This window comes from Streptomyces sp. ITFR-21, assembly GCF_031844685.1.
Lineage (GTDB): Bacteria > Actinomycetota > Actinomycetes > Streptomycetales > Streptomycetaceae > Actinacidiphila.
On the sequence record NZ_CP134605.1, the window covers coordinates 3,169,968 to 3,284,656 of the forward strand.

95 protein-coding genes, 4 tRNA genes, 7 pseudogenes and 1 CRISPR repeat array (2 of these 107 cut by a window edge) are annotated in these 114,689 nt (G+C 74.0%); of the genes and pseudogenes, 56 read left to right on the plus strand and 50 right to left on the minus strand.

The annotated features are described in order from the left end of the window. Window positions 1–1,684, minus strand: partial view of an FAD-binding and (Fe-S)-binding domain-containing protein gene (locus RLT57_RS13735; RefSeq protein ID WP_311297677.1) — the 5' portion only. The gene continues 1,292 nt to the left of window position 1, outside the view; 1,684 of the gene's 2,976 nt are visible here — the first part of the coding sequence; it begins with the start codon at window positions 1,682–1,684; its stop codon lies off the left edge, out of view. A 138-nt stretch (window positions 1,685–1,822) separates the two neighbouring features. Continuing rightward, window positions 1,823–4,342 (minus strand): FUSC family protein, encoded by a 2,520-nt coding sequence (locus tag RLT57_RS13740; RefSeq protein ID WP_311297678.1) that lies wholly within the window; start codon window positions 4,340–4,342, stop codon window positions 1,823–1,825. Between the two features lie 156 nt (window positions 4,343–4,498). Here RLT57_RS13740 and RLT57_RS13745 point away from each other — a divergent pair, with 156 nt between their 5' ends. Continuing rightward, on the plus strand, window positions 4,499–5,050 hold the full coding sequence (locus RLT57_RS13745; protein WP_311297679.1) for a MarR family winged helix-turn-helix transcriptional regulator: 552 nt from the start codon (window positions 4,499–4,501) through the stop codon (window positions 5,048–5,050). 136 nt (window positions 5,051–5,186) lie between these two features. Here RLT57_RS13745 and RLT57_RS13750 read toward each other — a convergent pair whose 3' ends face one another. The 9 genes from RLT57_RS13750 to RLT57_RS13790 form a co-directional block, all read right to left on the minus strand. After that, window positions 5,187–5,441, minus strand: a complete 255-nt coding sequence (locus RLT57_RS13750) for an IPT/TIG domain-containing protein (RefSeq protein WP_311297680.1) — start codon at window positions 5,439–5,441, stop codon at window positions 5,187–5,189. A gap of 31 nt (window positions 5,442–5,472) precedes the next feature. Further along, the gene (locus tag RLT57_RS13755) at window positions 5,473–5,928 is read right to left on the minus strand and encodes a universal stress protein (RefSeq protein WP_311297681.1); all 456 of its coding nucleotides are present in this window, start codon (window positions 5,926–5,928) and stop codon (window positions 5,473–5,475) included. A gap of 18 nt (window positions 5,929–5,946) precedes the next feature. Continuing rightward, entirely contained in the window at window positions 5,947–7,683 is a 1,737-nt protein-coding gene (locus RLT57_RS13760) for an MDR family MFS transporter (protein WP_311297682.1), read from the minus strand. A gap of 243 nt (window positions 7,684–7,926) precedes the next feature. Beyond that, complete coding sequence (locus RLT57_RS13765) at window positions 7,927–8,604, minus strand: class I SAM-dependent methyltransferase (protein WP_311297683.1); 678 nt, start codon at window positions 8,602–8,604, stop codon at window positions 7,927–7,929. A gap of 108 nt (window positions 8,605–8,712) precedes the next feature. Further along, window positions 8,713–9,123 (minus strand): rodlin, encoded by a 411-nt coding sequence (locus RLT57_RS13770; protein ID WP_311297684.1) that lies wholly within the window; start codon window positions 9,121–9,123, stop codon window positions 8,713–8,715. Between the two features lie 144 nt (window positions 9,124–9,267). Next, on the minus strand, window positions 9,268–9,648 hold the full coding sequence (locus RLT57_RS13775) for a hypothetical protein (protein ID WP_311297685.1): 381 nt from the start codon (window positions 9,646–9,648) through the stop codon (window positions 9,268–9,270). A gap of 247 nt (window positions 9,649–9,895) precedes the next feature. Further along, complete coding sequence (locus tag RLT57_RS13780) at window positions 9,896–10,672, minus strand: chaplin (RefSeq protein WP_311297686.1); 777 nt, start codon at window positions 10,670–10,672, stop codon at window positions 9,896–9,898. Between the two features lie 203 nt (window positions 10,673–10,875). Then, the gene (locus RLT57_RS13785; protein WP_399128625.1) at window positions 10,876–11,115 is read right to left on the minus strand and encodes a chaplin; all 240 of its coding nucleotides are present in this window, start codon (window positions 11,113–11,115) and stop codon (window positions 10,876–10,878) included. A 545-nt stretch (window positions 11,116–11,660) separates the two neighbouring features. After that, a complete protein-coding gene (locus tag RLT57_RS13790; protein ID WP_311297687.1) occupies window positions 11,661–12,071 on the minus strand; it encodes a rodlin in 411 nt (136 codons plus the stop codon). Between the two features lie 398 nt (window positions 12,072–12,469). Here RLT57_RS13790 and RLT57_RS13795 point away from each other — a divergent pair, with 398 nt between their 5' ends. From RLT57_RS13795 to RLT57_RS13830, 8 genes and pseudogenes are all read left to right on the plus strand, one after another. Beyond that, complete coding sequence (locus RLT57_RS13795) at window positions 12,470–13,705, plus strand: glycosyltransferase family 4 protein (protein ID WP_311297688.1); 1,236 nt, start codon at window positions 12,470–12,472, stop codon at window positions 13,703–13,705. Between the two features lie 458 nt (window positions 13,706–14,163). Continuing rightward, window positions 14,164–15,537: a sugar transferase gene (locus RLT57_RS13800; protein ID WP_311297689.1), complete on the plus strand. Its 1,374-nt coding sequence runs from the start codon at window positions 14,164–14,166 to the stop codon at window positions 15,535–15,537. Beyond that, window positions 15,537–16,865, plus strand: coding sequence for an O-antigen ligase family protein (locus tag RLT57_RS13805; protein WP_311297690.1), 1,329 nt, complete (start codon window positions 15,537–15,539; stop codon window positions 16,863–16,865). The genes RLT57_RS13800 and RLT57_RS13805 overlap by 1 nt, the downstream gene beginning before the upstream one ends. A gap of 491 nt (window positions 16,866–17,356) precedes the next feature. Next, window positions 17,357–18,865 carry a murein biosynthesis integral membrane protein MurJ gene (murJ, locus tag RLT57_RS13810; protein WP_399128628.1) on the plus strand — a complete coding sequence of 503 codons (1,509 nt, stop codon included), beginning with the start codon at window positions 17,357–17,359 and terminating at the stop codon, window positions 18,863–18,865. Beyond that, window positions 18,862–19,617, plus strand: a pseudogene (locus RLT57_RS13815) (polysaccharide deacetylase family protein); the annotation flags it as partial. The gene murJ and the pseudogene RLT57_RS13815, both read left to right, overlap by 4 nt. A gap of 212 nt (window positions 19,618–19,829) precedes the next feature. Further along, the gene (locus RLT57_RS13820; protein ID WP_311297691.1) at window positions 19,830–20,999 is read left to right on the plus strand and encodes a glycosyltransferase; all 1,170 of its coding nucleotides are present in this window, start codon (window positions 19,830–19,832) and stop codon (window positions 20,997–20,999) included. 8 nt (window positions 21,000–21,007) lie between these two features. Next, window positions 21,008–21,649, plus strand: a complete 642-nt coding sequence (locus tag RLT57_RS13825; RefSeq protein WP_311297692.1) for a lipopolysaccharide biosynthesis protein — start codon at window positions 21,008–21,010, stop codon at window positions 21,647–21,649. Continuing rightward, the gene (locus RLT57_RS13830) at window positions 21,646–23,007 is read left to right on the plus strand and encodes a GNAT family N-acetyltransferase (protein ID WP_311297693.1); all 1,362 of its coding nucleotides are present in this window, start codon (window positions 21,646–21,648) and stop codon (window positions 23,005–23,007) included. Before RLT57_RS13825 ends, RLT57_RS13830 begins: the two co-directional genes overlap by 4 nt. Here RLT57_RS13830 and RLT57_RS13835 read toward each other — a convergent pair. After that, window positions 22,960–24,120 (minus strand): glycoside hydrolase family 26 protein, encoded by a 1,161-nt coding sequence (locus RLT57_RS13835; protein ID WP_311297694.1) that lies wholly within the window; start codon window positions 24,118–24,120, stop codon window positions 22,960–22,962. The two genes, RLT57_RS13830 and RLT57_RS13835, sit on opposite strands and share 48 nt — an antisense overlap. A 332-nt stretch (window positions 24,121–24,452) precedes the next feature. Here RLT57_RS13835 and RLT57_RS13840 point away from each other — a divergent pair, with 332 nt between their 5' ends. Together RLT57_RS13840 and RLT57_RS13845 are read left to right on the plus strand one after the other, a co-directional pair. Further along, on the plus strand, window positions 24,453–24,944 hold the full coding sequence (locus tag RLT57_RS13840) for a tyrosinase family oxidase copper chaperone (protein WP_311297695.1): 492 nt from the start codon (window positions 24,453–24,455) through the stop codon (window positions 24,942–24,944). Window positions 24,945–24,967: 23 nt separating this feature from the next. After that, window positions 24,968–25,837, plus strand: coding sequence for a tyrosinase family protein (locus tag RLT57_RS13845; protein WP_311297696.1), 870 nt, complete (start codon window positions 24,968–24,970; stop codon window positions 25,835–25,837). Window positions 25,838–25,922: 85 nt separating this feature from the next. Here the strand turns inward: RLT57_RS13845 and RLT57_RS13850 are convergent, their stop codons facing one another. Continuing rightward, window positions 25,923–26,192 (minus strand): chaplin, encoded by a 270-nt coding sequence (locus RLT57_RS13850; RefSeq protein WP_311300705.1) that lies wholly within the window; start codon window positions 26,190–26,192, stop codon window positions 25,923–25,925. Between the two features lie 328 nt (window positions 26,193–26,520). Between RLT57_RS13850 and RLT57_RS13855 the strand changes: the two genes are divergently transcribed. Continuing rightward, window positions 26,521–27,042, plus strand: a complete 522-nt coding sequence (locus RLT57_RS13855) for a DUF5949 family protein (RefSeq protein WP_311297697.1) — start codon at window positions 26,521–26,523, stop codon at window positions 27,040–27,042. A gap of 277 nt (window positions 27,043–27,319) precedes the next feature. On the opposite strand, the gene RLT57_RS13860 is transcribed toward RLT57_RS13855, so the two are convergent. Next, window positions 27,320–27,601 (minus strand): hypothetical protein, encoded by a 282-nt coding sequence (locus RLT57_RS13860; RefSeq protein WP_311297698.1) that lies wholly within the window; start codon window positions 27,599–27,601, stop codon window positions 27,320–27,322. A 269-nt stretch (window positions 27,602–27,870) separates the two neighbouring features. Then, a complete protein-coding gene (locus RLT57_RS13865; protein WP_311297699.1) occupies window positions 27,871–28,899 on the minus strand; it encodes an alpha/beta hydrolase in 1,029 nt (342 codons plus the stop codon). A 118-nt stretch (window positions 28,900–29,017) separates the two neighbouring features. Here RLT57_RS13865 and RLT57_RS13870 point away from each other — a divergent pair, with 118 nt between their 5' ends. Both RLT57_RS13870 and RLT57_RS13875 read left to right on the plus strand, forming a co-directional pair. Then, window positions 29,018–29,623: a TetR/AcrR family transcriptional regulator gene (locus tag RLT57_RS13870; RefSeq protein ID WP_311297700.1), complete on the plus strand. Its 606-nt coding sequence runs from the start codon at window positions 29,018–29,020 to the stop codon at window positions 29,621–29,623. 126 nt (window positions 29,624–29,749) lie between these two features. After that, window positions 29,750–30,091, plus strand: coding sequence for a hypothetical protein (locus RLT57_RS13875; RefSeq protein WP_311297701.1), 342 nt, complete (start codon window positions 29,750–29,752; stop codon window positions 30,089–30,091). A gap of 19 nt (window positions 30,092–30,110) precedes the next feature. On the opposite strand, the gene RLT57_RS13880 is transcribed toward RLT57_RS13875, so the two are convergent. Continuing rightward, the gene (locus tag RLT57_RS13880) at window positions 30,111–30,251 is read right to left on the minus strand and encodes a hypothetical protein (RefSeq protein ID WP_311297702.1); all 141 of its coding nucleotides are present in this window, start codon (window positions 30,249–30,251) and stop codon (window positions 30,111–30,113) included. Window positions 30,252–30,409: 158 nt separating this feature from the next. On the opposite strand from RLT57_RS13880, the pseudogene RLT57_RS33370 reads away from it, so the two are divergent. Both RLT57_RS33370 and RLT57_RS13895 read left to right on the plus strand, forming a co-directional pair. Beyond that, window positions 30,410–32,118 (plus strand): annotated as a pseudogene (locus RLT57_RS33370) (DUF4158 domain-containing protein); the annotation flags it as partial. Window positions 32,119–32,637: 519 nt separating this feature from the next. After that, on the plus strand, window positions 32,638–33,918 hold the full coding sequence (locus RLT57_RS13895; protein WP_311297703.1) for an MFS transporter: 1,281 nt from the start codon (window positions 32,638–32,640) through the stop codon (window positions 33,916–33,918). A 91-nt stretch (window positions 33,919–34,009) separates the two neighbouring features. On the opposite strand, the gene RLT57_RS13900 is transcribed toward RLT57_RS13895, so the two are convergent. The 4 genes and pseudogenes from RLT57_RS13900 to RLT57_RS33375 all read right to left on the minus strand — a co-directional run. Beyond that, on the minus strand, window positions 34,010–34,993 hold the full coding sequence (locus tag RLT57_RS13900) for a tyrosine-type recombinase/integrase (RefSeq protein ID WP_311297704.1): 984 nt from the start codon (window positions 34,991–34,993) through the stop codon (window positions 34,010–34,012). 156 nt (window positions 34,994–35,149) lie between these two features. Next, the gene (locus RLT57_RS13905) at window positions 35,150–35,314 is read right to left on the minus strand and encodes a DnaJ family domain-containing protein (RefSeq protein ID WP_311297705.1); all 165 of its coding nucleotides are present in this window, start codon (window positions 35,312–35,314) and stop codon (window positions 35,150–35,152) included. A 173-nt stretch (window positions 35,315–35,487) separates the two neighbouring features. Next, entirely contained in the window at window positions 35,488–35,820 is a 333-nt protein-coding gene (locus RLT57_RS13910; protein ID WP_311297706.1) for a hypothetical protein, read from the minus strand. Continuing rightward, window positions 35,747–36,028 (minus strand): annotated as a pseudogene (locus tag RLT57_RS33375) (SpoIIE family protein phosphatase); the annotation flags it as partial. The gene RLT57_RS13910 and the pseudogene RLT57_RS33375, both read right to left, overlap by 74 nt. 167 nt (window positions 36,029–36,195) lie before the next feature. Between RLT57_RS33375 and RLT57_RS13915 the strand changes: the two are divergent. Continuing rightward, window positions 36,196–36,492, plus strand: coding sequence for a type II toxin-antitoxin system VapB family antitoxin (locus tag RLT57_RS13915; RefSeq protein ID WP_093712089.1), 297 nt, complete (start codon window positions 36,196–36,198; stop codon window positions 36,490–36,492). Between the two features lie 21 nt (window positions 36,493–36,513). Then, complete coding sequence (locus RLT57_RS13920; RefSeq protein ID WP_311297707.1) at window positions 36,514–37,203, plus strand: LytR C-terminal domain-containing protein; 690 nt, start codon at window positions 36,514–36,516, stop codon at window positions 37,201–37,203. Between the two features lie 122 nt (window positions 37,204–37,325). On the opposite strand, the gene upp is transcribed toward RLT57_RS13920, so the two are convergent. Then, the gene (gene upp, locus RLT57_RS13925) at window positions 37,326–37,961 is read right to left on the minus strand and encodes a uracil phosphoribosyltransferase (protein ID WP_311297708.1); all 636 of its coding nucleotides are present in this window, start codon (window positions 37,959–37,961) and stop codon (window positions 37,326–37,328) included. Between the two features lie 169 nt (window positions 37,962–38,130). On the opposite strand from upp, the gene RLT57_RS13930 reads away from it, so the two are divergent. The 8 genes from RLT57_RS13930 (at window position 38,131) to RLT57_RS13965 (ending at window position 42,478) form a co-directional block, all read left to right on the plus strand. Beyond that, window positions 38,131–38,307, plus strand: a complete 177-nt coding sequence (locus RLT57_RS13930) for a hypothetical protein (RefSeq protein ID WP_311297709.1) — start codon at window positions 38,131–38,133, stop codon at window positions 38,305–38,307. Between the two features lie 214 nt (window positions 38,308–38,521). Next, window positions 38,522–39,076, plus strand: a complete 555-nt coding sequence (locus RLT57_RS13935) for a hypothetical protein (RefSeq protein ID WP_311297710.1) — start codon at window positions 38,522–38,524, stop codon at window positions 39,074–39,076. Window positions 39,077–39,144: 68 nt separating this feature from the next. Further along, window positions 39,145–39,579, plus strand: coding sequence for a nucleoside deaminase (locus RLT57_RS13940; RefSeq protein ID WP_311297711.1), 435 nt, complete (start codon window positions 39,145–39,147; stop codon window positions 39,577–39,579). Window positions 39,580–39,610: 31 nt separating this feature from the next. Continuing rightward, window positions 39,611–39,697: transfer RNA gene (locus tag RLT57_RS13945), tRNA-Ser, on the plus strand. A 284-nt stretch (window positions 39,698–39,981) separates the two neighbouring features. Beyond that, complete coding sequence (locus RLT57_RS13950) at window positions 39,982–40,146, plus strand: hypothetical protein (RefSeq protein ID WP_311297712.1); 165 nt, start codon at window positions 39,982–39,984, stop codon at window positions 40,144–40,146. Between the two features lie 28 nt (window positions 40,147–40,174). After that, window positions 40,175–40,468, plus strand: coding sequence for a Dabb family protein (locus RLT57_RS13955; protein WP_311297713.1), 294 nt, complete (start codon window positions 40,175–40,177; stop codon window positions 40,466–40,468). Window positions 40,469–40,634: 166 nt separating this feature from the next. Continuing rightward, window positions 40,635–41,462, plus strand: coding sequence for an RNA polymerase sigma factor SigF (locus RLT57_RS13960; RefSeq protein WP_311297714.1), 828 nt, complete (start codon window positions 40,635–40,637; stop codon window positions 41,460–41,462). Window positions 41,463–41,629: 167 nt separating this feature from the next. Beyond that, a complete protein-coding gene (locus RLT57_RS13965) occupies window positions 41,630–42,478 on the plus strand; it encodes an RNA polymerase sigma factor SigF (protein ID WP_311297715.1) in 849 nt (282 codons plus the stop codon). Between the two features lie 39 nt (window positions 42,479–42,517). Here RLT57_RS13965 and RLT57_RS13970 read toward each other — a convergent pair whose 3' ends face one another. After that, window positions 42,518–42,715: a hypothetical protein gene (locus RLT57_RS13970; protein ID WP_311297716.1), complete on the minus strand. Its 198-nt coding sequence runs from the start codon at window positions 42,713–42,715 to the stop codon at window positions 42,518–42,520. Window positions 42,716–42,775: 60 nt separating this feature from the next. Here RLT57_RS13970 and RLT57_RS13975 point away from each other — a divergent pair, with 60 nt between their 5' ends. Together RLT57_RS13975 and RLT57_RS13980 are read left to right on the plus strand one after the other, a co-directional pair. Next, the gene (locus RLT57_RS13975; protein WP_311297717.1) at window positions 42,776–43,693 is read left to right on the plus strand and encodes an aldo/keto reductase; all 918 of its coding nucleotides are present in this window, start codon (window positions 42,776–42,778) and stop codon (window positions 43,691–43,693) included. Window positions 43,694–44,117: 424 nt separating this feature from the next. Next, window positions 44,118–44,579, plus strand: a complete 462-nt coding sequence (locus tag RLT57_RS13980) for a PPOX class F420-dependent oxidoreductase (protein WP_311297718.1) — start codon at window positions 44,118–44,120, stop codon at window positions 44,577–44,579. Window positions 44,580–44,768: 189 nt separating this feature from the next. Here RLT57_RS13980 and RLT57_RS13985 read toward each other — a convergent pair whose 3' ends face one another. Genes RLT57_RS13985 through RLT57_RS14000 form a run of 4 tightly spaced genes read right to left on the minus strand, consistent with a single transcriptional unit; the run spans window position 44,769 to window position 50,944 of the window. Then, window positions 44,769–47,105, minus strand: a complete 2,337-nt coding sequence (locus RLT57_RS13985; RefSeq protein ID WP_311297719.1) for an ArnT family glycosyltransferase — start codon at window positions 47,103–47,105, stop codon at window positions 44,769–44,771. Beyond that, window positions 47,102–48,436: a glycosyltransferase gene (locus RLT57_RS13990; RefSeq protein WP_311297720.1), complete on the minus strand. Its 1,335-nt coding sequence runs from the start codon at window positions 48,434–48,436 to the stop codon at window positions 47,102–47,104. Before RLT57_RS13990 ends, RLT57_RS13985 begins: the two co-directional genes overlap by 4 nt. A gap of 25 nt (window positions 48,437–48,461) precedes the next feature. Next, window positions 48,462–50,090, minus strand: a complete 1,629-nt coding sequence (locus RLT57_RS13995) for a HAMP domain-containing sensor histidine kinase (protein WP_311297721.1) — start codon at window positions 50,088–50,090, stop codon at window positions 48,462–48,464. After that, window positions 50,087–50,944, minus strand: a complete 858-nt coding sequence (locus RLT57_RS14000; protein ID WP_311297722.1) for a response regulator transcription factor — start codon at window positions 50,942–50,944, stop codon at window positions 50,087–50,089. Before RLT57_RS14000 ends, RLT57_RS13995 begins: the two co-directional genes overlap by 4 nt. A 295-nt stretch (window positions 50,945–51,239) precedes the next feature. Here RLT57_RS14000 and RLT57_RS14005 point away from each other — a divergent pair, with 295 nt between their 5' ends. The 3 genes from RLT57_RS14005 to RLT57_RS14015 all read left to right on the plus strand — a co-directional run bounded on the left by RLT57_RS14005 (window position 51,240) and on the right by RLT57_RS14015 (window position 53,501). Beyond that, window positions 51,240–52,130 carry an MEDS domain-containing protein gene (locus RLT57_RS14005; protein WP_311297723.1) on the plus strand — a complete coding sequence of 297 codons (891 nt, stop codon included), beginning with the start codon at window positions 51,240–51,242 and terminating at the stop codon, window positions 52,128–52,130. A gap of 224 nt (window positions 52,131–52,354) precedes the next feature. Then, window positions 52,355–52,915 carry a DoxX family protein gene (locus tag RLT57_RS14010; RefSeq protein ID WP_311297724.1) on the plus strand — a complete coding sequence of 187 codons (561 nt, stop codon included), beginning with the start codon at window positions 52,355–52,357 and terminating at the stop codon, window positions 52,913–52,915. 283 nt (window positions 52,916–53,198) lie between these two features. After that, window positions 53,199–53,501 carry a hypothetical protein gene (locus tag RLT57_RS14015; RefSeq protein ID WP_311297725.1) on the plus strand — a complete coding sequence of 101 codons (303 nt, stop codon included), beginning with the start codon at window positions 53,199–53,201 and terminating at the stop codon, window positions 53,499–53,501. Between the two features lie 293 nt (window positions 53,502–53,794). Here RLT57_RS14015 and RLT57_RS14020 read toward each other — a convergent pair. Together RLT57_RS14020 and RLT57_RS14025 are read right to left on the minus strand one after the other, a co-directional pair. Then, window positions 53,795–53,867: transfer RNA gene (locus tag RLT57_RS14020), tRNA-Arg, on the minus strand. Between the two features lie 246 nt (window positions 53,868–54,113). After that, a tRNA-Ser gene (locus tag RLT57_RS14025) sits at window positions 54,114–54,207 on the minus strand. A gap of 367 nt (window positions 54,208–54,574) precedes the next feature. Here RLT57_RS14025 and RLT57_RS14030 point away from each other — a divergent pair. Both RLT57_RS14030 and RLT57_RS14035 read left to right on the plus strand, forming a co-directional pair. Then, window positions 54,575–55,132, plus strand: a complete 558-nt coding sequence (locus tag RLT57_RS14030; protein WP_311297726.1) for a hypothetical protein — start codon at window positions 54,575–54,577, stop codon at window positions 55,130–55,132. 628 nt (window positions 55,133–55,760) lie between these two features. Continuing rightward, window positions 55,761–60,092 carry a PAS domain-containing protein gene (locus tag RLT57_RS14035; RefSeq protein ID WP_311297727.1) on the plus strand — a complete coding sequence of 1,444 codons (4,332 nt, stop codon included), beginning with the start codon at window positions 55,761–55,763 and terminating at the stop codon, window positions 60,090–60,092. A gap of 280 nt (window positions 60,093–60,372) precedes the next feature. Here the strand turns inward: RLT57_RS14035 and RLT57_RS14040 are convergent, their stop codons facing one another. From RLT57_RS14040 to RLT57_RS14095, 12 genes and pseudogenes are all read right to left on the minus strand, one after another. Continuing rightward, window positions 60,373–62,022: a long-chain fatty acid--CoA ligase gene (locus tag RLT57_RS14040; protein WP_311297728.1), complete on the minus strand. Its 1,650-nt coding sequence runs from the start codon at window positions 62,020–62,022 to the stop codon at window positions 60,373–60,375. 413 nt (window positions 62,023–62,435) lie between these two features. Continuing rightward, window positions 62,436–62,951, minus strand: a pseudogene (locus RLT57_RS14045) (SigE family RNA polymerase sigma factor); the annotation flags it as partial. A 361-nt stretch (window positions 62,952–63,312) separates the two neighbouring features. Further along, a complete protein-coding gene (locus tag RLT57_RS14050; RefSeq protein ID WP_311297729.1) occupies window positions 63,313–64,263 on the minus strand; it encodes a DUF1906 domain-containing protein in 951 nt (316 codons plus the stop codon). A 296-nt stretch (window positions 64,264–64,559) separates the two neighbouring features. Then, a CRISPR array of direct repeats spans window positions 64,560–67,033; the repeat unit is 29 nt; unit sequence GGGAACAGCCCCGCGGGCGCGGGGAGGAC. Window positions 67,034–67,172: 139 nt separating this feature from the next. Further along, the gene (gene cas2e, locus RLT57_RS14055; RefSeq protein WP_311297730.1) at window positions 67,173–67,544 is read right to left on the minus strand and encodes a type I-E CRISPR-associated endoribonuclease Cas2e; all 372 of its coding nucleotides are present in this window, start codon (window positions 67,542–67,544) and stop codon (window positions 67,173–67,175) included. A 10-nt stretch (window positions 67,545–67,554) separates the two neighbouring features. After that, window positions 67,555–68,511 carry a type I-E CRISPR-associated endonuclease Cas1e gene (cas1e, locus tag RLT57_RS14060; protein ID WP_311297731.1) on the minus strand — a complete coding sequence of 319 codons (957 nt, stop codon included), beginning with the start codon at window positions 68,509–68,511 and terminating at the stop codon, window positions 67,555–67,557. After that, window positions 68,508–69,206, minus strand: coding sequence for a type I-E CRISPR-associated protein Cas6/Cse3/CasE (gene cas6e, locus RLT57_RS14065; RefSeq protein ID WP_311297732.1), 699 nt, complete (start codon window positions 69,204–69,206; stop codon window positions 68,508–68,510). Before cas6e ends, cas1e begins: the two co-directional genes overlap by 4 nt. After that, window positions 69,206–69,901 (minus strand): type I-E CRISPR-associated protein Cas5/CasD, encoded by a 696-nt coding sequence (gene cas5e, locus RLT57_RS14070; protein WP_311297733.1) that lies wholly within the window; start codon window positions 69,899–69,901, stop codon window positions 69,206–69,208. The genes cas6e and cas5e overlap by 1 nt, the downstream gene beginning before the upstream one ends. After that, window positions 69,898–71,112 carry a type I-E CRISPR-associated protein Cas7/Cse4/CasC gene (gene cas7e / locus RLT57_RS14075; RefSeq protein WP_311297734.1) on the minus strand — a complete coding sequence of 405 codons (1,215 nt, stop codon included), beginning with the start codon at window positions 71,110–71,112 and terminating at the stop codon, window positions 69,898–69,900. Before cas7e ends, cas5e begins: the two co-directional genes overlap by 4 nt. Before the next feature lie 168 nt (window positions 71,113–71,280). Then, window positions 71,281–71,961 carry a type I-E CRISPR-associated protein Cse2/CasB gene (casB, locus tag RLT57_RS14080; protein WP_311297735.1) on the minus strand — a complete coding sequence of 227 codons (681 nt, stop codon included), beginning with the start codon at window positions 71,959–71,961 and terminating at the stop codon, window positions 71,281–71,283. Beyond that, a complete protein-coding gene (casA, locus tag RLT57_RS14085) occupies window positions 71,958–76,586 on the minus strand; it encodes a type I-E CRISPR-associated protein Cse1/CasA (protein WP_311297736.1) in 4,629 nt (1,542 codons plus the stop codon). Before casA ends, casB begins: the two co-directional genes overlap by 4 nt. 687 nt (window positions 76,587–77,273) lie before the next feature. Then, window positions 77,274–77,360, minus strand: a tRNA-Ser gene (locus RLT57_RS14090). A gap of 67 nt (window positions 77,361–77,427) precedes the next feature. Then, entirely contained in the window at window positions 77,428–79,020 is a 1,593-nt protein-coding gene (locus RLT57_RS14095; protein WP_399129840.1) for a S1C family serine protease, read from the minus strand. 541 nt (window positions 79,021–79,561) lie between these two features. Here RLT57_RS14095 and RLT57_RS14100 point away from each other — a divergent pair. From RLT57_RS14100 to RLT57_RS14110, 3 genes are all read left to right on the plus strand, one after another. Then, window positions 79,562–80,464 carry a glycerophosphodiester phosphodiesterase family protein gene (locus RLT57_RS14100; RefSeq protein WP_311297738.1) on the plus strand — a complete coding sequence of 301 codons (903 nt, stop codon included), beginning with the start codon at window positions 79,562–79,564 and terminating at the stop codon, window positions 80,462–80,464. A gap of 254 nt (window positions 80,465–80,718) precedes the next feature. Then, window positions 80,719–81,264: an ATP-binding protein gene (locus RLT57_RS14105; RefSeq protein WP_311300708.1), complete on the plus strand. Its 546-nt coding sequence runs from the start codon at window positions 80,719–80,721 to the stop codon at window positions 81,262–81,264. A gap of 476 nt (window positions 81,265–81,740) precedes the next feature. Next, window positions 81,741–82,712 (plus strand): DUF5926 family protein, encoded by a 972-nt coding sequence (locus tag RLT57_RS14110; RefSeq protein WP_311297739.1) that lies wholly within the window; start codon window positions 81,741–81,743, stop codon window positions 82,710–82,712. A 458-nt stretch (window positions 82,713–83,170) separates the two neighbouring features. Here RLT57_RS14110 and RLT57_RS14115 read toward each other — a convergent pair whose 3' ends face one another. Then, window positions 83,171–83,572, minus strand: a complete 402-nt coding sequence (locus tag RLT57_RS14115; RefSeq protein ID WP_311297740.1) for a hypothetical protein — start codon at window positions 83,570–83,572, stop codon at window positions 83,171–83,173. A 77-nt stretch (window positions 83,573–83,649) separates the two neighbouring features. After that, window positions 83,650–84,354, minus strand: a complete 705-nt coding sequence (locus tag RLT57_RS14120) for a bifunctional DNA primase/polymerase (RefSeq protein WP_311300709.1) — start codon at window positions 84,352–84,354, stop codon at window positions 83,650–83,652. A gap of 599 nt (window positions 84,355–84,953) precedes the next feature. On the opposite strand from RLT57_RS14120, the gene RLT57_RS14125 reads away from it, so the two are divergent. Together RLT57_RS14125 and RLT57_RS14130 are read left to right on the plus strand one after the other, a co-directional pair. Further along, window positions 84,954–86,402 (plus strand): PP2C family protein-serine/threonine phosphatase, encoded by a 1,449-nt coding sequence (locus RLT57_RS14125; protein WP_311297741.1) that lies wholly within the window; start codon window positions 84,954–84,956, stop codon window positions 86,400–86,402. A 242-nt stretch (window positions 86,403–86,644) separates the two neighbouring features. Further along, the gene (locus tag RLT57_RS14130) at window positions 86,645–88,105 is read left to right on the plus strand and encodes an aminopeptidase P family protein (protein WP_399129843.1); all 1,461 of its coding nucleotides are present in this window, start codon (window positions 86,645–86,647) and stop codon (window positions 88,103–88,105) included. Between the two features lie 189 nt (window positions 88,106–88,294). On the opposite strand, the gene RLT57_RS14135 is transcribed toward RLT57_RS14130, so the two are convergent. Beyond that, window positions 88,295–88,735: an ATP-binding protein gene (locus RLT57_RS14135; protein ID WP_311297743.1), complete on the minus strand. Its 441-nt coding sequence runs from the start codon at window positions 88,733–88,735 to the stop codon at window positions 88,295–88,297. Between the two features lie 205 nt (window positions 88,736–88,940). Here RLT57_RS14135 and RLT57_RS14140 point away from each other — a divergent pair, with 205 nt between their 5' ends. From RLT57_RS14140 to RLT57_RS14180, 9 genes are all read left to right on the plus strand, one after another. Then, the gene (locus tag RLT57_RS14140; protein WP_311297744.1) at window positions 88,941–89,792 is read left to right on the plus strand and encodes a hypothetical protein; all 852 of its coding nucleotides are present in this window, start codon (window positions 88,941–88,943) and stop codon (window positions 89,790–89,792) included. Window positions 89,793–90,057: 265 nt separating this feature from the next. Next, window positions 90,058–90,840, plus strand: a complete 783-nt coding sequence (locus RLT57_RS14145) for a YcnI family copper-binding membrane protein (protein ID WP_311297745.1) — start codon at window positions 90,058–90,060, stop codon at window positions 90,838–90,840. Between the two features lie 204 nt (window positions 90,841–91,044). Beyond that, window positions 91,045–91,716: an SCO family protein gene (locus RLT57_RS14150; RefSeq protein WP_311297746.1), complete on the plus strand. Its 672-nt coding sequence runs from the start codon at window positions 91,045–91,047 to the stop codon at window positions 91,714–91,716. Next, window positions 91,713–92,216, plus strand: a complete 504-nt coding sequence (locus RLT57_RS14155) for a copper chaperone PCu(A)C (RefSeq protein ID WP_311297747.1) — start codon at window positions 91,713–91,715, stop codon at window positions 92,214–92,216. The genes RLT57_RS14150 and RLT57_RS14155 overlap by 4 nt, the downstream gene beginning before the upstream one ends. Before the next feature lie 7 nt (window positions 92,217–92,223). Next, window positions 92,224–94,239, plus strand: coding sequence for a copper resistance protein CopC (locus RLT57_RS14160; RefSeq protein ID WP_399128645.1), 2,016 nt, complete (start codon window positions 92,224–92,226; stop codon window positions 94,237–94,239). Between the two features lie 95 nt (window positions 94,240–94,334). Further along, window positions 94,335–95,699, plus strand: coding sequence for an iron uptake transporter deferrochelatase/peroxidase subunit (efeB, locus tag RLT57_RS14165; RefSeq protein WP_399129845.1), 1,365 nt, complete (start codon window positions 94,335–94,337; stop codon window positions 95,697–95,699). 153 nt (window positions 95,700–95,852) lie between these two features. Beyond that, complete coding sequence (gene pheA, locus RLT57_RS14170; RefSeq protein WP_311297750.1) at window positions 95,853–96,782, plus strand: prephenate dehydratase; 930 nt, start codon at window positions 95,853–95,855, stop codon at window positions 96,780–96,782. A gap of 554 nt (window positions 96,783–97,336) precedes the next feature. After that, the gene (gene serS, locus RLT57_RS14175) at window positions 97,337–98,641 is read left to right on the plus strand and encodes a serine--tRNA ligase (RefSeq protein ID WP_311297751.1); all 1,305 of its coding nucleotides are present in this window, start codon (window positions 97,337–97,339) and stop codon (window positions 98,639–98,641) included. Beyond that, window positions 98,638–99,504 (plus strand): HAD family hydrolase, encoded by an 867-nt coding sequence (locus RLT57_RS14180; protein ID WP_311297752.1) that lies wholly within the window; start codon window positions 98,638–98,640, stop codon window positions 99,502–99,504. Before serS ends, RLT57_RS14180 begins: the two co-directional genes overlap by 4 nt. Here the strand turns inward: RLT57_RS14180 and RLT57_RS14185 are convergent. The 5 genes from RLT57_RS14185 to RLT57_RS14205 form a co-directional block, all read right to left on the minus strand. After that, window positions 99,437–100,183, minus strand: coding sequence for a rhomboid-like protein (locus tag RLT57_RS14185; RefSeq protein ID WP_311297753.1), 747 nt, complete (start codon window positions 100,181–100,183; stop codon window positions 99,437–99,439). The two genes, RLT57_RS14180 and RLT57_RS14185, sit on opposite strands and share 68 nt — an antisense overlap. 15 nt (window positions 100,184–100,198) lie before the next feature. Continuing rightward, window positions 100,199–101,059 carry an ABC transporter permease subunit gene (locus RLT57_RS14190; RefSeq protein ID WP_311297754.1) on the minus strand — a complete coding sequence of 287 codons (861 nt, stop codon included), beginning with the start codon at window positions 101,057–101,059 and terminating at the stop codon, window positions 100,199–100,201. A 13-nt stretch (window positions 101,060–101,072) separates the two neighbouring features. Next, window positions 101,073–101,990 (minus strand): ABC transporter ATP-binding protein, encoded by a 918-nt coding sequence (locus RLT57_RS14195; RefSeq protein WP_311297755.1) that lies wholly within the window; start codon window positions 101,988–101,990, stop codon window positions 101,073–101,075. Beyond that, window positions 101,987–102,853, minus strand: coding sequence for an ABC transporter permease subunit (locus tag RLT57_RS14200; RefSeq protein ID WP_311300710.1), 867 nt, complete (start codon window positions 102,851–102,853; stop codon window positions 101,987–101,989). The genes RLT57_RS14195 and RLT57_RS14200 overlap by 4 nt, the downstream gene beginning before the upstream one ends. A 115-nt stretch (window positions 102,854–102,968) precedes the next feature. Beyond that, the gene (locus RLT57_RS14205) at window positions 102,969–104,021 is read right to left on the minus strand and encodes an ABC transporter ATP-binding protein (protein WP_311300711.1); all 1,053 of its coding nucleotides are present in this window, start codon (window positions 104,019–104,021) and stop codon (window positions 102,969–102,971) included. A 322-nt stretch (window positions 104,022–104,343) separates the two neighbouring features. Between RLT57_RS14205 and RLT57_RS14210 the strand changes: the two genes are divergently transcribed. From RLT57_RS14210 to RLT57_RS14220, 3 genes are read left to right on the plus strand one after another with little or no spacing between them, the layout of a single operon-like run. Beyond that, window positions 104,344–106,230, plus strand: coding sequence for an SDR family oxidoreductase (locus RLT57_RS14210; RefSeq protein WP_311297756.1), 1,887 nt, complete (start codon window positions 104,344–104,346; stop codon window positions 106,228–106,230). A 28-nt stretch (window positions 106,231–106,258) separates the two neighbouring features. Next, window positions 106,259–107,155, plus strand: a complete 897-nt coding sequence (locus tag RLT57_RS14215; protein ID WP_311297757.1) for a metal-dependent hydrolase — start codon at window positions 106,259–106,261, stop codon at window positions 107,153–107,155. A 36-nt stretch (window positions 107,156–107,191) separates the two neighbouring features. Next, window positions 107,192–108,184 (plus strand): MerR family transcriptional regulator, encoded by a 993-nt coding sequence (locus tag RLT57_RS14220; protein WP_311297758.1) that lies wholly within the window; start codon window positions 107,192–107,194, stop codon window positions 108,182–108,184. 136 nt (window positions 108,185–108,320) lie between these two features. Here the strand turns inward: RLT57_RS14220 and RLT57_RS14225 are convergent. Next, window positions 108,321–109,012, minus strand: a pseudogene (locus tag RLT57_RS14225) (LLM class flavin-dependent oxidoreductase); the annotation flags it as partial. Between the two features lie 28 nt (window positions 109,013–109,040). On the opposite strand from RLT57_RS14225, the pseudogene RLT57_RS33380 reads away from it, so the two are divergent. The 4 genes and pseudogenes from RLT57_RS33380 (at window position 109,041) to RLT57_RS14255 (ending at window position 112,086) form a co-directional block, all read left to right on the plus strand. After that, window positions 109,041–110,013, plus strand: a pseudogene (locus RLT57_RS33380) (recombinase family protein). A gap of 259 nt (window positions 110,014–110,272) precedes the next feature. Next, window positions 110,273–111,178 carry an LLM class flavin-dependent oxidoreductase gene (locus RLT57_RS14245; protein ID WP_311297760.1) on the plus strand — a complete coding sequence of 302 codons (906 nt, stop codon included), beginning with the start codon at window positions 110,273–110,275 and terminating at the stop codon, window positions 111,176–111,178. A gap of 220 nt (window positions 111,179–111,398) precedes the next feature. Continuing rightward, a complete protein-coding gene (locus RLT57_RS14250; protein WP_311300712.1) occupies window positions 111,399–111,704 on the plus strand; it encodes a hypothetical protein in 306 nt (101 codons plus the stop codon). 4 nt (window positions 111,705–111,708) lie between these two features. Beyond that, window positions 111,709–112,086 carry a hypothetical protein gene (locus RLT57_RS14255; RefSeq protein ID WP_311297761.1) on the plus strand — a complete coding sequence of 126 codons (378 nt, stop codon included), beginning with the start codon at window positions 111,709–111,711 and terminating at the stop codon, window positions 112,084–112,086. A 217-nt stretch (window positions 112,087–112,303) separates the two neighbouring features. Here the strand turns inward: RLT57_RS14255 and RLT57_RS14260 are convergent. Continuing rightward, window positions 112,304–112,543 (minus strand): annotated as a pseudogene (locus RLT57_RS14260) (LLM class flavin-dependent oxidoreductase); the annotation flags it as partial. A gap of 218 nt (window positions 112,544–112,761) precedes the next feature. Here RLT57_RS14260 and RLT57_RS14265 point away from each other — a divergent pair. Further along, entirely contained in the window at window positions 112,762–114,267 is a 1,506-nt protein-coding gene (locus RLT57_RS14265) for an MFS transporter (RefSeq protein WP_311297762.1), read from the plus strand. Next, window positions 114,264–114,689: the 5' portion of a TetR/AcrR family transcriptional regulator gene (locus RLT57_RS14270; RefSeq protein ID WP_311297763.1), read on the plus strand. It continues 192 nt past the right edge of the window; 426 of the gene's 618 nt are visible here — the first part of the coding sequence; its start codon is at window positions 114,264–114,266; the stop codon falls past the right edge of the window. Before RLT57_RS14265 ends, RLT57_RS14270 begins: the two co-directional genes overlap by 4 nt.

Genomic DNA, 114,689 nt, shown 5'->3' on the forward strand with positions numbered 1-114,689 from the left:
GCGGGCCGGGCGGCGCCTTCGCGGCGGCCAGCCGCAGGTCGGCGTCCACCGGGCGGGGGCGGACGATGACACCGGGGTTGAGCACGTCGCCGGGGTCGAAGAGGTGCTTGACGGCGGCCAGCGTGTCCAGCGCCTGCGGCGAGTACATGTGGTGGAGCAGCGCGCCGCGGGCCCGGCCGTCGCCGTGCTCGCCGGACACCGAGCCGCCGTACCGGCCGGCCAGCGCCGCCGCCGCGTCCATGAAGTCCCGGAAGCGGGCGGGCTCTTCGGCCAGCGGGAAGTCGATCCGCACATGCAGGCAGCCGTCGCCGAAGTGGCCGTACATCAGTCCGTCCAAGCCGAACCCGCCCATAAGCGAAGTGAGTTCGCGCATGTACGGGCCCAGCCGCCCAGGCGGTACCGCGGAGTCCTCCCAGCCGGGCCAGGCCGGTGCGCCGGCCGGGGTACGGCCGCCGAGGCCGGCGCCGTCCTCCCGGATCCGCCACAGCGCGCGGGCCGCGGCGCCGGTGACCACCGCGGCGTCCAGACAGCCCGCGTCGGCGGCCAGCCGGCGGGCCGCCGCCACCGCCTCGGCCGCGCTGTCCCCCGCGGTCTCGGCGAAGATCCAGCCGCCGCCGCGCGGCAGGACGTCCGGCACCGCCGCCTGCCCGCGCCGGGCCCGCAGCACGTCGACCAGCTGGTTGCTCATGCCCTCCAGGGCGACCGGCCGGTGCGGCAGCAGGGCCGGTACGGCGTCGGCGGCGGTGGCCATGTCCGGGTAGCCGAGCACGGCCATCGCGGTGTGCGGGGGCGCCTGGACCAGCCGGACGGTGGCCTGGAGCAGCAGCGCGAGGGTGCCTTCGGTGCCGACGAGGAACTTCGCCAGGTCGCCGCCGTTCTCCGGCAGCAGGTGTTCCACGGAGTAGCCGGAGACCTGGCGGGTGAAGCGGCCGAACTCGGTGCGGATCAGGGCGAGCCGGTTGCGGACCAGGGCGTCGAGCCCGGCCAGCAGCTCCGCCTCCGGCCGCCCTGGCCCGCCCCCGCGCGGCCCGGCGCCGCTGAGGCCGCCCATGCCCGGTGCGCCCCCGCCCGGCCCGCCCACGCCGCCGCTCGGGGCGGCCCCGTCCGAACCGGCGCCCCCCAGCCCGCCGCGTCCCAGCCGCCGGGCGGTGAACCGGACGCCGCCGCCGGTCACCACGTCCAGCTCCACCGTGTTGTCGGCGCTGCGGCCGTACGCCAGCGCCCGCGCCCCGCAGGCGTTGTTGCCCAGCGAGCCGCCGATCGTGGCGCGCGCGTGCGTCGACGGGTCCGGCCCGAACCGCAGTCCGTACGGGGCCGCCGCCGCGCTGATCGCGTCCAGTACCGCCCCGGGCTGCACCACGGCGGTCCGCGCCCGCGGGTCGACCTCCAGCACCCGGTTCATGTGCCGGGAGAAGTCGAGCACGACGCCTTCGCCCACCGCGTTCCCGGCGATCGACGTGCCGGCGCCCCGCGCGGTCAGCGGTACGCCGAGGCTCCGGCACACCTCCAGGACGGCCGGCACCTCGTCGGCCTCGCGCGGGAAGACCACGGCGCGCGGGACCACCCGGTAGTTGGAGGCGTCCGTCCCGTACTCGGCCCGCCGCCGGACACCGGCCTCCACCTCGCCGGCCCCGGCCCGCCGCAGTGCCGCGACCAGCCCCTCGTCCGCCCTGCCAGCCGCCACGGCCACCCTCCGGGTCTGATACCTGCGGATACAGCAATACAGCAGACACCATATCTCATGTACGAACGAAGAGGGCCGACGCAACACACCGGCCGGGCGGTGGGCACCGCCCGGCCGGACAACAGCGCACGGCAGACCTCAGCCGCGCCACCGCGCCGGGTCCGCGGCGGGCTCGGCGGGGGCCGGCGGGCCACCGCCGGAGGTGACCACACGGGACGGGGCGGACGGTGCGGGACGGTCCGTCGGGGTCTGGACGGCCAGCTCGCGGAGCAGTTGGCGCAGCCGGAGCAGTGGGCGGGTGACCGGCGGCAGGAGCGTGCCGGGGTCGGGCAGCCGGGTCAGCAGCGCCGCGTCGGCGGCGCGCAGGGCGCGGTCCACCTCGGGAGCGGGCCGGCTCTGCGGGGCGGGGCTCAGCGCGAGGGCGGTGGCCGCGTCGGCGAGCGATCGGCTGGCAGCGGCCAGGTGCGGGGCGCCCGCCAGCCCCGGCGCGCGACGCGGGCCGAGCGCCAGCGCCCGGATCTGCCGGGTGGCGGCAGCGTACAGGGTGAGCCGGTGCCGAACCAGCCGCGGATCGTTCCCCCAGACCAGCGGCCGAGTCAACGGCCTTGCGACCAGGGCGAGTTGCTGCAAACGGTGGTCCACCACCCGAATCAGCCCCGCCAGGTCGCTCCCGGCGCCGCCCGCGGCCGCGGCACTGCCCGGCGGGACACCACCGCCGAGGTCCGCGCCCCCCGCGGCCCGCCCGGCGACCGGGCCGCCGTCCGCGCGGCCGGCCTCCCCGCCGCCGCTCCCCGCGGCCCCTCCCCCCGCGCTTTCCTCCGCTCCCCGCTCCAGCCGGACCGCGCAGGCCCGCAGCAGTTCGGCCAGCGCGGCGTAGTAGCTGCTCCGGGCGCTGTTGACGGTGTCCCGGGTGCTGGTCGGCAGTACCACCAGCGCCACCACGATCCCTATGGCCGCTCCGATCGCGGTCTCCTCCAACCGCAGCATCAGCAACGACGCGGAGAACACGTGCAGTTCGCTGTACAGCTGCGACACCATGATCGTGACGAAGAAGATCATCGCCGCGTAGGAGACGGTGACCAGGTAGAACCCGCAGGTCATGCTGAGCACGACGACCGCGAGGATCCAGTACGTGTGCCCGGCGGTCAGGTGCGCCAGCCCGATCCCCGCGCCGAGCCCGACCAGGGTGCCGGCGACCCGGTTGGCCGCCTTGATGAAGGTCTCGGACCGGGTGGCCGTACCGGTGAAGGCGATGAACGCGGCCAGCACCGCCCAGTAGTAGCGCGCCTGCGACAGCTCCCGCCCGGCCAGGATCGCCAGCGCGCCGGCCACCGCGACCTGGACGGCCTGGCGGGTGGTGAACGACAGTCCGCCGGCCGGGTTCCAGCGGCTGCGGGCCGGCACACCGCCGGCCACGACCGCCGCGGAGCCGGGCAGCAGGCCCAGCGCGAGCCGCACCGCCGGCTCGAAGTCCTCCTCGTCACGCTCCCCGTCCCCGTCGGCGGTGCCGGGATCGGCGTAGGTGCCGGCCCGCCGGGCCAGTACCGCGAACTCCCAGGCAGCGGTGGCCAGATGGTGCGCCAGGCAGTCGATGTCCCGGATCCCGCCGCCGTCCGGGGCCGAGGAGCCCGCGGCCGCGGCGGTCGGCGACGACGGGCCGCCGTCGGCCCAGGAGGCGAACTCCGCGTCCAGGTCCTGGTGGTCGGCCTCCCCCGCCAGGAGCGCCCGCGCCTCCCGCTCGGCCGCCGGGTAGTCGCTGCCGGCCAGGTACCCGGCGATCCGGGCCGCTTCCGCCATGTGCCGGGCGTCCGTCCCGGCCATGCCCTCGACCGCGGTGGCCATCGCGTCGATCGCCAGGTGCACGTCCAGCGCCCGCCGCCGTACAGCCGCCGCCGGCATGCCGGGCGGCAGCGCGCCGGGCGCCGCGGACCAGCCCTCTATCACCAAGGCCGTCTCGGCGAGCCGCAGTTGCCGCGAGTGCAGGGTGCGCCGCAGCCGTGCCTGACGCCGTACGTCGCACGGATCGGCCGCCAGCAGGTCGGCGCAGGCCCGCGCCACCGAGCGGGCCCGGGCGTTGAAGGCCCGCCGGACCCGGGCCAGGGTGCGCTGCGGGTTGGTCCGCAGCAGCGTCGTGGCGAGCAGCAGCACCCAGACCACCGCGAGGCACACCGCGCCCAGCAGTGCGGGGAGTTGGTTGATCCGGGCGTTGAGGAAGGCGGCGAAGAAGTAGCCCATCCAGATCATGAACCCGTAGAAGAAGAACGCGGGCCCGAACCGGCGGATGAAGACGGCGACGAACATCACGGCCACGAACACCGCGAGCATCCAGTCGGTGTGCCCGGCCACCGCGACGCCGACCAGCATGCCGGCGCCGATGGCGACCGGGAAGAAGAGGGCGGTCCGGATCTTCGGCCAGGCCGCCGAGCCGTCGGTGAGGGCCATCGAACCCATCATGGCCATGACCGTGCCGAGCATCATCGCGACCATGGTGCCCTGCGGGCCGCGGTCGGTGAGCCTGCCGTACCCGTATTCCAGGCCCAGGGTGGTGGCCATCGCCAGCCCGGCGGACGACGCGGTGCGGAAGCGCTGCAGTCCGGGGTCGGAACCCACCACCCGGTCCCAGGTCTCGGATATCCAGCCGGTCGCCGCCATCGCCATCCAGTGCCCTCCTCGGACGTCCGGCCGGGCAATCACCGGTATGATGCCGACATTAACATGCGTCTGCATGGGACGTACACGGAGTACTGGCGTTCGAAGCCACTCGGGTACCGTGCGCGACAGGCGCCCCACGGGTGACGACGGCAGGGAGCGGGCGTGGACGGCGACCACACGGCGCTTGAGGTGATCGAGCACCAGCAGGCGGTGCTGGTCCGCAACTTCGAACTGCTCCACCGGCGCAGCGACGTCCACGCCGATCTGGACCGCGCCGAGTACCTGCTGCTGCGGATGCTCGCCGAGCACGGGTCCCAGGACATCAACTCGCTGGCCGCCCTGCTCGGCCTGGACCCCTCCACGGCCGGGCGCCAGGTCACCTCGCTGCGGCGCCAGGGGCTGGTCGCGGGCGCCCCCGCGCCCGCCGACCGCCGCCGCAGCGTCATCACCCCCACGCCGGCCGGCCTGCGCCGGATGGAGGGCGTCCGCGCCCGCCGGGCCGAGAACCTCGCCCACCTCCTCGCGGGCTGGTCCGAGTCGGACCTCCGCGCCCTCGGCGTGATGTTCGCCAAGTACAACGGCGCCGTGGCCGCCAGATACCTCACGGGCGCCACCGCCCCGGCCCGGCCCACGCCCGTCCCTGAACCCGGCACGGGGGCGGGCCGGGGCTCGGCCAGCGCCGACGCTGACGTCAGCGCCGACGTCAGCGGATGACGGTGCCGTTGTTGATGTCGCCGAGGTCGAGGGTGAACAGGCCGCCGCCGCGGACGAGGAGGCAGAAGCTGGTGGGCGGCGTGGGCGGCGTGGGGGCCGGCGGGTCCGCCGCCGCCCACCGGGCCGTGCGGGACGGTCAGGTGCCGGGGCAGGCCCCATAGGTGTAGCCGTCCGCGGCGGTCGCGCTGCCCGCGTCGTTGGTCACGACGACATCGACGGAACCGGCCGTCCCGGACGGGGTGACGGCCGTCACCGCGGTGTCCGAGATCACCGTGAACGGCGCCGGATTGCCGTCGAAGGTGACCGCGTTGGTGCTGGTGAAAGCGGTGCCGGTCACGGTCACGGCCGTACCGTCGGACGCCGGGCCGGACGCCGGAGCGGCTCCGGTCACCGTCGGGGCGGCCCCGAGTCGGCCGGGCGCCCTACGGCACGACGGTCACCGGCCACTTCCCGCACTTGACCAGCCGCACCCCCGCCGAGCCGAAGAGCCGGTGCCACAGCCCTCTGGACGAGCCGACCACCACCGCGTCGGCCCGGAACTCGTCGGCGGTCCGGGTGATGCCCGCGACCGCGTCGGCGTCCCGCAGCGCGTGGAACTCCCAGCGCAGCGACCGCAGGTCGACCGAGCAGGCGAGCCCCGCCCGCACCCGGCGGCGGAGCTCGTCGGCCACCGCCAGGTCGCCCTCGGCGAGCATCCAGGCGACGCCCGCCATGAGGGCGGCCGGGTGGTTGGGCAGCACATGGACGAGGACGAGCAGGGCGTCCTGCCGGCGGGCGAGGCCGACCGCGTACGCGGCGGCACGCCAGGAGGAGTCCGAGCCGTCCACCCCGGCCACGATTACCCGGCCGCCGTCGCCCGGGATCCGGTCGAAACCCACGACGATACGACGGTCGTACTACGAGGCCGGTCCGGCGGCGGATTCACCCGCGGCCGGCCCACCCGCGGCCGGCCCACCGGCAGCCGGCCCGCCCGCGGCGGGTCCCTCGGCTGCGGGCTCCGGCTCCTCCGCGAAGGCCGCGGCGGTGGTCCGCAGCGGCACCTCCTTGATCAGCGTGGAGAGCACCAGCGCGATCACCAGCACCGCCGCGCCGACCAGGAAGGCCACGTCGATGGCGTCGGTGAAGCCGACCTTGAAGGGATGGCCGAGGACCGGGTCGATGCGGTTCAGGAACGAGGTGTCGTTGAGGGTGCCGGAGCCGCCGGAGGACGCCGAGGTGAGCATCTTGAGCTGGTCCGGGTGGGACTTGGCGGCCTGCTGGAACGCCTGGCCGCCGCGGGCGTCGGCGAAGGCGGCGCCGATCTTGTCGCCGACCACCGAGTAGACGATCGACAGGAACACCGCGACGCCGAGCGTGCCGCCCATCTGGCGGAAGAACGTGGTCGAGGAGGTGGCCACGCCGATGTCCCGGGGCGGCACCGCGTTCTGCATGGCCAGCACGATGGTCTGCATGTTCAGACCGAGGCCGGCGCCGACCACGAACATGGCCAGGTCGACATAGAGCAGACCGCTGTCCGCCTCCAGCCGCCAGAGCATCAGCATCCCGGCCACCAGCAGGACGCAGCCGATGATCGGGAAGACCTTGTAGCGGCCGGTCCTGGAGGTGATCTGGCCGGAGACCATCGACAGGGCCATGATGCCGAGCACCAGCGGAAGCGTGAGCAGGCCCGCCCGGGTCGGGGAGTTGCCCTTGACCAGCTGGAGGTAGAGCGGCAGCAGCGTGATGCCGCCGAACATGCCGACGCCGATGATCGCGGACTGGGCCGAGCCGAGCGCGAACACGCCGTTGCGGAACAGCCGCATCGGCAGCAGCGCCTCGTCGCCCGCCCGGCGCTCGGCGAACAGGAAGCCGGCGACGCCGATCGCGCCGACCACGTAGCAGGCCAGCGCGGTGCCGCTGCCCCAGCCCCACTCGCGGCCCTGTTCGGCGACGATGAGCAGCGGCACCAGCGAGACGATCAGCGCCACCGCGCCGGCGTAGTCGATCCGGTGCGCCCGCCGGTCCTGCTTCACGTGCAGCACCCGGGCGACCACGACGAGCGCGAGGACGCCGATCGGCACGTTGATCAGGAAGATCCACCGCCAGCCGTCGATACCCAGCAGCTGGTCCTGCCCGGCGAGCGCGCCGCCGACGACCGGACCGAGCACGCTGGAGGTACCGAAGACGGCCATGAAGTAGCCCTGGTACTTGGCCCGTTCGCGCGGCGGGATGATGTCGCCGACGATCGCCAGGGCGAGCGAGAACAGCCCGCCGGCGCCGATGCCCTGGAAGGCGCGGAACGCGGCCAGCATGTACATCGACGTCGACAGCATGCACAGCGCCGAGCCGGCGATGAACACCGCGATGGCGAACAGGAAGAACGGCTTGCGGCCGTACTGGTCGGACAGCTTGCCGTACAGCGGCGTCGCGATGGTCGAGGTGATCAGGAACGACGTGGTCACCCACGCCTGCGCGGTGAGGCCGTTGAGGCTTTCGCCGATCTTGTAGATGGCCGTCGAGACGACCGTCTGGTCCAGCGCGGCCAGGAACATGCCCAGCAGCAGCCCCGACAGGATGATCATGATCTGACGGTGCGAGTACGCCGCCGGTGGTATCGCGGTGCCGGTCGAGGCGGCATCTGCCTGGGCGCTCATGAGGATCGTCCTCCCGGATCTTTGTTTGCCCTGGGCAACATACCTGCCGAGCAGCGGGAGGGGCAGCCGCAGGTCAGTACGCATCCCGCGGATAGCGCTTGTCCGCGGCGCGCGGCTTTACGTCTCCGGCCGCCGACTTCCCGCCCGCGCCACCGTGGGTGGCCGCGGTGTCACGCGGCGCCGGGGCGGCCGGACCGGCGCGGGCCGGTGAGCGGGCCGATGAGCGGACGGGCGGACCGGCGGCTACGGCAGGTTCGCCAGCAGCACCGGCGAGCCCTGGTGGACCGGCCGCCCCCGCAGGTGGCCGTACCGCTCCTCCCGGGCGCCGTCGGCCAGGTCCCGGCGCAGGTGCGCGTCGAACCGGGCCGGTACGGCGTCGTCGTCCACGAAGCTCCAGGCCGAACACGCCTGCCGGGCGCCGGGGTCGAGCAGCAGCTCGGGACGGGCGTAGTACGTTTCGTTGAAGCCGTCGGTGCGGTCGGCGGGGATCGGCACCGGACGCACGGTCGTACGGCCGCCGAGCGCCGCGGCCAGTGCGGCGGTCGGAGGGTAGCGGCGGGCCTCGGCGTCGAGCACCTCGGGCGCGTACGCGTACAGCCAGAAGTCCCGTACCCGGTCCGGGTCGCAGGTCAGGACGAGCACCGGGCCGCGCGCCACCCGCCGCATCTCGCGCAGCCCGGCCGCCGGGTCGCTCCGCTGGTGCACGGTGAAGGTGGTCATCGCCGCGTCCAACGCGCCGTCGGTGAACGGGAGCCGTTCGGCCACGGCGTCGATCGCCCGCGGGAGTTCCGGCGACCGCTGGGCCCGCATCGCGGCCGACGGCTCCACCGGGGTCACCTCCCGGCCGGCGAACTCGTAGGACCGGGCGCCCGCGCCGACGTTGACCACCGTCCTGGCGTCGCCGAGCGCGTCCCCGATCACCCGGCCGATCCGGCCGACCGGCGGCCGGCCGAGCCCGGGAACGCCGAACGGGCCGTCGGCGGGGAGGGAGGCCGGCGGCCCGCGTCAGGGCGGCTGTCAGGGCTGGGGTCAGCCGTTGGCGGCGCCGTTCCCGGACAGGACCGGGATGTTGTCCAGGATGTGCGACAGCGGCTCGTCGCCCTTGGCCTGGGTGGAGTTCTCCGCGCACTGCTGGTTCTGCGGCGAGGCGAGCACGTTGACGTCCTGCACGGTGATCGGGATCAGACCGATCAGCGAACCGACGTTGGCCTTGACCGGCAGACCGATGCAGGGCTTGTTCAGGGTGCCCTGGATCAGGCCGATCTGCGGGCTCTCGGTGCCGCTGGTGTAGGTGTTGCCGTACGCCTGCGCCGCGCCGTTGCCGTTCACGGTGGTGGTGCCCTGGTCGTTGCCGATGGCCATGGCCTGCGGGGCGGCGGTGGCGCCGACGGCCACGACCGAGGCGGCGAGAGCAGCACCGGCGAGCATCTTCTTGATCATTGTCGTCCCTTGTGTGTGTCTGGTGGCACGGTTGTGGAAGGTGAGAGCGATCTGATCAACCGCTCTCGAGGGGTTTGGTTCCGGCTTTTCACTCCGATGGCCCAGGCCCGAAGCGCCGGGCAGGGCCGGAAGCACGAGGGCGGCTCAGTGGCCGAGGGCGCCGAGGGGGAGGCCACCGAGCAGCGAGGCACCGGGCACGGCGCCGGCCACGGTCGACAGCGCGCCGCTCTTCGCCGCCGCGGCGGTCTGGCCGAGCAGCGAGTCGGCCGAGGTCTGCCGGCTGACGTTCTGGACCGTCCCGGTCAGCTTGTCCAGCACGCCGCCGACCGCGGTCTCGTCCACGGCCCGCTGCAGCGGCTGCGTGCTGAGCGCCTGGTCGACCCCGCCGTTGACGCTGGTGGGCATGGCCGACATGGTGTCGGCGAAAGTGCCGCCGGTGAGAGAGCCGTCGGCAAAGGCGGGGGCGGCCATGCCGACCGCCATCACGGAACCGGCCACGGCCGCTGCAACCTTCGAGTACTTCATTGGCCACCCTTTCAGTAGCTGACGCCGAAGTGCTCGGCAGTCTTTACGGAATGGACAACGACCACGGGGAACAACGGAAACGACGAGTAAATCAGCCGGCCGACAATCACCCGAACGTGAGGAATCGCGGCGGATCCTGCTATGAGTTCGCCGCGCTCCGCCGTGCCGTACCGCCGCCGGGCACGGCGAAGCAGCACCACGGCAGGGCGACGCCGTGGCACCACGGCGTCCGTCGGGCGGGGAGTGCCTAGCGGGTGCGTCCCGCGTGGGCCGGGCGCGTACCGCGCCGGTAGAGCATCGCGCCGCCGAGCAGCAGCGCCGCGCTGGTGGCGCCGGCCGCCCCGATCCGCCGGGCGTCGGCGCCCGTCTCGGCGAGCTGTGCGGCCGGCCGCGGAGCCGGAATCCAGGCCGCGGGCGGCACGTCGGGCGTCCCGGTGTGCGGCGCGCGGTGCGTGTCCGGCGGGGCCGCGTGACCCGGGGGCACCGGCGGCGGCGCGGCGATCGAGGACGCCTGCCCGGTGTCGGCGCAGGAGTTCCCCATCGCCGGGTTCAGCACTCCCACCGGGTCCACGGTGTTCCCGCACACGTTCACCGGCACGTGCACCGGGACGTCGACCGCGTTGCCGGAGAGCACGCCGGGCGAACCGGTGGCCGTGCCACCGACCGTGTGGCCCTGGTATTGGTCCGGGTCACCGGATCCGTGTCCGTACCCGGATTCCGCCCCGGTGTCCGAACCGGGCAGGGGTCCGGAATGGGCTCCGGAAAGGGAATGCGCGCCGAGCGACGCATGGGCGCAGTGGTTGCCGAAGGCGGGGTTGCCGACGCCGGCGACGTCCACGGTGTTGCCGCAGACGTTCACCGGTACGTCGACCGGGGCCTGGACACTGTTGCCGGACAGCACGCCCGGCGAACCGGACGCGGCGCCCTCCGCCGTGCTGTCGGCGCTCGCGTACCCCGCCGCAGCGGCGAGGATGCTGCTCGCGGCGGCGACGGTGAGCAGGCTCCGGTTCAGGATCTGTCGCATCGACTCTTCTTTCTCCCCATCTGTAGCGATCTGTCGTGGTCTGTCGTGGTCTGTCGCGGCCAGCAGTCGGTCAGCGGTCAATCAGCGGCCGGGCGGCCAGCCGTCAGCGCGGCTCCGCGGCCCGCTGAGACGCACCGCCCCGGGGCGCGGTGGGCGCTCCGGGGCGGTACCTGTTCAGGACCTCGCGGTCCGACAGGCCGACGTCACAGGCTGGCGTTGGTGCCGCTGTTGCCGAACGCCGGATTGAGCAGGCCGATGACGTTGATGGTGTTCCCCGTCACGTTCACCGGCACGTGTACCGGGACCTGGACGACGTTGCCGGACAGCACGCCCGGGGAGTGGGCGGCGACGGCGCCGGCGCCGGAGTCGGCGAACGCGGGGGCGGCGACGCCGGTCGCGATCAGCGTGCCGGCGGCGACGGCCGCGACCTTCGAGAACTTCACGGTTGGCTCCTTTTCGGTGGGCGGCGTCTGCATTACCGCCACGGACTTCGCGGCGGCCGGTCACGTATTCCGTGCCCTGGCCGCGCTTCGACCGGTTAACGACCGCTGCTCGCCGAAAGCAACTCCCGGGCCTGGCCCGTTCCGTACGATCCACCCGAATGGACCCGGATGGCCGAGCACGCGGGTGACCCGGCGGACCCGCCGCGCGGGCCGGAGAACCGCGGCCCGCGGCGTTCGCCACGGCCGGACCTGCCCCGCGCCCGCCCGCGGAAGCAACCGCGAAGACGGTCGCGAAGACGGCGGGGAAGGCGGTCGCGAAGACGGCGGGGAAAACAGTCGGGAAAGCAGCCGGCGGAACGGCCGGGAATTCCCGCCGGAGCGGCGTGTGCGGAAATCCCCGGAATACCTCCAGGGGGTCGGCCGGACACTCCCGGGGGCGGGACGGTCCGGCCCCGTCCCGCCCCGGGGAGTGCCTCGACCCCGGCCGCCCGCCGCGTGCGGGGGCGGGGCCGGGGCTGCGAAGGACCGCGGCGCGGCGGACCGGATCAGCTGTTGGCGGCGCCGTTCCCGGACAGGATCGGGATGTTGTCCAGCAGGTGGGACAGCGGCTCGTCGCCCTTGGCCTGGGTGGAGTTCTCCACGCACTGCTGGTTCTGCGGCGAGGACAGGACGTTGATGTCCTGGACGCTGATCGGCACCAGGCCGATGAGCGAGCCGAGGTTGGCCTTGGCCGGCAGGGCGATGCAGGGCTTGTTGAGCGAGCCCTGGATCAGCGCGAACGACGGGCTCATGTAGCCGCTGGTGTACGTGTTGCCGTACGCCTGCCCAGCGCCGTTGCCGTTGGCGGTGGTGGTACCGGTCGAGTCGCCGATGGCCATCGCCTGCGGGGCGACGGTCGCGGAGACGCCCGCGATGGAGGCGGCGACTGCGGCCGTTGCGAGGATCTTCTTGAGCACGGTTGGTCCTTCTGGAGAGAGTCACCCCACTGGGCGAGGGGCGTTCTGCCCAACAGCGCCGGCGCCGATTGGTAATGATCCTTCACTCGAATGGACAAAGGCGGCGCGGCACACTGGGCACAACCGGCGGATGAGTGATACACGCGTACTTATGTTGACGAACCGTCAACATCGATCGTGCGATCGTCATAAGAAATCCGACCTGGTCAACGGCCCGCGCGCCTTACGTGATTCGCACCGCCGCGTCTGCCAGCGTGCATTGCGGTTTCGTGGGGATTACCTGACAGGCATGGGATTCGTTGACCGCACGCAGCCGCTGATCGGCGTCCGATCACGCGGCGGCGGAACTTGACCGGACTTCGGCTGGTCCGGGTTGCCGAGAGAGAGAACGGCGCGCGATGCCGCAACACCAGTACGAACTCGCCGGGCTGACGGTGCTCCACATGACGCAGCCGGTCGAGGGCGGCGTCGCGCGCGTCGTCATGGACCTGGTGCGTGCCCAGGTCGGTGCCGGAGCGCGGGTCGTCGTCGCGTCCCCCTCGGAGCCGCCGGGGCGGCCGGACCGCCCCGGACCGGCGGGGACGCCCGGAGCACCCGGAGCACCCGGTCCGCTCGCCGCCGCCGTCACCGCGGCCGGCGCCGAGCCCGTACGGTGGCCCGCGCGCCGCTCCCCCGGCCCCGCGCTGGCCCGCGAGGTCGCCGCCGCCGGCCGCGTGCTGCGGGCCGCCCGCCCCGACCTGCTCCACCTGCACAGCGCCAAGGCCGGGCTGGCCGGCCGGCTCGCCGCCCGGGGCGCGCTGCCCACCGTCTTCCAACCGCACGCCTGGTCCTTCGAGGCCGTCACCGGCCCGGCCGCCGGGGCCGCGCTGCGCTGGGAGCGGTACGCCGCCGCGCGCTGGACCGACCTCGTGCTGTGCGTCAGCGAGGCGGAGCGCGCGACCGGCCGCCGGCAGGGCGTCCGGGCGGACTGGGCGGTGGTGCCCAACGGCGTGGACACCGCCCGCTTCGCGCCCGCCGCCGACCGGGCCGCGGTACGCGCCGCCCTGCCCGCCCTCTGCGGCCTCGCGCCCGGCGCCCCGCTGGTGGTGTGCGTCGGGCGGCTCTGCCCGCAGAAGGGCCAGGACGTGCTGCTGCGCGCCTGGCCCGATGTCGCCGCCCGGCTGCCGGGCGCCCGGCTCGCGCTGGTCGGCGACGGTCCCGACCGCGACCGCCTGTTCCGGGACGCGCCCCCCGGCGTCCTGCTCGCCGGGGCGAGCGCCGACCCGGGGCCCTGGTACCAGGCCGCCGACGTGGTGGTCCAGCCGTCGCGCTGGGAGGGCATGGCGCTCGCCCCGCTGGAGGCGATGGCCTGCGGGCGGCCGGTGGTGCTCACCGACGTGGCCGGCGCGCGGGAGAGCCTGCCGCCCGCCGACACGGCCGGCTGCGTCGTCCCGGTGGCGGACCCGCCCGCCCTGGCCGCCGCCCTGCTGCGGCTGCTGACCGATCCGCGGCTGCGTACCGCCGCCGGAGCCCGCGCGCTCGGCCGGGTCCGGGACCGCCACGACGTACGAAGGGCCGCGGCCGAGGTAGCCGCCCTGTACGGCGCGCTGCTCGCCCTCCCCCGCCCGTACGCCGTGGAGAGGGTCCCGCGATGACACCGTCCACGCCCCGCGTCCCCCGTCCGCCGTCCCCCGACTCCGGTACAGGCGGTACAGGCGGTACAGGCGGCACGGCCGCGGCGGGCGGCGGGAGCGGCGCGGGTGGCGCAAACGGAAAGGGCGGCGGAAGCGGTACCGGCGCCGGGAGCGGGCGCGCCCCGGCGCCCGGCCTGGGCACGACGGCACGCGGCCACGGCGCGGCCCCGCTGCCCGCGCCGCAGAAGCAGACCCACGACCGGGACGAGGGGCCCGCTTCCGGGCAGCACCCCGGTGAGCCGCACCCGCGGCCCGAGCCGCAGACCCCCGCCCCTGCCCCTGCCCAGCCGCAGGCTTTCGTCCACGCCCAGCAGCAGGCCCCCGCACGCGCCCGGCCCGGCGCCCGGACCCGGGCCGAGCCGCGGCGGACGTCGTCCCGGCCGCGTTCCCGCCCCCGGCGGCGGGCGTTCCTGGAGCGGGTGGGCGGGGTCCTGGCCGCCGGGGACTGCGTGGCCGTGCTGGCGGGCGCGGGGGCGGCGGCGGGGACGGGCGCGGGGCCGGCCGGGGCGTACCGCTGCGGGCTCCTCGCCCTCGGGGTGCTGCTGGCCGCCTGCCGGCAGGCCGGCCTCTACCGGCCGGGCTTCGCCCCCGAAGCCCTGCGGGAGCTGCCCGCCCTCGCGGTGCGGACCGCGCTCGCCTGGGGGTTCTCGGTGGCGCTGCTCGGCGCCGGGCAGCCTCGGCGGGCCCTGCTGACGGCCGGCGCGGTGACCGTGGCGACCGCCTGCTCACTGCGCGCCCTGGTCTACTGGAGCCGCCGCTCGGCCGGCCGGCGGCGTCCCGCCCCCGCGCTGGTCGTCGGCGCCGGCCCGGCCGTACGGCAGGTCGCCGCCGCCTTGCGGGCCCACCCGGAGTACGGGCTGCGGCCGGTCGCTGTCGTCGCGCCGGGCCCGGCCGGCGAGGCGGACGACCCGGCGGTACGCCGGCCGGCCGCCGGCCCGCCGCCCGAGGTGTCCCCGCAGCCGGGGGTGTCCCTGCCGGTCCTCGCCGGGCACGCCCGGATCACCGAGGCGGTGGTCCGGAACGCGGTACGGTACGCGGTCGTCGTCGGCCCGCCGGCGCCGGACCCGCCGACCGAGGCGACCCTGCGGCTGCTGGCGGCGCGGGGCTGCCTGGTGTGGCAGGTGGGCGCGGTGCGCGGCCCCGTACCGCCGGGCCACCTGTGGGGGTTCGCCTGCCGGCCGCTGGAGCTGCGCCCGTACCGGGCGCAGGGGCCGCTCGGGCGCTGGGCGAAGAGAGCCCTGGACACGGCGGTCTCCGGCACCGCGCTGCTCTGCGCCACGCCCGTGCTGGCCGTCTGCGCCCTCGCCGTCCGGCTCGCCGACGGACCCGGCGTGATCTTCCGGCAGGAGCGGATCGGGCTCGGCGGGCGGCCGTTCACCCTGCTGAAGTTCCGCACCCTGCGGCCCGCCGACGAGCAGGAGTCGGCGACCCGCTGGAACATCGCCGACGACCTGCGGGTCAGCCGGATCGGCCGGCTGCTGCGGCGCACCTCGATGGACGAGCTGCCCCAGCTGTGGAACGTACTGCGCGGCGATATGAGCCTGGTCGGGCCGCGGCCCGAACGGCCGCATTTCGTGGCGCAGTTCAGCAAGGTCCACGCCGGCTACCAGGACCGGCACCGGATGCCGGCCGGTATCACCGGGCTGGCCCAGGTGCACGGGCTGCGCGGCGACACCTCGATCGCCGACCGGGCCCGTTTCGACAACCACTACATCGACAGCTGGTCGTTGTGGCAGGACGTGACGATCCTGCTGCGTACCGCCGCCGCGCTCTTCCGGCTCGGCGGCAGCTGATGGCCCTGACCCTCACCCGGACGCCGGCCGGCGCCCGCCCCGGCCCGGAGCCGCGCCGACTGGCCTGGCTGGCGCCGCTGCTGCCGGCCGTGGCCACCGTGCTGCTGCTGGCGCTGCCGGTGCCGCCCGGCGACGTGAGCCGGTCGGGCAAGGTGACCCCGGCGGACGCGGCCTCCGCCGTGCTCGTCCTGACCTGCGCGGTCCGGCTGGCGCGGCAGCGGCGGCGGGTGCTGGGCCCGGCCGCCGCGATCGTGCTCGGGGCGCCGCTCGTCGGCTGCGCGCTGGCTGCGGCGACGTCGCCCGACCCGGGCGCCGGACTCGCCGGATTCCTGCGCTACGCCCAGGTCTTCGTGCTGGTGCCCGCCGCGATCGTGCTGCTGCTGCGGGACCGGCGGGACTTCGCGGTGGTCGCGGGCAGCGTCGTCGCGCTCGCGCTGGCCCAGGGCGCGGTCGGCTGCCGGCAGTACGCGACCGGGACCGGCGCCTCGTACACGGGCGAGGACATCAGGGCGGTCGGCACCTTCGGGCCGTCCGACGTGATGGGCATGGCGACGGTCGTGGCGTACGGGCTGGTGATCGCGGTCGGCTGGGCGCTGGCCCCCGGCCCGGCGCGGCTGCGGCTGGCCGCGCTGGGCTGCGCGGGGGCGCTGGCCGTGCCGCTCGTGGTGTCCTTCAGCCGCGGTGCGTGGATCGCGACGGCGGTGGCGTGCGCGGCGATGACGGTGCTGGCGGGGCGGCGGCTGGCGGTCCGGGTCCTCGGGGCGCTGGCCGCGTGCGCGGTGCTGCTGGTCGGCGGGGTGGGGGCGGGCTCGCAGCTGATCGGCGAGCGGGTCGCCAGCATCACCCGGGTCACCGACGCGCCCGACCCGTCGGTGACCGACCGCTACGCCCTGTGGGCCGCCGCCGTCTCGATGTGGCGGCAGCACCCCCTGACCGGGGTCGGGCTCAAGCGCTTCCCCGACGAGCGCGACGGGCACGCCTCCCTCGCGCTGTCCTCGGGCAGCGACACCGCGGGGGCGGGCCAGGTGTTCGAGCGGGAACCACTGCTCTCGCCGCACAACATGTACCTGCTGGCACTCGCCGAACAGGGCCTGGTGGGCTGCGCCCTGCTGACCGGTTCCTGGGCGGCCCTGCTCACCGCCGGCACCGCCCGCCACCTGCGCGCCGCCCCCACCGCGCCGGGCCTGGCCGCCCTCGGCCTGCTGGTGTGGACCTGCGTCGACTTCCTCTACGCCGACATCGGCGGCCCCTGCACCGTGCTGACCGCCGTCCTCCTCGGCCTCAGCGCCCGGTGGTCCCTCCTCCCGTCGAACGGCGCCGCCCGATGACCCCCGACGGCCTCCCCACGCCCCCGGCCGACCGGCCCGCCGAGCCGCCGGCGGCCCGCGGGAACGGGCCGGTGGCGCCGGGCGGCCGCCCGGCGCCCGGCCACGACACCCGGGCGCCTTCCGGCACCGGCACGGCCGTCGGCGTCCCGCACCCGACGCGGGTGGCGCCGGGCGCGGGCACGAACGCCCGGACGGACCCGGGCACGGACCCGGGCGGCGCGGACGCGGGAACGGACGCCGGGACGGACCGGGGCACGGGCGGCGCGGACGCCGGGACGGGCACGGGCGGCACAGGCGCCGGGACGGGCACGGGCGGCACAGGCGCCGGGACGGGCGCGGGCACGGACCTGGGCGGCGCGGACGCCGGGACGGACCGGGGCACGGGCGGCGCGGGAGCCCGGACGAGACCACACCCGGGCACGGGCGGCACAGGCGGCGACCGCTTCGCCCGAGCGGCGGGGATCACGGTCGGGCTGAGCGTCGCCGGGTCGGTGTTCGGACTGGTCAGGGACCAGGGGATCGCACATCTTTTCGGGGCCGGGGCGGAGTCGGACGCGTTCCTGGTGGCGTGGACGGTGCCGGAGGTCGCGGCGACCGTGCTGATCGAGGACGCGATGGCGCTGCTGATGGTGCCGGCGTTCAGCGGGGCCCTGGCCCGCGGCGGCGGGGTTTGCGCGCTGGTCAGGGGCACGCTGCCGCGGCTGCTCGCGCTGCTGGGAGTGCTGACCGCCCTGCTGGTGGCGGGGGCGCCCTGGGTGGTACGCGGCCTGGCGCCGGGGCTCGCCGACCCGTCGGCGGCGGTGGGCTGCACCCGGCTGACCGCGGTGAGCGTCCTCACCTTCGGCCTGGCCGGCTACCTGTCGGCCGCGCTGCGGGCGCACTGCCGCTTCCTGCCGCCCGCGGCGATCTACGTGGCTTACAACGCCGGCATCGTCGCCACCCTCTACGCCCTGCACGGCCGTTACGGCGTGCGGGCCGCCGCGGCCGGCGTCGCCGTCGGCGGTCTGCTGATGGTCGTCATCCAACTCCCCTCCGCGGCAAGGGAGTTGCGCGCCCACCGGCCCCGCCTCGCCACCCAAGCGGCCCACCGCCCCGTCCCGGCCGCCGCCCCCCGGACCGCCCCGCGCGCCCCCCACGCCCCCGGCCGCGCCGTCGGCCTCGCCCTGCTCGCCCCGATCGTGCTGTTCACCCTCAGCCGCCAGGCCCAGGTCCTGATCGAGCGGTTCTTCGCCGCCCCACTGCCCGCCGGAGCCATCTCCCACCTCAACTACGCCCAAAAAGTCGCCCAGTTGCCGATGTCCATCTCGGTCATGATCTGTACGGTCACCTTCCCCGCCCTCTCCCGCGCCCTCGCCGAAGGCGACCGAGACCAGGCCCGCCGCCGCGTCGAGCGCGACCTCGCGCTGGCCTGCGTGCTGGTGCTGGTCGGCACCGCCTACGTCATCGCCTGCGCCCCGCAGATCATCGAACTCCTCTTCCAGCGCGGCGAGTTCACCGCCGCCGACACCGCCGCCACGGCCGCCGTCATGCGGGTGTACGCGCTCGGACTGCTCGGCCAGAGCCTGGTCGGCACGCTGGTCAGACCGTACTTCTCAGCGGCGAGTCCCACCTGGTACCCGGCCGCCTCGATGGCGGCCGGCCTGCTGGTGACCGCCGTCGCGGACGCCGCCGCCGTCGGCCCCTGGGGCGCGTACGGGATCGCCGCGGGCAACGCCGCCGGGATCACGGTGACCGCAGGGCTGCTGCTGCGCGGTCTGGGCACCCGCACCGTCGCGATCCGCGCCCGCGCGCTCGCGCCCGGTTTGACGCGTACGTCCCTCTGCGCGGCCGTGGCGGCCCTGTCAGGCTGGCAGTCCGCCACCCGCATGCCGGGGGCGTTGTCCGCGGCCGTTGTCTGCGGCCTGGTCGTACCGGCCGCCTTCGCCGCCACGGCTGTCACCGTACGCGTACCGGAACTGCCGTATCTGCTCGCCACCGTGACCCGGAAGGCCCGCCGATGACCGCTGACACCGCCGCCTCGCCCACCCCCCGCCGCCGCGCCGCGCGCCGCGCGCCCTGGGCGCTGATGTACCACTCCGTCGGGGACACCCGCGACGACCCGTACCTGATCACCGTCGGCCCCGACCGGCTGGCCGCCCAACTGCGCTGGCTCAACCGGCACGGGCTGACCGGGGTCAGCATGCGCGAGCTGCTCGCCGCCCGCGCCACCGGGCGCGACCGCCGCCTGGTCGGCCTCACCTTCGACGACGGCTACGCCGACTTCCTGCGGCTGGCGGTGCCCGCTCTGCGCCAACACGGGCATACCGCAACGGTGTTCGTGCTCCCGGGCCGGCTCGGCGGCAGCAACGACTGGGATCCGGACGGCCCCCGCAAGGCGCTGCTGGACGCCGACGGCATCCGCGAGGCGGCCGGCGCCGGTATGGAGATCGGCTCGCACGGGCTGGTCCACCGGGACCTGACGGTCCTCGACGACGCCGTTCTCGCCGCCGAGGTCGCCGGGAGCCGCGCGCTGCTGGCCGAGGTGACCGGCGCCCCGCCGATCGGCTTCTGCTACCCGTACGGGGTGGTGGACTCCCGCGTGATGCGCGCGGTCCGCCGCGCGGGCTACACGTACGCCTGCGCGATCACCCCCGGCCCGCTCACCTCGGTCATGGCGCTGCCCCGCACCCACGTCGGGAACCGCGAGACCGCTGCCCGGCTGCATGCCAAGCGGCTGCTGCACGGCGTACGCAGCAGGCGGCTGTCCGACCTGCCCGGGGCGGGAGCCGCCGCCCCCGCCGGCGCCGGGCGGCACCCGGACCGGCCCGACCGGCCGGGCCCCGCGACGCACGCGCGCCGTCCGGGCCGTCCGGTCCACCCGGAGCACCCGGAACACCCCGGCCGCCTCGCCCGGCCGGACCGCCCGGACCGGCCCGAGCAGCCCGACCGCCCTGAGCCACTGACCGACTCCCCCGGAGGCCATTCATGAAGGTTCTGCACGTCATCACCGGCCTCGGCATCGGCGGCGCCGAGCAGCAGCTGCGGCTGCTGCTGAGCCGGTTGCCGGCGGAGGTGGAGTGCGAGGTGGCGACCCTCACCAACCCCGGACCGGTCGCCGAAGCACTGCGGGCCGACGGCGTCGACGTCACCCACCTCGCCATGTCGGGCAACCGCGACCTGACCGTGCTGCCCCGCCTGACCTCGGTGATCCGCGACGGCTGCTACGACGTGGTGCACACCCACCTCTACCGGGCGGGCGTCTACGGCCGGATCGCCGCCCGGCTGGCCGGGGTCAGGGCGGTGGTCGCCACCGAGCACTCGCTGGGCGCCACGCAGATCGAGGGCCGCCCGCTCACCTTCGGCACCCGGGCGCTGTACCGGGCCGCCGAACGCCTCGGCACCGGCACCGTGGCGGTGTCCGCGACCGTCGAACGGCGCCTCGGCGGCCTGGGGGTGCCGGCCGGCCGCATCCACCTCGTCCCCAACGGCATCGACCCGGCCGCCTTCCGCTTCTCCGCCACCGCCCGCGCCACCACCCGCGCCCGCCTCGGCATCCCCGAGGACGCGTACGTGGTCGGCGGTGTCGGCCGGCTGGTGCCGGCGAAGAACTTCGACGACCTGATCACCGCGGTCGCCGCCCTCCCCGGCACCCGCCTGCTGCTCGTCGGCGACGGCCCGGAGCAGATCCCCCTGCTGCGGCTGGCCCAGGACCTCGGCGTCCAGGACCGGGTCCGGCTGACGGGCGCGGCCACCGCCGACGGCGAACTCGCCGGACTGCTCGCCGCCATGGACCTGTTCGTGTCGCCGTCGGCCGAGGAGTCCTTCGGCCTCGCGCTCCTCGAGGCGCTCGCCGCCGGACTGCCCGCGCTCTACGCGTCCTGCCCGGCCGTCGCGGACCTGCCGCCCGCCGAGGCACCCGGGGCCCGCCGGATCGCGCTCCACGAACTCCCCGCCGCCCTCCGCGAGGAACGGCGGGCCGGCCCGCGCCGGCTGCCGGTGCCGGCGGCCGTCGAGCGCTACCACATCGCCCGTACCGCCGAGCGGGTCGTGTCCCTGTACGAGGCCGCCCTGTACGGCGCCGACCGCCGCATCCCGGGACAGGCCGCCGCCGCGCCCGCGGCCGAGGCGGCCGTACCCCACCCCGCCGAGAAATGAGAGCCGCCATGAACGAGATCCGTGCCCCGCGCCCCCGCGGGCGGTGGCAGGCGCTGCCGCACTGGGTGCCCCTTCCGCTGGGCCTGGGCATCGGGCTGGCCGCCGGGCTCGGCTACGGGCTGACGGCGACACCGCAGTACGCGGCCACCAGTTATGTGCTGGTCGTGCCGCAGCATGCCGCGGACGCGGCGACCGCACTCGGCTTCGCGCAGGCGTACGGCCGTATCGTCACCGGCCAGGCGGTGCTGGCCGGGGCGCAGACCGCCGCCCGCGCCACCGCCGCGGAGCTGAGGGGGCGCGTCCAGGCGGCGACCTCGCCGGACGCCCCGATGATCTCCGTCACCGGGACCTCCGCGCACGGCCCGGCCGCCGCCCGCATCGCCAACGCCGTCGCCGGCTCGCTCACCGCCACCGCCGACCGCGACGCCGCGGCCACCGGGGTACGCCTGCTCGTCTTCTCCCCCGCGGCGGTTCCCACCGCCCCCGCGTCCCCCTCCGCCCCGCTGTCCGCCGCCGTGGGCGCCAGCGCCGGCGGCCTGCTCGGCGCCCTCGTCCTCCTGGTCCGCCCCCGGCCCCCCCGCCCCGACCGACAGCCCCCCACCGTCCCCGCCCCCGCCCCGACCACCGAGCCCACCCGGACGCCGGTATGACCAGCGCCCCGGAAAGACCCCGCACACCGGAAGGCACCGCCACCGACACCGGCAGCGGCCGGGCGGAAGCCGCCTCCGCACCACCGCCTCCGGGCACCCCCGCCATCTGCCGCGCCCCGGACCAGCTCACCGCCCCCGGACCGACCACCCCGGGAAAGCCCCGCGGACCAGGAGACACCGACACCGACGGCACCCGGGCCGAAGCCGCCGCCCCACCCCCACCTCCCGGCACCCCCGCCATCCCGCTGCGAACCGCCGTCTGCCGCGCGCCCGACGAGTTCGCCGCCCTCGGGCCCGCCTGGAACCGGCTCCACCGGAGCTGCCCGCCCGCCACCGCCTTCCAGACGCACGCGTGGCTGCACTCCTGGTGGCTCTCCTACGGGGTCCCCGGCCGGTTGCGGCTGGTGCTGGTGTGGCGGGGCGGGGACCTGGTCGGCGCGGCGCCGCTGATGCGGGTCCGGCGGCCGTACCCGGTGCTGGTGCCGCTCGGCGGGGCGATCACCGACTACCTGGACGTGCTCGTCGACCCCGGGGCGGACGCGGCCGGCGAGGTGACCGCGGCGCTGGCCGACGGGGTGCGGCGGGCGGCCCGCGGGGCGGTCGTCGACCTGCGGGAGGTACGGGCCGGAGCCGCCGCCGAGGCCCTGTACGCGTGCTGGCGCGGGCCGAGGCGGCGGCTGCCCGACGCGGTGTGCCTGGAGCTGCCGGGGGTGCCGATGGACGAGCTGATCGCCCGGGTCGGCAGCTCGCGCGGGCAGCGCATCCGCTCGGCGCTGCGGAAGCTGGACGCCGCCGGGGTCGTGGAACGCGACGTGCCGGCCGCGCAGGCCCCGGCCGCGGTGGCGGCGATACTGCGGCTGCACCTGCTCCAGTGGCGGGGCCGCGGGGTGACCCCGGAGCACGAACGGCCGCGGTTCGCCGCGCACCTGGCGCGGGCCGCCCAGGCGATGGTGGCCTCCGGCGACGCGGTGCTCACCGAGTTCGCCCTGGGCGGCGAGGTCGTCGCGGTGAACCTGACGGTGCTCTCGCCGGGCCTGGCCGGCGGGTACCTGTACGGGGCCCGGCCGGAGCTGCGCGGCACCCGGGTGGACCTGAACACGCTGCTGACGCGGCACGGCGTACGCCAGGCGGCCGGCGGCGGGCGGGCCACGCTGAGCCTGCTGCGCGGCGCCGAACCGTACAAGTCCCACTGGCGCCCCGACCACCGCGCCAACCAGCGCCTGCTGCTCGCGGCCGGACCGGCCGCGCCGCTGCTGCTGGTCCGGTACGCGCTGGCCCGGTGCCGGGCGGCGGCGGGCGCCCGGCCGGGGCTACGGGCGTTGCGCGACCGCCTCAGGCCGCGCGGCGCCGCGCGGTGACCGCGGCCCCGGACGGCCCGCCGCTCGGGCGGCCACGCCGCGCACCACCGGGCCGCGGGGCTGCGAACCGCCGGGCTGCGGACGCCCGGCGGAGAGCAGCTCCCGGTAGACCGCCGACGATCTGGGGTTCTCCGCGCACGCCAGCACACCGTGCGGGCAGTAGTCCGTGATCGTCTGGTAGAGCGGTTTGTGGCCGATGATCCAGCCCAGCATCAGGCGCATGTAGTCAGGGTTGTCGCCGTTGCGGAACAGCCCCCACTCCGGGTACGAGATCGCCTTGCCGTGCCCGGCCGCGAAGTCCACCTGCGCCTGGAGCCCGTACGGCTCGGTCACCTGGTCGGAGAAGGACGCGCCGGGCGGCTGGTCGTAGGAGTCCATGCCGATGACGTCGACGGTGTCGTCGCCGGGGTAGCACCGCGTCCAGGCGATGGCGTCCTGCCCCCGGTCGGGCGCGAAGTCGAACCGGAAGCGCTGCCCGGGGACCGCCCGCATCGCGGAGACGATCCGCTTCCAGTAGGTCCGCCAGCCGTCCGGGTCGGGCGCGCAGCGGTGGGTGTACGTGGTCCCGTTCATCTCCCAGCCGAGCACGACCACCGTGTCCGGCACCCCGAGCGCCACCAGCCGCCGCGCCAGCCGGGTGAAGTGGGCGTCGTACGCGCCGCCCGCCCCGGCCCGGATCCGGGTACGCACCTCCCGGTCGGGGACGTGGTCCTCGTTGTGGTCCTGCATCGGCACGTTGAGCACGAACATCCGGTCCGGCCCGGCGCGCTTCCAGTCCGCCCACGGCTTGAGCAAGGCGTCGTCGCCCTCGATGCCGGCCCAGTCCCCGCCGGGCAGATACGTGTGGCCGACGCGCGTCCGGGTGCCGCCGAGCCAGGACTCCAGCGCGGCGATACCGCTGATCCCGTCGGGCCCCGAGTCGGTGAAGGCCCCCATCGGCGGCAAGGGGTCGGCGGCGGCCGGCGCCGCGGCGCCCGGGGACGCGACCGGGGCGGGCGGGGGTTCCTGGGGTGTGTCGTCGCCGAGCGCGGACGGGGTGAGGCCGGTCAGCAGCAACGCCGCCGTGACCGCTCCGACACCCGTTCCCGCCAACCACCGGCGCCGATCCGCCATGGTCACTCCTTCGCCGTGGGCGGTGACGCGCGATCACGCCCCCTGACGACCAGTCATAACGCGGGTGGGACCGGCCCGCGCGTTGACTGCGCCGTACGTGTCGGCCGATGCGCTGTACCGGGGTCCGCCCCCGCACCACGCCGAGCGGTGGTCGTTTCCCCGGCGGGTCGTCAACTGCCCGGCGGTGGCCGCGGACGCCTCACTCGGGCGGATGAATTCACGGCCGCCGCTCACCGGTTTTCCGCTGCCCTCACTCTTGCGGCGGCATGATTATGCGGCGTCGCGCGGTAAACCCAGAACGACGGACACGAGCGGGTGAGAGGAGCCGGGCCATGGTGACGCGCAGAAGAGTGCTCAGGACCGGCCTGACGACCGCGGCGGCGGTCGCGGGCACCACGGCGGCCCTGCGGCCGATGCTGGCGTCGGGCACCGGCCACCCGGCCGGACCGGCCGACGACGACGCCGGCGCCGGGCCGGCCGGGTCATGGCGGCACGGCGCCGACGCCGGCGGGCCGGCGCTGTTCGACGAGGTGTACCGGGACCGCCGTATCCAGGGCTTCGCCTCGGACGCGGAGACCGGTCTCGACATCCGGATCGACGGCCGGCCGTTGGAGCTGATGCGCCGGGTGGACGGCAGCTGGATCAGCGTCGCCAACCACTTCCAGCCCTTCCTGACACCGCTCGCCACCGCCCGCGGCGCCGTCGACGCCATCGGCCGGGCCGACCTGTCCATGGACACCGCGTCCATGGCGTCCATGGCGTCCATGGCGTCCATGGCCGCCGTGCCGTCCGTGGAGTCCACGGACTCCGGCCACCACCACTGACCACCGGCGAGGGGCCCGCACCCGTGTACACCCGCAGAAACCAGCGACACCTCACCAGCGCCCAGCGCGAGCGGTTCGTCCAGGCCGTCCTCCAGCTCAAGCGCCAGGGCCGCTACGACAAGTACGTCTCCCTGCACAGCAGGTACTTCACGGCGGACGGGCAGAGCGGGCTGCGGGTGGCGCACATGGCGCCGACCTTCTTCCCCTGGCACCGCAAGTTCCTGCTGGTCTTCGAGCGGGACCTGCGGCTGATCGACCCCACCGTCACCATCCCGTACTGGGACTGGACGGCCGACCGGGCCGAGTCGTCCGCGCTGTGGGACGACGACTTCATGGGCGGCAACGGGCGGTCCAGCGACGGCCAGGTGATGACCGGTCCGTTCGCGTACCGCAACGGCGACTGGCCGATCAACTACAGCGTCACCGAGGAGAAGTACCTGACCCGCGGCATCGGCCGCCCGGACCGGCCGATCGAGCTCCCCACCACGGCGGAGCTGGAAGGGGCGCTGTCGATGCCGGTGTACGACACGGCGCCGTGGAACTCCGCACCGGCCACCAAGGGCTTCCGCAACAGGATCGAGGGCTGGACCGCCAGCGAGAACCTCGGCGGCTACCTGCACAACCGGGTGCACCAGTGGGTGGGCGGCCACATGACCGGCGCGTCCTCGCCCAACGACCCGGTGTTCTGGCTGCACCACGCGTTCATCGACCTGATCTGGGTGCGCTGGCAGCGCCGGCACCCCTCGTCGGCGTATCTGCCGGCCAAGCCGCTGGGCGGCGGGGACGCCCAGCACGGGCGGGTGATCAGCGCCGGCGAGCCGATGCCGCCGTTCGGCGTGAAGCCGTCGGCGGTCTTCGACCACCGCGCGTACTACACGTACGAGGAGAACTGACCGGCGCCCGCCGGGACAGGCCGCACGTGCAAAAGCGGCCCCCCACGCCGGTGAAGGCGGGAGGGGCCGCTCGCCGGTCACCGACCTACCAGGCGGTGGCGCCGCTGGGCTGCGCCGACACGTTCGCGCAGGAGTTGCCGAACGCCGGGTTCAGCAGGCCGATGATGTCCACCGTGTTGCCACAGAGGTTCACCGGAATGTGCACGGGCACCTGGATGAGGTTGCCGGACAGCACGCCCGGAGAACCGACCGCGGCACCCTGGGCACCGGAATCCGCCACAGCCATTCCAGCACCGCCGGCCAGCACGGCACCCGCGGCAGCGGTGACAGCCGCAGCCTTCGCGATACGCGACATCAAGATCTCCCTGAGACGAAAACCAGCCGCAAAATCCTGCGGCTTTTGACGCTCGCACAACGGCCCCGGATCTCCATCGGTCACGCAAGTTGGGCTGAACCGGTGACATCGGATCAGAATGAGCCGACGAGGTGAAAGGAGGAGCGGTCGGATGCGGAAGCCCGTCCTGTGAGGGCCGCTGAGCCGGGACCCGCGGCTCCGCTCGGGACCCGCTTCGGGCCCCCGTACCGGCGGATCCGACCCGAACGGGGGAATCCGGCCGTCGCAGGTCGCCCGCGGAGGTGAACGGCGCGGCCCCCCGGGCCGTTCGGCCGTTAGGGTCCGGCGCATGAGCCAGACCAACAGCACCACCGTGGCGTCCGCGTCGTCCAAGTCCTCCCTGCAGAGCCGTCTCGGCACCCTTGTGGTGATCCCGTGGGCCGGCCGGTACAGCGAGGACGGCGGCGACATGCCGTTCCTGATGGCCTATTCGCTCGGCGACGGGTCGGACGGGCCGGCGGCCGGCGAGGCGGCGGTGCTGGCGGTCGCGAAGGAACTCGGGCTGCCGGTGGGCGGCCCGATCCTCGACGTGTCGCAGGTCCCGAAGGCCGGTGTGACCGTGCTGGTGGCGGGTGGCAAGGCGGTGCTGACCATGCCGTATCTGCACGCGGCCTGCCCGGTGCCGGACCAGTGGACGGCCGCGGCCGCCGGGCGCGGGGCGGTGTACGTGATCCTGGCCGCCCGCCCCTGGCCGGAGGCGGCGCCCGGCGCCGAGATCGGCGAGGAGGCCCTGCGGGACTTCGCCGGCGACCCGGAGGTACTGGGGGGCGCGGCGCACTTCCTGGTGCCGGTGAGCTCGCTGCGCGGCTGACCGGCGGCCCGCGCGAGGGTGCGGCTCCCCTGCCGCCCTGTCGCCCTGCTCTCGGCCCGCAATGACCGGCCCGCCCGCGCGAGGGTGCGACGGACCGGAAGGGGCGCCCCCAGCGCGGGGGCGCCCCTTCCGGTGTCCGGGACCGGCTACCGGCCGGGCCTCGGGGATCCGGGGGCCGGCCAATGTGAGGCCGGCCGCGAGGGCCGGCGTGAAAGACGGGAACCAGCCGGTGTACAGGCCGAGGCCAGCCGGAGGTCAGTGGTCGACCGGCCGTTGATCAGCCGTTGATGAGGTGGTCGCCCGCGCTCACCGCGGCCGCGCCGGCCTGTACGGCGTTGTCGACCGCGGTGACCTTCTGGCCCACGCCGGTCTGGTTCACCACGTTGTGCGCGGCGGCGCCGGCCTGGGCGCCGACGGACGAGGCGGTGATCGCCGTGCCGGTCAGCGTGGAGCCCAGGTCCGCGGCGTGGGTGGGGGTAGCGGCCTGGGCGAGGGGTGCGGCGGCGGCCAGCAGGAAGGACCCGACGGCGGCGGAGGTGAGGATTCGGCAGACATTCATGCCCGCTACAACGCCCCGTACCCCCTCCAGGGCACGCTCCCGGCCCCCGATGGTCACCCTTCCCCGCCGCCGTTCACCCGCTCGGGCCGCACCGCGGGTCCGCCGGGCCCGGCCCGCGGCGTGGCGCCGCCGGCCAGCCCGGCACCGACCCGCACCGCGCCGGCCCGCAGGGCGTGGGCGGCGGCCCGGACCGGTGCGCCGCCCGGTCGGGCCCGGCCGTCGCGGAGCGACCCCCCGCTGCCTCGCCGCGGCGGGGGGACCGCCTCCGGTCAGCCGGCGGTGGTGCGGTGCTCCAGCGCCCAGGCCAGGGCGTGGTCGGCGACGTCCTCCCAGCCCTCGTGGAAGGCGGTGCCGTGGTCGCGGCCCCGGTACGCCTTGTAGTCGGTGACCGCCTTGCTCCTGCCGAACCTGGTGAAGTTCTCGTGGACGACCGCGGCCGGGACGATGTGGTCCTCCGTGCCGGAGACCAGCAGCAGCGGCGCGCGGTCGCCGTTGTGGAAGTCGACGGTGGTGGCGGCGCGGCCCCTGGGCGTGAAGTTGGCCAGGCCGGCCTGGAACAGCGGGCGCCCCGGGCCGGGGATCGCGAACCGGGCCCGCTCCTCGGCCGCCTGGGCGGCGGAGACGGTGTTGGCGAAGGAGTAGTGGAACTGGGCGTCGTCCAGCGCGACGGCCTTCTTGATGTTCGCCGGGTTGCCCAGGACCGGGAACGAGGCCCGCAGGGTGGACAGCGGCAGCCGCAGCACACCGCGCGGCTGCGCCGGGTGCAGGGCCACGCCCGCGCTGCCCAGGCCCCGGTCGAGCAGGATCTGCGTGACCAGGCCGCCGAAGGAGTGACCGATGATGACCGGCGGCTCGGGCAGCGTGCGGATGAACGCGTCGTAGTGGTCGACGATCTCGGTGACGCCGATGTCGGACGGGGCCCGGTCGTGGTCCAGCGGCTGGTCCAGTTCGGAGACGCCGGGCCAGGCCGGGGCGTACACGGTGTGCCCTTCGGCGGTGAAGCGGTCGATCCACGGCTGCCAGCTGTGCGGGGTCATCCACAGGCCGTGGACGAGCACGATGGTCGCCCGCGGCTCGGCGGCCGGTCCGGTCGGCTCGGCGGCCTGCGCGGTCCCGGCGGCCTCGGCGGCCTTCGTGAGGTCCGCGGCCCCGCTGCCTTCCCCCGCCGCGGTCGGTTCCGCCGCCGCGGTCGGTTCCGCCGCCGCGGTCGGTTCCGCCGCCGCGGGGGGTTCTGTCGCCGCGGGGGGTTCTGTCGGCTCGGCGGGCCCGGTGGGCCGCCCGGTCGGCTGCTCTGACATGGCGTTCTCCTTCGTGGCGCGGCCCACCCTCGGAGAGACAGACCGTTCTGTCTCAAGAGTGGGCCCGGAGACCTCGACTGTCAAGCAGGGAGACAGAACGTTCTGTTACGTTGGGATGATGAGCGGAGAGGCGCCCGTCGGCCCGGCGGCACGACACCAGGAAAGCGGTAGGCCGCAGCCACGGGAGCGGCTGCTGGAAGCGGCCTCCGCGCTCTTCTACGCGGAGGGCATCCGGTCCATCGGGGTGGACCGGCTGATCGCCGAGGCCCAGGTCACCAAGGCCACCTTCTACCGCCACTTCCCCACCAAGGACGACCTGGTCGTGGCGTATCTGCGCGGTCGGGACGAGGGCATCCGCGCCCAGTTGGCCGGCGCCGCGCGGGCCGTCGGCGACGACCCGCGCGGGACCCTCGGCCTGCTGCTGGACGGCCTGGCCGCCGAGGTCTGCGGGCCGGGCTTCCGGGGCTGCCCGTTCATCAACGCCGCCGCCGAGTACCCCGACGCCGCCCACCCGGTGCGGCTGCTCATCGAGGAACACCGGGCGTGGTTCCGCGCCGCCCTGCTCACGCTGGCCACCGGCTGCGGCCATTCCGACCCGGAGGCCGCCGCGGCGGCGCTGTTCCTGCTGCGCGACGGCGCCATGGTCGGCGGCTACCTGGACGGCGACAGCGCCCGCCGCTCGCTCGCCCAGGCGGCCGGGGCCATCGTCGGCGGGGTGCTCTGAGGCGGCGCGGGGGTGATTGCGCGGGGCCGCGGAGGGCGCGGCGGGCGGGAACCGCCCGGCGCGCGGCTCCTGTCGCCGGTCCGTGACAGCGTCCGCACCGGCCGGGGACCCGGGCTTGGCACCCTCATGTCGTCACCGCCGGCGCGACCGCCGCCGTCACCGCTGTTCCAGGGGGAACCGCCATGTCCGTCCGCCGCCGCCATCGCCCTGACCGCGGGCCTGACCGCGGGCCTGACCGCGGGCCTGACCGCGGGCGCCTGCCTGTCGCTGTCCGCCTGCGACCCGGCCGACCCCGCGGTCGGCGGCGCCACCCCCTCGCCCGCCGGCAGCGGTACGCGGTCGGCCGTCCCGACCGGCAAGGGGGCCGGTCCCGGCCGCGACCCGGCCGGCGCCACCGCCACCGCCACCGCCCCGCGGCTGAACGGCACCGCGGGCAACGGCCTAACCATCAGTGACGGCAGCCGCTGAGCGGGGGAGCGGCGTCGGCTCAGCCGCGCGCCAACCCGGCCCGCAGCTCGTCCAGATGCACATCACCGGTGTCGTGCGGCAGGAACTCGACCACGTCCAGGAAGCGGAACAGCACCTGCGCGGCGGTGACCGCGAACTCGTAGTCCGCGTACCCGACCACCGCGCCCGGGGCGCCGCGCCCCGGACCACATGCGCCGTCAGGTCGTCGGGGGTCTTCGCGTCCGTGCCGCGCCGACCGCCCGGCCGGGCCAGGTACGGGCAGACCATGGCCGCGTAGAGCATGCACGCCCGGTGCCCCGGGCCCTCGAGCGTCGGCGCCAGCGGTTCTTCTTCCTGGACGACGCGGACCGCGCGCTGATCGATCCGTAGCGCCGGTCCCACAACCGGCTGGGCTTCGCGGCCCAGCTCACCACCGCGCGGTTCCTCGGGGTCTTCCTGGACGATCCGGCCGACGTGCCGACGGAGGTCGCCGACTACCTCGCCGAACAGCTCGGCGTCCCGGACGCCTCCGTGCTGAAGACGTACGGCGAGCGGGAGAACACCCGGCTGGATCACGTCCGGGGGCTGCGGGAGGTCTTCGGCTACCGGGAGTTCGCCGGGGCGGAGGCGGAGCTGCGGGAGTGGGTGGGCGCGCGGGCGTGGACGACCGGGGAGGGCACGAAGGCGCTGTTCGACGCGGCGGTGGGGTGGTTGCGGGAACGGCGGGTGCTGCTGCCGGGGGTGACGACGCTGGTGTGGCTGATGGCGTCGGTGCGGACGGAGGCGAACGAGCGGCTGCGGGAAACGCTGTACGGGCTGCTGAACACCGGTCAACGGGCGGTGCTGGACTTGCTGCTGGAGGTGCCGCCGGTGCGCGGGTCTCGGAGCTGGACCGGCTGCGCCGGGGGCCGGTGCGGGTGTCGGGTCCGGCGACGAAGGCCGCGCTGGAGCGGGCGGCGGAGATCGCCGCGTTCGGCATGGCGGACCTGGACGTCGCCGCGGTGCCGCCCCGGCGGTTGGCGGAGCTGTCGCGGTACGGGGTCGACGGGAAGGCGTCGCTGCTGCGGCGGCACGGCGACCACCGGCGGCTGGCCACGCTGATGGCGACCGCGGTGTACCTGACGACGCGGGTGGTCGATGACGCGCTGGACCTGTTGGAGGCGCTGGTCGGCACGAAGCTGCTGGCCCGCTCCGAGCGGGAGACCGCCCGGGAGAAGCTTAAAACCCTGCCGTGGGTGGAGCGGGCCGGGGCGAAGCTGGCGGCCGCGTTCATCGTGGTCTTCGAGGAGACCGCCGAGCAGGTCGACACCGCGACCGGGGAGATATCCCCGCCGGCGGTGGCCACGGTGGCGGGGATGTGGGAGCGGATCGAGTTGGTGGTGCCCCGGCGGGAGCTGGAGGCGGCGCTGGCGGCGATGTTCGAGCTGGCGCCGCCGCTGGACTCCGACGCCTGTGAGGCGTGGCGCCGGCAGCTGGTGGGCCGGTTCGGCATGGTGCGGCCATTCCTGAAGGTCCTGGTGGACGTCGTGGACTTCGGCGCCACCCCGCAGGGCGCCAACCTGCTGGCCGCGTTGAAGTCGCTGCCCGGCCTGCTGCGGAGGCGGAAGGTGGCGCCCGGTGAGATCGACGCCGGGCTGCTGGCCGGGTCGTGGAAGCGCCTGGTGCTGGCCTCTTCGAACGCCGAGCCGGGGTGCGTGGACGTGAAGGCGTACGCGCTGTGTGTGCTGGAGGGGCTGCACCGGATGCTGCGGCGCCGGGAGGTGTTCGCGGTGAACTCCTCGAAGTGGGGCGACCCGCGCGCGAAGCTGCTGTACGGCGAGGCGTGGGAGCGGGTGCGGCCGGTGGTGCTGAACGCCCTGGTACTGTTCACCACCCGCTGCATGAACGCCGCCCTCGACCAGCTGCGCGCCAACGGCCACGAGGTCCGCGAGGAGGACGTCGCGCGGGTGTCGCCGTTCGTACGGCACCACATCAACATGCTGGGCCGCTACTCCTTCGCGCTGCCCGAGATACCCGGAGGGCTGCGGCCCCTGCGCGACCCGGGATGACACCGGCGGCGCGTGATCGAGTGGTCGGGCAGCCGGGTCGACCTGTCGGGAGGCTGGGGGTGTGGACAGCAGGCGGGAGATGGGCCTCAGCCTCGGACAACGACGGCATCGGTGGCCCCGCTATGGCTCTGACCATGTGCCCTCGGACGAGCAGGACGTCGCGGTCGCTTCGCTAGGACTCAGCGGTCCGCTCCGTCCGGCATCGACCGCCTTTCCGTTCAGCTGGTCGGCCGTGACGGCGTCGGCCTGCCGCTTTCAGTCGGCGAACCCGGCCACGGCGCCTCCCGGTCGCGGGGTCGTCGACGCTACGAAGACCGACGGTTCTCTCACGCAGACTTCCAGCCAAAGCTGCTATCTCCCTGCCTGGGTGCGCTGCTCCTGCTCCTTGCTGGCTTGGAGCGAGGCGGGGCCGAGCCTCTCGGGGGGGGAGCAGGTGACACTCGCTGACGCGTGGCGCATTGTCCGCCGGGCGCGTTGCTGCCCCGTTACGATCGCTGCTTCCGTACGGGAGGGGGGCCGTTGCGTCGTCAGAACGGACTGGGTGAGGATTTCCGCAGACTGTGGGCCGGTTACGCGGTCAGTGCCGCGGGCAGCGCGGTCGGCTCGGGGGCGCTGCCGTTGATCGCGCTGCTGACCCTGCATGCCTCGACGTTCCGGGTGTCGCTCCTGGCGGGGCTGTCGGCGGTCGCCAGTGCGGCGATCGCGCTGCCGCTCGGCGTGCGGATCGAGTACCGCCTCAAGCGTCCGGTGATGATGACCGCGGACGTACTGTGCTTCCTGGTGCTGGCGAGCGTGCCGGCCGCCGCGGTCCTGGGGGTGCTGACCTACGCGCAATTGTGCGTCGTGGGCGTCGTGCAGACAGCGGCATTGGTGGCGTTCAACGCGGCGAGCGGCGCACATCTGAAGGCGCTCGTGGCACCGGAGGGGCGGATCCGGGCCAATAGCGCCTTCGAGACGACGAGCTGGGTCACCATGAGCGCGGGTCCGCCGATGGGCGGTCTGCTGATCGGTGTGCTGGGCACGACGGCGACGATGGCGGTGGACGCGGCCTCCTTCCTTGGCTCGGCCACCGGGATCCACCGCATCCGCCGACCGGAACCTGCCCCGCCCCCCCGCACCGACCCGCCGCACCTGTGGCATGACGTCACCTCCGGCTGGCGCCACCTGCTGGCCCGGCGCGGGTTGCGGGCGTTGTTCTTCAACGCATTGCTGTTCGGCGGTCCCGTCATGATGGCCTCGCCCCTGATGGCCGTGCTCATGCTGCGCAACCTGGGCCTGACACCGTGGCAGTACGGCCTAGCGCTCGGTCTGCCATGCCTGGGCGGGGTACTCGGTTCGCAGGTCACGCCCGCGCTGACCCGGCGCCTGGGACCGCGCCGGGTACTGCTGGTGTCCGGAGTGGCGCGCGCGCCCTGGCTGCTCCTGCTGCCGCTGGCACCTTCCGGTGCGTTCGGCGTGGGCGTGATCGTCGCCATCGACTTCGGGCTGCTGTTCGCCGCCGGGGTGTTCAACCCGTCGTTCTCGACGTACCGGATGGAAGCGACGGACGATGCGTTCATGTCCCGCGTCGTCACCAGTTGGTCGGTCAGCTCGCGGGCGGTGCAGGCGTTGTTCATGGTCGGCGGCGGTCTGGTCGCCGGCGTCGTCGGCGTTCGCCCGGCTCTCGTGATCTCCGGGGTGCTGTGCCTGGCCAGCGCGCTCCTTCTGCCATGGCGCGATCCTCAAACCGCCGCCGCTCCCGCCACGCAAGCGGAGCCAGCGGCTGTCACTCCCGAGCCCGAGTCCGCGGCACGGGACTGAAGTCGGCGCCGGGTTCCTCCCCGAGGAGGATCTCGACCGAACATCGCGGGCTCTCGGTGATGCCCCGCCGCAGCCTTCGGCAGCCAGACCGTCAGCGCCGGGCGTCCCCCGGCGCCAGCAGACCGGTCACCTCGGCGATCGCCTCCGGCGACGGCTTGAAGTACCGCTTAACGTTCTCCGGCTTGCGGTGTCGGGACTTGGCCATGAGCATCAGCAGGCTCGCGCTGGCCTCGCCGAGGTGGGTCAGGCCGGAGTGCCGCCACTCGTGCAGATCCCATCCGGTGCCCGGCCCGCGGACCGCGGTGTGCCGGTCCAGCAAGGCGCGAGCCTGACCGTACGACAGCCGGGCCAGCCCGGTGTCCGGGCACACGTCGCGCGGCCCGAGCACCTTGCCGGGGTTGGGGCGGCGATGAGTGACGAACACCGGGCCACGGGTGCGGCCGCGCAGCAGCCGGGGCAGCAGCCGCGCGGTACCGGTGTCCCGGTGGACCGTCTCCAGCACGAAGTCCCCGCGCGTCCGGCCGCCCCGGCGGCGGGCGGCGGATCCCTTGGCCTTTACCGGCGCCCGCCGGCCGGCCAGGTCGAGGTCCTCGATGTTCGTCCCGAGGATCTCCTCGGCCCGCGCACAGGTCTCGTAGAGCATCCGCCACAGCGTCTTCTCCCGCAGCGGGTCCTCCCGGCGGGCGATGAGCCGGTCGACCATCACCTTCGGCCGAACCTGGGTCTCGGAGTCCGGCGGGGTCATCCGCTTCACCCAGGCCGGGGCCGCCGGGCCGTCGTAGCCGTGGTCCGCGCACCAGCCGAGCCAGGACAGCACCGCCGCGCGGCGGGCATTCCAGGTGTTGACCGCGGCGGTGCCCCACAGCAGTTCCAGCGCCTCGCCGACCTCGTCGTCGACCACGGCCGCCAGGAGCCGGTCCTCGCCGAGCCGTTCGGCGGTCTTCCCGATGCCGATGCCGTAGCCGCGGGCGGTGTTCGGGTTGGCGAGTAAGCCGAGGAAGACATCGGCCGCCGACCAAACGCTCAGCGCCTTCCCGGACTGGAGCTGGACGACGGCGGGCACCGCTTCCCCCATACCGCAGATAACAGGGTCGCTTCGCGCAGCGGCTCGGCGACGTCGCCGCAGGTCGGATATGGCGATGCCGCAGATCATAAAACGTTATCCGTGGAACGACTTCCGGCTGCCCCGCCACCGGCACCCTGCCAGCCGCCCACCAGAGCCGCCGGGGGCTTAGCGCCGGTTTTCGTTCCGATGTTTCTCAACCGCCGGGTTCAGCGCGGGCAGCGGCTTGCCGACCCCCGGCAGGTCGGCGAACGCGCCGCGCGCCTCCGCCTCACGGATCTGCTTGTCGGTCCAGGACTCGAAGGAAACACCGGGCGGCTTGCGTTCGGTCATCTCTCGCTCCTCGGCTCGAGGGTCCGGCGTCGCACCTTCGAGATTACAAGGCGCGTCCCGCGACCGGACCGGGGCCGTACGCCCGGTGGCGCGCCCCCGCGCCCTCGCGCCCCTGCCCCCCGCACCCCCGCGGCCGTACGGCCTGCCGTCCGCCCGCGCTCCGGCCCCGCCCCTCAGACCCGCGCCCGCGCCGCCAGCACGGCTACGCCGTCCTCGGCCGCGGCCGGTGCCGGCCGGTGCACGATCCGGGCCGGCAGCGCGTCCAGCGGCCCGGTGGCGTGCGCCGGCTTCAGACCCGCCAGCCGGACCAGCGAGGTGTCGGTGTCCTTGGCCCTGCGCTCCGCCAGGCCGTCGGTGTACAGCAGCAGGGTGGCCGGCGCGCCACGGCACGTACACGCTCTCGTAGCCGCCGTGCAGGTCGGCCCCCAGCGGCGGCTCCGGCGGCACGGCCAGCGGTTCGACGGCGCCGGAGGGGCCGACGACGGCCGGCGGCAGGTGCCCGGCACTGGCGGACCGGACGCCGCCGCCGACCGGGTCGGCCAGCCCCAGCAGACAGGTCGCCGGGCGTTCGGCGCCCGCGGCGGACAGCACCGCGTCCATCCGGCGCGGCATCACGCCGGGCCGGTCGCCGTCACCCGCGACCACTCGCAGCATCGAGCGGTGGCGGCTTATCTCCACCGCCGCGCCCACCCCGTGCCCCATGACGTCGCCCATGGCCAGCAGGGTCAACCCGCCGGGGGGCCGGGAGCGGCCGGCGGGCCCGGAGACGCCGCGGGACGCCGTACGCGGTGGGAGGGGCGAACAGCCGGGCAACCCGGGCGCTTGCGGCACAAGGCGCCCTACTGCTGCGCCCGGACAAGCCGGGCCGGTAGGCTTTCCGTGTGATCTTCAAGCGCATCGGAAACGGGCGGCCGTACCCGGACCACGGCCGGGTCAGCACGCGCGAGTGGGCGGACGTCGCCCCGCGTCCCGTGCGGCTCGACCAACTGGTGACCACCAAGGGACAGCTCGACCTCGAGACGCTGCTCGCCGAGGATTCCACCTTCTACGGGGATCTCTTCGCCCACGTCGTGAAATGGCAGGGCGACCTCTACCTGGAGGACGGCCTGCACCGGGCGGTGCGCGCGGCGCTGCAGCAGCGGCAGGTGCTCCACGCCCGGGTCCTGGAGATGGACTGACAATCCGCCTACGCTGCGCTCATGAGCATGTTGACTCCCTCCGGGATGGGTGGGAAGTACCGGGTCACCGGTAACGCGTATCCGAGGATGCGCCGGCCCAGGCGCCGCGGCCGCATTCTGGCCGCCGTGGTCGCTTCGGTGGTCGTTCTGAGCCTGTTCGGCTGGGGGGCACTGCAGCTCGTCGACGTCTTCGGCGGCGGCGACGGCGACACCAAGGCGAACGCCGCACCGCTGGACAAGCCCAGTTGCCGACCGGTGCCCGCGCCGACCCGCGCCCGCCCGCTCGGTCCGCTGCCGCAGCCGACCGGGGTGACCCTCAACGTGCTCAACGCCACCTCGCGCGGCGGCCTGGCCAAGACCACCGCCGACGCGCTCGCCGGCCGGGGCTTCAAGGTCGCAAGGTTCGGCAACGCGCCGGACGGCTACGACCAGAAGGTCACCCAGTCGGCGCTGCTGGTCGCGGGTCCGGCGGGCGAGGCGGCGGCCCGTGAGGCCGGTACGCAGGTGGCGGGCTCGACGGTGCGGATCGATCCGCACCGCAAGGACAAGACGGTCGACCTGCTCATCGGCAACGCCTTCGCGACACTGGCCACACCGGCGCAGGCCGCCGCGGCGCGGGTGGTCGCGGCGAACCCGCCGCCGCCCAAGCCGGTGTGCGCGCCGGTCACGACCCCGGCGGCAAAGGGCGGCGCCCGCCGGCCGGGCGCCTGACCGACGGCCGGTCGGGTACGCGATCGGGTGGCCGGCCGGGCGCCTGGCCGACAGCCCGGCCGCGTACCCGACCAGGTGCCTGACCGGGTACGCGGCCGGCCGCCGGCGCGCGGTCCGGCTTCCTAGGCGACCGTGCCGTACAGCCGGTCGCCGGCGTCTCCGAGGCCCGGCACGATGAAGCCGTGCTCGTTGAGCCGCTCGTCGACCGCCGCGGTGACCACGGTGACCGATTCGCCCGCCAGTTCCCGTTCCATGACCTGCACGCCCTCGGGCGCGGCCAGCAGGCACAGCGCGGTCACGTCGTCGGCGCCGCGGTCGATCAGCAGCCGGATCGCCGTCACCAGGGTGCCGCCGGTGGCCAGCATCGGGTCGACCACGTACACCTGCCGGCCGGAGAGGTCCTCCGGCATCCGGGTGGCGTACGTCTGCGCCTCCAGGGTGTGCTCGTCGCGGACCATGCCGAGGAAGCCGACCTCGGCGGTCGGCAGCAGCCGCACCATGCCGTCGAGCATGCCGAGCCCGGCCCGCAGGATCGGCACCACCAAGGGGCGCGGGTGGGACAGCCGCACCCCGGTGGTGGGCGCGACCGGGGTGCGGATGTCGACCTGCTCGGTCCTGACGTCCCGGGTGGCCTCGTAGGCGAGCAGGGTGACCAGTTCATCGGCCAGCCGGCGGAAGGTCGGGGAGTCGGTGCGCTCGTCGCGCAGGGTGGTGAGCTTGTGCGCGACCAGCGGGTGGTCGACAACGTGGAGACGCATGGGCCTGACTGTATCCGGACCGCCTCCGGCGGCCGCGGCCCCGGGCCCGGCCGCGCGACCCGGCGCCTTTCTGCGCCCGACATGGGGTAAACCGCCCGTACGAGGGAAGCTGACCGACAATGCCCGGTGCGCCTCCCGGGTGACCCGAACGGCCAGGACGGTGACCTGTATGCCGGACATGCCCGAGAGCGGCCCCGACGACCGCGGCCTTGAGCGGCGCCGCAGGCGAGCGGTCTTCCTGCGGGAGCTGAACGAGGCCAGGGAGTTGCGGGACCGGGTCCAGCCGCGGCGCGCCCGGGCGGCGCGGATGCGTCAGCAGATGCGGATGCGGACGTTCCGCTGGTGACGGGGGATGATCATTCCGGTGCCGCAACGGCCGGACAAGATCCAGGATTTACCGGGTTCTGACGAAGACCTGGCACGTCGCGGTGTCGAAGACCCTTCGTGGCGCCCCGGTTTCTGTCACGATGCCGAATGGGTGGGACCATCATGGAGGCCATCATGAACGGCCGAGCGGCCCTATCCGGTCCGGACGGCCTGAGACCTGTGGGAGAGTCACGGTGTACTTCGCCGCACTGCTCGCGCGCACCGAGGACGGTTGGCAAGCGAGCGAACCCGATCTCGACGATGTGGAAACCCTCGCCGATCTGAGCGACCTGGCCCGAGCGGCCGGCGACGAGGAGGAAACGGTTCTGGTCTTCATCGAGCAGGAGGACGCCTGGTTCGGCGTCATCCGGATCGACGGTGAAGAGGATCCCAGAATCTATGTGTCCGACGCGGCGGCGGCCGCCCGCAGCTCGTACGGGGAGATCCTGCTCACCGACGAGGTGCTCGGCCGCGACCCGGAGGACCTCGACGACCTCGACGACCTCGACGACCTGGTCGACCTCGACGGTACCGAGGACGGCGACGATGACGACGCCGCCGTGGTGACCGGCTCCTCCGACGACCACGTACCGGTCGGTCCGCTCGGTGACACCGAACTGCTGACCGACCTGGGAATGAACGGCAAGGAGCTGCTGGCGCTCAGCGGCGACGGTGCCCTGACCGGTGAGGCGCTCGGTGAGATCGCCGACGCGCTGGGCTGCGGCGACGTACTGGAGGCGGTCCGCTGACCCCAGTCCCCGTTCCGGCCCCCGGCCCCGCCACGGGGGATCCGCTCCGCGACCGCTGGGTGCCCGCGATGCGGATCGCCCTGGCCGAGGCCGAGCACGCCCCGCTCACCGGTGACGTACCGGTGGGCGCGGTCGTGCTGGACCCGGACGGCTCGGTCATCGCCCGCGCCCGCAACGAGCGGGAGGCCACCGGCGACCCGACCGCGCACGCGGAGGTGCTGGCCATCCGCCGCGCCGCGGCCCGCCTCGGCCGGTGGCGGCTGACCGGCTGCACCCTGGCCGTCACCCTCGAGCCCTGCACGATGTGCGCGGGCGCGATCGTGCTGTCCCGGCTGGACCGCGTCGTCTACGCCGCCCCCGACCCCAAGGCCGGGGCGGCCGGCTCCCTGTGGGACCTCGTCCGCGACCGCCGCCTCAACCACCGCCCCGAGGTCATCCCGCACGTCCTCCCCGCCCCCGCCGCCGCCCTCCTCACCGGCTTCTTCCGCCCAAAGGATTTCTGACCACCCCTCCGGGTGGGCTAAGCTTTCTCTCGGTAGCGTGTCCGAGCGGCCTAAGGAGCACGCCTCGAAAGCGTGTGAGGGGGCAACCCCTCCGTGGGTTCAAATCCCACCGCTACCGCTGTGCGCGCCCAGGCGCCCGCCTTCTCCTCCCGAGAAGGCGGGCGCCTTGCGTATGTGCGGCCGTCGCCAGCCGCGCCACGCCCCACCGCCGACCCCGCCACGCCCCACCGCCTACAGCGCCGCGTACCCGCCGCCGCGCCGCCGACGGCCCCGCCGGAGAACGGCGGTCGTTTTGGATGATGATCGGGGTGGTGCCCGTCTGTGTGCGCCATTCGATGGATAGACTTGGCCGATTGCACACTTGTGACCGGTGCGTGGCCGCGGCTGGGGAGGGCAAGGAGCATGGCGCAGGCGAGGAAGATCACCATGTACATACTGGTGATCTTCGTGCTCTACACGATCATCGACCAGCCTGCCCGCGCTGCGGATCTTGTGCAGGTAGGGTTCGAAGGGATATCGAACGCCGCCAAGAGCGTCGGGAAGTTCATGCACGACCTGGCCAACTAGCCGCGGCACGGACGAGGCGAGGGATTCCATGATCCGGCACCTGGTGCTCTTCAAGCTGAACGAGGGCGTCGAGCAGGACGAGCCGCGGGTGGTCGCGGGCGCCAAGGCGTTCGCCGAACTCGGCGCGCTGGTGCCGGAGGTGGCGACCTGGGAGTGCGGCTGGAACATCAGCGAGCGGCCGATCGCGTATGACTTCGCCATCAACTCCTCGGTCGCGGACCCGGCGGCCCTCGGGCGGTACGCGGCGCACCCCGCGCACCAGGCGGTGGTGGCCCAGTGGGCCGAGTTCGCCACCTGGGTGGTCGCCGACTACCCGTTCTGACCCCCCGCCGGCCGAAGGCCGACCCCCGCCCCCGGCCGGTCCCGGACCCCCTCGGACCACCCTCAGGTCCTACAACACGGCAATATGCGGTGCTTGCGCACAGCACACATGAATTGTGATGCTATGACCGCTTTTGCCGGATGAGTGGACCGATAAGGGGAGTGGTATGCCGATGTCGGCTCACACGGCGCCAACGACGTATCCCCGCGCCAGGACGCGGACGCCCAGCGCCGGCGCGCAGGACGCCAGGGCGCTCACCCAGGTGCTGTTCGAGCAGTTCGGCACGCTGGAGGCGGGCACGCCCGAGCACACCCGGGTACGGGCCGCCCTGATCGAGGTGAACCTGCCGCTGGTGCGGTACGCCGCCGCCCGCTTCCGCAGCCGCAACGAACCGATGGAGGACGTGGTCCAGGTCGGTACCATCGGCCTGATCAACGCCATCGACCGGTTCGACCCGGAGCGCGGGGTGCAGTTCCCGACCTTCGCGATGCCGACCGTGATCGGGGAGATCAAACGTTACTTCAGGGACAACGTGCGGACCGTCCACGTACCGCGCCGGCTGCACGAGCTGTGGGTCCAGGTCAGCGGCGCCATCGAGGACCTGACGGTGCTGCACGGCCGGTCCCCCACGACCGCGGAGATCGCCGAGCGGCTGCGGCTGTCCGAGGACGAGGTGCTGGCCTGCCTGGAGGCGGGCCGGGCCTACCACGCCACCTCCCTGGAGGCGGCGCAGGAGGGCGACGGCGCCCCGGGGCTGCTGGACCGCCTCGGCTACGAGGACCCGGCTCTCAACGGGGTCGAGCACCGCGACCTGGTCCGGCACCTGCTCGTCCAACTCCCCGAGCGGGAGCGGCGGATCCTGCTGCTCCGCTACTTCGGCAACCTGACCCAGTCCCAGATCAGCGCTGAGCTGGGGGTTTCCCAGATGCACGTGTCCCGGCTGCTCTCCCGCAGCTTCGCGCGGCTGAGGTCCGCAAACCAGCTTGAAGCGTAACCGAAAGGGACTAAGCCCCCCGCAAAGATATGTCGACTTGGCGCTACAGCGTGTTGCCGACATGTGACATTCTGCGGATACCGCGTTTGTCGCGAGCGAGCCTCCGGTATTCCAGAGGAGGAACAACCGTCGCTCGCGACACCCGTCCGCGACCTCAAGGGGGTGGCATGTCCGTACAGGTGGGCAGTCCCAAGGTGCTCCGCCATGAATCCCATGGCCCCGACGCACCGCACGAGTCTCTTCACACGGAGGCCATCGACACCCGTACGCTGTCCCGTTCACTGTTCCTGCGACTGGCGGAACTGCCGGTGGACAGCCCGGAACGCACCTATGTACGCGACACGCTCATCGAGCTGAACCTGCCGCTGGTGCGGTACGCGGCGGCGCGCTTCCGCAGCCGCAACGAACCGATGGAGGACATCGTCCAGGTCGGCACCATCGGCCTGATCAAGGCGATCGACCGGTTCGACTGCGAGCGCGGGGTGGAGTTCCCGACCTTCGCGATGCCGACCATCGTCGGTGAGGTGAAGCGGTTCTTCCGGGACACCTCTTGGTCGGTCCGGGTCCCGCGGCGGCTGCAGGAGCTGCGGCTGGCGCTCACCAAGGCCAGCGACGAGCTGTCGCAGCGGCTGGACCGCTCCCCGACCGTGGCCGAACTCGCGATCTGCCTCGGGGTGTCGGAGGAGGACGTGGTCGACGGCCTGGCGGTCGGCAACGCGTACACCGCCAGCTCGCTGGACTCCCCGCCGCCGGAGGACGACGGCAGCGAGGGCACCCTCGCCGACCGCCTCGGCTACGAGGACTCCGCCCTCGAAGGCGTCGAGTACCGGGAGTCGCTGAAGCCGCTGCTGGCCCAGCTGCCGCCGCGCGAGCGTCAGATCATCATGCTGCGCTTCTTCGCGAACATGACGCAGTCGCAGATCGGCGAGGAGGTCGGCATCTCGCAGATGCACGTCTCCCGGCTGCTGACCCGGACCCTGGCCCAGTTGCGGGACGGGCTGACCGCGGAGGCGTGAGGAGAGGGGAGGAGTGGTCGCCGGCCCGGCCGGGCCGCGTCACCGCATCGCGAGCGCGACCACTCCGACGACCACGACCAGCGCGACGATCACACCGATCACCACTCCGGCCCGGCTGCGGGTCTCGGCGCGCTGCACCTGTGCGGGCGGCGGCTGCTCGTCGACGAAGGCGCGGAACATCTGGGTGTTGCCCGCCGGGTCGTAGTTGTTGTCCGGCTGCGGCGTGGGATTCGACATGGGGCCTGACCCTAGCGTGTCGGCGGAATACCGTGCACCCCCCACCGGTTGCGAGTGATCATGGCACGCATCGGAAACTCTGAACTCGACGTCCACCCCCTCTCCCTCGGCGGCAACGTCTTCGGCTGGACCGCCGACGAGGAGCACTCCTTCGCCGTTTTGGACGCCTACGCCGCGGCCGGCGGGAACTTCGTGGACTCCGCGGACCGCTACGCCGACGGGCAGTCCGAGACGATCATCGGCCGGTGGCTGGACAGCCGCGGCCGGCGGGACGACTTCGTCGTGGCCACCAAGGTCGGGGCCGGCACCAAGTTCCCGGGCCTGAAGCCGGACACCATCCGGGCGGCGGCCGAAGCCTCGCTGCGCCGGCTCGGCGCCGACCGCATCGACCTCTACTACACGCACGTCGACGACCCCGAGGTCCCGGTCGAGGAGATCATCACCGCGCTGGACGGCCTGGTGAAGGCGGGCAAGGTGCGGGCCATCGGCGCCTCCAACATATCCCCCGAGCGGCTCGCCGCCTCACTGGACTTCTCCGAGCGCGAGGGCCTGGCCCGGTACGAGATCCTCCAGCCGCACTACAGCCTGGTCGAACGGGCCGAGTACGAGGGCCCGCTGCTGGACCTGGTGGCCGCACGCGGCCTGTCGGCGGCGCCGTACTTCGCGCTGGCGGCCGGTTTCCTCACCGGCAAGTACCGGCCGGACGCCGAGGCGGTGGTGAGCGTCAGGGCGTCGCGGGCAGCGGCGTACCTGGAGCAGGAGCGCGGCCCGAAGGTGCTCGCCGCCCTGGACGAGGTGGCCGCCGCGCACGGCGTCGAGCCCGCCTCGGTGGCGCTGGCCTGGCTGGCGGCCCAGCCGACCGTGGTCGCGCCGATCGCCAGCGCCCGCACCGTCGAGCAGCTCCCGGCCCTGCTGGCGTTCGTGGACCTGAAGCTGACCGGCGAGGAGATCGCGGCGCTGACCGCCGCCTCCGCCTGAGCGGCAGGCCCCGCGGCGGCCGGCCCCGCGCCGCCGGCCGATCGGGTGCCGCCGGCCGATCGGGTGCCGCCGGCCGATCGGGTTGCTGCGCACCGTTCCCGCGGCACCGGCCCGTCCCGTACCGCCGTGTGCCGCCGACGACGACGCGAGCCCGCCCGCCTCCCCTGGCCGGAGGCGGGCGGGCTCCCGGCTGTGACCATACTCTCAGCGGACGCACAGCACGTGTCGCCTCCACCCACCCGGGCATACCGTTGCCCCGAGCAACCGACTGGCCGGCCTGCGGATGCCGCGGAACGGCGGGGGCTCCCGGCCGAGCGTCCGTTCCCGCAGCGGAGGGGTCCGGACGGGCGGTACGGATCGGGTCCCGGCGACGGCCGGCGCAGGGGACGGCGGAGGCCGCCGGCGGGACCCGTACAGTGCCGGTATGGCTCCCGACATCGCCACGAACACCGACGTCACGCTGGAAGAGCTGCTGGACTTCGTCCGTCCGCGGCACCACGCGATCCTGCTCACCACCCGCCGGGACGGCCGGCCGCAGGGCTCACCGCTCACCTGCGGGGTGGACGACTCCGGGCGGATCGTCGTCTCCACCTACCCCGAACGGGCCAAGACCCGCAACGCCGCGCGCGACCCGCGGGTCAGCGTCATCGTGCTCTCCGACGACTTCGGCGGCCCCTGGGTCCAGGTCGACGGCTCCGCCGAGGTCATCGACAGCCCCGCGTCGGTCGAACCGCTGGTCGAGTACTTCCGGAACATCTCCGGCGAGCACCCGGACTGGGCGGAGTACCGCGAGGCCATGGTCCGCCAGGGCAAGTCCGTCATCCGCGTCACCCCCGAGCGCTGGGGCCCGGTGGCCACGGGCGGCTTCCCGGCCAGGCTGGCGTAGGGCGGGGGCGGCCGGCCGCGGCCGTACGGTTGCGCCGGCCGCGGGCGTACGGTTCCGGCCACCGCCGGTTCCGGCCGTACGGGGGCGGTGCGGGGCGAGGCGGCACGCGGCGCGGCGGGCGGGAGGCGGGGTCCCGGGCCGGTGCCGGCCGGGACCCCGCCCGGTGCCGGCCGGGAGCGCCCGTACGGCTCAGCCGGTCGTGGACGTGGCCGCCTTGGGCGCCGTCAGGTCGTAGACCGTGGTGCCGCCGACGGTCTCGGCGGTGTAGTGCGCCTCGACCCAGGCGGTGATCTGGCTCGCGGTGCCGCTGTCGCCGCCCATGCCGCCCATGCCGCCCATGCCGCCCGCTCCCCCGGCGCCGCCCGCTCCCGTACCGCCGCCGAGGAAGTAGTGGATACGGCCCTCGGCGACGTACTTCTCGAACTGGCCGAGGGTCGGCGACGGGTCGCTGCCGTTGAAGCCGCCGACGGACATCACCGGCTTGCCGGTGGCGAGCTGGTAGCTCGCCTGGTTCTGCGAACCGACGGCCGCCGCGACCCAGGTGAACCGGTCGGCGTCGGCCGTGAGCAGGGTCTTCACGGCGGAGCCGACCTTCGTGCCGTTGAGCAGGCCGCTCATGCCGCCGCCGCCCGCGCCGCCGGGACCGCCGCCGAAACCGCCCCGGCCGAAACCGCCGGGTGCGGTGCCGGTGGTGCCCGGGGCGCCGGTGCCGCCCGTGCCGCCCGTGCCGCCCGTGCCGCCGGGGACACCGCCGCCGCCCGGGGCGCCGCCCGGCACCGTACCCGCGCCCGGACCGCCGCCGGGGAACGCCCCGGCGGGCGGCACACCGTTGCCGCCGCCGAACGCCCGGCCACCGCCCCCGCCCGGACGCCCGCCGGGGCCGCCGCCGAAGCCGCCCTGGACCGCGGGGCCGGCCGTCACGATCGAACCGGCGTGCGGAGTGGCCACCGTGTCGAGCGTGTACGCGACAGGACCGCCGAGCGCCGCCGCGAGGCCGGCGACCGCCGCCACGACGCCGAGCCGCGCGCCGGGCCGACCCGCCGACGCCGGGCCGGGCAGCGCGCCCGCCAGCAGCCCGGCCGCGGCGACCAGCCCGGCCACCACCAGCGCGACCCGCAGCCAGGGGTTCCAGTCCGGCGACCGGTCCAGCAGCACCGACGCCCAGACCGCCGTGCCCAGCGCCGCCACCGCCAGCACGGCCGCCGCCGCGACGCGGGTACGGCGGCGCCACAGCACCACCGTGCCCATGCCGACGAGCGCCGCGATGTAGGGCGCGAGGGCGATGTTGTAGTACTGGTGGAAGATCCCGGACATGAAGCTGAAGGTCGCGAAGGTGATCAGCAGCGCGCCGCCCCACAGCAGGAACGCCGACCGCTCGGTGTCGGCCCGCCGGGCCCGCCGGGTGGCCCACAGCCCCACCGCCAGCATGAGGAACGCCGCGGGCAGCAGCCAGGCGATCTGACCGCCCATGTCGGCTTCGAAGAGCCGCCCGATACCGGTCGTACCCCACTGGCCGCCGCCACCGCCGGGACCGCCGCCGCCGCCGACGCTGCCGGTCTCGTCGCCGGTGATCCGCCCGAAGCCGTTGTAGCCGAAGGTCAGCCCCAGGAAGCTGTTGTCCTGCGAGCCGCCGATGTACGGGCGGGACGACGCGGGCCACAGCTCCACGACCGCCACCCACCAGCCGCCGGCCAGCAGCGTCACACCACCGCCGGCCAGGAGTTGCAGCAGGCGGCGGCGCGGCGCGGCCGGCGCGCACACCGCGTAGACCACGGCCAGGGCGGGCAGGATCAGCCACGCCTGGAGGGTCTTGGTGAGGAAGGCGAGGCCGAGGACCGCGCCGGCCCACAGCAGCCACTTGGTGCGGGCGTCCTCCAGGGCGCGCAGCACGAAGAAGATGGCGGCGACCATGAGCAACGCCAGCAGCGCGTCGGGGTTGTTGAAGCGGAACATCAGCGCGGCCACCGGCGTCAGCGCGAGCACCGCACCGGCCAGCAGGCCCGCGCCCGCCCCGAACCGGCGCCGTACCGCCGCGTACAGCAGCCCGACCGTGGCGACGCCCATCAGCGCCTCGGGCACCAGGATCTGCCAGGAGCCCAGGCCGAACAGCCGCACCGACAGGGCCATCGGCCACAGCGCGGCCGGAGGTTTGTCGACGGTGATGGAGTTGGCCGCGTCGGAGGAGCCGAAGAAGAACGCCTTCCAGCTCTGGCTGCCGGCCTGGACGGCCGCCGAGTAGAAGGAGTTGGCGTATCCCGACGCGCTCAGGTCGTACAGGTAGAGCACGAGGGTGCCGAGCAGCAGGGCGAGCAGCGCCGGGCGGGCCCAGACCGGATCGGCCGGATGCCCGCGCCGCAGCCGCTCCAGGCGTGAGCCGCGGGGCGGGTCCGCGGGAGCCGCCGAGGCCGCCGGGGCCGCAGGCGGGGCGGGCGCCGCGGGCGGGGCGGGGTCGCTGGCGGCTCCGGGCGGGGCGTAGCCGGGCACGGGGCCCGGGGCGGGGGAGGGCGTGTTGCCGGGCGCGGTCATGCCGCACTCCTGACGTCGTCGGGGGCGGCCGGGTCGTGGGCCGGGGCGTGGGCGGCGGGCCGCTCGGGGAAGAGCCAGGCCCGGAAGAGCAGGAAGCGCAGTACGGTCGCGGCGAGGTTGGCGGCGACCAGCACGGCCAGTTCGGTGCCGTGCGCGGGGTCCGGGGTCGCCGCGTGCAGGGCGGCGAGCGAACCGCCGGTCAGCGCGAGGCCGATGGCGAACACCACAAGCCCCTGCGCCTGGTGCCGTACCGCCCGGTCCCGGCCGCGCACCCCGAAGGTGAGCCGGCGGTTGGCGGCGGTGTTGGCCAGCGCGGACAGCAACAGGGCCAGCGCGTTGGCCGGTTGGGCGCCCAGACCGAGCCGGAAGAGGAAGAACAGCCCGAGGTAGGCCAGCGTGCTGAGCCCGCCGACCACGCAGAAGCCGACCAGCTGGCGGGCCAACCCGGCTGGCACACCGGACAGTTCGCGGTCGCGCGGGTCGTCGCCGAACGGCCGCCGCAGCCGGTCCAGCGCCAACCGGCCGGTGGCCAGGGCCCGTCCGACCCGCCAGACGCCCCGCAGGTCGTCGGCGGCGGTCCGCACCAGATCGACGCTGCTGTCCGGGTCGTCCACCCAGTCCACCGGTATCTCGTGGATCCGCAGCCCCGCCCGCTCGGCCAGCACCAGCATCTCGGTGTCGAAGAACCAGCCGCCGTCCTCGACCATCGGCAGCAGCCGCTGTGCCACATCGCCCCTGATCGCCTTGAAGCCGCACTGCGCGTCGGAGAAGCGGGCGGCCAGCGAGCCGCGCAGGATCAGGTTGTAGGCGCGGGAGACGAACTCCCGCTTGGCGCCGCGCACCACCCGCGAGGAGCGGGCCAGCCGGGAGCCGATCGCCAGGTCGGAGTGGCCCGAGATCAGCGGCGCCACCAGCGGCAGCAGCGCGTTGAGGTCGGTGGACAGGTCCACGTCCATGTACGCCAGTACGGGCGCCTCCGACGCGGTCCACACCGTGCGCAGCGCCCGGCCGCGGCCCTTCTGCTCCAGCCGGAACGACTCGACTTCGGGCAGTTCGGCGGCAAGTGCCGTGGCCACCGCGGACGTCAGGTCGGTACTGGCGTTGTCCGCGACGGTGATCCGGAAGGGGTAGGGGAAGGTGCCGGACAGGTGCGCGTGAAGGCGGCGTACGCACCGCTCCAGGCCGCCCTGTTCGTTGTACACGGGGATGACGACGTCCAGCACGGGGCTCCGCGCCGCCGTCGGCCCGCGGTGCGCGGCCCCCGGACGCGGGGAGGCGGACGCCACCGGCAGGTGCTGCCGGGCGGGCAGTTCGCCGAGGTTCGTATCCATACGACGACCATCGGCGGCCCCGCTGTCACGACCGTGTGGCCGGGCTGAGCACAGGCTGTGAGGGCGCCCCCGGCAGCGTGACGGTGAACACCGTACGGCCCGGCGCACTGTCCACCGCGACCTCGCCGCCGTGCGCGGTCACCACCGAGTGCACGATGGCGAGCCCGAGTCCCGTACTCCCGGCGGCTCTTGACCGGGAGGCGTCACCGCGGGCGAACCGTTCGAAGACCTGCCGGCACAGCTCCGGCGGGATACCGGGCCCGTCGTCCTCGACCTGGAGCAGCACCGCGCCCCCCTCCCGTACGCCGTCCCGCCGGACACGGGCGGTGACGGTCGTACCGGGCGGGGTGTGGGTACGGGCGTTGGCCAGCAGGTTGGTGAGCACCTGGTGCAGCCGCTGCGGATCGGCGCTGACGGTGGCGGGTTCGTCCGGCAGGTCGAGCCGCCAGTGGTGGCCGTGGCCGGTCGCGCGGGCGTCGCTCACCGCGTCCACCACCAGCGGCGACACGTCGGTCTCGGCCAGGTCCAGCGGCCGGCCGGCGTCCAGTCGGGCGAGCAGCAGCAGGTCCTCGACGAGGGTGGTCATCCGGGCCGCCTCGGACTCGATCCGGCCGAGCGCGTGCCGGGTGTCGGGGCCGGCCGGCTCGCCGCCGCGGCGGGTGAGTTCGGCGTAGCCGCGGATCGAGGCGAGCGGGGTGCGCAGCTCGTGGCTGGCGTCGGCGACGAACCGCCGGACCCGGGTCTCGCTCTCCTGCCGGGCCCGCAGCGCCGAACCCACGTGCCCCAGCATCCGGTTGAGCGCCGCGCCGACCTGGCCGACCTCGGTGCGCGGGTCGGTGTCGGAGTCCGGGACGCGTTCGAGCGGCGCCACCTCGCCGCTGTGCAGCGGCAGTTCGGAGACCCGGGTGGCGGTGGCCGCGACCCGGCGCAGCGGTTGCAGGGCGATCCGCATCAGGGCGGCACCGGCCAGTCCCGCGGCGGCCAGCCCGGCCGCGGTGACCGAGACCTCCACCCACACCAGGGTGGTCAGCGTGTCGTGCGCGCCGGAGGTGGACAGCCCGACCAGCGTCGTGGTGCCGTCCGCGCCGGGCCGGGCGGACTCCACCCGGTAGGCGCCGAGGCCGGGGATGTGCAGGGTGTGCGGCCTGCCGTCCAGCGGCACACCGGCGAACGCGGCGGCCTGCACCGCGGTGAGGTTGTCGGCGACCAGGCCGGTACCGGCCGAGCCGGTGGCGCTGACCGCCGCGCGGCCGACCGAGCCGGAGGCGGTGAGGACGGCGCCGACGGTCTCGCCCGGCTGGCCGCCGCCGACCAGGAAGTCCAGCGGGGCGGGTGCGCCGGGGCGGCCCTGGCCGCCCGCCGGGGGGAAGTCCGGGGCGTTCCGCCGCAAAATGCCCGGCCCCGCGGCGCCCGGCCCCGCGGCGTTCTGCCCCGGCGCGTGCGGACCGCCGCCCGCCCGTACCGCCAGGTCCTGCACCTTGCTGTCGAGCTGGCCGTACAGGAAGTCGTGCAGCGCGAGGACGGTGACCGCGCCGATCACCGCGCAGACGGCGGCGACCAGGGCCACGCAGGACGCGACGAGCCGGCGGCGCAGCGACCACCGGCGGGGCCGTCGCGGCTTCGGCGGCCGGTCCCGGTGGTCCCGCCCCCTCACGCCGGGTCGCCCGGCTTGATCAGATAGCCGGCGCCGCGCCGGGTGTGGATCATCGGTGTGCGGCCGGCGTCGATCTTGCGCCGCAGGTAGGAGATGTAGAGCTCGACGACGTTGGCCTGGCCGCCGAAGTCGTAGCTCCAGACCCGGTCCAGGATCTGCGCCTTGCTGAGCACCCGGCGCGGGTTGCGCATCAGGTAGCGCAGCAGCTCGAACTCGGTCGCGGTCAGGTGGATGTTGTCGCCGCCGCGGCTGACCTCGTGGCTGTCCTCGTTCAGGACCAGGTCGCCGACGGCCAGCAGCGACTCGTTGCGTACGGCGGCGGCCCCGGAGCGGCGCAGCAGCCCGCGCAGCCGGGCCACCACCTCCTCCAGGCTGAACGGCTTGGTGACGTAGTCGTCGCCGCCCGCGGTGAGCCCGGCGATCCGGTCCTCCACCGCGTCCTTCGCGGTCAGGAACAGCACGGGGACGTCCGGGGTCTCGCGGCGCAGCCGGGCCAGCACCTCAAGGCCGTCCATGTCGGGCAGCATCACGTCGAGGACGACCGCGTCGGGGCGGGACTCGCGGGCCGCGCGCAGGGCGCTCGCGCCGTCCGCCTCGGTACGGACCTGCCAGCCCTCGTAGCGCAGGGCCATCGAGAGCAGGTCGGCGAGCGGGGTCTCGTCGTCGACGACCAGGACGCGGACCGGGGAGCCGTCGAGCCGGGCGAGGTCGGCGGCGGGCTGGATGCCCGGGTGCTGGGCGGGGTGCTGGGCGCCGGAGTGCTGGTTCGGGCGGGTCCGGAGGCCGGTGGTGCCTGCGGCCGGGAAACCCGCGGTGCCGGTGAGCGACGAAGGTGACGACGATGTGGAAGGCATGCTGTCCACCCTGTGCGCCCGCTATGAAAGGGATCTTGGCCGTTTCTGTGAAACGTCTGAGAATCCGGGCGGAACGCGGCGGCCGACCGGTCGGGGGGCGGTCGTTCCCGGTCCGGTCCCGTCCGGCCGTCGGCAGGAACGGTCGCATACCGGCGGGAACGGTCCGCCCCTGGCAGGAGCGGCCCGGTCCGGTCGATCGGGGACGGCCGCGGTCGGTTGTCGTCGGTTACGGTCAGGCCGAGGGGAGAAGCGGTCGGTGGCGACGGAGGGCGCGGCGCGGGCGTACGTTCTCGGCATGGCGGGAAAGACCTGTGACCGGGGGACGGCCGAGGACGAGGCGCGGGGGACGGCCCCGGAGACGGCGTGCGCGGCGGGGCGGACGCCGCCGGCGCGGGCCGCGGCGCGGCGGACGGTCGCCGTCGAGCGGCTTGGCCCCGGCGACCACGCGTGCCTGTGGTTCGGCGCCCAGGAGGAGCGGTGGGCGCTGCGGGCCGCCTTCGCCACCGGCGGGCTGGTCCGCGGCGAGCGGGTGATGCTGTTCACCGGCCCCGGAACGGCCGAGGCCGAGACGCTGGACCGGCTGGCGTCCCTCGGGGTGCCGGTCGGCGGCGGGCGCGTGGAGGTGGTCCGCGAGGAGCCCGGTTACGTGCCGGGGCGCGGATTCGACCCGGCCGCCCGGATGGCGTACTGGGAGCGGGCCGCCGAGGATGCCTCGGCCCGCGGCTTCACCGGGCTGCGACTGGCCGGCGACATGGGCTGGGCCTCGGAGCCCGACGTGGACCGCGGCGAACTCGCCGCGTACGAGGTCGCGTTGACCACCGCGCTGGCGGAGCTGGGCACCACCGCGCTGTGCGAGTACGACCGGGCCGGGCCGGACCGGGAACCGATCCTGGCGGCGCACCCGTTGGACGTACCGCCGGCACCGGGCACGCTGCACGAGCGCCGGTCCGGGGACGTACTGCTGCTGGCGGGGGACGCGGACCGGGCCGACCGGCCGGCCTTCGAGCGGGCGGTACGGCGTCCGGGCCTGGCCGCCGTCGACCTGACCGGCCTGGCGTTCGTCGACGCGTACTCCGTACGGGTGTTGCTGGGCACCGGTCTGCGGCTGCGGTGCACGGCCGGGCAGGCCCGCCTGCTGGCGCTGTGCGGAGCGGCCGACGGGATCGTTGAAGTACGAACGGGATAGCGCGGGCGTTCAGCTCCCGGGGTGCGGGATTCGTCATATTGAGCCGGCGACTTAGGAATGCCTAACCTAACCTCGGTCCTCGTCCAGTGCGGGGGGCCGCCGATCCCGCGGATCCGCCGGGCCGGGCCCGGCGGCCCGGCCCGTTGTCGGACGGGATCGCCGGCCGCCACTCCACGCCGAGGGGCCGACCCGATCCCGCCACCCCCGAACGGACCTGTGCTGCCATGACCGCCGAAACCGCAGACCTGCCGGGCGCCGCGCCGGCCCCGGCCACCGCCGCCCGTACCTTCTCCCGCGCCCACGGCGCCGCCGCCGTCCGCATCGGCTTCGGCCTGATCTGGGCCATCGACGCCTCCTTCAAGTGGCTGCCCGGCTTCATCCACGGCCAGACCCTCGGCGACGAACTGGGCAAGGGCGAGACCGTCCACACCCCCGTCCTGCACCAGTGGCTCCAGATGTGGCACTCCATCGGCACCTCCGCGCCCACCGCCTTCGCCGTCGGCACCGCCGTCATCGAGACCCTGATCGCCCTCGGCCTGGTCCTCGGCGTCTTCTCCCGGGCCGTCTTCATCGGCAGCGCGGTCTTCTCACTCGGCATCTGGTCCTCGGCCGAGGCGTTCCACCTGCCCTGGACCAAGGACGGCATCACCGACCTCGGCCCGTCCGTCGCCTACATCTTCGCCTCCCTCGCCCTGTACTTCGCCGCCTCGACCGCCGTCTGGAGCCTGGACCCGTGGGTCCGCCGCACCTGGCCGCGGCTGTCCTCCCTGACGTCCGAGGGCTGACCGGACCCCCACCCACCCACGCGGAACCCTCCGGGGGGCGACCCTCGGGGGGTTCTCCCGCACGAGGCGGGGCGCCCGGCACGCTGAGGCCGTGGCCGGCGCCCGGACCTGCGCGTCTGCGCGTACGGCGGCCTTACCGCGCTTGGCGGCCCCTGCGGCACCCAGGCCCCCGCCCCGCGCGCCGAACGGCCCCGTACCGCCCAGAACCGCCAAACCACCGCCACGGGCCCCCGTGTTCTGCTGTCATGGAACCAATACGCTTCGTAGTCGAGGGGAGCCCCGTATGGACTGGGAAGACGAACGCCGGCTCTCGGCGCTCGCTCCGGAGATGTCCCGGACGACCGTCGACCTGCTCCGCCGCGTCGTCGGCCTCGAACCCGCCGAACGCATCCCCGTGGAAGCCCTCGCCACCGCCGACCGCGTCCTCGCCCAACACGGCCCCGACGGCCTCCGCATCCTCGCCATGAGCCTGACCGGCTGGGCCGCGGTCCTGATCGAGCAGGAAGCGAAGCTCTCCGGCCGCACGAACGAGGCGGTACTGGACGACATCGACCTCACCTGCCTGGAAGCCAACGCCGACAACTGACCGGGCCACCGCCTCCCGCCGCACCCCGCCGCACCCGGCGGTGCCCCGTCTCAACGAGTAGCCGCCGCAGGAGGGGAAGAGGGGGCATCACGTTCCGCCCGCTCCCAGATCTCGGATGCGGTCCCCCCGCACGCCCTCGGCTTCGACCAGCCGCGGAAGGCCCACACGCCCACCGGACACCCGCGGCCTGCCGACTACACCCGCCCCCGAGCGGGAGGACCGACCTCCCCGCGCCGCCGTCCGGCACGGAAAAAGCCCCCGGGGAGTGATCCCTGGGGGCCTTCGACCTGCTGTGCACTCGGCAGGATTCGAACCTGCAACCTTCTGATCCGTAGTCAGATGCTCTATCCGTTGAGCTACGAGTGCGGGGTGCTTCGCGGCGGGTTTGGGCCGGTCGGCGTTGCGTGGACAACTTTACATGAGGCGGCGCGGGAGGTGAAATCGATTGGGGGGAGGTGGGGTGAGCTGCGGGGATGGGATGGGGAGGGGGTCCGGCGAGGGTGGCGGCGGGGAGGGGGGACCCGGGGGTGGCTCCGGTGGTCTGAGGCCGCGCGGGGCTGAAAAAGAAGGAGCCCGGCGCCGGGTGGGCGCGGGCTCCGGGGAGGGTGGGGCTGGCGGAGGCGGAGGGATTTGAACCCTCGATGGACGGTAAAGCCCAAACCGCATTAGCAGTGCGGCGCCATAGACCGGACTAGGCGACGCCTCCTGGGTACGCGCCCGGGTGGTGAGTGGGCGCGTGGGGGAATGATGGCACAGCCTGGAGGGCCGCGACCAATCGCAGACTACGGTACTAGGCCGGGGCTGGGCAGGGCAAAGGGGTACGCTCGCCGGCTTCGCGGATACACCCCGCCGCCCGGTACGCCCGGCCCGCCCGGACGGGTACGCGCTTGGCTCCGGGGTCCGCCGCCGTCCCAACCCCGGACCCCGGACCCCGGACCCCGGACCCCGGACCCCGGACCCCGGCGATCGGTCGCGCCGAGGCGCGTCCCCGGTTCCGAAGGCGCTCGATCAGGCCACGCCCACGGACGAGTGACTGCCCGGAGGGGAGGGCCGCGGGCCGGTAGGGAGGTGGTATGCCTTCCACCAGTACCGCCAGTACCGCCGGCCACGGGTTCAGCGCACCCGCCCGCCCCTTCGCCCCCGCCGCACCCGCACCCGCACCTGACCGCATGCCCCGCACGGCCGGTCCCGTGCTGCGCCGTGCCACCGTCGTCCTGGCGCTCGCCGCCGCGTTGGGGGCCGGGACCGCCGGGGTCGGGGACGCCGTGGGGCTGCCGAAGGCCGGGGTACGGGCGGGCGGGCACCTCAGCGTGGCGTACGACGACGGGTCCGGGCACCGCCTGACGTACAGCGTCAGGTGCACGGAGGGCTGGCCGGCGGAAGGGGAGAGCGAGGCGTGCCGGCGACTTCGGGAGATCGGCGGGCCGGTGGGTCCGGTGCCCGAGGGGCAGGCGTGCACGATGATCTACGGCGGGCCGCAGACCGCCGAGGTCATCGGTACCTGGGCCGGGCGCTGGGTCCGGGAGTCGTACCGCAGGACCAACGGGTGTGAGGTGGCCCGCTGGAGCCGGATGGTGCCGGTCCTGCCGGCGCCGACCCGGAGCGGGAGCCGGCGCCCGCTCGCGGGCTAGCGCGGACGTCCGGGCAAGGACCGCCCCGCCCACACCGCTCACCGCTCACCGCTCACCGCTCACCGCTCACCGCTCACCGCTCACCGCTCACCGCTCACCGCAAAGCCTCGGCACCGCAAAGCTCGGCAGGGCAAGCCCCTGCCCCGCGCCCGCACCGCACCGCACGCGCGGGAAGCCCGTCAGGCTGCGGCCGGTGTACGCGCCGGTTCCCCGCACCGCACCGCACGCGCGGGAAGCCCCCGCCCTGGCGCCGCACGGCAAGGCCCGCAGGGCCCCATCCCGCAAAGCCCCATCCCGCAAAGCCCCACAAAGCAAAGGGAGTCTAAAAGGAACCCAAGGGCTGAAACACGGCGAAGGCCGGACAGCGGCCCAGTGACGTATGCCACACTTCCCGCGGGCAACCCCCGGACGGCCGTCAACGCCCAAGCGGCCGACCGCACATGGCCATCCGAGGGCGCGGCGGGGGGCCTGACCCGTACACTCGGCTAGTGACATGTCCCGGGGGTGGCGGCAAGATGGGCCGCCCGTGACGACAGCCGACCGCGCCGCGTGAAAGGGACGCGCGCGGCGCCGCCCCGGGAACGCAGGGCAGCGCGGCAACACGTGCGGTAACAAGGAGGACGCGTCCGTGAGCAGCAGGCCATCCCGAGGCGCTGCTCGCCTCGCCTCGATACTGGACGCCCTCCCGGACGCGCTGCTCCTGGTCAACGCCAACGGCACGGTGGTCAACGCCAACGCGATAGCGCTGGAGACGTTCGAGACGCCGGGTACGGCGCTGGTGGGGCGGGGTCTGCTGGACCTGCTGCCGTCGTTCGACCCGAAGCGGATCCCGGGGTCGATGCGCAGCCCGCGCGAGGCCGAGGAGGACACCCGCACCAGGCCGACCCGGATGACCGCGCGCCGCACCGACGGGACCGAGTTCCCCGTGCAGGTGACCAGCGCGAACCTGGAGGACGGCCGGACGCCGTACGCGGACTTCGGCGACGGCCTGCCGCACTTCACCGGCGACGAGCTGCTGATGCTGGTGGTGCGGGACTTGTCGGGGACCGTGGACACCGAGGCGGAACTGGCCCGGCAGCAGCGGCAGACGGAGATGATCCTGCGGGCCGCCGCCGAGGGCGTGGTGGGCGTGGACACCGCGGGCAAGATCGTGCTGGTCAACCCCTCGGCCGCGCAGATCCTCGGGCACCGGGCGACCGACCTCGGCGGCAGGGAACTGCACCCGCTGGTGCACCACTCACGGCCGGACGGGTCGCCGCTGGCGTACGAGGAGACGCCGTTGGCCGACACCCTGCGCTCGGGGCGCAAGCACCGGGTGCGCGGCCAGGTGCTGTGGCGCAAGGACGGCAGGGCGGTGCCGGTGGACCTGACGACGGCGCCGGTACGGGACGGGGAGCAGCTGGTCGGCGCGGTGATGACGTTCACCGACCGGTCGCAGTACGACGCGCTGGCGGCCCGGACGATGCAGCTGCGGGCGCTGCTGGACACCTCGCTGCGCGGGCCGCTGGCGGAGCTGCGCGGTGAGCTGAGCGGGCTGGCGGCGGACCCGGCCGGGCAGTTGTGGCCCGAGGCCAACCAGATCCTGCACCACCTGTCGGCCGGGTACGCCCGGATCACGACGCTGATCGACAACGTCCTGGCGTTCCAGCGGCTCGACCGCGGCGAGGACAAGCTCAACCGGGCGCCGGCCGGGCTCGACGACGTGATCGGCGCGGCCGTGGACGGCGCGGTGGAGCTGATCGGGCCGGGCCGGGCGCAGTACGCGGTGCACGCGCCGCCGATCCAGGCGCTGGTGGACGGGCCGCGGATGGTGCAGGCGCTGGCGCACCTGATCGCGGACGTGGCCGGGGTGGACTCCTCGGGCAACGCCATCGCGTACAGCGGCGACTCGACGATCGTGGTCGCGGCGGCGCAGCGCGGCGACGTGGTGCGGATCGACGTACGCGGGCCCAGTGCGGGCGGCGACCCGGTGCATCTGCCGCTGGCGCGGGGGATCGTGGAACGGCACGGCGGGGTGCTGCAGACGCACGAGGTGCCGGGGCAGGGCAGCGCCTACGTGCTGGAGGTGCCGGTCGGGCCGGGCGGCGGCGCGGGGAAGCAGACGACGGCCGAGGCGCGGGAACGTTCCGGCCGCTCCGGTGGCTCCGACGGTGCCGGAAGCACCGCGGGCGCCGGGAGTGGCGGGCGTGCCGGGGATACGGGATCGGGCGCGTCCTCGGGCGCGGGTACGTCCTCCGGTACGCGGGTCCGGCAGGCGTCGGACGAGACCGGAACGGTGGTCGCGCCGTGGGCGATTCCGGCGGCGGCGGACCAGAGCGAGGCGCCGACCGGGCGGCGCAGGGCGCTGCGGCGGACGGAGGAGGAGGGTACGGGCACGCCCGCGGGGGGTGTGGTCGCGCCGGAGGGCGGCCAGCCGACCGGGCGGCGGGCCCGGCGGGCGCGGGCGGAGGAGCCTGCGGAGGGGGAGCCGCAGGGTCGGTTCGCGCTGCCCGCGGCGGACGCGGGCGGTGCGGTGGCCTCCGGCGGCCGAGCGGTGGACCCCGCGGGCCGGCTGAACCCGGGAGGGCAGCACGGCGACCCCGCGGGTCAGCGCAACGCGGCCGGTCAGCACGGCCTGCCCCCGGGCGGCCTCACCGCAGGCGGGCAACCCGGCGCCCCGGGCGGCGAGCTCAACCCCGGCGGCCAGCACGGCGCCCCGGGCGGCCGGTTCACGCCCGACGGGAGGCCCGGAGGCCCTGCGGGCCAGCTCAACCCGGGGGGACAGCACGGCACCACGGGGGGCCGGCTCGGGCAGGACGGCCGGCCCGGCAACCCCCCGGGCCAGCTCGACGCAGGCGGTCAGCACGGCAACCCGGGCGGCCGGTTCACGCCCGACGGCAGGCCCGGCAACCCCTCGGGTCAGCTCAACTCCGGCGGCCAGCACGGCAACCCGGGCGGCCAGCTCGGGCAGGGCGGTCCCGCCGGGCCGCACCCCGACCACCAGGGCACCCCGAGCGGGCCCGACCGGATGGGCGCCCCGAACGGCGACCGCGACGGCACCCCCGCCGGCCGGCCCGACCGCGACGACACCCCGGGGCCCCGGCCCGGCGCCCCGGGCGGCCAGCTCGGGCAGGGCGGTCCCGCCGGGCCGCACCCCGACCACCAGGGCACCCCGAGCGGGCCCGACCGGATGGGCGCCCCGAACGGCGACCGCGACGGCACCCCCGCCGGCCGGCCCGACCGCGACGACACCCCGGGGCCCCAGGGCGGCCTGCCCGAGCTGGCCGCGGCGCCGTCCACCCCGCTGAACGGGTCCGAGGGCACGGGCCGCCGAGCCCGCCGCGCCCTCGAACCCGCCGCACCCGAGCACGCCCCCGCCCCCAACCCCGTGGCGCAGCGGACCCCGTCCCCCGCGGAGGCCGCCCCCCCGCAGCCGTCCGAGACGCAGGGCGGCGCCCAGACGTGGCCGACCCCCGGTTCCGTCGGCCCGGACCGGTCCCCCGCCCTCCCCGTGCTGCCCGCCCAGCCCTCATGGCCCCAGCCCGCCTCCTCGGCCCCCGCCGCCCAGGAACCCCCCGGGCCCCCCGCACATCCGGCACCCCCCGGACCGCGTGCCCAGGACCCCTCCCACCAGACCCTCAACGGCCGTTCCATAAGCGTCCGCACCCTTGGCCAGGGCGTGCCCTTCGCCATGGAGCCGCAGACCCCGACCCAGGCCGTCCAGGCGCAGAACCCGCAGGGCCTGCCCGCCCAGGTCGCGGCCGGCGGTTCCGGCCGCCGTCGCCGGCTCGCCGCGCCGGCCGGCCAGGGCCAGCCGCAGGGCCCGCAGAGCCACATCCTTCCGCAGGTGCCGAGCCAGGCCCACGACCCCGGCGGCGAGGCCCAGGCCCGGCAGCACCCGCAGGCCGACCCGGACGGCGGCGGGCTGCCGTCCCGCCAGCCGGACCTTCCGCAGCAGCCGCAGCAGCAGCAGCCCGCGCACGTACCGCAGCCGCACGTACCGCAGCCGCAGGCCCCGCAACCCCGGGCGGACGAGCAGGAGACCGCGCTGCCGCCCCCCGTACCGCCGCCGTCCCCGGCGACCCCCGCGCCGGCGCCGGCGGCCGCCCCCTCCCACTCCCCGTCACCGTTCCCCGCGCACGGGCCCGGCCGTTCGTATGCGATCGGCGCCCCCGCAGAGGGCGCCGCCGAGGGTCCGGAGCCGCTGGACGGTCCCAACGGCGCCGTGGACGTCACCGATGTGACCGAGGGCGACGACCACCAGGAGGAGCCGCTCGACGAGCCGCGCCGCCTGCTGGTGTGGCCGGAGCCGGACGTCTCCACCCGGCAGGCCCTGACCGATCGCGGCTACCGTCCGGTGATCGTACGATCGCGCGAGGAGGTCGACGCCCAGATCGCCGAACCGCCCGCCGCGCTCTTCGTCGACCCGCTGACCGGCCCCATCACCCGTACCGCCCTGCAGTCCCTGCGGCAGGCCGCCGCCGCCGCGGACGTCCCCGTCCTGGTGACCGCCGGCCTCGGCCAGGCCACCCGGGAGGCCGCGTACGGCGCCGACCCGGCGGTCCTGCTCAAGGCGCTCGCCCCGCGCGACAGCGAGCAGCACCCGCCGCGCGTCCTGCTGGTGGAGAGCCACGAAGCCATAGCGCACGCGTTCGCGGCGACGCTGGAGCGGCGGGGCATGCAGGTCACGCACGCCGACTCCGAGTCCGACGCGATGACGAAGGCCGCACAGGTGCACCCGAACCTGGTGGTGATGGACCTGATGCTGATCCGGCGCCGGCGGCAGGGCATCGTGGACTGGCTGCGCGGCAACTCCCGGCTCAACAGCACGCCGCTGGTCGTCTACACCTCCGCCGACATCGACCCGGCCGAGCTGCCGCGGCTGGCCTCCGGCGAGACCGTGCTGTTCCTCGCCGAGCGGTCGACCAGTACGGACGTGCAGTCGCGGATCGTGGACCTGCTGGGGAAGATCGGCGCGTAGCCCCCGGCCCGGGGCCACCAGGACCCCGCGGGAGAGGGCTCGGCGCCACCCGCACGCGGGGCTTCGCCGGGCCGCCCGCCCGGGGGGGGTCACCCTGACGGTCTCCGGTCCCGGAAGCGCGCCGCCGCGTCCCCGAGGGCCGGCGGTCCGCAAAGGCGCCGGCACTCCGGCGGTCCCGAGCGGTCCCATGGGGGGCAGGGGTCCCGGAGGTGAAGGGCGCCCCGGGGTCCCGGTACGGCGGCGCGCCGGGACCCTCGCGGCCGTCGGACCGCGGGAGCGGCTACAGCCGGGTCACATCCAGCTCCCCGTCCGCGTACGACTTGCGGATCACCTTCTTGTCGAACTTGCCCACACTCGTCTTCGGCACCGCCGCCAGCACCGCCCACCGCTCCGGCACCTGCCAGCGCGCCACCCGCTCCGCCATGAACGCGCGCAGCTCCGCGTAACCGGTGTCGGCTCCCTCGCGCAGCACCACCGTCGCCAGCGGGCGCTCCCCCCAGCGCTCGTCGGGCACGGCGACCACCGCCGCCTCGGTCACGTCCGGGTGGGCCATCAGGTGGTTCTCCAGGTCGACCGACGAGATCCACTCACCGCCCGACTTGATGACGTCCTTGGCCCGGTCGGTGAGGGTGAGGAAGCCGTCGTCCGAGATGACCCCCACATCCCCGGTACGCAGCCAGCCGTCCGGGCTGAACCTGTCCTCCGGTCGCAGCGGCTCCGCGCCCGCGCCACCGTAGTACGCGCCCGCGATCCACGGCCCGCGCACCTCCAGCTCGCCGGCCGACCTCCCGTCCCACGGCATCTCCGTGCCGTCCGGGCCGATCAGCCGGGCCTCGACGGACGCCGGGAAGCGGCCCTGCGTGATCCGGTACGCCCACTCCTCCTCGCCGCTCACCCCGGCGGGCGGCAGGGCGACGGTGCCCAGCGGCGAGGTCTCGGTCATCCCCCACGCGTGGCACAGCCGTACGCCCAACTGCTCGTCGAACGCCTTCATCAGGGACGGCGGGCAGGCCGACCCGCCGATGGTGACGAGCCTGAGCGAGCTGACGTCCCGCGGTTTGGCGGTCAGCTCGGCCAGCAGGCCCTGCCAGATGGTGGGCACCGCGGCGGCGTGCGTGGGCCGCTCGCTCTCGATCATCTCGGCGAGCGGTCCGGGCTGGAGGAAGCGGTCCGGCAGCAGCAGGCTGATGCCCGACATGAAGGCCGCGTGCGGCACCCCCCAGGCGTTCACGTGGAACATCGGGACCACGGGCAGCGAGGTGTCGTGCGAGCTGAGCCCCATCGACTCGGCGGTGTTGACCTGGAGGGAGTGCAGATACACCGAGCGGTGGGAGAAGACGACGCCCTTGGGGTCGCCGGTGGTGCCCGAGGTGTAGCACATGGCCGCGGCCTCACGTTCGTCCAGCTCCGGCCAGTCGTACGTGGTCGGCCGGCCGTCCAGCAGCGCCTCGTACTCGTGCACGACCGCCCGGCAGCCCTCCAGCAGCGTGAGGTCGCCGGGGCCGACGACGACCACGTGCTCGACCGATTCCAGCCGGGGGAGCAGCGGGGCGAGCAGCGGCAGCAGGCTGCCGTTGACCAGGATCGCCCGGTCGGCGGCGTGGTCGACGATCCAGACGAACTGGTCGGCGGGCAGCCGCAGGTTGAGGGTGTGCAGCACCGCGCCCATCGCGGGGATCGCGAGGTACGCCTCCAGGTGCTCGGCGTTGTTCCACATCAGGGTGCTGACGCGGTCGCCGCGCTCGATACCCAGCTCGTCGCGCAGCGCGTTGGCGAGCCGGGCCGAGCGCTCGCCGACCTCCCGGAAGGTGCGGCGCCGCGGCTCGCCCTCCCCGGTCCAGGTGGTGACCGTGGACTTGCCGTGCACCCGCGCTCCGTGGAGCAGGATGCGGGTGACGGTCAGCGGGACATCCTGCATCGTGCTCAGCACACGGGCCTCCGGCGGCGTCGACGGGCGGTTTCCTGCGATTGTGCTGGCGTACCGGTTGGTATGTCACTACCCTGCGCGGCGCGTTCCACCGATCCGGAGCGGAAGGGGTGCGCGGGGCACGGGGCACGCGGCGCGCGGCGCGCGGGTCAGGCCGCCGTCAGGTGCCCGCCCGCGCCTCCGCCCGAACCCGCGGTCCCGGGTTCGGCCGCGACCGCCGCCGCGACCGCCGCCGCGACCGCCGCCGCGACCGCCGCCGCGACCGCCGCCCTGCCACCGGTGCCGCGGCCGGCTTCGCCACCGATCCCGCCACCGGTCCGGCCACCGGCCCCGTCACCGATGCTGCCGCCGATCCCACCACCGGCCTCGCCGCCGAGCCCGCCGTCGTCCGGCCCGGGCGGCCCGGGCGACCCGCCGCGCAGCAGCCTCAGTTCCGGGTCGTCCCGCAGCTTGCCGAGCGCACGCGACACCGCGCTCTTCACCGTGCCCACCGACACCCCGAGGCGCTCGGCGGTCTGCACCTCGCTCATGTCCTCGTAGTAGCGCAGCACCACCATGGCCCGCTGCCGCGGCGGCAGCCGGGCTATCGACCGCAGCAGCGCGTCGCGCTGGGCCTGCTGCTCGGTGAGGTCGGGGCCGGTGCCGGGTGGCTCGGGGAGTTCGTCGGTGCTGAACTCTTCGACCTTGCGCTTGCGCCACTGCGAGGTGCGGGTGTTGACCAGCGTGCGGCGGACGTAGCCGTCGACGGCACGGTGGTCGTCGATCCGGTCCCAGGCCAGATACGTCTTGGTCAGCGCCGTCTGCAGCAGGTCCTCGGCGTCGGCGGGGTTCGGGGTTAGGGCGCGCGCGGTGCGCAGCAGCGTCGGGCCCTTGGTACGGACGTAGGCCGTGAAATGGGTCGTGTTGGCGCTGGTGCACACGGGCGTGGTCATGCCTCAACGCTAGAAGCACCGGTTGCCGCGCGGATCGGCCGCAGGTGCCGCCGCCGGATCAACCTCAGGTCGTAGGCCGGGGGCTCCCGCCACCTTCCGGAGGTGGAGCCGGGGAGTGGTGTCCCGGAGGGGATGTGCCGGGGGCGGGGGCGCGGCGGGCAGGGGCGGACTTGAGGCGCCGGGGGCGCCGGGCGGCCGGGGTGGGGGCGGTGAGTCGGGGCGGGTCGGTCGCACAGGGGGGCGGGACGCGGGGGCGTCGCAGGTGGGCCCGGCGGTGCGGTTCAGGGGGCCGGGGGACGCGGCCGAGGCCGGGGTGAAGGTCAGGCGGCGCGGAGGGAGCGGCCCCGGGCCGCGGCGGGGGTCAGCCGACCACGGCCACCGGCGCGTCGATCAGGTCCCGGTCGATGGTCAGCTTCTTGCCGCCGTAGGACTCGGTGACGCTGCCGTGGTACTGGTGGATGCGCGCGTGCGGCGTCCACGCGTCCGCCGCCAGCGACGGCTCCTTCGTCACGCTCGCGGCGACGCCCCAGCGGGCGTACCAGATCGCGTCCGGCAGATCCGCGGCGCCGGCCCGTCGGGCGCTCTCCAGGTGGGCGACCCCGGAGTCCGCGCTGCTGTAGTAGCCGGACAGGTAGCCGCCGACCCGTACCCGCCGGTCCCACGCCTGGATGTACCGCAAGGTGGCGGTCGTGCACGCCGTGTCGTCGACGTCGTACGCCTCCATGTCGAGGTACAGCGCGCTGCCCGGAGCAAGCCCGAGCGCCCCCGCGGCCCGGATGGCGTCCTCGCCCTCGGAGATGCCCTGGGCGACGGGATTCCCGGTGTCGATCCGGTACGGGTTCTTGTTGGCGCCCGTCACACACGGACTCTGCGACCCTACGTAGATGGGCAGCAGACTCCACCCCGCCTCCGTGGTCCGCCGCACCCAGTCCGGTGTCAGATTCGCCTGCGTCGAACAGGCCCGTGCCCGGCCGCCGAAATAGATCCCCGCGGCCCCGTAAGGGGATCCGGCCCGCCACGCGTCCATGGTCGCCCGGTCCGGCGCCTGGCAGGTGTCGAACCCCTCACCTCTGAAAGTGCGGCCTGCGACACGCCCATCCGCTCCCCCGTGGACGACGCCGACAGCGGTGCGGCCCCGTGCCGCCCGATCCCACTGCCGCGGCTGCCCCGGCTGACCTGGCTGCCCCGACTGACCCGGCCGGCCCGGCGCGAGAGGTTCGGCCGCGGTCGCCGCCACGGCGGCGGGCGCCAGTCCGGCGAAAGCAAGAACCACGGAGAGGACGCAACGGATAAAAGTAATCTTTCTCCTCATCCTGCGAGTCAACGACGGCCCGACCGCCACGCATCGCAGACACGCCGCCACCACCCGTCTGCCATACACCTCCCCTCCGCCCGGCCATCACCCAAAAGGTTTTCCACAACATGTGGACAAAGCGACTCTCCGCGCGGGACCGACCGTACCGGGCCCGCCCACAGGGACTCGACATGCGCATACCATCACGAACCGGACCACGTACGCCCCGCACACCGGAAAGCGCCGTACCGCCAGGGCGCGACATCGTACCGATGACCCAAACGAAACAGCCCAGTGCGTCACTTATGGGCGCCGGGAACAGCCCCGCGGGCGCGGGGAGGACGACTACGCCCACGGCGACATCACCGACGCCCAGGGAACAGCCCCGCGGGCGCGGGGAGGACCCATCCGCCGCGCCGCATGAACCACCAGCCCGGGGAACAGCCCCGCGGGCGCGGGGAGGACGTCCAGGCCCGGCTCGACGCCGGTCCAGCCCGGGGAACAGCCCCGCGGGCGCGGGGAGGACCCGGTGGGATCGAGGAGGGTGGAGGTGCGCACGGGAACAGCCCCGCGGGCGCGGGGAGGACATCGCGGCGTGCGCCGCCGCTAACCGCTCATAGGGAACAGCCCCGCGGGCGCGGGGAGGACCAGGTGGCCTACGGCTCCGGCGCACGGGAGACGGGAACAGCCCCGCGGGCGCGGGGAGGACGACTGCATGGACGCCGCCTTTGATCCGTCGCGGGGAACAGCCCCGCGGGCGCGGGGAGGACACATCGACAGCCCGGCCTTCCTGTCCCGCCTCGGGAACAGCCCCGCGGGCGCGGGGAGGACGGCCGGGCAGGGCGTCCGCGTCCATCACGGTGTCGGGAACAGCCCCGCGGGCGCGGGGAGGACCCACGGGCGAGCGTCATCCCGTACAGCGCGCGGGGAACAGCCCCGCGGGCGCGGGGAGGACAACCGGGCCGACGTGATCACCTACCTCGGCCCGGGAACAGCCCCGCGGGCGCGGGGAGGACGATACGCCCGTGTCCAGCGCGTGCACCATCGGGGGAACAGCCCCGCGGGCGCGGGGAGGACGCGAAGGTCGCGTAGGTCCGCTGGACGCCGGTCGGAACAGCCCCGCGGGCGCGGGGAGGACTACCCCCGCCGTCACGGATGCGGGCGCGTGAGGCGGAACAGCCCCGCGGGCGCGGGGAGGACGCGGTCGGCGACGGCTTGGCCTACCGAGAGTGGGGAACAGCCCCGCGGGCGCGGGGAGGACACCCCCAGCGTGGAGCGTCCGCGCATCACGGTGGGAACAGCCCCGCGGGCGCGGGGAGGACAAGATGCGCCGCATGTCGGAGTCCCGGGTGGTGGGAACAGCCCCGCGGGCGCGGGGAGGACCGGTCGGCGTGCTCACCGCGAGGGAGACCACAGGGAACAGCCCCGCGGGCGCGGGGAGGACCTGTGCTCGGCGAACCCCTTGTCGATCAGGTCGGGAACAGCCCCGCGGGCGCGGGGAGGACCCTGTACGGCGCTGACGTGTAGTCGCACCCGCGGGAACAGCCCCGCGGGCGCGGGGAGGACGAACCCCATAAGTCTCCGCCCGCCGCTTGTGCGGGAACAGCCCCGCGGGCGCGGGGAGGACACCGAGAAGGCGCGGACGGCCGCGAGCGCCAAGGGAACAGCCCCGCGGGCGCGGGGAGGACTTGTCGGCGCCCTCGGCGACGACCGCCGCGGCGGGAACAGCCCCGCGGGCGCGGGGAGGACCCCTGGACCCCGGCCAACGGCGGCCCCAGCGAGGGAACAGCCCCGCGGGCGCGGGGAGGACTTGCCGTCTTCGAGCTGCGGGGCCTGGCGGACGGGAACAGCCCCGCGGGCGCGGGGAGGACCAGACATCACCGTCGAAGTCCCACGACGGCCAGGGAACAGCCCCGCGGGCGCGGGGAGGACCTTCCGCGGAGCGCGACTCCAGCCGGATGCCCGGGAACAGCCCCGCGGGCGCGGGGAGGACCCCGAGATCTCGTGCATGGACCGCTTGAGAAAGGGAACAGCCCCGCGGGCGCGGGGAGGACCGGGCCAGCGAGATCACCGGAGGGACGGGGATGGGAACAGCCCCGCGGGCGCGGGGAGGACCGGGTCAGGTAGTCGAGCAGGAAGGCGTCCGGGGGAACAGCCCCGCGGGCGCGGGGAGGACTGGGCCCTGGCCGCGCTCGGCCGGGTCGCGGCGGGAACAGCCCCGCGGGCGCGGGGAGGACCGGACGATGGCGGTCGAGGCCGCGATCGACGCGGGAACAGCCCCGCGGGCGCGGGGAGGACCTTGGCCGGGTCGGGCTCTTCACTAGCTGGACGGGAACAGCCCCGCGGGCGCGGGGAGGACAGATGTTCCGAATTCGCTGCACGGGGAGCGAAGGGAACAGCCCCGCGGGCGCGGGGAGGACCCCTCACCGCCGCTGCCGGGGAGGTGTCGGCATGGAACAGCCCCGCGGGCGCGGGGAGGACGTCGCGGTTCAGCACGACGCGTGGATCACCGCGGGAACAGCCCCGCGGGCGCGGGGAGGACACTTACCTCTGCCACACCCTTCGCCTGACGAAGTTGGAACAGCCCCGCGGGCGCGGGGAGGACCCGGCATGGAAGCGGGCGAGAAGAAGGCCCGAAGGAACAGCCCCGCGGGCGCGGGGAGGACAGTCGGCGGCTGAATGCCTGCCCCGCATTGTCGGGAACAGCCCCGCGGGCGCGGGGAGGACTGGGGTACGGGATGTTCTGCCCGTAGGAGTCAGGGAACAGCCCCGCGGGCGCGGGGAGGACACTGCGTGACCAGGCAGTTTATCGACGGGCGCGGCTGTTTTTACTCACTAGTCGAGATTCCGACATTTCACCCACCGCGACCGCCGACGCTTCGCTCAAGTCCGCGTACCCTATCTGGAAGCCACCGCGAGAACCCACCTCACCGCCCTCCGAACTTCCTCCGCTTTGCGGCCTTGCTCCAGCCCGAACGCGGAGGGGAGTCGGAGTTCGACGAAGACGGGGTGAGGCGCCGGCGGCCAGGGGCCGGACGGTGGATGAGGGTGAGGCCCTCGTGGTCTACGGGGGACCACGCGTGATCGTGGGTGCGGAAGGTGAAGCCCTGCTCGGTGTCGGTGGAATAGGCGAGGAGGGCACGGCCCTGGTTGGCGTAGGCGCGGACCTCGGTCCACAGGGTGTCGCGGATGCGGGCAGAGGGATTGCCGAGGAAGACGCCCGGAGAGATCTCGAGCAGCCACCGGGTGAGGAACCCCCGGAGGCCGGCGGGGCAGTTGGTGAGCACGATGACGGTCACGACGGGCCCCTCACCAGATCACCTCGGTGTCATGGTTGCGTCCGCCCTCGACCTCGACACCGTGGTCGGACTGGAGAGTAACCCGGTCGCCGTCAAGAGCGTCGGCTCCACCGTCCGAACCGCCTTCATAGCCGAGCAGGTCCTTGACGTCGCGCACGCAGCGGTCCAGCAGCCGGGCCTTGTTGATACGGTCCCGCAGCGCCCGCCGGGTGCGGGCGGCGATGTCCTCCGGGCCTTCTGCCGCAGCGTCGAACGCAGCGGGAATCCCGATCTCGGTCTTGTAGAGGTCGGCGATGTCGAGGACGAAAGACCGTTCGTGCCCGGAGTGCACGAAACCGAGGGCCGGTGAGCACCCGAGTGCGGCGACCACCGCGTGCGCGACCCCGTACATGCACTGGGCCGCGGCCGTGATGCCCTGGTTGGGCGGATCACCCGCTGTGAAGTCGTCGCGGTTGAACTCCCTTCGCCGCCAAGGGACTCCGGTGCGGAGGGACTCGGCTCGGTAGCAGTCCCTGACCCGTCGGCCCTCCATGCCCAGGAGCTCTTGACGCGTCCGGCCGGAGGGGTCCTCATCGGGAAAACGCAGCCGGTACATCGCCCGCGCGACGTCCAACCGTGCACGCCGGTTCGCCCATACCGTCGCCTGGGCCTCGGCGAGTGCCGATGAACGCGTCAACGCCCGCCCACCCGCGTAGAACCGGACCCCGTGCTCACCGACCCACACCACCGCCGCACCGCAGTCGCCGAGCACGGACATCGCCTGGTGGGTGATACGGGTACCGGGCCCGAGCAGCAGCGTGCCGATCGTCGCGGACGGGATGTGCGTGACCCCCTCCGCGTCCTCAGCCGTGATCGCGTTGTCGTCACGGTGGACGACGCAACGCTCCAGGTAGACGAACGACAGCCGGTCCCCCACGCGGGCGACCTCACGCGGCGTCGAGGCCCCGCGCCGAGCGACCGTGCTCATCGGACCGGCGCCAGTGTCATCAGCCCGCACCCGTACGCCTTCGCCTTGCCCAGCCCTTGGGTGAGAGTACGCCGCAGTACGTCGGGGTCGGTGACGGTCAACCGCCCGTCGTAGGTCACGGACACCAGCGACACGGTCCGCCGCTCCGCCGCCTTCGCGAAGCGCAGATCCCGCTTGTCCCGTACGAGGAGTTGGAGTTCGTCGCCGTACTCCAGCAACCGGCGGTCCGGGCTCTTCTCCACGACGGAGAAGCCCGACGCCCGCTGCCGGTCGAGCAGCCAGCGTTGCTGGTGACGAGGGGTGAGGTGCGCCGTGCGCTTGGTCGGCTCGTCGTCCGTGCGGCGGATCGAGTGGACCGGGTTGGCGGTGAGCCGGAAGGACCACACGCTGCCCGCCGTGAGCCCGTCGAGGAACGCTCCGTAGTCGTACGTCTGCCAGCCCGGCCCGTCGGCGGCGGGCCAACCGGCCTGCTCCACAAGGCCGGTGAGGTCCGGCCGCGTGGGGCTCACGATGTAGAGCAGCGTCTGCGCAGCTGAGTCGCGGTCGACCCGCCACAGGACCCGCGGGCCGTCGCCGTCGCGCGGAAGGGTGTCGGGGAACGACATCGTGACCGCGCCGTGCATACGGTGCGGTGAGCCGAGCAGCGCTCGGGCGTCGCGGCGGGCGGTGTTGATGCGGAAGCGGGTGAAGAACATCAGACGGCCTCCAGTCCGGACGTCGGGTCGTGATCGGTGGGACTCCGCTGAGGAGTAGGGATACCGGCCTGTGTGGAGGTCACGCCGCGCAGCGCGTACTGCCGGTGGGTCTGGCTGAAACTCACCGGCGTGTCCCGCAGGCTCACGTCGGGCGTGCGGTCCGGCGGGCTGTCGTGGAGGATGGTCAGCTGTCCTGGCTGCCGCCGGGACCGATACCAGGCGGACGCCTGCCAGGGCGCCTCTTCCAGAGCGGTGACGAGGTCGGTGTCCTCCCGTAGCCCCAGGTCCACGGGCAGCGCGGGGGGACAGGAGCGACGGCCCAGATAGGGCAGGTACACCGGCTCGCGCACGGCGGCGTACAGCTGACGCACCAGCTCTCGTTCGCCCTCGACCGCCGCCACGAACACCGCGTCGGCGAGATAGAAGCGTTCCGACAGCGGCATGGCCTTGTCCGTGTCGAAGTGGCGTGCGGTCTGGAAGTCCCGTAAGCGCGTGCCGGGTTGGTCGATCCGTACGCCGAAGCGCAGCGCCACCAGATCGCTGAGGTCGCCGTCGCGCCCCCGCCCCTGCGCGGCGGCGAGCATTCCCAGCACCCCGCTCTTCGTGGGCGCGTTCTCCGTGGTGCGGCGTACGAACCGCGCCGCGGAACCCCACGACTGCAGGGGACCGGCGAGCCGGAGCAGGAGCACACTCACGCCGGCGTCCCCGCCTGCTCCGCGGCCAGTCGCTCCGCGACCACCCCCCCGACCGTCTCCACCAGTTCGCCGACGGCCATCCCGCGGCCGAGGGCGGCCAGCGGCTCGGTGTCCTCGCCGACGCGTACGAGCCAGGTCAGGTCCGCGTCCTCGACTCCGTACGCCTCCTCCAGAGCGGGGACATGCCGGGCCAGGCGTTCGCACGCCGCCCGTACGAAGCCGCCCTCGCGGCCCGCGGTGACCGCCCGTTCGAAGGCGGTGACGAAGCTGATCGGCCGCTTGGTGCGCAGCTTGACGATGACGGCCGTCGGCAGGGTGTGGTTGCCGAAGGTGTTGACCTTACCGGTGGGCAGCGAGGTGATGAAGCCTTCGAGGAATGCCTCCACGGCGCGCCGGGTCGGGGCGGCGGAGTCCTCGCCGTCGCGCAGGCCCGCACCGAGGTTGGCTCGCAACCGGTCGATGTCGAGCGCCGCGTAGCGGTACAGGGTCGCCGAATTGAAGTCGACGACACCGATCATGCCGGCGCCGGGCTCAGCGTCGGTGTTCTTGTCGTCGACGGCCGTGTAGTAGTCGGACTCGTTGTCGACGGCGTGCACGCTGATGGCGTGGGCGACCTGACTCGCGGCCTCGACGTTCAGGTCGGTGGAGTCGGCGACCATCCGGCCGAACAGCGCGATGTCCACCGAGTGCCGGGTGTCGAGGAGCCGGCGGGCAAGGGCCTTGTTCTCCTTCGCCCTGAGAAACTCCTTGAGGGCCGCGACGTCGTCCTTCCCCCCGCTGCCCTTGATCGTCAGTTCAGCGAGCCCGTCGAGCTGGCGAGCGCTGAGGAACATCAAGTAGGCGGCCTCGGGCGCCGGTTCGGGTTCGCCCTCCTTGGCCTTGCGCTTGGGAGGGTCGATCTTGGAGCCGGTCGCGGTGCGCAGCATCTCGGCGGCGAGTTCGAGGGCTGCACGACGTTCCAGGGCCGGTTGGAGGGCGGTGAGCCGGGCGCCGAGCAGTTCGGCCACCTTCTTCGTGCGGACCCCCAGGTCCGACGGATCCAGCAGTTCCTTGAACTTCTCGCGGGTGGCCCGCTTCCACGCCTGGCTGGAGACACGGGACCGCCGGACTCCCCCGTACACGGCGGTCTTCGGGGAGCCCGTATCGTCCCTGTTGATATTGCTCGGCGGCACGGTCTGAAGGATGTGGACGTCGAGGATGGTACGGCTCACAGTGATCGTTTTCCTGTCGGTGACTGGATGGTTCGGAGGTCGTCCGGTGACCCGGAAGGTGCGTGACTCAAGCGCCCCGATGCCAGGCGGAGCGGGGTACGGGCGCAAGGGAAGCCTGTCGCCGCCAGGCGGCTTCGTGCTGGAGCGGGTTGGTGAGCCCCGAGGAGATCACTCTCCGCCGGGCTCGTCGCTCCGGTCGCGGACGACTCCCGCCAGGTGGAAGTCCCTGCCCCAGCTCCGGCGGACATCGGCTCGGGCGACGGGGAGTTGCCAGCGGTACAGCTGGTCGGCGAGCAGTCCGTAGTCGAGGGCGATGTCCTCGCGGCGCAGCAGCAGCACGATGTCGCGCAGCCTCACGGCCAGGACCTCGAGCGTCGTGGCGGTGCCGGCCCGGACGAACCGCCTGCGCACCGGCTCGTCCGGCTCGCTGTCACCCTTACCGGATTCCGCTGCCGCCCCGCGTGGGTTCATCAGCATGCGGACCGCCCTGCCGAGCCCGCGCCCCGCGACGTGCATGTCGGCGTCGCGATGGGACTGCTGGTGGAGGGCCCACAGCGTCAGGACCAGGTGCAGCGCTTCTTCGGCGCGTACATGGTCGATGTGATCTCGGCTGTCCTCCGGCAACTCGGCCATGGCCTCGGCCAGTTCGTCGGTGCCGGTGAGTCCCCACAAATCCGGTACGGCATGGGCCGGGCGCCCCGCGCCCCGCCGCAGCCGGGCGAGGGTGGACACGGCTGCCGGGCGGTCGCCGCGGTATCCCTTCTGCAGCCGCCGGATGCAGCGTTCGGCCGTGAGGCCGACCGGACCGCGTAGATGCCCGGCTCGGTCGGGAGAGGTGCTGGTGGTCATTGCGGGAGCTCCGTTGTGTCGTCCGTCGTGCCGTCGGTCGGGTCGTCCGGTTCGCCGCCCCGGGCGTTGTCCGCCCCGCCGTTCGCAGAAGAGTCCGCTGCGGCGCGGCGGGCGGCCGCACGGCTCAGCACGGTGTTGAGCCGGCGCCGGAACCACAGGTCGGCCTGCGCGTCGTTGACCCACCGCGCACCACCGTCGCGCAGATCCACGTACCGGCCTTCGGCCGCCGCCGGGCCTGCTCCGTCGAGGAGCCGGCGCCCGAGGTCGCGGACGATCCCGGAGACGGTGTCCTGCCAGTCGGCGCGGGCCTCCTCCGGATCGGTCCTGCGGGCGAGTTCGGCCAGCCAGTGACGGTACGGACCGTCGAGTGCCGCGAAGCCGAGGTCACGGGCGGTGTCGGTGGCAGGGTGGGGATCGGAGCCGACCGCTCGGGCCAGGTTCCCGGCCAGGTGGCCGTACGCGGTGACCGCTTCGTCCGCGTCAGCCACCGCGTCGACCGCCGCCCTGGCGTACTCCGGACGGTCGCGGTGCAGGGCGACCACCGGCATCACCACCGCGTCGTCCACGATCTCGTCGATCACGGACTGCTGAGTGCCGTACCTCGCGCCGACGATGCGTGTGCGCAGGAGACCGCGCGCCGGCAGGACACGCTCGTTGACGAGCAAGGCGAGCCATTCCACGATGCCGGGTGACTGGAGCGCCGCAGGCCCGCCTTTCCGCTGCTCCGTCGGTTCGTGTCCGCGGTCGCCGAGCAGCGCGGCCAGGCCGCGCCAGGCGGCACGCGCGGGGTCGTGCTGTCGCGGCAGGTAGACGGGCGTCCGGCCCAGCTTCTTCTCCTGCGCGGGGCTGCGGCGCCATCCGGTCATGGGTTCGCGCTGACGCCTGTTGTGCGCCTGGAGCGGATCGCCGTAGCCGAGGACGACTCCGGTCACGGCTTCCGGGGTGAAGTGGAGACGTACGCGACGGCTCTGCCAGGTGTAGAGGTCGCGCGGTCCGGAGGGTCGGGGTTCGGCGGGGTCGGCCGGGACGGGAGCCGCTCCGAGCGGGGGTCGCCGCCAGACGGGCAGATCCGTCTTCTCGACCAGGAGGAGATCCGTGTCGGCGGCCATGAGGTTGAGCAGCAGCGTCTCGCGCAGGGTGTCGCCCTCGGCGAAGACACCGCCCAGGTTCCCCGCCCAGCCGACACCCTGCGGATAGCCCTTGCCTCCCTTCACCCTCGGGTCGCCCACCGCGCCGGACTTGATCCCGGACACATCGAAGGCGTGCGCGTGCACCAACCAGCGCGCCGCCTCGGCGAAGCCCAGTTGGTCCGGACCCGGGTGGCGCATGCTGAAGAACGGTTCGCCGTTGGGCACATCGGCCACGATCCGGGTCAGCGGGCCCACCTCGGCCTTCTCCGTGTGCAGATCGGCGACCTGGAAGAAGGGGTGGCGCGGGTGGAGCAGGTCGAACCGGTCCCGGTGCCGTTCCAGATAGCCCGGGACGGCGGCGAACGGATCCGCCGCCTCCCACAGGTCCTCCCATGCCTCGAAGTCCGCGGGCCCCTCGACCGCGTCGTGCAGGACGGCGAGCAACAGCCTCAGCAGGGCGAACTCCTGTGTCGGCACGTCTCCGACCAGCCGCCGTACCGTGCCGGCCGTCGCGAAGACGTCGCGCAGCGACAGCTCTGCTGTCGTACCGTCCAGACGCTGGACGGGCAGCCACGGCCGGGAGACCAGATCGAACGATGGCACTGAATTCACCACTCTTGTGTCGCGCGCGCCGACAGGCGTCACCGTGAGCCCGCCGCTGCGGCTGTACGTGAGATCAAAGTCTGCCAGCCGGGTCCGACAGTGCTCGTCGAGAACGAGGACCAACTCGCCTGCCAGCCAATGGCATTCCTTGACTTGCCAGGCCTCGACGCAGAAGCGCTCGAGTTCCTCGACGGTCCGGTCGAGCACCCAGGGCCGGGAGAAGTGCCAGGGCAGCGTCAACGCGCTCGCCGCCGCCGCTTCCGCCGCCTGGCGCGGGGGCACGGTGTGCTCGGGAAGGTCGAGCCCGCCCCGCTTGTCGTCGAGCCAGGGAAGGGTCGCGAGGGTCCCGTCGTGGCGCCGTTGGACGACCAGCACCTCGATGCTCTCCTGGCTGTCCCTCACCTGGGCACGCCCCTCGCGGTTGTCGTCGGCGTCGCCGACCCCCGCGTCGACCCAGCCGATCACCGCACGGCCCGCGCGGCGGACCGGCCCGAGCCGGAACGCCTCGGCCCGCTCCTGTTTGTCGGCGAGCAGGGCCCTGTAGGCCCGGCCGTACGCGTCCAACACGTCGGTCCAGGCCGCGGGCCCGACCGGCTCTTGGCCGTACACCGCCTGGACGAGGGGGCTGATGTCCTCGGGCAGCCGCAATGCCGAACCGTTCAGGTGGGGTTGGAGTACGGCGAGTGTGCGCAGCAGGAGGTACTCGCCGCCGTAAACGCTACGGGAGCCCTCGGCCGCCTGCGGTGGCTCCTGCTGCCAGTCCGCACCTGTCACCAGGCAGCGGGCGGTACGCAGAGCCGCCGGCCTCCTGCGGGGGTGCCGGTGCAGGCGGCCCATCCGCTGCAACAGCAGGTCCACCGGGGCGAGATCGGTCACGAGAAGGTCGAAGTCGACGTCAAGCGACTGCTCGACCACCTGGCTCGCCACGACGATGTGCGGTCCTTTCGGGCGGTCCCCGTCCGGGCCGAACAACCGCAGGAGTTCCCGGTCCTTGGACGCGCGGTCGGCGGCCACGAAACGTGAGTGCGCGACGGTGACGTTCGCCGCCCCGAACCGCTCTTGGAGCCTCTCGGCGGCTTCGAGCACCCGGTCCACCGTGTTCCGCACGACCAAAGCGCAGCCGCCGTCCCGGAGTTCGGACTCAAGCCTGCCGACCAGAGAGGTGAGGTCGTCGTCCAAGCGCTCGACCCGGATGTCCGTACGGCGCCCCGAGGCGGCGGCCGGGCACGCGTACGACGTGGCGCCGTCCTGTCCCACGGCTGTCAGCAGCGGATAGGCGTCCGTGTGCGGAAGTACGGCGTCGGCGCCGGCATAGGCCCGTACGAGCGCTTGGCGGCGGGCGGCGGGCAGCGTCGCGGAGAGCAGGACGACGGGCACGCGGTACGCGGCAAGCCACTCCAGGGCACGCTCCACATAGACGTTCATGTAGGCGTCGTAGGCGTGTACTTCGTCGATCACGACGACCTTGCCCGCGAGCGCGAGATGCCGCAGAGCCAAGTGCCGGCTCTTGAGCGCGCCGAAGAGCACCTGGTCGACCGTCGCCACCGAGAACGACGCGAGCAGCCCCTTCTTCCGACCGCGCAGCCACTGGTGGGCCTGGAGATCCGCGGGCCGTGAGAGCTTCGCGGCCCCGGGCCTGGGCACGGGGACCGCACCGTCCGTGTCGACGGCCGCGATCGTACGGGTGCCCTCGCATATCAGGCCCGCCCACGCGTGGTTAAGGGCGGCTCTGGCGTGGGCGAGGAAGACGGATCGCGGCCCGTCGGCCGGGAGATGCTCCAACCAGGTCAGCAGCCGCTGGAACATGGCGTCAGCGGTCGCCCGCGTGGGCAGTGCCACGAGCACTCCGCCCGCACCGGTCCGCGCGGCAAGGATCTCCGCGGCGGCCAGCGCCGCCTCCGTCTTCCCCTCACCCATCGGGGCCTCGACGATCAGCAGTCCGGCGGGGTCCATCGTTCGGGCGACCCGTACCGTCTCCTCCTGAACAGGCCGGATACCCGAGGCAAGTTCGAACCGGGCGGAAAACAACTCCTGCGCACAGTAAGGGGGTTCGGCGGCCAGCCAGGCGGGCGGCAGCTCAAGTCCCTGCCACGCGGCGACGAGCCGTTCCTCCGCCGACCGGCGGGGCTTCCCGGCGCGGGCGGAGACGTAGGGGAACAGCGCAGCCGAGCTGGCGATCCAGTCGGAAAGGATCACCGTCGCGGTGAGCAGTACCTGCACGGTCTGCGGCAGCTTCACGTCCTGCCAGGCAGGCAGTCTGGCTTCGACACCGGCGAAGCGTGCGCAGGCTCGCAGCAGTTCGTACTGGACCTCTTTCCACCGTGCCTGCGCCATGCCCCGGGCACGGATCAGCTCCGGATGGACATCGAGGTCATGGATCCTCTGGTGTCCGGGGGGCACCCCGTGGTGTCCGCCTGCGACGATGGCGAACTGCGCACCGGCCCGGTGCGTCCACCCGTACCGCTCGGCCAGCCACTCCTGAATGATCAGCTGCCCGGCGAGCCCGTGCGGGGCGAGCTTCCGGTCCTCCCCGAACTGCTTCCGGTCCGGCATGTCCAGCCCGACATCCCGCATCCGCTGGGCCAGCCCCTCGACCTGACATGCGAAGGCGGGCGTGGCCTTCCCGACGTCGTGGCTGGCCGCCAGCCATACGGCAAGCCGCCGCCCGTCCTCCGTCCCCCCTGGCAGCACCTCGGCCACCAGTCCCTTGACGTTGGCCGGCACCCACTCGTCCCACAACCTCCCGGCGACGGCTCCGCTGTCCGCCATGTGCTGCCACAACGGCAACCAGTCCTCCGTGGGACGGTCGTGCTTCCCCCACGCCCGCCGGGCAGCCTGCGAGAGGTCGGCAAAGGGGTCCTGGGACGAGGAGCTGTTCGCGGCCACCGGCATATTCGACAACACAGGCTCAGCCTCAACGCGGGGATGTCAGAAAAAGAGCTGTCCCGACCAATACGCGCAGGCGATTGACCGATCTTGTCTCTTTCAGTCGCACGCTCAGTCGGACATGGCGAACCAGCGAACGCGCCGCCCGGCGACGAGGGAGCGCACCGGGCGGCGGCAGGATCACCTGGCCGGGGACTTTCAGCCGGATACGTGCCGAGGGGTCGGCTTTGCCCGTCGCGACATCCCCAGAACGAGAACGACGACTACGACGACAACGACGTGCGCCCATGGAACACCGGGCCCGACAGCCTCGGTTTGAACACCCATAACCGTCAGCAACACGCCTTCGGGAACCACTCCGGCTAACCGCGGCGCCTGCCCACGACGCACTTCTCTCTGTACCATCGGACCTCTCCTCATCGTTCATAGCCGTTCGACGCGGAGAGATGGCCGACCTTGGTGTTCCGCTGGCACGGAATGCGCCAAGGTCGGCCATCCCCCTTCCCAGCGCCGCACTCGCGGCTTCATCGCTGTCCGAATCCGGCTGGAGCTACGGATCAGAAAGTGGTCGTGCCCCTCCGTGCCCGATCCGTCGGGGAGGAGCGGGGAAGTGCGGTCTTCGGCGGGGTGCGCGCACGGGAACGGCCCCCGACCGTCGTACCGGGTCAGGGGCCGTTCTGCGTGCCGCCAGGGCGGAGGCTGTGGGATTTGAACCCACGGTGACATCGCTGCCACGACGGTTTTCAAGACCGTTCCCTTAGGCCGCTCGGGCAAGCCTCCCCGCGCCGGCTCCCCGGGGCCCCCGGGGAGGGGGAGGTGGGGAGTCGCGCGGGGGTAGTTTAACGGGTCAGTTGTCGGTGTCGCCGGTGCGGCTGCCGAGGGTGACGGTCGTGGTGTGGGTGGAGCCGTCGCGGGTGTAGGTGAGGGTGACCTTGTCGCCGGGCTGGTGCTGCCAGATCTCGCCGATCAGGGTCTGGCCGCTGTCGATGATGGTGCCGTCGAACTTGGTGATGACGTCGGCGGCCTTGAGGCCGGCCTGGGCGCCGGGGCCGCTGGGGGTGACGGCGGAGGACGCGTCGCCGGAGATCTTCGCGCCGTCGCCCTCGTAGCTGGTGTCGAGGCTGACGCCGATGACCGGGTAGACGGGCTTGCCGGTCCTGATCAGCTGGTCGGCCACGCGCCTGGCCTGGTTGATGGGGATGGCGAAGCCGAGGCCGACGCTGCCGCCCTGGGTACCGGGCTCGCTGGCGCCGCCGGGCTGGATGGCGGAGTTGATGCCGATGACGGCGCCGTTGGCGTTGAGCAGGGGGCCGCCGGAGTTGCCCGGGTTGATGGAGGCGTCGGTCTGGATGGCGCTCATGTAGGACGCGCTGGAGCCCTGGCCGTCGCTGGAGGCCACCGGGCGGTGCACGGCGCTGACGATGCCGGTGGTGACGGTGCCGGACAGGCCGAAGGGCGCGCCGATGGCGATGGTGGTGTCGCCGACCGCGGCCTGGTCGGAGTTGCCGAGGGGCAGCGGGGTGAGCTTGATGCCGCTGGGGTTCTTCAGCTTGACGACGGCCACGTCGTAGCCCTGGGCGCGGCCGATCACCTCGGCGTCGTAGGTGTTGCCGTCGGAGAAGGTGACGGTGAGCTTGCCGCCGTCGGCCGCCGGGGCGACCACGTGGTTGTTGGTGAGGATGTGGCCCTGGGTGTCGTAGACGAAGCCGGTGCCGGTGCCGCTCTCCTGGCTGCCGCTGGCCTTGATGGTGACGACGCTGGGCAGTGCCTTGCTGGCGATGCCGGCCACCGAGGTGGGGGCGCGGTTGAGGGCCGCCGCGTCCTTGGGCGCCGAGACGGTGGTGGAGCCGGAGTCGTCGTTGTCCTTCGCCGCGTTGTACCCGATGGCGCCGCCGACGCCGCCCGCGACCAGGGCGGCCACCACGACCGCGATGATCAGCACACCGGCACCGCGGCGCTTGGGGCCGCCGCTCGCCGGGGTCGGGACACCCGGGTACTGGACCCAGGCCGGTCCGCCGGGGCCGTCGCCGCCGCCCGGCTGGGTGGGCGGGGTGGCGTACGCGGGGGTGGCGGGCACCGCGTAGGGGTCCTGTCCGGGGGCGCCGCCGTGGCCCGGCTGCTCGTAGCCCCGGCCGACCGGTCCCTGCGCCACGGCCTCAGAACCGTACGCCGGGCGCGGCGTGTCGTACGGCGAGGGTTGCGGCGCCTCAGAAGGCGCCTCGTAGGGCGGCTCGTACGGCGCCGGCTTCGGCGCGTCGTAGGGCCGCTCGTAGCCGGTGGCGGGCCGCGGTGCCTCGTAGGCGCCGTAGGAAGACGGCGCCGGGACCCCGGCCCCGTACGTGCTCGGCGGCGCGCCGTAGGGAGACGGCGGTCCGACCGGCGGCGGTGCCTGGAGGGGAGCGGGAGAGGTGGTGACGTGCGCGCCGGCCGGAGCGGGCACGGCGGGCGGCGCGGGCGGGGCGGACACCTGCGCCGGGAGCACTTCGGTCCGCGCCGGCCCGGCCCCGGGTCCGGCGCCGTCCGCCGGACCCGGAACCGCGTCCGCGACCGGTCCGGCGCCCGGCCCCGTACCCGAGGAGGCCGCCGGGTCGCCGGCCGCGGGAACCTCCGGCGGTGCCACCGGCGGGGCCACCGGCGGGGCGGACGGGGTGAAGGGGTTCGCGGGGCGCGGGGCGGGCGCGGAAGGGGCGGAAGGCTCAGAGGCCGCCGAGGCACTGTCGCGCGCGGCGCCCTCATGCGCACCCGCCGCCGACTCCGCAGCCGGCAGCGACGAACCGGCTTCGTTCTCGGTGCTCACAGCGATTCTCCTCAGGGTCAGGACAGGCATTTGACTGCGCACAGCATTTCCCACGGCGTGTCGGACCGCCGTAAGCGGTAGCTGTGCGACGCCCATGTCATGAACCGGCCGACCTGACAGCGTCGGTCCGCCGTTCCCGCGACGGTTCACCGGCCGGGCGGGGCCGCGGTGGCACCATGGCCCGGTGACATTCGCGAGCGCCGTCCCCGGCGCGGACCCGGCGGCACGACCGGTGCAGGTCGTCGCCCACCGGGGCGCTTCCGAGGACGTACCAGAACATACGCTCGCCGCCTATCGGAAAGCCATCGAGTACGGCGCCGACGCGTTGGAGTGCGACGTGCGGCTCACCGCCGACGGCCATCTGGTGTGCGTGCACGACTGGCGGGTGAACCGGACCTCCAACGGCCGCGGCGCCGTCTCCTCGCTCGAACTCGCCGACCTCGCCGCGCTGGACTTCGGCTCCTGGAAGGGCCAGCACGCCGATCCCGAGGCGCCCGAGCGGTACCGGCAGGCCGGCGGCACCGGCGGGCCCGGCGGAGTGGTCGGGGCGGTCGGAGCCGATTGGGCGGTCGGAGCCGACGAGGAGAGCAGCCGCGTGCTCACCCTCCAGCGCCTGCTGGAGCTGCTCGCCGACACCGACCGCCGGGTCGAACTGGCCATCGAGACCAAGCACCCCACCCGCTGGGCCGGGCAGGTCGAGGAGCGGCTGCTGGAACTGCTGCGCCGTTTCGGGCTGGACCGCCCGCCGCCCGGCGAGCCCTCCCGGGTGCGGGTGATGAGCTTCTCGTCGCGCTCACTGCGGCGGGTCCGGCTGGGCGCGCCCGACCTGCCGACCGTCTACCTGATGCAGTACGTGTCCCCGCGCCATCGTGACGGGCGGCTGCCGGCGGGGGTGCGGATCGCCGGGCCCAGCATGCGGATCGTGCGGGCGAATCCCGGCTATGTGGCGCGATTGCATCGGGCCGGGCACCGCGTCCACGTGTGGACGGTGGACGAACCCGCGGACGTCGAGCTGTGCGTACGGCTCGGGGTCGACGCCGTCATCACCAACCGGCCCCGGCAGGTGCTCGCGCAGCTCGGCCGCTGAAGCCGCACAGGCCGCAGCAACCCCCCACGTCACAGGTGTTCCACCGCGGGCGGCGGCCGTCGCGAGGCGTGCCCCGGCGCGCACCCGACGGGTCCCGGCGGACATCGCGGACCGGACTGTGCCGATGGCATGCGCATTTCACCTACGCGCGTACGGAGTGCGTCAATAGACCGCGGTTGGCCTGTTTCCGGTCGAGTCACAGAGGGCATTGACCTTGTGGCGTGGGGTGAAGGAGGTCTCCGGGGGTGTCGTTGATGGTGGCGCAAGAGGTGCCGACGTCCACCACCATGGACCTGTCCCATGGTCCGGCGGGTGTCGCGGAGGCACGCAGAAGGCTGCGCACGGACCTGTGCGCACAGGACGTACCGGAATCGGTGCGGGACGACGCGGTGCTGATCCTTTCCGAGCTGGTCGGCAACTCCTGCCGGCACGCCCGCCCGCTGGGCGCCGACGCGGAGCAGGCGGACGCCGGTCGGCGCGGTATACGCGCGTCATGGTCGGTGGGTGCGGACGGCTTGCTGGTCCTGGAGGTCACCGACGGCGGCGGGCCCACCCGCCCGCGGCCGGCCAGCCCGTCGCTGACCGCGCACGGCGGCCGGGGACTCGGCATCGTCGGCAGTCTGGCGCTCCGCTGGGGAGTGCGGGACGCGCCCGGCGAGGTGACGGTGTGGGTGCTGCTGGCGGTCCGCGGCCGGCACGCCCGGCGGGACCCGTCGGCGCGCACGGGCGGCGGCCTGCCCAGGGGCGTACCGCTCGAACTCCCGCTGGACCTGGCGGAGTCGCTGGACGACCTCGGCTGAGCCGGGCGGGCCCCGTCGGCATCCGGCGGGCCCGGCGGGCCCGGCGCCGCGGGCAGGGACGGCAGGCGGTGGCCGGCGGCAGGTGGCAGCCGGAGTCGGCGGTACGGGACCGGGTCGGTACGGGAACCTAGGCCCGGTACGGACGCGGCCGGCAGGGGACCCGCTCAGTACGGGGCTCGGCCGGTACGGGAGTCCGGCCAGTACGGATGCGGCCGGTGCGGTACTCGCCCGGCGCAGGGCCCGGCCGGTGGGAACGCGACCGGTACGGGGCCCCGCCGGCCCGGACGCGGCCGGCGGCGGCTGGGGCCGGGCTCCGCGGGACCGCGTCCGACGCGCCTACGGGTGCGGCGCGCTCTGCCCGCCCGCCGCACCCGTACCGCCGACAAGTCGCGTCCCCGCCCGTCGTGGTCGGGTACCGCGCCCGCCTGCCGCTAGGCTCGCGGCCGGAACATCGCCGGAACGGGAGAGACCGAGCCATGGCCAAGAAGCGCGCGACCGTCACGAAGAACAAGGGCCCGGGGGCCGCGTCGGACGCGGCCGTTCCGGTGGTCGGCGCCCGCGAGCCGTGCCCGTGCGGCTCCGGTCGCCGGTACAAGGCGTGCCACGGCCGGGAGGCCGCGCACGCCGTCACCGAGCTGGTCCGCCGCCCGTTCGAGGGACTGCCCGGCGAGTGCGACTGGGTCGCGCTGCGCGAACTCGTCCCGGCCGCCACCGTACCGCTCACCCTCAAGGACGGCCTGCCCGACGGGGTGCCGTCGGTGACCCTGGGCACCGTGCTGCCGATGGCCTGGCCGGGGCTGCGCCGCGACACCGGCGCCGTACTGCTCGGTCTGCAGAACGACGCGTCCTCCGGCGACGTCAGCCGCGATCTGGCCGACACGCTCGGGCGGGCGCTGACCGCCGAGCCCGGCAACCCGGTCGAGGGCCGCCGCCCGGCTCCGGACGGCCCGCGCCTGCAGGACCTGCTGGACCTGACCGCGCCCTTCCGTCCCGAGGTGCACGCCGGCTTCGAGTTCTGGCTGGAGGACGCCCAGTCGGCGACCGGCGAGGTGGCCGCGTCGCTGGAGCAGGCGAACCAGGCGGCGATCCCGACCGTACGGCTGACCGGGGTCGACGCGGCCTACTGGTGCCAGACCCCGGAGAAGAACCATCTGCGGTGGGTCATGCCGCACCCGGAGGAGGAGTTGCTGGACGCGCTGGCCCGGCTGCACACGGCCGGGGTGTCCTCGCTCGGCGAGGGGACGCGGCTGGTCGGCTCCTTCCGCGCGCACGGTCTGCTGGTGCCGGTGTGGGACCTGCCGGTCGCGACGGGCGCGGACGACGTGGAGAAGCCGGCCGCGGCCTTCGGCGAGCGGCTGGCGGAGACGCTGGCCCGCGGCGGGCCGCTCACCGCCGAGGAGCGGAAGGCGCGCAGCGGCCTCACCAACCGGCAGATCACGCTGAGCTGAGGGCGGGCCGCGGTCTGCGGGCCGCGGACCACGCACCGCGGAGGACCGATACCGGAACGGCGGGTGCGCGAGCGGCGCCCCGGTCCGGGGTGGCGGCCGACCGGGGTCCGCGGACGCCGGCCGGGCGAGGCCGGCAAACCCCGGCCGGGCGGGCCGCCGGGCGCGGGCGCCGGCCGACCGGTCGGCCGGTGATCCCGGTCACAAGTCCCCAAAAACCCCAAGGGAACCAGCCGGCCCAGGGGTCAAGGAATTTGCGATCGGACGAAGTCTTGTTACCGTTTGAACGGTCCGGTCGCTGGTGCATCCCCCGTCGCCAGCGGCCGGGCCTTTTCTCGCCCGGAAGGCCCCCGAGCACCCCGGACCGGCCTGGATCCGCCGGGACCAGACCCGCCGGGACCGGCGTCGGTCCACCGGCTTCGATCCGCCGGGAGCGCCCCGCGCCGCCCGCCCGAATCCGCTCAGTCGTCCGACGGCGCGGAACCGAAGCCGGCCGCGCCCGGACCGGACGCCGAGGTCCCGGCGGCGCCGGCGGACCGCGCGGTCCCCGCGCCGGCGTCCGTACCCGCGGCCGTGTCCGTACCCGCGGCCGTGTCCGTACCCGCGCCGTCGGCAGCGGCCGGCCCCGTCCCGGTCCGCCCGCGCTCCACACTGTGCCCGGCGTTCCCCCGGTGCCCGCCGTCGTGTTCCGCCGTGGCGACCGCCAGCGGGAGGACGACCGCCAGCGCGGCCACACTCGCCACCGCGACCCGGCGCAGCCCTTCCGCGCAGACGCGCGCCTGGTCGTCGGGGGTCTGCTGCGACTTCACATGCCCCACCTCCGTTCGACGCTCACCGCGCAGGTCGCGGATGAAACCGAACATAGCGGTGTGGAAGGGGGCGTTCCGGTATCCTGACCGGTCCGCCCCCGAACGTATACGCCAGCGTAAAGTCGAAGTGGTCAAAATGTCAGCCGATCTCCGTCCGGGGCGGTCCGGCCGGCCCGGACCAGGGCTTCCACCAAGGTGCTGATCCGCGGCAGCCAGGGCGCCGGGTCGTCGGCGCCGGCCGCCGGCTCCCGTACCCAGCCCGGCTCGCCCGGGGCCGCCGTGTCCGCGCCGCCGCCGTCGGTCGCCGGCAGCGGCACATAGCCGCCGTCGCCGTGGTAGCGCAGCGACGTCGGCACCCAGTCCTGGCTGTTGAGGAGCTCGCCGAGCTCGGCGAGGGAGTAGGGGGCCACCAGGAAGAAGTAGCGGCTGGGGGTGGCGATCACCGGGCCGAGCCGGAAGCCGGTCTTCTCGATGGCGGCCAGCGCCAGTTCACCGGCCGCCGCGGGCAGGCTCGCCGCGGAGACCCGGTCGCCGGTGGCCAGGATGACCGGCGCCTGCGGGCGGCCGGTCCACCACCAGCGGACCATCCGGGCGTCGTGGGTGGCCGCGAGCAGTCCCGGGTCGAGGGGGTGGACGCCGGGCACCGGGCAGTCGACCCGCGGGCAGGCGCACGCGCGTTCGCCGCCGACCCGCCCTGTGCTGTGCCGGTCGTACCCCACACCGGGTACCACGCGCCATTTCCACTGCTCGGCGTAGGTGAGTACCGCGTGGAGCAACCCGCTCCGCCCCTTTCGCTGGAGTGAGAGCTTGCGTCGCCTTCCGAGGATCTCGCGCATCAGCGCTCGTTCCTTTCCGTTAACGCCCATGGATCTGCCCATTACACAACGTAACTGTCGAGCACTCCGCATACGAGGCGGCACGTCACGCCGCCAGCCGAGCGTGGAACATGGCGGAGGGTGGCGTGCGCTTGGCGCTTCTTTGCTGTCGGCGCCCTGAGCGGGCCACCGTTCGTGGCCCCTCGTCGGGCGCAGCAACCCCATTCGCCACTCGGGGTCGGGTCGGCCGTCAACTGTTCACGCACTACGACGCTTGAGCCGGACTTCGAGTTCCTACCCATCACCCGCGATATGACGCGCTGTTGGCTGGGATCAGTCGACAGCGCGCATGAGGCGGGGGTGGTCATTTCCGGCCAACGTAGGCCCCAACCTACGGCCGGAGCACCGGCCTCCGCAAGGCTCAGGGCCGACGCCGACACCTTTCTTGTACCAGGACAATCCTGGACATGCCTATAAGCGTGCGTGTAGAAGTGGGTTCGTTGGTAGCGGCGCGGCACGACATGGGGGTTTGCGATGCTATTCATGCAGATGCTCCGCGCATTGCGGATGAAAAACGCTGATTGCCCCGCCCATCGGCCGCAGCCCGCGAGTCCGCGGTCATGAGCCCCGCACACGTGAGAAAAGTGGCCGGAAGCGAGCGGACTTCTTCAGGGACGGCGCAGAATGCGGCCGTCCCGGTTTCGGCCGCGACCGCTCCGGCGCCGCCGGCCGCCCCTCCTCCGGGCGGTGCGCGCCCCGTCGTGCTGCCCGCCCGTGGCGCCCCCGACCACGCTCTCGCCGTTCAGGACCGGCTCGCCGCGTGGGTCTGCGACCTGTCCCTGGTCCATGAACTGACGGAGCGGCTGGCCGCTACGAGCACGCTGGCGGACACGCTCCGTGAGGTCCTCGCGGCCGGGGCCACCCTGGTCGGCGCCTCCCGCGGGCTGGTCGCCCTGGAGCCCGCCGACGGCGCCGGCCCCGACCTGACCGTGGGGCTCGGGCTCGCCCACGGGGACCTCGGCGCGCTGGAGACCGTCGGGCACCCGCCCGCGTCCGGCGGCCCCGGCACCGATCCCGGCGCCGATCCCGGCGAGACCCTGCTGCCCGACCTCCGGCACGATCCCGCCCTCGCCCCCCGGCACCGCGAGGTCGCCGCGCAACTCGGCCTCGGCGCCGGCTACGCCCTGGGGCTGACCACCACCGGCCGGCACCGGCTCGGCACGGCCGTCTGGTTCTACGACGAACCCGCGGAGCCCACCGAGCGCCAGCGCCGCCTCACCGGCCTGTACCTGCGGTTCGCCGCCGAGCACATCGCCCGCTGCCTGGACCTGCGCCGCGCCCAGGGCGCCGCCGCGTCCCTGACCGCGGAGCTGCTGCCCGCGCGGCTGCCGCGGGTGCCCGGCGTTCGGATGGCCGTACGCCACCGGACCGGGCCGCGCGGCGGCGGCGACTGGTACGACGCGCTGCCGCTGCCGGAGGGCGCGCTCGGCCTGGCCGTCGGCGGTGTCACCGGGTCGGGTCCCGGCGCGGTCGCCGCGATGGGGCGGCTGCGGGCGTCCCTGCGGGCGTACGCGGTGATGGAGGGCGAGGACCCGGTGGCCGTGCTGTCCGACCTGGAGCTGCTGATGCGGCTGACCGAGCCGGCCCGCTCGGCCACCGCGCTGTTCGGGTACGTCACCGCGGCGCCGGACCGCGGCCGGAAGGTGGTCCTGGCCGGGGCCGGGCACTGCCCGCCGCTACTGGTCGGGGACCACCGCTGCGCGTACGCCGAGACCACGCTGTCCGCGCCGCTGAACATGCTCGGCTGCTGGGAGGCGCCCAGCGTGGAGCTGTCCGCCCGACCCGGCGAGAGCCTGCTGCTCTACACCGACGGCCTGCTGCGCCGTACCGGCGAGCCCGTCGACCGGGCCTTCGCCCACCTGCACGCCGCCGCCCAGAGCGCGCCGCGCGCCGTACGCGAGGACCCGGAGCGGCTCGCCGACCACGTACTGCACGCCCTGCTGCCGGACGGCCTGGACCGGGCGGACGGGGTGGAGGACCTGGTCCTGCTGGTGACGCGGTTCGAGTGAACTCCCGGAGGCGGCGCCCGGAGGCCGGTCCGGAGCCGCGGGCCTCCGGCCGGCACCCGCCGCGGGCCGCCGGCGGCCGGTCCCGGCGGTCCCGGCGGCGCCGGCCGGCGACCAACGGCGACCGACGGGATCGCGCCGACTGCCGATGTGATCGCGCCGACAGACCAGACCCGCCGTCCCGCCGCGATACCCCGCATACCATGGGCGGAAGGTTTCGCTGGGACGTGACGAGGAGGCAGGACGTGGCGGAGGCCCAGGACAAGCCGGACGCGGCGCAGGAGGACAAGCCCGTCAAGAAGCGCAAGAACGGGCTCTACCCCGCCGTGTCCGAGGAGTTGGCCGCCGTCATGAAGTCCGGTTGGGCCGACACCGAGCGGCACGGTCTCGACCCGATCAAGCAGGCGCCGTACGCCGCCGCCCGCCGCGCCGCGCTGTCCGCCCGCTTCCCCGGCGAGCGGATCGTGGTGCCGGCCGGCAACCTGCGGACCCGCTCCAACGACACCGAGTACCCCTTCCGCGCCTCCAGCGAGTACGTCCACCTGACCGGCGACCAGACGCAGGACGCCGTGCTCGTCCTCGAACCGCTGGCCGAGGGCGGCCACCAGGCCACCACGTACCTGCTACCGCGCTCGGACCGGAACAGCGGCGAGTTCTGGCTGGACGGCCAGGGCGAGCTGTGGGTCGGCCGGCGCAACAGCCTCGCCGAGGGCGAGCAGCTGCTGGGGCTGCCCTGCAAGGACGTCCGCAAGGTGGCGGACGAACTGCGCGAGGCAGCCGGCCCGGTCCGGGTGGTCCGCGGCCACGACGCGGGCGTGGAGGCGGCGCTCACCGACAAGGTGACCGCGGAGCGGGACGCCGAGCTGAAGGTGTTCCTGTCCGAACTGCGGCTGGTCAAGGACGAGTACGAGGTCGGCGAGCTGCAGCGCGCCTGCGACTCCACCGCCCGCGGCTTCGAGGACGTCGTGAAGGTGCTGGACAAGGCCGAAGCCACCTCCGAGCGCTGGATCGAGGGCACCTTCTTCCTGCGCGCCCGGGTGGAGGGCAACGACGTCGGCTACGGCTCCATCTGCGCCGCCGGGCCGCACGCCACCACCCTGCACTGGGTGCGCAACGACGGCCCGGTCAGGTCCGGCGAACTGCTGCTGCTGGACGCCGGCGTGGAGACCACCACCCTCTACACCGCCGACGTCACCCGCACCCTCCCGGTCAACGGCCGCTTCTCGCCGCTCCAGCGCAAGGTCTACGACGCGGTGTACGACGCACAGCAGGCGGGCATCGAGGCGGTCAAGCCGGGTGCCGCGTACCGCGACTTCCACGAGGCGGCCCAGCGGGTGCTGGCCGAGCGGCTGGTGGCGTGGGGGCTGCTGGACGGCCCGGTCGAGCGGGTGCTCGAACTCGCCCTCCAGCGCCGCTGGACGCTGCACGGCACCGGCCACATGCTCGGCCTGGACGTGCACGACTGCGCGCAGGCGCGGACCGAGGCGTACGTGGACTGCACACTGGAGCCCGGCATGGTGCTCACCGTGGAGCCCGGCCTGTACTTCCAGCCGGACGACCTGACGGTGCCCGCCGAGTACCGCGGCGTCGGGGTGCGGATCGAGGACGACATCCTGGTGACCGACGGCGGCGCCCGCAACCTGTCGGCCGGCCTGCCGCGGCAGGCGGACGAGGTCGAGGCGTGGATGGCCGCGCTGCGCGGCTGACCCCGGCCCCCGCACCGCGGGGCCGCCGACGGTGAGGTCGCCGGCGGCCGCCGCGGGGCCCTCACGGGCGTCACCGCCGGGCCGTCGTGGCCGGGCGTCGGCGACGGCGTCCTGCGTCTGGCCGTCGGCGGCGGTGGCCCCCGGCGGTGCGGCGGTCAGCGGTGCGGCGGTCAGCGGTGCGGCGGTCGGCTAGGACGCTTTGAGCAGCGCGTCGTCACGCCATTTCAGGACCTTGTCGAACGCCACGACCGTGCCGTGCCCCGGCCGGTCATGGAACTGGACGTGGTCCACGAGTGCTTCGATCATGCAGAGTCCGCGCCCGTCCTCGGCGTACTGCCTCCGGAGAGCCGGACGGGCCGGACGGCGGACGCGGTCGCGGGAGAAACCCGGCCCGGAGTCGGCCACTTCGATACGGCAGCGGTCGCCGTCGATCCGGGCGGTGACGCTGTAGCCCGTGGCGGATCCGGCGTGTTCCACGGCGTTCGCGCAGGCTTCGGTGAGGGCCACCGAGAGATCGAAGGAGATGTCGGGGTCGACCCCGGCGGTCTCCATCGTCCCCAGCAGCAGTCGCCGGGCCAGCGGAACACTCGCAGCCTCGCGCCGCAAATGGAGAGACCACCAGATGCTCATGCTCCAGCCTCCTGGCTGCGGCTCGACATACGGTTACGTATTGCCGCGAAGAGGCATCGGTAAGCGTCGTGTTGACGTGCGACCGCTCATTCGGCGGATATCACGGCCCGGCGTACGGCTGTAAAGGGACGACAGCCGCACACCACCGCGAGCCGGGCACCCGGTGTTCTCCCGCCGTGGCCGCGGTGAGAGGATGTCGGCCGTCATGGTCACCCCCGCCACTTCCGTGCGCGCAGGCGCCGGCATGCGACTGCTGCGGGCCGCGGTGTTCACCGCGGTCTGCGTCGTGCTGGCCGCCGCCGGGCACAGCATGGCGGCCGGCCGTACGGTACCGGGCTGGTCGCTGGCGTTCGGCTGGCTGGCGGTGTTCGCGGTCGTGGCGCCGCTGGCCGGGCGGGAGCGCTCGCTGCCGGGCATTTCGGCGCTGCTCGCGGTCGGGCAGCTAACGCTGCACGCGGTCTTCAACGTCGGGCAGTTGTGCGCGGCGGCGTCCGGCACCGGCTCGGCCGCCGCCGACCGCGGACTGATGGCGGTGGCCGCCCGGCTGGTGTGCGACGGCCACGGGACGCGGCTCACCCCGGCGAGCGCCCGCCAGGTGGTGGTGCGGGCCGGGCTGGACCCTGCCGCGCTCGGACTGCGCATGCCCGGGATGGACATGACGGGGGCCCACCAGGCGCACATGACCGGCATCCCCGGTATGCCCGCCGGTTCGGGCGCCGGCGCCGTGACGGCGTCGATGACGTCCATGTGCTCGCTGCCGATGCTGCTGGGCCACCTGCTGGCGGCCCTGGTCGCCGGCTGGCTGCTGCGGCGCGGCGAGGTGGCGCTGTGGCGGCTGATCCGGCTGTCGGTACGCGGCGCCGCGAGCCTGTCCGCGCTGTCACCCGCCGCCCTGCGCCGGGCGTTCGCGCTGCTGTCGGCACTGGCCGGCCGGGTGCCGTACGCCCGGCCGCGTGCCCGGAGCGCGGCGCGGGGCGCGCCGGACCGGCACCGCACGGTCTGGCTGCGGCACTGTGTGGCCAGGCGCGGTCCGCCGGCGGTCGTGCTCGCGGCCTGAACGCGCCCGCTTCTCCTTCGGACCTCTTCCCCGGGGCCGCTCCTCGCAGCCGCTCCCGGGAACCGCGCCCTGGACCCGTCCCCCGGACCCGTCCCGGGACGTCCTCCGGACAGGTGGCGCGCGTGCGGCCGCGGGCCGCCGACCGTACCCCGGACCCGTGCCACGGGCCGCGGGCGGGCGGCGGCCCGACACCCGCCACCGCCGGACGCGGTGCGCGGGTCCCACGCCACCGTCAGCACCACTTCACCGTGGAGAAGCACCTGCCATGAGCAGCTCTCGTATGCGCGGCCGTGCCGCGACCGTCGCCGCACTCGCCGGCTCCGCCGTCCTGCTGGCCGCCGTACCCGCCTTCGCGCATGTCACCGTCTCACCGGACGCCGCCGGAAAGGGCGGCTACAGCACGGTGTCCTTCAAGGTCCCCAACGAGGAGGACAGCGCCTCCACCGTCAAGGTCGAGGTCATCCTGCCGACCGATCACCCGATCGCGTCGGTGTCCGTCCAGCCGGTTCCCGGCTGGACCGCGCAGATCACCACGGTCAAGCTCGCCACCCCGGTGACGACCGACGACGGCACCGTGGACCGGGCGGCCGCCAGGATCACCTGGACCGGCGGGAAGATCGCCCCGGGCCAGTTCCAGCAGTTCCCCGTGTCGCTCGGACCGCTGCCGACGGACACGGACTCGCTGTCCTTCAAGACACTCCAGACGTACAGCGACGGCGAGGTCGCGCGCTGGATCGAGATCCCGCGGCCCGGTCGGCCCGAGCCGCAGAACCCGGCGCCGACCCTGACGTTGACCGCGGCCGCGGACGGCGCGGCGGCCGGGACGGCAACGGCAGCGGGGACGCCGCCCGCGGCGCCCGCCGCCGACGCCGGGAAGCCGGTGGCGGCCTCGGACGCGGTCGGCGGCAGCGACGGCACGGCCAGGGCGCTGGGCATCATCGGGATCGTCGTCGGAGCGATCGGCGTCGGCTTCGGGGTGTTCGCCGGGCGGCGCCGCCGGCCGGCGAACGCCGGGGCCGCGGGCGGTCCGTCGGAACCGGCCGTCTGATCCGGCCGTCCGTTCGGCCCGTCCGAGCGGCCCCGTCCATTCGATCGGCCCGCTCGGCCCGTCCCGCTCGACCCGCCTGACACGTTGTCAGGGCCGGGCGGTCGCGCGCCTCGCGCGGCCGCCCGGCTCCGGGCCCCCGGCAAGCACTCCGGGGGTCCGGGTCCCAAAGCCCCGTCCCTGCGTCCGTGCAAAGGAACCGTCTTCATGCGCACCCCTCTCAGGCTCGGCAGCGCCGCCGCCGCGCTGACCGCCGCCTCCGCCCTCCTGCTGACCGGCTGCGGCGGCTCCGGCGGCTCGGCCTCGGCCTCCTCCGACGCGGGGAACGTCGCGGCCGTCGCCGGCACCCAACAGGCCGGCACTCTGCTCGACACGCCGTTCGCCAAGCCGCGGATCACCCTGACCGACAACCACGGCAAGCCGTTCGACCTGGTGAAGCAGACCGCCGGACACCCGATGCTGCTGTTCTTCGGCTACACACACTGCCCCGACGTCTGCCCGACGACCATGAGCGACATCGCGCTGGCCGAGTCCCGGCTGCCCGCCGCCGACCAGGCCGAGCTCAAGGTGGTGTTCATCAGCTCCGACCCACAGCGCGACACCCCGGCCCGGCTGGACGAGTGGCTGGGCGCGATGGACAAGAGCTTCATCGGCCTGACCGGGAAGTTCCCCGTAATCCAGGCCGCCGCCCGATCGGTCGGCGTCGGCATCGACCCGCCGGTCAAGGAGAAGGACGGCAGCATCACCGTCACCCACGGCGCCGAGGTGCTGGCCTTCTGGCCCAAGGACGACAAGGGGCACGTGCTCTACATGTCGGGCACCACCGCCGAGCAGTTCCAGCACGACCTGCCGAAGATCATCAGGAGTGAGGCCCCGTGAGCCGGCGGCGCGCGCTGGCCGGCGCGATCGGGGGTACGGCCGCGGTGGCGCTGGCCGCCGCGACCGGGGTGTTCCTGAGCAGCTGCTCGTCGTCCGGCGCGCACGCCGCCGCACGGGCCAAGGCCCCCGCCGAGCTCTCGGTGAGCGGCGGCTACATACCCCGGCCGCTGCTCACCGACCTGGCCGCCGCCTACGTCACGGTCACCAACACCGGCGGCACGCCCGCCGAGCTGACCTCGGTGAGCACGCCGCTGGCCGCGCACGTCACCCTGCACACCACCAAGGGGACCACCATGTACCAGGTCGCCTCGCTGACGGTACCGGCCGGCGGCCGGCTGAGCCTCGGCACCGGCGGTGACCACCTGATGCTGGAGAACCTGACCCGCAGACCGCCGGTCGGCGCCAAGGTGACGCTGACGCTGCACTTCGCGCATGCCACGCCCGCCACGCTGACCGTCACCGTGCCGGTGCGACCGACGACGTACCACCCGGAGGGCTGAGAAGCCGATGGACCCACGGTTGTCCGCGACATCCGCCCGCCCGCCCGCCCGGCGCCCGCCCGCCCGGCCCTGGCGGCGCCGACTCGCCGCGCTCGCGGTGGGCCTGGGCGCGCTGCTCGGGCTGCTGCTCGCCGCCGCCGCGCCGGCGTCCGCGCACGCGGCACTCATCGGAACCGATCCGGCCGGGAACTCGGTGGTCGCAACCGCACCGCAGCGGGTGGTGCTCACCTTCTCCGAGGGGGTGCTGCTCTCCCCCGACAGCCTGCGGGTGCTCGATCCGCGCGGCGCGAACGTCGCGGTGGGCGCCGTCGGACACGCGGCCGGCAAGGACTCCGGGTCCACCGCCGCGGTCGGGCTGAGGCCGGGGCTTCCCGGCGGCACCTACACCGTGGCGTGGCGGGCCGTCTCGCAGGACAGCCACCCGGTCGCGGGCGCCTTCACCTTCTCCGTCGGCGCGCCCTCCAGGACCACCGTCGACCTGTCCGGCGAGGCGGCGGCGGGCAACGGTCCGGCCGCCGCGCTCTACGGGATTGGCCGCTATCTCGCCTACACCGGGTTCGCGCTGCTGGTCGGCGGCTCGGTGTTCCTCTCGGTGTGCTGGCCCAAGGGCGCGCTGCTGCGGCCGGTGCAGCGGATCGCCACCACCGGCTGGCTGGCGATGGTGGTCGCCACGATCGCGCTGATCATGCTGCGCGGTCCGTACGTCAACGGCAAGGGTCTCGGCCAGGCGTTCGACCTCGGGGTGGTTCGGGATCAGCTGGAGACCAGGCCGGGCGCGGCGCTGATCTCCCGGCTGCTGCTGCTCGCCGCCGCCGCGGTGTTCCTCGCGGTGCTCTTCGGCGGCTACTCCCGGCGCGAGGACCCGGCCGAGCGGGCCGACCTGGCCTGGGGGCTCGGCATCGGCGGCGGTGTGGTGTCGGTCGGCATCGCGGCGACCTGGGCGATGGCCGAGCACGCCTCGGCCGGCATCCAGCCCAAGGTGGCGATGCCGGTGGACGTGGTGCACCTGCTGTCGATGGCGGTCTGGCTCGGCGGCCTGGTGACGCTGCTGACCGCGCTGTGGGCGCCCTCGACGGCGGGCGTGATCGAACGGTCCGCGGTACGCCGCTTCTCCGCGCTCGCGCTGGGCGCGGTCACCGCGCTGGTCGCCAGCGGCACGTATCAGGCATGGCGGCAGATCGGCACCTGGAAGGCGTTCACCGGCACCTCCTACGGGCGGCTGTTGCTGATCAAGATCGGGCTGGTGGCCGTGCTGGTGGGCGTGGCCTGGTTCTCGCGGCGCTGGACGCAGGCGATCGGGGAGCCGGGCGCCGCGGCGAGGGTGCCGGACCGGACGACGACCGCCGCCGGGGAGAGCGCGACCGTGGCCGCGGCGGCCCGGCAGCCGGTCGGCGCGGGCTCCGCCGGCGGACCGGGCGGGGCCGGCGGCGGCGAGCGGGCCGCGCAACTGCGCCGCCAGCAGGCCGCCCGCAGCGCCGCGCGGGCCCGCAAGGCCAGGGACGCCGACCCGGCCCGCGGCGCGCTGCGCCGCTCGGTACTGGCCGAGGCGGTGGTCGCCGCGGCGCTGCTGACGGTCACCACACTGCTGACCGGCTCGCAGCCCGGTCGGGCGGCGGAGGAGCAGAAGGGGCTGGCCGACGCGCCGTCGACGCCGGCCGCGTCCTCGGGGGTGCCGGCGCAGCTCGCGCTGGACATCCCCTACGACACCGGCGGCCCGCGGGGCAGCGGCACGGCCGGCTTCACGCTGTCGCCCGGCCGGGCCGGGACCCCGAACGAGATCCATCTGCTGCTCACCGATCCGGCCAACGCCCCCGTCGACGTGCCCGAGGTCCGGCTGGCCTTCACGCTGCCCGCCCGGCGCCTCGGCCCGATCCAGGTACCGCTGGAACACGTCGACACCGGCCACTGGACCGCGACCGGTGTCCAACTCCCGCTGCCCGGCAGCTGGCAGCTGTCGGTGACCGTCCGCACCTCCGATGTCGACGAGGTGACCCAGACAAGGAACGTGCAGGTCAGCCAGTGAGCAAGCGACCCAGGCAGAAGCAGGACACGGCGGGTGCGGCGGGCGCTGCCGCGCGCTCGGCGGACACGGAGGCAGCGGGGGACGCGGGGAAGGCGGTGGCCGCGTTCGCTTCGGGCGCGGGGGGCGCGGCCGGGCGGGCTGCCGGGCCGGGGAGGGCGGCCCCGCGCGCCGCGGACCCGGCCGGGACCGGCGGGCCGGCGGCGCCCGAAAAGGGCGGGCCCTCCCGGCGGCTGCTGCTCGGCTCGGCAGGGGCGGCCGGCGTCGCCGGGGTCGCCGGGCTGGTGGCCGGCGGCGCGGCGGGTGCCGCGGTGGCGTCCGCGGTCCGGAACACGCCGGCCGCGCTGGACAGCGTGGGGGCCGGGCACATCCCGTTCGAGGGCGCCCGGCAGGCGGGGATCGTGGACCCCGCGCAGGCCCGCGGGCATCTGGTCGCCTTCGACCTGGCACCGGGCGCGGACCGGCGCGCCGCGGCCGGACTGCTGCGGCGCTGGTCGGACGCGGCTCGGGAGATGACGCGGAAGGACCGGCCGACCACCCCGGCGGTCTATGACGACCAGGTGGCCGACGACGCCGGGCCGTCCTCGCTGACCGTCACCTTCGGCTTCGGCCGGACCTTCTTCGGCCGGACCGGGCTGACCTCCCGGCTCCCCCGGGCGCTGGCGCCGCTGCCGGACTTCCCCGCCGACGCCCTCGACCCGCGGCGCAGCGACGGCGACCTGTGGGTGCAGATCGGCGCCGACGACGCGCTGGTCGCCTTCCACGCGCTGCGGGTGCTGCAAAAGGCCGCCGCCGGCACCGCGTCGGTCCGCTGGCAGATGAACGGCTTCAACCGCACCCCCGGTGCCACCGCCCGACCGGTGATCGTACGTAATCTGATGGGGCAGATCGACGGCACCAACAACCCCAAGCCGTCCGACACCGGCTTCGACCGCACGGTCTTCGTCCCGGCGGGCGGCAGCCCCTCCTCCCCGGCCTGGATGGCCAACGGTTCGTACGCGGTGGTGCGGCGGATCCGGATGCTGCTGGACTCCTGGGACCACCTGTCGACGGCCCGGCAGGAGAAGGTGATCGGCCGCCGCAAGTCCGACGGGGCGCCGCTGTCCGGCGGCGGCGCGACGGCCGCGGTGGACCTGGCGAAGTTCGGCGCCGACGGCTCGCTCGCCATCGCGGGCGACGCCCACGTCCGGGTGGCCGCCGCGGCCTCCAACAGCGGCGCGGCCATGCTGCGGCGCGGGTTCTCGTACCACGACGGCATAGGCGGCGACGGCGCCCCGGACGCCGGGCTGCTCTTCATCGCCTGGCAGGCCGATCCGCTGCGCGGCTTCGTCCCGGTACAGCGCAAGCTCGACGGGGCGGACGGGCTGTCGCGCTTCCTGCGGCACGAGGCGAGCGGGCTGTTCGCGGTGCCGGGCGGGGCGGGGCCCGGCGAGTACGTGGGGCAGCCGCTGCTGGAGGGGTGAGCGGCGCGGGGGCGGTCGGGGGCTCGGCGTCCTGGATGCGGGAGGCGAAGGGGTCGGGCCCCGGAGCGGGCGCGCGGCGAGCCCGCCCGGGGGATCGTGTTCCACGTGGAACAGTGAGCAGCCGGGCCGCGTACAGGCCATTAGGCTGACGTCATGTCGTCGGCGAGCCGCTATACGTATCTGGGACCAGCAGGCACCTTCACCGAGGCGGCGCTGCGTACGCTGCCCGAGTCCGCCACCCGTGAGCTGACGCCGATGGTGTCGGTGCCCGCGGCACTGGACGCGGTGCGCAAGGGGGAGGCGGGCGGGGCGCTCGTACCCATCGAGAACTCGGTGGAGGGCGGTATCACCGCCACCCTGGACCAGCTGGCGTTCGGTGAGCCGCTGATGATCTACCGCGAGGTGCTGCTGCCGATCGCCTTCGCGCTGCTGGTCAGGCCGGGTACTCAGCTCTCGGACGTCAAGACCGTCACCGGCCACCAGGCCGCGCAGGCGCAGGTGCGCAACTGGCTGGCCGAGAACCTGCCGGACGCCCAGTGGGAGTCGGCGCTGTCCAACGCGGACGGCGCCCGGCTGGTACAGGAGGGCGCCTACGACGGGGCGTTCGCCGGCGAGTTCGCGGCACCGTTGTACGGGCTGGAGCCGCTGGCCACCGACATCCGGGACGCGCAGAACGCCACCACCCGCTTCGTCCTGGTCGGCCGGCCGGCCCGGCTGGCCTCGCCGACCGGCGCGGACAAGACCTCCGCGGTGTTCTGGCTGCGGGACGACCACCCGGGCGCGCTGCTCGAACTGCTGCAGGAGTTCGCGATCCGCGGGGTGAACCTCAGTCGGATCGAATCCCGGCCGACCGGTGAGGGACTCGGCCGCTACTGCTTCTCCGTGGACGCGGAGGGGCATCTGACCGACCGCCGAGTCGGCGAGGCGCTGATGGGTCTGCGGCGGCGGTGTCTGAACGTACGGTTCCTCGGCTCGTATCCCCGGGCCGACGAGGTGAGCGTCCGGGTCACCCGCGGGACCACGGACACCGAGTTCACCGAGGCCGCGGACTGGCTGAACCGCACGTTGGACGGCCGCGGCTGAGTTTTCCACCGAGTTATCCACAGGCTGGTCCGGCTGCCTGTGGGTAACTTACAGACTTGTCGACACGGCAGTCCGACCAAGTCGACAAACAGGGATACAACCACCATCGTGGAACACAGTGACGCAGCTCACTCCACGTCACCCCAATTCACCCGGCGAATCCTCCCGAGCGAACATTTCTCACTCCAAAGTACGTGTGGAGCGGGTTCCCCTGGGGAATCCATGGCCGAACACCGCCCCCGACAAATGAGCTCCCTCTTCTCCACAGATCTTCCCCACACCCTGTGGACAGGGACCGGGAATATCGGCGCCGCCTGTGGATAACTCGACCCGCGAGGCCCCCGCCGCAGCCCTGGACGCGTTGATCAACTCCAGTTCTCCACAAGTCCGCTGACCCGCAGGAGGGGTCGGCGGAACACAGTTGACGAACGGCCTTTCCCATCACCTCGAGCGCACTTTCCCGACCAATTGCCCTTTTGATAGCGAAACGGTCATAAGGTGCATTACGCCGCTAAAGCGTCGCGTCCCGGACCCGCCCCCGGTAACCTGTGACCGTGATCGACCTTCGCCTGCTCCGTGAGGACCCAGCCCGTGCGCGCGCCTCCCAGCGCGCCCGTGGACAGGATGTCGCGCTCGTCGACTCCGTACTGTCCGCCGACGAACGGCGCAGGTCCTCCAGTACCCGCTTCGACGAGCTGCGCGCGGAACAGAAGCAGCTGGGCAGGCTGATCCCCGGGGCGCGGGGTGCCGAGAAGGCCGGGCTGCTGGAGCGGGCCAGGGAGCTGGCCGAGGCCGTCAAGGCCGCCGGCACCGAGCAGCACGAAGCCGCCGAGCAGGCCAGGGAACTGCTGCTTAGGATCGACAACCTCGTCCACCCGGACGCGCCGATCGGTGGCGAGGAGGACTTCGTCGTCCTGGAGCGGCACGGTGCCCCGCGCGACTTCGCCGCCGAGGGCTTCGCCCCCAGGGACCACCTGGAGCTCGGCGGCCTGCTCGGCGCCGTCGACACCGACCGCGGCGCCAAGGTCTCCGGCTCGCGCTCCTACTACCTGACCGGCGTCGGCGCGCTGCTCGGGCTGGCGCTGGTCAACGCGGCCGTCGCCCAGGCCGTCACGGCCGGCTTCACCCCGATGCTCACCCCCAACCTGGTCAAACCCGCCGCCATGGCCGGCACCGGCTACCTCGGCCAGGTCGAGGACGACGTCTACCACCTGGACAAGGACGACCTCTACCTGGTCGGCACCTCCGAGGTCCCGCTCGCCGCCTACCACATGGACGAGATCATCGACGCCGGCCGACTGCCGCTGCGCTACGCGGGCTTCTCGACCTGCTATCGGCGCGAGGCGGGCTCGTACGGCAAGGACACCCGCGGCATCTTCCGCGTCCACCAGTTCGACAAGGTGGAGATGTTCGTCTGCACGACGCCGGAGGAGGCGGACTCCGAGCACCAGCGGCTGCTCGCCTGGCAGAAGCAGTGGCTCGACTCCCTCGGGCTGCCGTTCCAGGTGGTCGAGTCGGCCTCCGGCGACCTCGGCGCGTCCGCCGCCCGGAAGTTCGACTGCGAGGCGTGGATCCCGGCCCAGGGCAGGTACCGCGAGCTGACCTCGACCTCCAACACCACCCAGTTCCAGGCCCGCCGCCTCAACATCCGGCTGCGCGACGCCGGCGGCACCCGCCCGCCGGCCCTGCTCAACGGCACGCTGTGCGCGGTGACCAGGACCATCGCGGCGATCCTGGAGAACCACCAGCTGGCGGACGGCTCGGTACGCCTGCCCGAGGTGCTGCGGCCGTATCTCGCGGGACGGGAGCTGCTGGAACCCGCCGCGGCCCCCGTCGGCGCCCGCGCCGCCGCCGAATGACCGCCGACGCCGCCCCCGGGCGCAGCGCCGCGCCCGGCCCCGCCCCCGCGCCGGGCGCCCCGCCGTACCGGCTGATCGCCACCGACCTGGACGGGACGCTGCTGCGCGCCGACAACACCGTCTCGGCTGCCTCGCGTACCGCACTGGCCGCCGCCACGGCGGCGGGCGCGGCGCACATCGTCGTCACCGGCCGCTCGGTGCCCTGGACCCGGCACATCCTGGACGACCTCGGCTACGACGGACTGGCCGTCTGCGGGCAGGGCGCCCAGCTCTACGACGCGGGCTCGCACCGGCTGCTGACCTCGGTGACGCTGGACCGCGGGCTCGCCGCGCTGGCGCTGGCCACGATCGAGGCGGAGGTCGGCCGGCTCGCGGTGGCCGTGAGCCGGGACGGGCTGTCCGGTGACGTACTCGTCGGCGAGGGGTACGTCTACCACCCCGAGCTGCCGGTCACCCTGGTGAGTGACACGGCCGAGCTGTGGGCGGCGCCGATCAACAAGATCTACATCCAGCACCCGGCCGGCCTGTCCGACGACGCCCTGGCCGAGGCGGCGCTGGCCGCGGCGGGCGATTTGGTGGGCGTGACCATGGCCGGCCACGGCATCGTGGAACTGCTGCCGCTGGGGCTGACCAAGGCCACCGGCCTGTCGTTGGCCGCCCGGCGGCTCCGCGTGCCGGCCGCCGAGACCATCGCCTTCGGCGACATGCCCAACGACATACCGATGTTCGCCTGGGCGGGCCGCGGCGTGGCGATGGCCAACGCCCACCCCGACCTCAAGGCCGTCGCCGACGAGGTCACCGGCTCCAACGAGGAGGACGGGATCGCGACGGTGCTGGGCCGGCTGTTCGCGCCGCCGGAGTGACCGCGTAGCAGCACAGGCCGATCAGCGCGGCCGTCAGGTGGCCGAGGTCGGTGAACGTCCCGTCGCCGGCCACCGGGTACCCGAAGAAGGCCAGCACCGCCGCCAGGTAGGCCCAGCGCCACGGCCGCGGCACCCGGTAGGCGAGGACGCCGACGACACCGGCCAGCCCGTAGCTGACCCCGATGTCGACGGTGTGGGCCAGCGACCGCGGCAGCCGGTCGTCGCGGATTGCGAACCGGACCGCCCGCTGGCTGACCAGCGTGGCCCCCACATGGGCCATCGCGGCGACCAGCAGCCAGCGGGCGGTCCCGAGCCAGCGCTCGGCGGTGGCGTGCACCAGCTCGAACAGGACGGCGTAGAACGCGAAGCCCGAGGGGGTCTCGATCCACAGCGCGCTGGCGATCAGGACTCTGATCGGGTGATGGCGCAGCTCGACCAGGTTGGTGCTGACGCTGTGCAGGAGGTACGACCGCAGGCCGGGCGACAGGCCGGCGGCTATGCAGCTGGTGACGGCCAGTATCGCCAGCCATATGTGGGTGCCCGGCGCGGAGGGCACCCAGTCCGCGACGGACCGCCGCACGTCGCCGGCGGTGATCCGGCGGCGCGGCGGGGCCGGCGGGAACGCGCGGCCGGGCGGGGATAGGGAGGTCTCCCCGACCTCCGGCGTCCTGGGTGCCATCCCTTTGAGTCTCCCCTACTCCTCCCCGGCCGGCTTGAGGGTGCGCAGCCTGCGGCCGGCGAACCAGCCCGCCGCCGCCGTCACCGCCACCAGCATCACCACCGAGGTGCTCAAGCCGACGTCGGAGCCGACCAGGCCGCCGCCGGCGAGCTTCTGGGCGACGGCGAGTGACCACTGCTGGACGCTGAGGGTACGGGCGCCGGGCACGACGTTGCCGATCACCGACTCCCAGACCAGCGCGTAGACCAGGCCGACCACCACCGCGTGCCGGGTGATCACCCCGAGCATCAGGAAGATCGCGGAGTAGGCGACGGACGCCGCCGTCGCCGCGACCGCGAAGGCGACCGCGAGGTTCTGGCCGTTGCCGCCGAGGACGTACCCGGCCAGCAGGGTGGGGACCGCGCAGAAGGCGACGGTGACGCCTATGGCCACCAGCAGCTTGGTGGCGATGACGGTGGACCGCCTGACCGGCTTGGCCAGCAGGTACACGATCGCGCCGTCGTCGATCTCCGGCCCGATGGCGCCGGTCCCGGCGATGACCCCGACCAGCGGCACCATCACGCCGAGCGCGAAGCCCCGCAGGATGTCGGCCGTGGTCGAGTCGTCCGCGCCGACCAGTGCGCGGACCGCGGCCACGATGAGCAGCAGCAGCGCGGGCAGCGCGAACAGCAGCAGGGCGCGGCGGCGGCCGAGCAGGCCGCGGTAGGTGAGGCGGGCGACGGTGGGGTGGTAGAAGGCGGGACCGGCGGACCGGACCGGCGGCGGACGGCGGCCCGCGGGGGTGGCGGCGGGCCCCGGGGTAGCGGCGGCGCGGACGGCATCGGCGGGGTTGGCGGGGGCCGGCAGGCCGGCGGGGTTGGCGGGGTCGGCGGGCATCGGTGTCGGCTCCTTACGCCGTGACCAGGTAGGAGAAGACGCTCTCCAGGGACTCGTCGGACGGCGAGACCGTGTAGAGCCGGATGCCGTGGTCGCGGGCGATCCGGGGCAGGAACTCGGTGAAGCCCGCGAAGTCGACGGCCTGGATCCGCAGCGCCCGTTCGGCGTAGTCCAGCTCGATCCCGGCGGTGGAGGGGTGCGCGATCAGCGCGGACGCCAGCGCGCGGTCGTCGCTGGACCGTACGAGGTAGCGGTGCGGCCGGTCGGTCATCAGCCGGCGGATCCTGCGGAAGTCACCGGAGGCGGCGTGCCGGCCGGCCACCACGACCTCGATGTGGTGGGCCAGCTGCTCGACCTCCTCCAGGATGTGCGAGGAGAACAGCACGGTCCGGCCGTCGGCGCCCATCCGCCGCAGCAGTTCCATCAGCTGCAGCCGCTGCCGGGGGTCCATGCCGTTGAACGGCTCGTCGAGCAGCAGCACGGAGGGGTCGTGGACCAGGGCCGACGCCATCTTGGCGCGCTGCCGCATGCCCTTGCTGTACGTCTCGATCCGCCGGTGCTGGGCGTACTCCATCTCCACGGTGGCCAGCGCGCGCCGGGCGGCGGCGCCCGGGTCGGCCAGGCCGTGCAGCTCGGCGTTGGCCACGACGAAGTCGCGGGCGGTCAGGAAGTCGTACATCGACTCCCGTTCGGGCACGATGCCGATCTCGCGGTACGCCTGCTCGTTGCGCCAGACGGGGACGCCGTCCAGGGTGACCGAGCCGGTGGACGGCGGCAGGAAGCCGGCCATCATGGTGATCAGGGTGGACTTGCCGGCGCCGTTGGGCCCGAGCAGGCCCGTCACACCGGGGCCGACGGTCATGGTGACGTCGTTGACGGCCACCACGTTGCCGAACCAGCGGGACACCTTGTCGATGCCGATCGTCGTCATGACAGGCCCGCCTTCCGGTAGCGGCGCAGCAGCAGTGCGAAGGAGCCGGCGGCGATGCCCGCGACGGCGAGCAGGTAGACCGTCCCGGCCAGCGCGTCGGGCGGCCCGGAGCCGTTCGGGAAGGCGGAGGCCGCGCCCAGGAACCAGCTGGAGAAGCCGTCGATCAGGGTGATCGGCGAGAAGAGGCCGAGCCAGCCGATCACGTCGTACCTCTCCTGGGCCATGGCGACGCCCTGGACGGCGGAGACCGCGCCATAGGTGATCACGAACACCGCGATGACCGCGGCGACACCGAAGCCGCGGCGCGGCGTGACGGCGGCGATGACCAGGCCGATCCCGGCGAACAGCAGTGACAGCAGGAGTACGGACAACAGGCCCTTCGCAAACCCGGCGGTCTGGGTGGCGAAACTGAGTTTCGCCAGCAGCGCGCCGACATAGAGGATGACGAGCGGGAGGGCGGTCAGCAGGAACAGCGCCGTGCTGAGCGCCGCGTACTTGGCGGCCACGTAGTCGACGCGTTCGATGGGCCGGGAGAAGTACAGCGGTGTGGTCTTGAAGCGCAGGTCGCGGGATACGGACTGCGGGGCCTGCGCGGCGACGAACAGCGTGATGACGGCCTGCAGGATCACCGCGTAACGGGTGTACTCCACCGGCAGCCTGGTCATGTCGGTGAAGACCGTGACGGCGACCATGATCAGGGCGGGCGCGCACATCGTGCCCAGCAGGAGCATCGGCAGCACCTTGGACTTGGCGGTGCGGCCGAGGCCGTAGGCGCCGCGCAGGCTCTGGCTGAACAGCGAGCGGCGGGCGTAGCCGCGGCCGAGCCGGGGGCCGTCGTAGGCGCGATAGCCGATGTTGTGGATGACGTCGGCGGGGGCGGAGGGCGCGCCCGCGGCGGGGGCGCCGGGGAGAGGGGCGCCCGGGGCGGGGGCGGCGAGGGTGCCGGCGGGTGGGGACGGCGCCCGGGGCGGGGTCACGTCAGGCTGCGTCACGGCCGGCTCCTTCCCGGCGCGGGGCGCCGGCCCTGGGGGCGGCGCCCTCGGGGGAAGGGTGCGGGGCGGCGTCCGGGCCGCGGTGCGGGGCGCCGTCCTCGGGGGAAGGGTGCGGGTCGTGGTGCGGGGCGCCGTCCGAAGTGGCGTACGGGTCGTCGGTGAAGAGTTCGGCGATGCGGTGGCGGCGCTGTTCCATCCGGACCAGGCCGACGCCGAGCCGCGCGACCGCGTCCCGTACCAGGTCGTACGTCTCCTCGTCCGCGAGGTCGACCAGCAGCAGGTGGCCGCCGGTCCGCGCGGTCAGCCCCGCCTCGGTCAGCACGTCCAGCAGTTCCCGCTCCCCGTCGGTGACCTCGACCGCCAGCGAGCCGGTGGCGTGGGTGAAGTCGCTGGTGGAGGAGGCACGCAGCAGGTGGCCGCCGTCGATGACGACGATGTGGTCGCTGGTGCGCTCCAGTTCGCCGAGCAGGTGCGAGGTGACCAGCACCGAGATGCCGAAGTCGGTGTGGACGCGGCGGATCAGGCCCAGCATCTCGTCCCGCCCGGCCGGGTCGAGGCCGTTGGTGGGCTCGTCGAGCAGCACCAGCCTGGGGTCGTGGACCAGTGCCTGGGCGAGTTTGACGCGCTGCTTCATACCCGTGGAGTAGCCGCCCATCGGGCGGTACCGCTCCTCGTAGAGGCCGACGTGGCGCAGGGTGTCGGCGGTGCGTTCGCGGGCGGCGGCCGGCGGCAGCCCGGACATCCGGGCCATGTGCACGACGAACTCGGTCGCCGAGACGTCGGGCGGCAGGCAGTCGTGCTCGGGCATGTAGCCGACCAGGCCGCGGATCTCGGCCCCGGCGGCGGCCACGTCGAGCCCGAGCACGGTGGCACGGCCCTCGGTCGCCGGGGACAGCCCCAGGAGGATCTTGATCAGGGTCGACTTTCCGGCGCCGTTGGCTCCCACCAGGCCGGTCACGCCCGGGGTGATGTCAACGGTCAGCCGGTCGAGCGCGGTCACCCTCGGGTACCGCTTGCTCAGGCTCTCGGTAGCGATCACTGTCACATGGTCGACGGTAGGGGGCGGGGGCGGCCCGCGGCGTCCGCCCGGAGTCGCGGATCCGGCTCGTCCTCGCGGGTGACCTTCCCGTAGGGGTCGGCGGGTTGTCCACAGGGCGGGTGAGGGGGCTTGACCCTCACATTCAGCGATGTCACATTGGGTGATGTCAGCGTTCGTGCCGGGAGGCGTGGGCGCGGGCGCGGGTGTTCGGCGCGATGTGCGCGGGCGCGGGTCACGTGTGCGCGCGGGTACGCGTGCGGCGCTTGGGTGGTGGTGTCGGCGCGGCACGGCCGCGGGACGGGGGAAAGGCGGGGTGGGCGGTATGGACGGCGGGACCGGGCAGGTGCGGGAGCGGTTCGTCACGGGGGCGGACGGGGTGCGGCTGTGCGTCGCGGAGTACGGCGCCGGTGACGGCCCCGGGGCGCGGCCGACGGTGGTGCTTCTGCACGGCTACCCGGACAGCAAGGAGGTGTGGGCCGCCGTGGCGGGGCTGCTCGCCGACCGGTTCCACGTGGTCCTCTACGACGTGCGCGGACACGGCCGGTCCGGTGTGCCCGCGCCGCTCAAGGGCGGCTTCACCCTGGAGAAGCTGACCGAGGACTTCCTTGCGGTCGCCGACGCGGTCAGCCCGGACCGGCCGGTGCACCTGGTGGGGCACGACTGGGGCTCGGTGCAGGGCTGGGAGTTCGCCACCGTCACCGCCACCGAGGGCCGGCTCGCCTCCTTCACCTCCGTCTCCGGACCGTCCCTGGACCACTTCGGCCACTGGATCCGCCGCCGGGTGCGGCGCCCCACCCCGCGCCGGGCCGCCCAGGTGCTGGGCCAGGGCGCCAAGTCCTGGTATGTGTACGCGCTGCACACCCCGGTCCTGCCCGAACTCGCCTGGCGCGGCGCGCTCGGCAGGCGGTGGCCCGGACTGCTGGCCCGCGCCGAGAAACTGCCCTCCGACGGCTATCCGACGCCCTCGCTGCCGGAAGACGCCGCGCACGGCGCCTGGCTGTACCGGGACAACGTCCGCCGGCGGCTGGGCGGTCCGCGCCCGGACGCGTACGCGCGCGTGCCGGTGCAGCTGATCACACCGACCGGTGACGCCTTCCTGTCCGAGCGGCTCTACGACGACCTCGACGAGTGGGTGCCGGACCTGACCCGGCGGTCCCTGCCGGCCAGGCACTGGGTGCCGAGGTCCCGACCGGAGCAGCTGGCCCGCTGGATCACGGAATTCGTCTCCGGGCCGGCAGGGGGCGCGGCGGCGGGAGCGGGCGGCGCGGCCGGCGAAGCCGGCGGCGCGGGCGCCGCGGCTGAGGACGGGGGCGCCGCGGCTGACGCTTCCGGTGGCGCGCGGAGCCCGGCGAGGTCCGCGCCGGAGAGAGGCCGGGCCGGCGGCCGGGAGCGGTTCGCCGGGCGACTGGTGCTGGTCACCGGCGCGGCGAGCGGTATCGGCCGGGCGACCGCGCTGGCCTTCGCGGAAGCCGGCGCCCGGGTGGTCGCGGTGGACCGGGACGGCGAGGGTGCCGCCAGGACCGTGCGGCTGGCCCTCGGCGCTGGCGCCGCCGGGGCGTGGCCCGAGACCGTGGACGTCTCCGACGCCCGCGCCATGGAGGAGCTCGCCGCGCGGACCCTGGACGGCCGCGGCGTACCGGACGTGGTGGTGAACAACGCGGGCATCGGCCTGGCCGGCCCCTTTTTGGACACCACGCCCGAGGACTGGAAGCAGGTACTGGACGTCAACCTGTGGGGTGTCATCCACGGCTGCCGGCTGTTCGGCCGGCAGATGGTGGACCGCGGCCAGGGCGGCCACATCGTCAACACCGCCTCGGCCGCCGCCTTCCAGCCCTCGCGCGCCCTGTCCGCGTACGGCACCTCGAAGGCGGCCGTACTGATGCTCAGCGAGTGCCTGCGCGCCGAACTCGCCCCGCACGGCATCGGGGTGAGCGCGATATGCCCCGGTGTGGTCGACACCCCGATCACCGGCAGCGCACGGCACACCGGGGTCGACGAGGCCGAGCAGGAGCGGCGCCGGGCCAGTACGGCCAAGCTCTATCGGCGGCGCGGCTACCCGCCGGAGAAGGTCGCCCGGGCCGTGCTGCGGGCGGTGCGGCGCGACCTCGCGGTCGTCCCCGTCGCCCCCGAGGCACACGGCGCCCGGCTGCTGTCCCGGCTGTCCCCCGCCGCCCTGCGGGCCCTGGCCCGGATCGACCCGCCGCTGTGAGAGAACACCTGGCAAGGAGGCCAACCCCGTGAGCTACGCGATCAGACCGCGCCGGGTCACGTTCGACTGGAAGCGGACCCCGCTGCACTGGATTCCGGACGAACCGACCGCGACGCACGTCATCAACGTGCTGCACCTGCTGCTGCCCGCGGGGGAGCGGTGGTTCGTGAAGGTCTTCAAGGAGGCGCTGCCGCTGGTCACCGACGAGCAGCTGCTCAAGGACATCAGGGGGTTCATGGGCCAGGAGGCCACCCACAGCGTCCAGCACGCGTACGTCCTGGAGCACCTGGCCGAGCAGGATCTCGACACCGGCCCCTACACCCGCCAGGTGGAGTACATGTTCGACGTGCTGCTCGGCGAGAAGCCGCCGTGGGGTCTGCCGGTGCCGCGCCGCGAGTGGCTGCGCTTCCGGTTGTCGGTGATCGCGGCCATCGAGCACTTCACCGCGGTGCTCGGCGACTGGATCCTGGATGCCGGGGCGCTGGACCGGGCGGGCACCGACGAGGTGATGCTGGACCTGCTGCGCTGGCACGGCGCGGAGGAGGTCGAGCACCGGGCGGTCGCGTTCGACATGTACCAGCACACGGGCGGCCGGGGCGCGGTCCGCTATCTGCGCCGGGCCGAGGGGATGGCGCTGGCCTGGCCGACGCTGTTCTACCTGTGGGTGAGCGGCGCCCGCTACCTGCTGCGCCGCGACCCGCGGCTGGCCGGCGGCCGGTACCGCTTCAGGGACCACCGCGCCGCCGCCCACCGCGGACTGCTGCCGTCGTGGGCCTTGTTGAACGCCGCGATGCCCCGCTACCTCCGCCGGTCGTACCATCCGTCGCAGGAGGGGTCGTTGCGCAAGGCCGTCGACTACCTGGCGACATCCCCGGCGGCACGCGCCGCCGCGACCGGGCCGACGGGCGGCGCCGTGGCTTCCTGACCGACCGGAGCCGGGCGAGGACCGAGGAGTGAAGGCGTGAGCACCGCCGCCGAGCAGCGCACGTACCGGATCGAGGACCTGTCCCGCCTGAGCGGGACGACGGTCCGCAACATCCGCGCCTACACCGACCGCGGGCTGCTCCCGAAACCCGAGCGCCGCGGCCGGGCCAACGTCTACGGCGACACGCACCTGGCCCGGCTGCGGCAGATCGCCGACCTGCTCGAACGGGGCTACACCCTGGCCAGCATCAAGGAACTGCTGGCCGCGTGGGACGCCGGTACCGGCCTGGGCGGAGTGCTCGGGCTGGTGGACGAGGTGGACCGCCCGTGGTCGGACGAGCGGCCGGCCCGGATCGGCCGGCCCGAGCTGACGGCGGCGTTCGGCGGACGCACCGACCTGACGGCGATCGAGGAGGCCATCGCCTTCGGCGTCCTGGAGCCGGTGCCGGGCAGTGAGGACGAGTTCCTGGTCCCGAGCCCCCGGGAGCTGGCGGTCGCCGTGGAGCTGCACGCCGCCGGAGTGCCGCTGCCCGCGATCACCGGTCATCTCGGCGAGCTGCGGGGACAGGTGGAGCACATCTCGGAGCGGTTCCTGGAGTTCACCACCGAGTACGTCTTCGAGCGCTTCCTCCACCACCCGCCCACCGACGCCGAGGCGGCGGAGGCGGCCGGCCTGATCCGCCGGCTGCGTCCGCTCGCCCAGCAGATCGTCGACGCCGAACTCGCCCGTGCCATGCGCTCCCGCGCCACCGACCACATCCGCCGCCACCTCGGGGAGGCCCTGCTCTCCGCGCCGACCGCCGCCCCGGCGCCCCCCGCCGAGCCCGACCGCCCCGAGAACCCCCCGGCCGGGGCCCCCCGACCGCCCGAGGCCGCCCTCCCCGTCCCCGTCCCTCTGCCCCCCGCCACGGTCGCCGCCGTCCGCGCCCTGGTCGGCCAGGACCACGTCGCCGCCTTCGTCACCGCCGCCACCGACCGCGAGGTCGCCACCCGCCGCCTGACCGCCCTCACCCCCCGCGACCCGCAGTAGCCACCGCGGCCCGAGGCGGCCAGGCCCGACTCTGGCCGCCCCCGCCGCCCGCGCCCCCTGGTCCCGCGCCGGTCCCCGCGTCTGCAGCCCGTACCGCGAGCCCGTACCGCTTGGGCCCGGCGGGGCTTCGCCGGGCTCAGCCGAGCTGGGCCGCCGCTGCCGGGGCGATGCGTTCGAAGACCTTCCGGTCGGCGGCGAAGTAGGAGTCCGGGATCGGCCAGTGGACGACGATCTCCGTCACCCCGGCCTCCTGGTGCCGGCCGGCGAATCCACGCAGGCGTCGAGGAACTCCACCGGCCGGCGCGGCTGCGGAGTGAACCCGGTGAGCATCGTCTTCTCCAGCTGCGCCGCGTCCCGCCCGATCTCCGCGCACGCCGCCCCCAGCCCGGCCAGCTGCCCGCGCACCGCCTGGAGCGACTCATCGGCCGTACCGGTCTCGAACAGCTTCGGGTCCCCGGTGGTCACCCACGCCTGCCCGTACCGCGCGGCGAGCCGCAGCCCCCGCGGCCCGGTCGCGGCCACCGCGAACGCAGCCGCGAACGGCAGCCGGGGCAGCTGCGTACAACCGGGGATGTTCCGCGCCTCCACCGCCGAGTAGTACTCCCCGCCGTACGACACCGCCCCCTCCCGCAGCAGCCGGTCCAGCAGCGCGACGAACTCCGCGAACCGGTCCGCCCGCTCCCGCGGCGTCCACGCCTCCTGCCCCAGCGCCGTCGCGTCGAACCCCGTCCCCCCGGCCCCGACCCCGAGCGTGACCCGCCCGTCGCTGACGTCGTCCAGCGTCATCAGAACCTTCGCCAACGTCACCGGATGCCTGAAGTTCGGCGAGCCCAAGCCTCGTTCATACAATCGGTCCATGCGGCGACATGAGGCACAAGAGATGACAGTAACCCCAGGTGAACCGGCGGCTCTGTACTGCCGGATATCCCAGGCGGACGACGACGACCAGACCGGCGTCGACCGCCAAGAGCGGATCTGCCGGGAGATCGCCGAGCGCCGGGGGCTGGTCATCGACCCCAGCCACGTCTTCGTGGACAACAGCCGCTCGGCCTGGCGGCGCAACCGCAAGCGGCCGGGCTGGGACCAGCTCCTCGAAAGCGCCCACCGCCGGGAGTTCCGGCACATCATCGCCTACCACCCCGACCGCCTGATGCGGCAGCCGCGAGACCTCGAAGAACCGCTCCAGGTCTCGGACGACCACCAGATCCTGCTCCACGGCGAAGCCAACCGACGGAACCTCTCCGACCCCGACGACCGCTTCATCCTGCGCATCGAGGTCGCCCACGCCTGCCGTTCCTCGGACGACACCTCTGGCCGCCTGAAGGCGGCGCTCAAGAAGCGGGCCGAGACCGGCCTCCCGCACTCTGGTAAAACGCCAGCTCCGATACGAGCCTGACGGCATGACCATCCGCGAGGACGAGGCCGCGATCGTCCGCGAGGTCTTCGACCGCTGCCTGAAGGGCCGGAGCCCGAGCGCCATCGCGCTCGGCCTCCACAAGCGCCACATCACAACCGACTACGGCAAGGAATGGTTGCAGGGCACCGTCCGGGCCCTCTTCGACTCGCAACACGTCGCCGGCATCCGCATGCACCGAGGCGAAGAGGTCGGTCCGGGCAAGTGGCCCGCGATCATCGAGCCGGGCGTCGTCGAGCGCTGGTTCGCCGAGCTGACCTGCCGCAAACCTCGCCGCTCGGCCCACCGCAGCGTCATCGAGCTCGAACGGGACATCCGCGGCTGGATCAACGAGTGGAACAAGAACCCCAGGCCGTTCGTCTGGACGAAGACCGCCGACGACATCCTCGACACCCTCGCCGCATACTGCACATGAATTAACGACTCAGGATACTAGCGCTCGCCGGATCTGATCGTGGCTGGCCCCAAGGCACTTCGAGTGAGCAGGTCACGTGCGATAGGTGAACGCGGCTTGACTGGGACCACTCTGGTCACTGACCGGACGGTGGGGAAGCGGTCGCCGGCCGTGATGGCGGCAGGCAGCCCGGTGCGGACCGTGATCCGGCGGATGGACGCTACTGGCGACGGCAGGAGCGTCCTGTCACCTGGATATACGACCCCGTAGGCTCGGCCGTATGAGCCTGCGTCTAAGCACTGTGATCCTGCCGATCTACCGCTGGAATGGGCAGGGCCGGGAGGTGTGGAAGCGGGCCGAGGCGCTGGGGTTCCACGCCGCTTACACCTACGACCACCTGTCGTGGCGGGTGCCTTTCCGGGACCGGATCTGGTTCGGAGCCATCCCGACGCTGACCGCCGCGGCCGGCGTGACGGACCGCATGCGCTTGGGAACCCTCGTAACCTCCCCTAATTTCCGCCACCCGGTGCCGTTCGCGAAAGAGCTGATGACGCTGGACGACGTCAGCGACGGGCGGCTGACACTCGGGATCGGGGCCGGCGGAACCGGGTTCGACGCCGAGGTGCTCGGACAGCAGCCCTGGTCGCCGAAGGAGCGCGCCGACCGGTTCGCCGAGTTCGTGGAGCTCCTCGACCGGCTGCTCGTCCAGGACGACACCACCTCCGACGGTCGCTTCTACTCCGCAATCGAGGCCCGCGACATCCCCGGCTGCGTGCAGAGCCCCCGCCTGCCGTTCGCCGTGGCCGCCACCGGCCCGCGCGGCATGCGACTCGCCGCGAAGTACGGCCAGGCATGGGTGACCACAGGGGACCCGAGCGTGTTCGAGGAGGGCACCCCGGAGCAGTCCCTCGCCGCCGTCCGCGACCAGGCCGAACGTGTCTCCGCGGCCCTCGCCGCCGAGGGCCGCGACCCGGCCGATGTGCCGAAGATCTTCCTCACCGGCTTCACCCCCGCGTACGCCGAGCCCTTCACCTCGGTCAATGCTTTCGTGGACTTCGCCGGACGCCACGCGGAGGCCGGCATCGACGAGATCGTGCTGCACTGGCCGGTGGCCGGCACGATCTTCGGCCACGACCCCGCCGTCTTCGAGCGGATCGCCACCGACGCTCCGCCGCAGCTCAGCTGATTCGCCCCACCGTCGTCACCGGCTCCGATCCACGGTCCGGCCCGCCCTGAAAGGTCCGCCACCACAGGTGGTCGTAGGCGTAGGCGGCCTGGAACCCCCGTACCTCGGCTCCCGCACTCGACCAAGTGCGGGCTCCAGGCACTCGGTGCCGGCGGCAATCGTTCGGGGAAGCGGACGACGGGACTTGCATGCGCTCGCTACCGTGGCGAAAGTGAGCACAATGAGCACCGCCGAACTGGACGCGCTGATCGAGGAAGCGACGGTTGACACGTACGACGCGATCGAGGCGGTCAACGGGTTCCTGGCCGTCATCGACGAACACCTGGCGGTCCCGTTCTCCACGACCGTCCTGGGCGTCGAGGTGAAGGTGGTCAAGGTCGATCTCACGAGCGACTTCCGTGTGGTTGCTCGTTGCGTCCGGGAGGGGCACCAGCTGGACGTCGGCTTGCTGGAACTTCCCCTGCCGGTGCCGCCTCCGGATGGGGCGCATTGGGTCGAGGCGTATCGGCGCTGGTCCGGCTGTTGAGCAAGTGGACCTGGACGAAAGCCGCAGCGGATCGGAGCGCGACATGAACACCTTCCCAGATCTCCCACATGTCCTGCGGCGCAGCACCGAACTGAAGGAAGAACTCGTCGCGTTCGGGGAGAGCCGTGTCTTCGAGCGATTTTTCACCCCCCTCCTGTCGGAGGCCAGCGGCCCTGACGGCATGGTGGACGAAGCGACCGCGATCAGCGTCATCGACCACTTCCTGCTGCAGTACCGCCTGCCGGACGGCAACACGGTCGCCGACCGCTTCGTCGCCCGGCGGACGGCCCTGACCGATAGGAGTCGATCGCGCCTCTGCCGATCCGCCGGCTGGCCGCCGCACACCCACAGACCGTCGACGCGGTATGCCGGAGACTTCTGAGAAAACCCGGCTTCACCTGGAGCGAGCACGGTGACGCACTACTCCGCCGACGCAAGCCCTGGTACTACGAGAACGAGCCGCGCCCCGGAGTGTCCGTGATCGGCGACCGGCTCAGTGAGCTGCTCCGCGTCGCGCCACGTTGAGCGCGTGCGCGAGAGCGTTGCCGGACACCAGCACACATAGGGCCCTCCCTTGTGCACGTCTTACCAGGTCAGCCCGTGATGCATGAACGAGGTTTGACCGACGTCACCAACGTCACCAGCCGCATCCGCCCCGTCACCCCCGCGGCAGCGGTCAGCGTCGGCACCGCCCCGGACCACGGGCCGTCCCGGAAGGTCCGCCACGACAGGTGATCGTAGGTGTACGCGGCGTGGAAGCCGGGTTCTTCGGCCCGCCGCCGGACCTTCTGCCCGTCGCCCCACCGGCGGATGGGGAGGACAGCGGTACTCAAGCGCATCCGATGACGGTTCGCGCGCGTAGGCGGAGCCCCGGACCGCTCGGACGGCACGGGCCTGTACGCCCGGCCGGGGCGGAGGAGCCCCTACGGGTGGGAGGCGTGCCTACGGGCGCGGAGGCGTGCCTACGACGGCCGCGCAGGGAAGGATTATCATCGGACGTAGACATCGCATGTAGACATCGGGCAGTGATCCTTCAAGCCGCCCTGTGAGGAGCGAGATGGAGTCGGCACGGGCGCGGGCGCTGGTTCCCTGCTTGGCATTCGTCTGCCTGGTCACGGCGGTGATCGGCAGCCTCGGAGCCCCACTGATCCCCTCCATCGCGGTGATGGACCACGTGTCGGTGACCGACGCGCAGTGGTCGCTCACGATCACACAACTGCTGGCGGCGGTGGCGACCCCGGTGATGGGGCGGCTCGGCGACGGACCGCACCGCAGGACCGTGATCGTCGGCGCGCTCGTGCTGGTGGTCGTCGGCTGCGTGCTGGCCGCGCTGCCGCTGGGCTTTGCGACGCTGCTGGTGGGCCGTGCGCTTCAGGGCATCGGGCTGGGGCTTACACCGCTGACCATCGCCGTGGCCCGGGACGTGCTGCCCGTCAAGCGGGCCGTGCCGGTGATAGCGCTGCTTTCCATAACAGCGGTGACAGGCGTGGGCCTGGGTTATCCGCTCACCGGTCTGGTGGCCCAGTGGGGGGGCGTGCGGGCTGCCTACTGGCTCGGGGCGGTGGCCAGCGTGCTGGGCCTGGCCGCTGCGGCGTGGGCCGTGCCGGCCGCACGGCACCGGGCCCGCACTCCGCTGGACGTCCTCGGAGCGGTACTGCTGGCCACCGGCACCGCGTCGCTGCTGGTGGCGATCAGCGAAGGCGAGAGCTGGGGGTGGGTCTCCCCGCGTGTCGACGGCATGATCGTCGCGTCCGTGCTGCTGTTCACCGTGTGGGTGGTGTGGGAACTGCGAACCGCTCATCCGCTGGTCGCGCTGCGCTGGGTGCGTGACAGCTCGGTGATGACCGCGAGCGCGGCGGCCGTCCTGGCCGGTGTGGGCATGTACCTGCTGCTGTCCACCGTGACCAGGCTGGTCCAGACGCCCGCCTCGACAGGCTACGGGCTGGGGCAGACGGTGGTCGTGGCCGGCCTGGCGCTGACCCCCTTCTCCGTGGGCAGCTTCCTGGCCAACCGGCTCACTCCGGTACTGGTGCGCCGGACCTCGCCGCGAACCGTGCTTCCGATGAGCTGCCTGATCCTGCTCGCCGCGATGGCGATGTTCACCTCGTGGCGGGAGAACATGACGCAGATCATGGTGGTCATGTTCGTCGCCGGCCTGGGCGTCGGTATCATCTTCGCGGTGATTCCCGGCTTCCTCGTCCGCGCGGTGCCGTCCCACGAGACCGGCAGCGCGATGAGCTTCAACCAGGTGCTGCGGTACATCGGCTACGCGGTCGGCAGCGCGTTGAGCGCGGCCGTGCTGCAAGGGCACACCCATGCGGGGGCGGCGTACCCCGCCTCCAGCGGCTACACCACCGTGGGACTGCTCAGCTGCGTCGTCTGGCTCGCCAGCGCGGTGGTGGCCGTGCTCGTGCCACTGCGCCGCGGCGGCAGGCGGACAAGCACGACCGTCCCGTCCCGGGAACACGCAGGGTCGGTGGCGGAGGCCACACCGCCGTCGTCGGGGCCGGGGCCGGGGCCGGGGCCGGTATTGAGCGGACTCGACGAAAGGTCCGCGGAATGAGCGCGACGACCCCGGCTGAAGCGGGCCAGCCGAAACGGGACGCCGCAGGCAGCCGCGACAGGCTGCTGAAGGCCGCGAGCGAACTGTTCGCCGAGCACGGCTACGACCGCACCACCGCGCGGGCCATCGGCAGGCGCGCCGGTGTCGACCCGGCGATGATCGCCCGCTACTTCGGTGGCAAGGCCCAGCTCTACATCGCCACGCTCCGTACCGGCGACGGCTCCGTCGAGATCGTCGACCTGCTCGACCCCGGCCGGCTCGCGGTCATTCTCGACCTCACCCGGCGGCACGGTCCCAACCCCGTCTACCAAGTCGCCGTCCGCCCCCACGAGGACCCGGCCGGCCAGCTGGCCACCCGCGCCGAGCTCCACCGCCGCGTGGTCGAACCACTGCGCCGCCGCCTTTCGGCAGAAGGCGCGGAC

Bases quoted from the DNA above. Each gene is read 5' to 3' on its own strand.
- RLT57_RS13955 (WP_311297713.1), top strand. From the start codon at position 40,175: ATGATCCGGCACCTGGTGCTCTTCAAGCTGAACGAGGGCGTCGAGCAG.
- RLT57_RS14125 (WP_311297741.1), top strand. From the start codon at position 84,954: ATGAGCCCCGCACACGTGAGAAAAGTGGCCGGAAGCGAGCGGACTTCT.
- RLT57_RS13900 (WP_311297704.1), bottom strand. From the start codon at position 34,993: ATGGGGGAAGCGGTGCCCGCCGTCGTCCAGCTCCAGTCCGGGAAGGCG.
- RLT57_RS13760 (WP_311297682.1), bottom strand. From the start codon at position 7,683: ATGAGCGCCCAGGCAGATGCCGCCTCGACCGGCACCGCGATACCACCG.
- RLT57_RS14010 (WP_311297724.1), top strand. From the start codon at position 52,355: ATGACCGCCGAAACCGCAGACCTGCCGGGCGCCGCGCCGGCCCCGGCC.
- RLT57_RS14245 (WP_311297760.1), top strand. From the start codon at position 110,273: ATGAGCCTGCGTCTAAGCACTGTGATCCTGCCGATCTACCGCTGGAAT.
- RLT57_RS13855 (WP_311297697.1), top strand. From the start codon at position 26,521: ATGAGCCAGACCAACAGCACCACCGTGGCGTCCGCGTCGTCCAAGTCC.
- RLT57_RS13980 (WP_311297718.1), top strand. From the start codon at position 44,118: ATGGCTCCCGACATCGCCACGAACACCGACGTCACGCTGGAAGAGCTG.
- RLT57_RS14115 (WP_311297740.1), bottom strand. From the start codon at position 83,572: ATGTTCGGTTTCATCCGCGACCTGCGCGGTGAGCGTCGAACGGAGGTG.
- casA (WP_311297736.1), bottom strand. From the start codon at position 76,586: ATGCCGGTGGCCGCGAACAGCTCCTCGTCCCAGGACCCCTTTGCCGAC.
- RLT57_RS14005 (WP_311297723.1), top strand. From the start codon at position 51,240: ATGGCGGGAAAGACCTGTGACCGGGGGACGGCCGAGGACGAGGCGCGG.
- RLT57_RS13775 (WP_311297685.1), bottom strand. From the start codon at position 9,648: ATGAAGTACTCGAAGGTTGCAGCGGCCGTGGCCGGTTCCGTGATGGCG.
- RLT57_RS13740 (WP_311297678.1), bottom strand. From the start codon at position 4,342: ATGGCGATGGCGGCGACCGGCTGGATATCCGAGACCTGGGACCGGGTG.
- RLT57_RS13930 (WP_311297709.1), top strand. From the start codon at position 38,131: ATGCCGGACATGCCCGAGAGCGGCCCCGACGACCGCGGCCTTGAGCGG.
- RLT57_RS13860 (WP_311297698.1), bottom strand. From the start codon at position 27,601: ATGAATGTCTGCCGAATCCTCACCTCCGCCGCCGTCGGGTCCTTCCTG.
- RLT57_RS14145 (WP_311297745.1), top strand. From the start codon at position 90,058: ATGAGCAGCTCTCGTATGCGCGGCCGTGCCGCGACCGTCGCCGCACTC.
- RLT57_RS14160 (WP_399128645.1), top strand. From the start codon at position 92,224: ATGGACCCACGGTTGTCCGCGACATCCGCCCGCCCGCCCGCCCGGCGC.
- RLT57_RS13990 (WP_311297720.1), bottom strand. From the start codon at position 48,436: ATGGATACGAACCTCGGCGAACTGCCCGCCCGGCAGCACCTGCCGGTG.
- RLT57_RS13985 (WP_311297719.1), bottom strand. From the start codon at position 47,105: ATGACCGCGCCCGGCAACACGCCCTCCCCCGCCCCGGGCCCCGTGCCC.
- RLT57_RS13870 (WP_311297700.1), top strand. From the start codon at position 29,018: ATGAGCGGAGAGGCGCCCGTCGGCCCGGCGGCACGACACCAGGAAAGC.
- RLT57_RS13970 (WP_311297716.1), bottom strand. From the start codon at position 42,715: ATGTCGAATCCCACGCCGCAGCCGGACAACAACTACGACCCGGCGGGC.
- RLT57_RS14190 (WP_311297754.1), bottom strand. From the start codon at position 101,059: ATGCCCGCCGACCCCGCCAACCCCGCCGGCCTGCCGGCCCCCGCCAAC.
- RLT57_RS13805 (WP_311297690.1), top strand. From the start codon at position 15,537: ATGGCCCTGACCCTCACCCGGACGCCGGCCGGCGCCCGCCCCGGCCCG.
- RLT57_RS13960 (WP_311297714.1), top strand. From the start codon at position 40,635: ATGCCGATGTCGGCTCACACGGCGCCAACGACGTATCCCCGCGCCAGG.
- RLT57_RS13940 (WP_311297711.1), top strand. From the start codon at position 39,145: ATGCGGATCGCCCTGGCCGAGGCCGAGCACGCCCCGCTCACCGGTGAC.
- RLT57_RS13905 (WP_311297705.1), bottom strand. From the start codon at position 35,314: ATGACCGAACGCAAGCCGCCCGGTGTTTCCTTCGAGTCCTGGACCGAC.
- RLT57_RS14110 (WP_311297739.1), top strand. From the start codon at position 81,741: ATGGCCAAGAAGCGCGCGACCGTCACGAAGAACAAGGGCCCGGGGGCC.
- RLT57_RS14015 (WP_311297725.1), top strand. From the start codon at position 53,199: ATGGACTGGGAAGACGAACGCCGGCTCTCGGCGCTCGCTCCGGAGATG.
- RLT57_RS13865 (WP_311297699.1), bottom strand. From the start codon at position 28,899: ATGTCAGAGCAGCCGACCGGGCGGCCCACCGGGCCCGCCGAGCCGACA.
- RLT57_RS14030 (WP_311297726.1), top strand. From the start codon at position 54,575: ATGCCTTCCACCAGTACCGCCAGTACCGCCGGCCACGGGTTCAGCGCA.
- RLT57_RS13820 (WP_311297691.1), top strand. From the start codon at position 19,830: ATGAAGGTTCTGCACGTCATCACCGGCCTCGGCATCGGCGGCGCCGAG.
- RLT57_RS14195 (WP_311297755.1), bottom strand. From the start codon at position 101,990: ATGACGACGATCGGCATCGACAAGGTGTCCCGCTGGTTCGGCAACGTG.
- RLT57_RS14210 (WP_311297756.1), top strand. From the start codon at position 104,344: ATGGACGGCGGGACCGGGCAGGTGCGGGAGCGGTTCGTCACGGGGGCG.
- RLT57_RS13780 (WP_311297686.1), bottom strand. From the start codon at position 10,672: ATGCGACAGATCCTGAACCGGAGCCTGCTCACCGTCGCCGCCGCGAGC.
- RLT57_RS13835 (WP_311297694.1), bottom strand. From the start codon at position 24,120: ATGGCGGATCGGCGCCGGTGGTTGGCGGGAACGGGTGTCGGAGCGGTC.
- RLT57_RS13770 (WP_311297684.1), bottom strand. From the start codon at position 9,123: ATGATCAAGAAGATGCTCGCCGGTGCTGCTCTCGCCGCCTCGGTCGTG.
- upp (WP_311297708.1), bottom strand. From the start codon at position 37,961: ATGCGTCTCCACGTTGTCGACCACCCGCTGGTCGCGCACAAGCTCACC.
- RLT57_RS14120 (WP_311300709.1), bottom strand. From the start codon at position 84,354: ATGCGCGAGATCCTCGGAAGGCGACGCAAGCTCTCACTCCAGCGAAAG.
- casB (WP_311297735.1), bottom strand. From the start codon at position 71,961: ATGACCACCAGCACCTCTCCCGACCGAGCCGGGCATCTACGCGGTCCG.
- RLT57_RS13830 (WP_311297693.1), top strand. From the start codon at position 21,646: ATGACCAGCGCCCCGGAAAGACCCCGCACACCGGAAGGCACCGCCACC.
- RLT57_RS14250 (WP_311300712.1), top strand. From the start codon at position 111,399: ATGAGCACCGCCGAACTGGACGCGCTGATCGAGGAAGCGACGGTTGAC.
- RLT57_RS13965 (WP_311297715.1), top strand. From the start codon at position 41,630: ATGTCCGTACAGGTGGGCAGTCCCAAGGTGCTCCGCCATGAATCCCAT.
- RLT57_RS13825 (WP_311297692.1), top strand. From the start codon at position 21,008: ATGAACGAGATCCGTGCCCCGCGCCCCCGCGGGCGGTGGCAGGCGCTG.
- RLT57_RS13975 (WP_311297717.1), top strand. From the start codon at position 42,776: ATGGCACGCATCGGAAACTCTGAACTCGACGTCCACCCCCTCTCCCTC.
- RLT57_RS14150 (WP_311297746.1), top strand. From the start codon at position 91,045: ATGCGCACCCCTCTCAGGCTCGGCAGCGCCGCCGCCGCGCTGACCGCC.
- RLT57_RS14265 (WP_311297762.1), top strand. From the start codon at position 112,762: ATGGAGTCGGCACGGGCGCGGGCGCTGGTTCCCTGCTTGGCATTCGTC.
- RLT57_RS14140 (WP_311297744.1), top strand. From the start codon at position 88,941: ATGGTCACCCCCGCCACTTCCGTGCGCGCAGGCGCCGGCATGCGACTG.
- pheA (WP_311297750.1), top strand. From the start codon at position 95,853: ATGTCGTCGGCGAGCCGCTATACGTATCTGGGACCAGCAGGCACCTTC.
- RLT57_RS14135 (WP_311297743.1), bottom strand. From the start codon at position 88,735: ATGAGCATCTGGTGGTCTCTCCATTTGCGGCGCGAGGCTGCGAGTGTT.
- RLT57_RS13920 (WP_311297707.1), top strand. From the start codon at position 36,514: ATGAGCATGTTGACTCCCTCCGGGATGGGTGGGAAGTACCGGGTCACC.
- RLT57_RS14180 (WP_311297752.1), top strand. From the start codon at position 98,638: ATGACCGCCGACGCCGCCCCCGGGCGCAGCGCCGCGCCCGGCCCCGCC.
- RLT57_RS14000 (WP_311297722.1), bottom strand. From the start codon at position 50,944: ATGCCTTCCACATCGTCGTCACCTTCGTCGCTCACCGGCACCGCGGGT.
- RLT57_RS13875 (WP_311297701.1), top strand. From the start codon at position 29,750: ATGTCGTCACCGCCGGCGCGACCGCCGCCGTCACCGCTGTTCCAGGGG.
- RLT57_RS13795 (WP_311297688.1), top strand. From the start codon at position 12,470: ATGCCGCAACACCAGTACGAACTCGCCGGGCTGACGGTGCTCCACATG.
- RLT57_RS14105 (WP_311300708.1), top strand. From the start codon at position 80,719: ATGGTGGCGCAAGAGGTGCCGACGTCCACCACCATGGACCTGTCCCAT.
- RLT57_RS14185 (WP_311297753.1), bottom strand. From the start codon at position 100,183: ATGGCACCCAGGACGCCGGAGGTCGGGGAGACCTCCCTATCCCCGCCC.
- RLT57_RS13850 (WP_311300705.1), bottom strand. From the start codon at position 26,192: ATGTCGCGTATCGCGAAGGCTGCGGCTGTCACCGCTGCCGCGGGTGCC.
- RLT57_RS14050 (WP_311297729.1), bottom strand. From the start codon at position 64,263: ATGAGGAGAAAGATTACTTTTATCCGTTGCGTCCTCTCCGTGGTTCTT.
- cas6e (WP_311297732.1), bottom strand. From the start codon at position 69,206: ATGTTCTTCACCCGCTTCCGCATCAACACCGCCCGCCGCGACGCCCGA.
- cas1e (WP_311297731.1), bottom strand. From the start codon at position 68,511: ATGAGCACGGTCGCTCGGCGCGGGGCCTCGACGCCGCGTGAGGTCGCC.
- RLT57_RS13840 (WP_311297695.1), top strand. From the start codon at position 24,453: ATGGTGACGCGCAGAAGAGTGCTCAGGACCGGCCTGACGACCGCGGCG.
- RLT57_RS13950 (WP_311297712.1), top strand. From the start codon at position 39,982: ATGGCGCAGGCGAGGAAGATCACCATGTACATACTGGTGATCTTCGTG.